Origin of the sequence: Brevundimonas alba (assembly GCF_011927945.1) — a bacterium.
Classification (GTDB): Bacteria; Pseudomonadota; Alphaproteobacteria; order Caulobacterales; family Caulobacteraceae; genus Brevundimonas; species Brevundimonas alba.
Genome location: NZ_JAATJM010000001.1, coordinates 530,740 through 639,837 on the forward strand (window position 1 = coordinate 530,740; position 109,098 = coordinate 639,837).

The 109,098-nt window shown below is 68.9% G+C and carries 114 protein-coding genes (2 of these 114 cut by a window edge); 61 read left to right on the forward strand and 53 right to left on the reverse strand.

Annotation, left to right across the window (positions count from 1 at the left end):
- A protein-coding gene (locus GGQ87_RS02570) for a glutamate--cysteine ligase (protein ID WP_168045146.1) crosses the window boundary here: on the forward strand, positions 1-587 show its final stretch. It extends 775 nt beyond the left edge of the window; the window shows 587 of its 1,362 coding nt (coding positions 776-1,362); its start codon lies beyond the left edge, outside the window; its stop codon occupies positions 585-587.
- Here the strand turns inward: GGQ87_RS02570 and GGQ87_RS02575 are convergent.
- Positions 584-883, reverse strand: a complete 300-nt coding sequence (locus tag GGQ87_RS02575) for a CC_3452 family protein (protein WP_168045147.1) — start codon at positions 881-883, stop codon at positions 584-586. The genes GGQ87_RS02570 and GGQ87_RS02575 overlap by 4 nt on opposite strands.
- Positions 884-1,020: 137 nt before the next feature.
- On the opposite strand from GGQ87_RS02575, the gene GGQ87_RS02580 reads away from it, so the two are divergent.
- From GGQ87_RS02580 to GGQ87_RS02605, 6 genes are all read left to right on the forward strand, one after another.
- A complete protein-coding gene (locus tag GGQ87_RS02580) occupies positions 1,021-1,608 on the forward strand; it encodes a TetR/AcrR family transcriptional regulator (RefSeq protein WP_168045148.1) in 588 nt (195 codons plus the stop codon).
- Positions 1,609-1,632: 24 nt separating this feature from the next.
- Positions 1,633-2,385 carry a DUF72 domain-containing protein gene (locus tag GGQ87_RS02585; RefSeq protein ID WP_168045149.1) on the forward strand — a complete coding sequence of 251 codons (753 nt, stop codon included), beginning with the start codon at positions 1,633-1,635 and terminating at the stop codon, positions 2,383-2,385.
- Positions 2,382-2,750 (forward strand): GFA family protein, encoded by a 369-nt coding sequence (locus GGQ87_RS02590; RefSeq protein ID WP_168045150.1) that lies wholly within the window; start codon positions 2,382-2,384, stop codon positions 2,748-2,750. Before GGQ87_RS02585 ends, GGQ87_RS02590 begins: the two co-directional genes overlap by 4 nt.
- 66 nt (positions 2,751-2,816) lie before the next feature.
- Positions 2,817-3,887 carry an NAD(P)-dependent alcohol dehydrogenase gene (locus GGQ87_RS02595; RefSeq protein ID WP_168045151.1) on the forward strand — a complete coding sequence of 357 codons (1,071 nt, stop codon included), beginning with the start codon at positions 2,817-2,819 and terminating at the stop codon, positions 3,885-3,887.
- 94 nt (positions 3,888-3,981) lie between these two features.
- Positions 3,982-4,707, forward strand: coding sequence for an acetoacetyl-CoA reductase (phbB, locus tag GGQ87_RS02600; protein ID WP_168045152.1), 726 nt, complete (start codon positions 3,982-3,984; stop codon positions 4,705-4,707).
- A gap of 100 nt (positions 4,708-4,807) precedes the next feature.
- On the forward strand, positions 4,808-5,560 hold the full coding sequence (locus GGQ87_RS02605; RefSeq protein WP_245161480.1) for a DUF4908 domain-containing protein: 753 nt from the start codon (positions 4,808-4,810) through the stop codon (positions 5,558-5,560).
- Positions 5,561-5,570: 10 nt separating this feature from the next.
- On the opposite strand, the gene gloB is transcribed toward GGQ87_RS02605, so the two are convergent.
- Complete coding sequence (gloB, locus tag GGQ87_RS02610; RefSeq protein ID WP_168045154.1) at positions 5,571-6,299, reverse strand: hydroxyacylglutathione hydrolase; 729 nt, start codon at positions 6,297-6,299, stop codon at positions 5,571-5,573.
- A 44-nt stretch (positions 6,300-6,343) separates the two neighbouring features.
- Here gloB and GGQ87_RS02615 point away from each other — a divergent pair, with 44 nt between their 5' ends.
- From GGQ87_RS02615 to GGQ87_RS02635, 5 genes are all read left to right on the forward strand, one after another.
- Entirely contained in the window at positions 6,344-7,084 is a 741-nt protein-coding gene (locus tag GGQ87_RS02615) for a methyltransferase domain-containing protein (protein ID WP_168045155.1), read from the forward strand.
- A gap of 46 nt (positions 7,085-7,130) precedes the next feature.
- Entirely contained in the window at positions 7,131-7,634 is a 504-nt protein-coding gene (locus tag GGQ87_RS02620) for a SixA phosphatase family protein (RefSeq protein ID WP_168045156.1), read from the forward strand.
- Positions 7,631-7,987 carry a DUF952 domain-containing protein gene (locus tag GGQ87_RS02625; protein ID WP_168045157.1) on the forward strand — a complete coding sequence of 119 codons (357 nt, stop codon included), beginning with the start codon at positions 7,631-7,633 and terminating at the stop codon, positions 7,985-7,987. Before GGQ87_RS02620 ends, GGQ87_RS02625 begins: the two co-directional genes overlap by 4 nt.
- Positions 7,978-9,015, forward strand: coding sequence for a quinone-dependent dihydroorotate dehydrogenase (locus GGQ87_RS02630; protein ID WP_168045158.1), 1,038 nt, complete (start codon positions 7,978-7,980; stop codon positions 9,013-9,015). The genes GGQ87_RS02625 and GGQ87_RS02630 overlap by 10 nt, the downstream gene beginning before the upstream one ends.
- A gap of 66 nt (positions 9,016-9,081) precedes the next feature.
- Positions 9,082-11,070: an ATP-binding protein gene (locus GGQ87_RS02635; protein ID WP_245161399.1), complete on the forward strand. Its 1,989-nt coding sequence runs from the start codon at positions 9,082-9,084 to the stop codon at positions 11,068-11,070.
- Here the strand turns inward: GGQ87_RS02635 and GGQ87_RS02640 are convergent.
- Positions 11,028-11,474: a very short patch repair endonuclease gene (locus GGQ87_RS02640; RefSeq protein WP_168045159.1), complete on the reverse strand. Its 447-nt coding sequence runs from the start codon at positions 11,472-11,474 to the stop codon at positions 11,028-11,030. The genes GGQ87_RS02635 and GGQ87_RS02640 overlap by 43 nt on opposite strands.
- A 58-nt stretch (positions 11,475-11,532) precedes the next feature.
- Positions 11,533-12,018 carry a peroxiredoxin gene (locus tag GGQ87_RS02645; protein WP_168045160.1) on the reverse strand — a complete coding sequence of 162 codons (486 nt, stop codon included), beginning with the start codon at positions 12,016-12,018 and terminating at the stop codon, positions 11,533-11,535.
- A 125-nt stretch (positions 12,019-12,143) separates the two neighbouring features.
- Here GGQ87_RS02645 and GGQ87_RS02650 point away from each other — a divergent pair, with 125 nt between their 5' ends.
- Positions 12,144-12,713 carry a YqgE/AlgH family protein gene (locus tag GGQ87_RS02650; protein WP_168045161.1) on the forward strand — a complete coding sequence of 190 codons (570 nt, stop codon included), beginning with the start codon at positions 12,144-12,146 and terminating at the stop codon, positions 12,711-12,713.
- Between the two features lie 4 nt (positions 12,714-12,717).
- Here GGQ87_RS02650 and GGQ87_RS02655 read toward each other — a convergent pair whose 3' ends face one another.
- The 11 genes from GGQ87_RS02655 to coxB all read right to left on the reverse strand — a co-directional run bounded on the left by GGQ87_RS02655 (position 12,718) and on the right by coxB (position 22,960).
- Positions 12,718-12,972, reverse strand: a complete 255-nt coding sequence (locus GGQ87_RS02655; RefSeq protein WP_168045162.1) for a hypothetical protein — start codon at positions 12,970-12,972, stop codon at positions 12,718-12,720.
- Positions 12,973-13,046: 74 nt separating this feature from the next.
- Positions 13,047-14,714, reverse strand: a complete 1,668-nt coding sequence (locus GGQ87_RS02660) for a putative bifunctional diguanylate cyclase/phosphodiesterase (RefSeq protein WP_168045163.1) — start codon at positions 14,712-14,714, stop codon at positions 13,047-13,049.
- A 45-nt stretch (positions 14,715-14,759) separates the two neighbouring features.
- Positions 14,760-15,350, reverse strand: a complete 591-nt coding sequence (locus tag GGQ87_RS02665; RefSeq protein ID WP_168045164.1) for a GNAT family N-acetyltransferase — start codon at positions 15,348-15,350, stop codon at positions 14,760-14,762.
- Between the two features lie 25 nt (positions 15,351-15,375).
- Positions 15,376-16,587, reverse strand: a complete 1,212-nt coding sequence (locus tag GGQ87_RS02670) for a M16 family metallopeptidase (protein WP_168047256.1) — start codon at positions 16,585-16,587, stop codon at positions 15,376-15,378.
- 50 nt (positions 16,588-16,637) lie between these two features.
- Positions 16,638-17,348, reverse strand: coding sequence for an SURF1 family protein (locus GGQ87_RS02675; RefSeq protein ID WP_168045165.1), 711 nt, complete (start codon positions 17,346-17,348; stop codon positions 16,638-16,640).
- A gap of 119 nt (positions 17,349-17,467) precedes the next feature.
- Positions 17,468-18,376 carry a cytochrome c oxidase subunit 3 gene (locus tag GGQ87_RS02680; protein ID WP_168045166.1) on the reverse strand — a complete coding sequence of 303 codons (909 nt, stop codon included), beginning with the start codon at positions 18,374-18,376 and terminating at the stop codon, positions 17,468-17,470.
- Between the two features lie 51 nt (positions 18,377-18,427).
- Positions 18,428-18,991, reverse strand: coding sequence for a cytochrome c oxidase assembly protein (locus GGQ87_RS02685; protein ID WP_168045167.1), 564 nt, complete (start codon positions 18,989-18,991; stop codon positions 18,428-18,430).
- A gap of 7 nt (positions 18,992-18,998) precedes the next feature.
- Positions 18,999-19,172, reverse strand: a complete 174-nt coding sequence (locus GGQ87_RS02690; protein ID WP_168045168.1) for a hypothetical protein — start codon at positions 19,170-19,172, stop codon at positions 18,999-19,001.
- Between the two features lie 5 nt (positions 19,173-19,177).
- On the reverse strand, positions 19,178-20,146 hold the full coding sequence (locus GGQ87_RS02695) for a heme o synthase (RefSeq protein ID WP_168045169.1): 969 nt from the start codon (positions 20,144-20,146) through the stop codon (positions 19,178-19,180).
- 75 nt (positions 20,147-20,221) lie between these two features.
- Complete coding sequence (gene ctaD / locus GGQ87_RS02700; protein ID WP_168045170.1) at positions 20,222-21,886, reverse strand: cytochrome c oxidase subunit I; 1,665 nt, start codon at positions 21,884-21,886, stop codon at positions 20,222-20,224.
- Positions 21,887-21,910: 24 nt separating this feature from the next.
- On the reverse strand, positions 21,911-22,960 hold the full coding sequence (coxB, locus tag GGQ87_RS02705) for a cytochrome c oxidase subunit II (protein WP_425339264.1): 1,050 nt from the start codon (positions 22,958-22,960) through the stop codon (positions 21,911-21,913).
- Positions 22,961-23,200: 240 nt separating this feature from the next.
- On the opposite strand from coxB, the gene GGQ87_RS02710 reads away from it, so the two are divergent.
- The 4 genes from GGQ87_RS02710 to tldD all read left to right on the forward strand — a co-directional run bounded on the left by GGQ87_RS02710 (position 23,201) and on the right by tldD (position 26,412).
- Positions 23,201-23,584 carry a helix-turn-helix transcriptional regulator gene (locus tag GGQ87_RS02710; protein ID WP_168045171.1) on the forward strand — a complete coding sequence of 128 codons (384 nt, stop codon included), beginning with the start codon at positions 23,201-23,203 and terminating at the stop codon, positions 23,582-23,584.
- The gene (locus tag GGQ87_RS02715) at positions 23,581-24,153 is read left to right on the forward strand and encodes a DUF1700 domain-containing protein (protein ID WP_168045172.1); all 573 of its coding nucleotides are present in this window, start codon (positions 23,581-23,583) and stop codon (positions 24,151-24,153) included. Before GGQ87_RS02710 ends, GGQ87_RS02715 begins: the two co-directional genes overlap by 4 nt.
- 12 nt (positions 24,154-24,165) lie before the next feature.
- Entirely contained in the window at positions 24,166-24,912 is a 747-nt protein-coding gene (locus tag GGQ87_RS02720; protein ID WP_168045173.1) for a GIN domain-containing protein, read from the forward strand.
- A 69-nt stretch (positions 24,913-24,981) separates the two neighbouring features.
- Entirely contained in the window at positions 24,982-26,412 is a 1,431-nt protein-coding gene (gene tldD / locus GGQ87_RS02725) for a metalloprotease TldD (protein ID WP_168045174.1), read from the forward strand.
- Positions 26,413-26,455: 43 nt separating this feature from the next.
- Here the strand turns inward: tldD and GGQ87_RS02730 are convergent, their stop codons facing one another.
- A complete protein-coding gene (locus GGQ87_RS02730; RefSeq protein ID WP_342448288.1) occupies positions 26,456-27,457 on the reverse strand; it encodes a TraB/GumN family protein in 1,002 nt (333 codons plus the stop codon).
- Positions 27,458-27,625: 168 nt separating this feature from the next.
- On the opposite strand from GGQ87_RS02730, the gene GGQ87_RS02735 reads away from it, so the two are divergent.
- Positions 27,626-29,662, forward strand: coding sequence for a TonB-dependent receptor plug domain-containing protein (locus tag GGQ87_RS02735; RefSeq protein ID WP_168045175.1), 2,037 nt, complete (start codon positions 27,626-27,628; stop codon positions 29,660-29,662).
- Between the two features lie 81 nt (positions 29,663-29,743).
- Here GGQ87_RS02735 and GGQ87_RS02740 read toward each other — a convergent pair whose 3' ends face one another.
- Complete coding sequence (locus tag GGQ87_RS02740) at positions 29,744-31,399, reverse strand: amidohydrolase (RefSeq protein ID WP_168045176.1); 1,656 nt, start codon at positions 31,397-31,399, stop codon at positions 29,744-29,746.
- 84 nt (positions 31,400-31,483) lie between these two features.
- Between GGQ87_RS02740 and GGQ87_RS02745 the strand changes: the two genes are divergently transcribed.
- On the forward strand, positions 31,484-31,804 hold the full coding sequence (locus GGQ87_RS02745) for a hypothetical protein (protein ID WP_168045177.1): 321 nt from the start codon (positions 31,484-31,486) through the stop codon (positions 31,802-31,804).
- A gap of 10 nt (positions 31,805-31,814) precedes the next feature.
- On the forward strand, positions 31,815-32,246 hold the full coding sequence (locus tag GGQ87_RS02750) for a DUF488 domain-containing protein (RefSeq protein WP_168045178.1): 432 nt from the start codon (positions 31,815-31,817) through the stop codon (positions 32,244-32,246).
- On the opposite strand, the gene GGQ87_RS02755 is transcribed toward GGQ87_RS02750, so the two are convergent.
- Together GGQ87_RS02755 and GGQ87_RS02760 are read right to left on the reverse strand one after the other, a co-directional pair.
- Entirely contained in the window at positions 32,243-34,420 is a 2,178-nt protein-coding gene (locus tag GGQ87_RS02755; RefSeq protein ID WP_168045179.1) for a 3-hydroxyacyl-CoA dehydrogenase NAD-binding domain-containing protein, read from the reverse strand. The genes GGQ87_RS02750 and GGQ87_RS02755 overlap by 4 nt on opposite strands.
- Positions 34,421-34,436: 16 nt before the next feature.
- Complete coding sequence (locus GGQ87_RS02760; protein ID WP_168045180.1) at positions 34,437-35,642, reverse strand: acetyl-CoA C-acetyltransferase; 1,206 nt, start codon at positions 35,640-35,642, stop codon at positions 34,437-34,439.
- Positions 35,643-35,843: 201 nt separating this feature from the next.
- Here GGQ87_RS02760 and GGQ87_RS02765 point away from each other — a divergent pair, with 201 nt between their 5' ends.
- Entirely contained in the window at positions 35,844-36,401 is a 558-nt protein-coding gene (locus tag GGQ87_RS02765) for a hemerythrin domain-containing protein (RefSeq protein ID WP_168045181.1), read from the forward strand.
- 23 nt (positions 36,402-36,424) lie between these two features.
- A complete protein-coding gene (locus GGQ87_RS02770; protein WP_168045182.1) occupies positions 36,425-36,991 on the forward strand; it encodes a CAP domain-containing protein in 567 nt (188 codons plus the stop codon).
- Between the two features lie 3 nt (positions 36,992-36,994).
- Here GGQ87_RS02770 and GGQ87_RS02775 read toward each other — a convergent pair whose 3' ends face one another.
- Complete coding sequence (locus GGQ87_RS02775; RefSeq protein WP_245161400.1) at positions 36,995-38,011, reverse strand: KpsF/GutQ family sugar-phosphate isomerase; 1,017 nt, start codon at positions 38,009-38,011, stop codon at positions 36,995-36,997.
- Positions 38,012-38,118: 107 nt separating this feature from the next.
- On the opposite strand from GGQ87_RS02775, the gene otsB reads away from it, so the two are divergent.
- Genes otsB through GGQ87_RS02790 form a run of 3 tightly spaced genes read left to right on the forward strand, consistent with a single transcriptional unit; the run spans position 38,119 to position 42,168 of the window.
- Entirely contained in the window at positions 38,119-38,907 is a 789-nt protein-coding gene (otsB, locus tag GGQ87_RS02780) for a trehalose-phosphatase (protein WP_245161401.1), read from the forward strand.
- Positions 38,904-40,688: a glycoside hydrolase family 15 protein gene (locus GGQ87_RS02785; protein ID WP_168045183.1), complete on the forward strand. Its 1,785-nt coding sequence runs from the start codon at positions 38,904-38,906 to the stop codon at positions 40,686-40,688. The genes otsB and GGQ87_RS02785 overlap by 4 nt, the downstream gene beginning before the upstream one ends.
- Before the next feature lie 55 nt (positions 40,689-40,743).
- Entirely contained in the window at positions 40,744-42,168 is a 1,425-nt protein-coding gene (locus GGQ87_RS02790; protein WP_168045184.1) for an alpha,alpha-trehalose-phosphate synthase (UDP-forming), read from the forward strand.
- 3 nt (positions 42,169-42,171) lie between these two features.
- Here the strand turns inward: GGQ87_RS02790 and GGQ87_RS02795 are convergent, their stop codons facing one another.
- Complete coding sequence (locus tag GGQ87_RS02795) at positions 42,172-42,783, reverse strand: glutathione S-transferase family protein (RefSeq protein ID WP_168045185.1); 612 nt, start codon at positions 42,781-42,783, stop codon at positions 42,172-42,174.
- Positions 42,784-42,885: 102 nt separating this feature from the next.
- Between GGQ87_RS02795 and GGQ87_RS02800 the strand changes: the two genes are divergently transcribed.
- Positions 42,886-43,599 (forward strand): helix-turn-helix transcriptional regulator, encoded by a 714-nt coding sequence (locus GGQ87_RS02800; protein ID WP_168045186.1) that lies wholly within the window; start codon positions 42,886-42,888, stop codon positions 43,597-43,599.
- Here the strand turns inward: GGQ87_RS02800 and GGQ87_RS02805 are convergent.
- Together GGQ87_RS02805 and GGQ87_RS02810 are read right to left on the reverse strand one after the other, a co-directional pair.
- Positions 43,593-44,795, reverse strand: coding sequence for an acetyl-CoA C-acyltransferase (locus tag GGQ87_RS02805; RefSeq protein WP_168045187.1), 1,203 nt, complete (start codon positions 44,793-44,795; stop codon positions 43,593-43,595). The two genes, GGQ87_RS02800 and GGQ87_RS02805, sit on opposite strands and share 7 nt — an antisense overlap.
- 60 nt (positions 44,796-44,855) lie before the next feature.
- Positions 44,856-45,764 carry an SDR family NAD(P)-dependent oxidoreductase gene (locus GGQ87_RS02810; protein WP_168045188.1) on the reverse strand — a complete coding sequence of 303 codons (909 nt, stop codon included), beginning with the start codon at positions 45,762-45,764 and terminating at the stop codon, positions 44,856-44,858.
- Between the two features lie 199 nt (positions 45,765-45,963).
- Between GGQ87_RS02810 and GGQ87_RS02815 the strand changes: the two genes are divergently transcribed.
- Positions 45,964-47,127 (forward strand): OmpA family protein, encoded by a 1,164-nt coding sequence (locus GGQ87_RS02815; protein ID WP_168045189.1) that lies wholly within the window; start codon positions 45,964-45,966, stop codon positions 47,125-47,127.
- Positions 47,128-47,302: 175 nt separating this feature from the next.
- Complete coding sequence (locus tag GGQ87_RS02820; protein ID WP_168045190.1) at positions 47,303-48,607, forward strand: UDP-glucose dehydrogenase family protein; 1,305 nt, start codon at positions 47,303-47,305, stop codon at positions 48,605-48,607.
- On the opposite strand, the gene GGQ87_RS02825 is transcribed toward GGQ87_RS02820, so the two are convergent.
- On the reverse strand, positions 48,604-48,771 hold the full coding sequence (locus GGQ87_RS02825; protein WP_168045191.1) for a hypothetical protein: 168 nt from the start codon (positions 48,769-48,771) through the stop codon (positions 48,604-48,606). The two genes, GGQ87_RS02820 and GGQ87_RS02825, sit on opposite strands and share 4 nt — an antisense overlap.
- 157 nt (positions 48,772-48,928) lie before the next feature.
- On the reverse strand, positions 48,929-49,597 hold the full coding sequence (locus tag GGQ87_RS02830) for a YiaD family glycine zipper/OmpA-like lipoprotein (RefSeq protein ID WP_168045192.1): 669 nt from the start codon (positions 49,595-49,597) through the stop codon (positions 48,929-48,931).
- 187 nt (positions 49,598-49,784) lie between these two features.
- Between GGQ87_RS02830 and GGQ87_RS02835 the strand changes: the two genes are divergently transcribed.
- Positions 49,785-50,750, forward strand: a complete 966-nt coding sequence (locus GGQ87_RS02835) for an isopenicillin N synthase family dioxygenase (RefSeq protein WP_168045193.1) — start codon at positions 49,785-49,787, stop codon at positions 50,748-50,750.
- A 61-nt stretch (positions 50,751-50,811) separates the two neighbouring features.
- Here the strand turns inward: GGQ87_RS02835 and GGQ87_RS02840 are convergent, their stop codons facing one another.
- The 10 genes from GGQ87_RS02840 to GGQ87_RS02885 form a co-directional block, all read right to left on the reverse strand.
- Positions 50,812-52,698 (reverse strand): TadE/TadG family type IV pilus assembly protein, encoded by a 1,887-nt coding sequence (locus GGQ87_RS02840; RefSeq protein ID WP_168045194.1) that lies wholly within the window; start codon positions 52,696-52,698, stop codon positions 50,812-50,814.
- Between the two features lie 136 nt (positions 52,699-52,834).
- Entirely contained in the window at positions 52,835-54,700 is a 1,866-nt protein-coding gene (locus GGQ87_RS02845; RefSeq protein WP_168045195.1) for a M2 family metallopeptidase, read from the reverse strand.
- Between the two features lie 90 nt (positions 54,701-54,790).
- Entirely contained in the window at positions 54,791-55,498 is a 708-nt protein-coding gene (gene mtgA, locus GGQ87_RS02850; RefSeq protein WP_168047266.1) for a monofunctional biosynthetic peptidoglycan transglycosylase, read from the reverse strand.
- A 41-nt stretch (positions 55,499-55,539) separates the two neighbouring features.
- A complete protein-coding gene (locus GGQ87_RS02855) occupies positions 55,540-56,505 on the reverse strand; it encodes a WD40 repeat domain-containing protein (protein WP_168045196.1) in 966 nt (321 codons plus the stop codon).
- A 61-nt stretch (positions 56,506-56,566) separates the two neighbouring features.
- Entirely contained in the window at positions 56,567-57,298 is a 732-nt protein-coding gene (locus tag GGQ87_RS02860) for a hypothetical protein (RefSeq protein ID WP_168045197.1), read from the reverse strand.
- A gap of 57 nt (positions 57,299-57,355) precedes the next feature.
- Complete coding sequence (locus GGQ87_RS02865) at positions 57,356-57,583, reverse strand: DUF2093 domain-containing protein (protein WP_168045198.1); 228 nt, start codon at positions 57,581-57,583, stop codon at positions 57,356-57,358.
- 64 nt (positions 57,584-57,647) lie between these two features.
- Positions 57,648-58,757 (reverse strand): CobW family GTP-binding protein, encoded by a 1,110-nt coding sequence (locus GGQ87_RS02870; RefSeq protein ID WP_168045199.1) that lies wholly within the window; start codon positions 58,755-58,757, stop codon positions 57,648-57,650.
- 37 nt (positions 58,758-58,794) lie between these two features.
- Complete coding sequence (locus GGQ87_RS02875; protein WP_168045200.1) at positions 58,795-59,742, reverse strand: cation diffusion facilitator family transporter; 948 nt, start codon at positions 59,740-59,742, stop codon at positions 58,795-58,797.
- 10 nt (positions 59,743-59,752) lie between these two features.
- Positions 59,753-60,412, reverse strand: a complete 660-nt coding sequence (locus tag GGQ87_RS02880) for a hypothetical protein (RefSeq protein ID WP_168045201.1) — start codon at positions 60,410-60,412, stop codon at positions 59,753-59,755.
- A 60-nt stretch (positions 60,413-60,472) separates the two neighbouring features.
- Complete coding sequence (locus tag GGQ87_RS02885; protein WP_168045202.1) at positions 60,473-62,383, reverse strand: calcium-binding protein; 1,911 nt, start codon at positions 62,381-62,383, stop codon at positions 60,473-60,475.
- 294 nt (positions 62,384-62,677) lie between these two features.
- Here GGQ87_RS02885 and rplU point away from each other — a divergent pair, with 294 nt between their 5' ends.
- From rplU to GGQ87_RS02900, 3 genes are all read left to right on the forward strand, one after another.
- Positions 62,678-63,223, forward strand: a complete 546-nt coding sequence (gene rplU / locus GGQ87_RS02890) for a 50S ribosomal protein L21 (protein ID WP_168045203.1) — start codon at positions 62,678-62,680, stop codon at positions 63,221-63,223.
- Positions 63,224-63,250: 27 nt separating this feature from the next.
- Positions 63,251-63,535, forward strand: a complete 285-nt coding sequence (gene rpmA / locus GGQ87_RS02895; RefSeq protein ID WP_168045204.1) for a 50S ribosomal protein L27 — start codon at positions 63,251-63,253, stop codon at positions 63,533-63,535.
- A 165-nt stretch (positions 63,536-63,700) separates the two neighbouring features.
- Entirely contained in the window at positions 63,701-64,234 is a 534-nt protein-coding gene (locus GGQ87_RS02900) for a GNAT family N-acetyltransferase (RefSeq protein ID WP_168045205.1), read from the forward strand.
- 15 nt (positions 64,235-64,249) lie between these two features.
- Here the strand turns inward: GGQ87_RS02900 and GGQ87_RS02905 are convergent, their stop codons facing one another.
- From GGQ87_RS02905 to GGQ87_RS02915, 3 genes are all read right to left on the reverse strand, one after another.
- Entirely contained in the window at positions 64,250-64,447 is a 198-nt protein-coding gene (locus GGQ87_RS02905) for a hypothetical protein (protein WP_168045206.1), read from the reverse strand.
- Positions 64,448-64,569: 122 nt separating this feature from the next.
- On the reverse strand, positions 64,570-65,184 hold the full coding sequence (locus tag GGQ87_RS02910; RefSeq protein ID WP_168045207.1) for a BA14K family protein: 615 nt from the start codon (positions 65,182-65,184) through the stop codon (positions 64,570-64,572).
- A 58-nt stretch (positions 65,185-65,242) separates the two neighbouring features.
- Complete coding sequence (locus GGQ87_RS02915; RefSeq protein WP_168045208.1) at positions 65,243-65,776, reverse strand: hypothetical protein; 534 nt, start codon at positions 65,774-65,776, stop codon at positions 65,243-65,245.
- A 139-nt stretch (positions 65,777-65,915) separates the two neighbouring features.
- On the opposite strand from GGQ87_RS02915, the gene GGQ87_RS02920 reads away from it, so the two are divergent.
- Positions 65,916-67,118: a threonine ammonia-lyase gene (locus GGQ87_RS02920; protein WP_168045209.1), complete on the forward strand. Its 1,203-nt coding sequence runs from the start codon at positions 65,916-65,918 to the stop codon at positions 67,116-67,118.
- On the forward strand, positions 67,099-67,647 hold the full coding sequence (locus tag GGQ87_RS02925) for an FKBP-type peptidyl-prolyl cis-trans isomerase (RefSeq protein WP_168045210.1): 549 nt from the start codon (positions 67,099-67,101) through the stop codon (positions 67,645-67,647). Before GGQ87_RS02920 ends, GGQ87_RS02925 begins: the two co-directional genes overlap by 20 nt.
- A 6-nt stretch (positions 67,648-67,653) precedes the next feature.
- Here the strand turns inward: GGQ87_RS02925 and GGQ87_RS02930 are convergent, their stop codons facing one another.
- On the reverse strand, positions 67,654-68,313 hold the full coding sequence (locus GGQ87_RS02930; RefSeq protein WP_168045211.1) for a glutathione S-transferase family protein: 660 nt from the start codon (positions 68,311-68,313) through the stop codon (positions 67,654-67,656).
- 147 nt (positions 68,314-68,460) lie between these two features.
- Between GGQ87_RS02930 and GGQ87_RS02935 the strand changes: the two genes are divergently transcribed.
- Entirely contained in the window at positions 68,461-68,844 is a 384-nt protein-coding gene (locus GGQ87_RS02935) for a hypothetical protein (protein ID WP_168045212.1), read from the forward strand.
- A 13-nt stretch (positions 68,845-68,857) separates the two neighbouring features.
- Here the strand turns inward: GGQ87_RS02935 and GGQ87_RS02940 are convergent, their stop codons facing one another.
- From GGQ87_RS02940 to GGQ87_RS02950, 3 genes are all read right to left on the reverse strand, one after another.
- On the reverse strand, positions 68,858-69,820 hold the full coding sequence (locus tag GGQ87_RS02940) for a hypothetical protein (protein WP_168045213.1): 963 nt from the start codon (positions 69,818-69,820) through the stop codon (positions 68,858-68,860).
- A gap of 95 nt (positions 69,821-69,915) precedes the next feature.
- On the reverse strand, positions 69,916-70,707 hold the full coding sequence (locus GGQ87_RS02945) for an ABC transporter permease (RefSeq protein ID WP_168045214.1): 792 nt from the start codon (positions 70,705-70,707) through the stop codon (positions 69,916-69,918).
- The gene (locus tag GGQ87_RS02950) at positions 70,704-71,642 is read right to left on the reverse strand and encodes an ABC transporter ATP-binding protein (RefSeq protein ID WP_168045215.1); all 939 of its coding nucleotides are present in this window, start codon (positions 71,640-71,642) and stop codon (positions 70,704-70,706) included. The genes GGQ87_RS02945 and GGQ87_RS02950 overlap by 4 nt, the downstream gene beginning before the upstream one ends.
- A gap of 104 nt (positions 71,643-71,746) precedes the next feature.
- Here GGQ87_RS02950 and GGQ87_RS02955 point away from each other — a divergent pair, with 104 nt between their 5' ends.
- The 3 genes from GGQ87_RS02955 to GGQ87_RS02965 are packed head-to-tail and all read left to right on the forward strand — an operon-like array spanning position 71,747 to position 74,587.
- Complete coding sequence (locus GGQ87_RS02955) at positions 71,747-72,649, forward strand: DUF1206 domain-containing protein (protein ID WP_168045216.1); 903 nt, start codon at positions 71,747-71,749, stop codon at positions 72,647-72,649.
- 53 nt (positions 72,650-72,702) lie between these two features.
- Positions 72,703-73,242: a lipocalin family protein gene (locus GGQ87_RS02960; RefSeq protein WP_168045217.1), complete on the forward strand. Its 540-nt coding sequence runs from the start codon at positions 72,703-72,705 to the stop codon at positions 73,240-73,242.
- Between the two features lie 28 nt (positions 73,243-73,270).
- Positions 73,271-74,587 carry a PQQ-dependent sugar dehydrogenase gene (locus tag GGQ87_RS02965; protein ID WP_168045218.1) on the forward strand — a complete coding sequence of 439 codons (1,317 nt, stop codon included), beginning with the start codon at positions 73,271-73,273 and terminating at the stop codon, positions 74,585-74,587.
- Positions 74,588-74,642: 55 nt separating this feature from the next.
- Here GGQ87_RS02965 and GGQ87_RS02970 read toward each other — a convergent pair whose 3' ends face one another.
- Entirely contained in the window at positions 74,643-75,227 is a 585-nt protein-coding gene (locus tag GGQ87_RS02970) for a hypothetical protein (protein ID WP_168045219.1), read from the reverse strand.
- A 342-nt stretch (positions 75,228-75,569) separates the two neighbouring features.
- Between GGQ87_RS02970 and GGQ87_RS02975 the strand changes: the two genes are divergently transcribed.
- The 7 genes from GGQ87_RS02975 (at position 75,570) to GGQ87_RS03005 (ending at position 82,005) form a co-directional block, all read left to right on the forward strand.
- A complete protein-coding gene (locus GGQ87_RS02975; protein WP_168045220.1) occupies positions 75,570-77,369 on the forward strand; it encodes a long-chain-acyl-CoA synthetase in 1,800 nt (599 codons plus the stop codon).
- A 74-nt stretch (positions 77,370-77,443) separates the two neighbouring features.
- Positions 77,444-78,313, forward strand: a complete 870-nt coding sequence (gene motA, locus GGQ87_RS02980; protein ID WP_168045221.1) for a flagellar motor stator protein MotA — start codon at positions 77,444-77,446, stop codon at positions 78,311-78,313.
- A 141-nt stretch (positions 78,314-78,454) separates the two neighbouring features.
- Positions 78,455-78,787, forward strand: a complete 333-nt coding sequence (locus tag GGQ87_RS02985; RefSeq protein ID WP_168045222.1) for a hypothetical protein — start codon at positions 78,455-78,457, stop codon at positions 78,785-78,787.
- 169 nt (positions 78,788-78,956) lie between these two features.
- Positions 78,957-79,196: a hypothetical protein gene (locus GGQ87_RS02990; RefSeq protein WP_168045223.1), complete on the forward strand. Its 240-nt coding sequence runs from the start codon at positions 78,957-78,959 to the stop codon at positions 79,194-79,196.
- Between the two features lie 181 nt (positions 79,197-79,377).
- Positions 79,378-79,644, forward strand: coding sequence for a hypothetical protein (locus GGQ87_RS02995; protein WP_168045224.1), 267 nt, complete (start codon positions 79,378-79,380; stop codon positions 79,642-79,644).
- 85 nt (positions 79,645-79,729) lie between these two features.
- On the forward strand, positions 79,730-81,538 hold the full coding sequence (gene mnmC2, locus GGQ87_RS03000; protein WP_168045225.1) for a tRNA (5-methylaminomethyl-2-thiouridine)(34)-methyltransferase MnmC2: 1,809 nt from the start codon (positions 79,730-79,732) through the stop codon (positions 81,536-81,538).
- A 44-nt stretch (positions 81,539-81,582) separates the two neighbouring features.
- Positions 81,583-82,005 (forward strand): DUF6491 family protein, encoded by a 423-nt coding sequence (locus GGQ87_RS03005; RefSeq protein ID WP_168045226.1) that lies wholly within the window; start codon positions 81,583-81,585, stop codon positions 82,003-82,005.
- Between the two features lie 21 nt (positions 82,006-82,026).
- On the opposite strand, the gene scpA is transcribed toward GGQ87_RS03005, so the two are convergent.
- Both scpA and GGQ87_RS03015 read right to left on the reverse strand, forming a co-directional pair.
- Positions 82,027-84,168, reverse strand: coding sequence for a methylmalonyl-CoA mutase (scpA, locus tag GGQ87_RS03010; RefSeq protein ID WP_168045227.1), 2,142 nt, complete (start codon positions 84,166-84,168; stop codon positions 82,027-82,029).
- Positions 84,165-85,553 (reverse strand): methylmalonyl-CoA mutase family protein, encoded by a 1,389-nt coding sequence (locus tag GGQ87_RS03015; protein WP_168045228.1) that lies wholly within the window; start codon positions 85,551-85,553, stop codon positions 84,165-84,167. The genes scpA and GGQ87_RS03015 overlap by 4 nt, the downstream gene beginning before the upstream one ends.
- 230 nt (positions 85,554-85,783) lie before the next feature.
- Here GGQ87_RS03015 and GGQ87_RS03020 point away from each other — a divergent pair, with 230 nt between their 5' ends.
- Positions 85,784-86,485 carry a glutathione S-transferase N-terminal domain-containing protein gene (locus GGQ87_RS03020; RefSeq protein WP_168045229.1) on the forward strand — a complete coding sequence of 234 codons (702 nt, stop codon included), beginning with the start codon at positions 85,784-85,786 and terminating at the stop codon, positions 86,483-86,485.
- Between the two features lie 3 nt (positions 86,486-86,488).
- On the opposite strand, the gene GGQ87_RS03025 is transcribed toward GGQ87_RS03020, so the two are convergent.
- Complete coding sequence (locus GGQ87_RS03025) at positions 86,489-88,996, reverse strand: membrane-bound PQQ-dependent dehydrogenase, glucose/quinate/shikimate family (protein ID WP_168045230.1); 2,508 nt, start codon at positions 88,994-88,996, stop codon at positions 86,489-86,491.
- Between the two features lie 257 nt (positions 88,997-89,253).
- Positions 89,254-89,451: a hypothetical protein gene (locus GGQ87_RS03030; RefSeq protein ID WP_168045231.1), complete on the reverse strand. Its 198-nt coding sequence runs from the start codon at positions 89,449-89,451 to the stop codon at positions 89,254-89,256.
- Between the two features lie 117 nt (positions 89,452-89,568).
- Between GGQ87_RS03030 and GGQ87_RS03035 the strand changes: the two genes are divergently transcribed.
- The 6 genes from GGQ87_RS03035 (at position 89,569) to GGQ87_RS03060 (ending at position 93,429) form a co-directional block, all read left to right on the forward strand.
- A complete protein-coding gene (locus tag GGQ87_RS03035; protein ID WP_168045232.1) occupies positions 89,569-89,772 on the forward strand; it encodes a hypothetical protein in 204 nt (67 codons plus the stop codon).
- An 87-nt stretch (positions 89,773-89,859) separates the two neighbouring features.
- Positions 89,860-90,282, forward strand: coding sequence for a four-helix bundle copper-binding protein (locus tag GGQ87_RS03040; protein WP_168045233.1), 423 nt, complete (start codon positions 89,860-89,862; stop codon positions 90,280-90,282).
- Positions 90,283-90,312: 30 nt separating this feature from the next.
- Complete coding sequence (locus GGQ87_RS03045) at positions 90,313-90,588, forward strand: SWIB/MDM2 domain-containing protein (RefSeq protein ID WP_168045234.1); 276 nt, start codon at positions 90,313-90,315, stop codon at positions 90,586-90,588.
- Positions 90,589-90,591: 3 nt separating this feature from the next.
- The gene (locus tag GGQ87_RS03050) at positions 90,592-90,921 is read left to right on the forward strand and encodes a hypothetical protein (RefSeq protein ID WP_168045235.1); all 330 of its coding nucleotides are present in this window, start codon (positions 90,592-90,594) and stop codon (positions 90,919-90,921) included.
- An 8-nt stretch (positions 90,922-90,929) separates the two neighbouring features.
- Entirely contained in the window at positions 90,930-92,000 is a 1,071-nt protein-coding gene (locus GGQ87_RS03055; RefSeq protein ID WP_168045236.1) for a polysaccharide pyruvyl transferase family protein, read from the forward strand.
- On the forward strand, positions 91,981-93,429 hold the full coding sequence (locus GGQ87_RS03060; RefSeq protein ID WP_245161402.1) for a Coenzyme F420 hydrogenase/dehydrogenase, beta subunit C-terminal domain: 1,449 nt from the start codon (positions 91,981-91,983) through the stop codon (positions 93,427-93,429). The genes GGQ87_RS03055 and GGQ87_RS03060 overlap by 20 nt, the downstream gene beginning before the upstream one ends.
- On the opposite strand, the gene GGQ87_RS03065 is transcribed toward GGQ87_RS03060, so the two are convergent.
- From GGQ87_RS03065 to GGQ87_RS03085, 5 genes are read right to left on the reverse strand one after another with little or no spacing between them, the layout of a single operon-like run.
- Entirely contained in the window at positions 93,394-94,761 is a 1,368-nt protein-coding gene (locus GGQ87_RS03065; protein ID WP_168045237.1) for a UDP-glucose dehydrogenase family protein, read from the reverse strand. The genes GGQ87_RS03060 and GGQ87_RS03065 overlap by 36 nt on opposite strands.
- Positions 94,758-95,693 (reverse strand): glycoside hydrolase 5 family protein, encoded by a 936-nt coding sequence (locus GGQ87_RS03070; RefSeq protein WP_168045238.1) that lies wholly within the window; start codon positions 95,691-95,693, stop codon positions 94,758-94,760. Before GGQ87_RS03070 ends, GGQ87_RS03065 begins: the two co-directional genes overlap by 4 nt.
- Positions 95,690-96,475 carry a TIGR04290 family methyltransferase gene (locus tag GGQ87_RS03075; RefSeq protein WP_168045239.1) on the reverse strand — a complete coding sequence of 262 codons (786 nt, stop codon included), beginning with the start codon at positions 96,473-96,475 and terminating at the stop codon, positions 95,690-95,692. The genes GGQ87_RS03070 and GGQ87_RS03075 overlap by 4 nt, the downstream gene beginning before the upstream one ends.
- On the reverse strand, positions 96,468-97,064 hold the full coding sequence (locus GGQ87_RS03080) for a histidine phosphatase family protein (RefSeq protein WP_168045240.1): 597 nt from the start codon (positions 97,062-97,064) through the stop codon (positions 96,468-96,470). The genes GGQ87_RS03075 and GGQ87_RS03080 overlap by 8 nt, the downstream gene beginning before the upstream one ends.
- Positions 97,061-98,164, reverse strand: a complete 1,104-nt coding sequence (locus tag GGQ87_RS03085) for an inositol-3-phosphate synthase (protein ID WP_168045241.1) — start codon at positions 98,162-98,164, stop codon at positions 97,061-97,063. The genes GGQ87_RS03080 and GGQ87_RS03085 overlap by 4 nt, the downstream gene beginning before the upstream one ends.
- 337 nt (positions 98,165-98,501) lie before the next feature.
- Here GGQ87_RS03085 and GGQ87_RS03090 point away from each other — a divergent pair, with 337 nt between their 5' ends.
- The 9 genes from GGQ87_RS03090 to GGQ87_RS03135 are packed head-to-tail and all read left to right on the forward strand — an operon-like array spanning position 98,502 to position 108,625.
- The gene (locus GGQ87_RS03090; protein WP_168045242.1) at positions 98,502-99,614 is read left to right on the forward strand and encodes an NAD-dependent epimerase/dehydratase family protein; all 1,113 of its coding nucleotides are present in this window, start codon (positions 98,502-98,504) and stop codon (positions 99,612-99,614) included.
- The gene (locus GGQ87_RS03095) at positions 99,611-100,654 is read left to right on the forward strand and encodes an SDR family NAD(P)-dependent oxidoreductase (RefSeq protein WP_245161403.1); all 1,044 of its coding nucleotides are present in this window, start codon (positions 99,611-99,613) and stop codon (positions 100,652-100,654) included. The genes GGQ87_RS03090 and GGQ87_RS03095 overlap by 4 nt, the downstream gene beginning before the upstream one ends.
- Positions 100,651-101,766 (forward strand): glycosyltransferase family 4 protein, encoded by a 1,116-nt coding sequence (locus tag GGQ87_RS03100; RefSeq protein WP_209282382.1) that lies wholly within the window; start codon positions 100,651-100,653, stop codon positions 101,764-101,766. The genes GGQ87_RS03095 and GGQ87_RS03100 overlap by 4 nt, the downstream gene beginning before the upstream one ends.
- The gene (locus tag GGQ87_RS03105; RefSeq protein WP_168045244.1) at positions 101,763-102,875 is read left to right on the forward strand and encodes a glycosyltransferase family protein; all 1,113 of its coding nucleotides are present in this window, start codon (positions 101,763-101,765) and stop codon (positions 102,873-102,875) included. The genes GGQ87_RS03100 and GGQ87_RS03105 overlap by 4 nt, the downstream gene beginning before the upstream one ends.
- Positions 102,875-103,966: a CgeB family protein gene (locus GGQ87_RS03110; protein WP_209282383.1), complete on the forward strand. Its 1,092-nt coding sequence runs from the start codon at positions 102,875-102,877 to the stop codon at positions 103,964-103,966. Before GGQ87_RS03105 ends, GGQ87_RS03110 begins: the two co-directional genes overlap by 1 nt.
- Positions 103,963-106,074 (forward strand): bifunctional glycosyltransferase/UDP-glucuronate decarboxylase, encoded by a 2,112-nt coding sequence (locus GGQ87_RS15340; protein ID WP_245161404.1) that lies wholly within the window; start codon positions 103,963-103,965, stop codon positions 106,072-106,074. Before GGQ87_RS03110 ends, GGQ87_RS15340 begins: the two co-directional genes overlap by 4 nt.
- Positions 106,075-106,080: 6 nt before the next feature.
- Positions 106,081-106,620, forward strand: coding sequence for a DUF1003 domain-containing protein (locus tag GGQ87_RS03125; protein WP_168045245.1), 540 nt, complete (start codon positions 106,081-106,083; stop codon positions 106,618-106,620).
- A complete protein-coding gene (locus GGQ87_RS03130) occupies positions 106,617-107,603 on the forward strand; it encodes an MDR/zinc-dependent alcohol dehydrogenase-like family protein (protein ID WP_245161405.1) in 987 nt (328 codons plus the stop codon). Before GGQ87_RS03125 ends, GGQ87_RS03130 begins: the two co-directional genes overlap by 4 nt.
- Complete coding sequence (locus tag GGQ87_RS03135; RefSeq protein WP_168045246.1) at positions 107,600-108,625, forward strand: Gfo/Idh/MocA family protein; 1,026 nt, start codon at positions 107,600-107,602, stop codon at positions 108,623-108,625. Before GGQ87_RS03130 ends, GGQ87_RS03135 begins: the two co-directional genes overlap by 4 nt.
- 3 nt (positions 108,626-108,628) lie before the next feature.
- Here the strand turns inward: GGQ87_RS03135 and GGQ87_RS03140 are convergent, their stop codons facing one another.
- Positions 108,629-109,098, reverse strand: partial view of a Crp/Fnr family transcriptional regulator gene (locus GGQ87_RS03140; RefSeq protein WP_168045247.1) — the 3' portion only. 241 nt of this gene lie beyond the right edge of the window; only the last 470 of its 711 coding nucleotides appear in the window; its start codon lies off the right edge, out of view; its stop codon occupies positions 108,629-108,631.

Here is a 109,098-nt window from a genome sequence, read left to right on the forward strand (position 1 = left end):
ACGTGCCGATGTATTTCGCCAAGCGCGACGGCAAATACGTCGATCTGTCGGGCCAGTCGTTCCGCGCCTTCATGGAGGGCAAGCTGGATGCGCTGCCGGGTGACCGGCCGACGTCCAAGGACTGGGCCGATCATCTGACCACCCTGTTCCCTGAAGTCCGGCTGAAAGCCTATCTCGAGATGCGCGGCGCCGACGGCGGACCGTGGAGCCGGATCTGCGGCCTGCCTGCGCTGTGGGCCGGCATCCTGTATGACGCGCCGTCGCTGGCGGCGGCCTGGGACCTGGTCAAGCACTGGGACATTGCCGACCACGAGCGCCTGCGCCGCGACGTGACGCGGCTGGGCCTCAAGGCCGAGGTAGCAGGGCGGTCGGTGCGCGATGTCGCCGTCGACCTCATCGACATCGCCAGGCACGGCCTGAAGAACCGCGCCCGGTTCTCGGGCGGCATGGTCGACGAGCGCGGCTATCTGTCGGAGCTTGAGGACATCGCCGACAGCGGGATCACGCCCGCCGACCGTCTGCTGGAGCTGTATCACGGCGACTGGCAGGGCGACGTCAGCCGCATCTACCGGGACTTCGCCTACTAGGCTGGCCGGGCGGCGTTGCATTGCGCCAGTTCGGCCTCTGTCAGGGCTACGCCGGCCCGCTCGTAGCGGGTGACGGCGCCGACGCGGGCGACGAAACGGCGGCACTCGCGCACCGCGGGCTGCGATGCGCCCGACCCGCGGCCGAGGCAGGCGCCGTCCGGACTGCATGCCCATGAGCGGCCGTCGAGCATGACGGCGCGGGCTTCGCCCGGCGACGCGAGGGTGGCGGCGGCATCCAGCAACGGCGCAGGCTGCGTCAGGGCGAGGGTGGCGGACATCAGGGTCATGAGAAGCATGGGAGCCTCCTTGGGGGCTGTTCATTGCGACCGGCCCGTGCAAAAGTGACCGACCGTGCACATATGAGTGACCGCTCGGTCACTTCGAGTCAAATGAAAAGTGGCCGACTGGACACTTTTGTTATGGAGACGTCCGAATGCCGCCCAAAGGCGCCGCCACCCACGCCCGGCTGATCGACGAGGCGATGGCGCAGGTCACCGTGCGCGGACTGGCCGCGGTCAGCCTGCAGGACGTGGCGACCGGCGCGGGGCTGTCGAAGAGCGCGGTTCTGAAGCATTTCCAGTCGAAGGAGACGCTGCAGGCCCAGGTGGTCGACACCATGATCGACCGCTTCACCGAGGCGGTGTGGCGTCCGGCGGAACCGCTGCCGGCGGGCCGCGAACGGCTGGACCGGATCTTCCAGGGCGAGCTGGACTGGATCGATGGCGAGGACCGACCGGGCGGCTGTCCGCTGAAGGCGGCTGCGATCGAGCTGGACGACCAGCCGGGGCCATTGCGCGACACGCTGAAGGCCAGTCAGGTACGCTGGGCCAAGGTGCTGAAGCGCGAATTCCGGACGATGAATCCGAACGCCGACGACATGACGCTCGAGGTGCTGGTGTTCCAGTTCAAGGGGATCGTGCTGGCCTACGGGCATTCGCGCCGCCTGCTGGACGACGCCGCCGCGCGGGCGCAGGCGACGGCGGCCTACCGGATGCTTGTGGCCTCGGCCGCGCAGTCCTAGGTCTGGCGCAGCAGGGAGGGGACCATGAGCGGAACCATCAGAGTCGGCGTCGGCGGCTGGACCTATGAGCCGTGGCGGGGCGTCTTCTATCCCGACAAGCTGAGCCAGAAGAAGGAGCTGGAGTACGCCAGTTCGAAGCTGACCAGCATCGAGATCAACGGCACCTACTATTCGACGTTCAAGCCGGACAGCTGGATGAAGTGGCGGGACGAGACGCCCGAGGGCTTCGTGTTTTCGGTCAAGGCGAGCCGGTACTGCACCAATCGCAAGGTGCTCTCCGACATGGGGGAGTCGATGGGGCGGTTCCTCGATCAGGGGCTGACGGCTCTCGGCGACAAACTGGGGCCGATCAACTGGCAGTTCATGGGCACGAAGAAGTTCGACGCCGAGGATTTCGAGGGCTTTCTCAAACTGCTGCCGAAGGAGAAGGACGGGGTCCAGCTGCGGCACGCGCTGGAGGTTCGAAACGGCACCTTCGAAACCGAGCAATTCTACGACCTCGCCCGGAAGTACGGCGTGGCGATCGTCTACGGCCATGACGACGAGGCGCCGGAGTGGCCGCGCATCGATCAGGACACGGCCGACTTCAGATACGCCCGGCTGATGTCGAGCCGCGAGGACGAGCTGACCGGAATGACCTCGGCGGAGCTGGACGGCGTCCTGAAGCAGACCCGGAACTGGGCGAAGACCGGCGATGTGTTCGCCTATTTCATCGCCGGGGCGAAGGTGCGCAATCCGGCGGCGGCGCAGGCTTTGATCGAAAAGCTGGGGACGTGACACGGCGACTGAACGGCGCCTGCCACTGCGGGGCGCAGCGGTTCGCCGCGCCTGCGCCTGAAACGGTGACGCGGTGCGGCTGTTCGATCTGTTCTAAGCGCGGCGACCTCGTGGCCTACTATCCACCGGAAGAGGTCGAACTGGACCTCACGCGAGCGAGCCTCGCCGCCTATCAGTGGGGCGATCGGATGATGACCTTTCATCACTGCCAGACCTGCGGGTGCAGCGTGTTCAGCGACGCGCCCGCGTGGACCACCGACGAAGGGGAGGACCGGCCCGCGCGCCTGATCCTGAACGCCCGCCTGTTCGATGACTTCCATCTGGAGGCCGTTCCGGTCCGTAATCTGAACCGCCGCAACGACTGACTGCCTTGCGGGTTCGTCCCGCCATAGACACCTGCCCTGCACGCCGCCCCTTCTCGAGGACCTCCCATGCCCATCGCCACTCGCGCCTTCGCCGCCACCGCCGCCGACGCACCGTTGTCGCCCTACAGCTTCGACCGGCGCGATCCGGGGCCGGATGACGTGGCGATCGAGATCAAATTCTGCGGCGTCTGCCACTCGGACCTGCATGTGGCGAAGAACGATCTGGGCAGCACCCGCTATCCGATCGTGCCCGGCCACGAGATCGCCGGCGTCGTGACGGCGGTGGGGGCGAACGTGACCCGGTTCAGGGAAGGCGACCGGGTCGGCGTCGGCTGCATGGTCGACAGTTGCCGCACCTGCCCGGCCTGCCTGGAAGGCGAGGAGCAGTATTGCGTGCCGGGCATGACCCAAACCTACGGCTCGCCGGATCCCAAGGGCGCGGAAGCGGGTCAGAAGGTCACCCAGGGCGGCTATTCCGACCGGATCACGGTCGACCAGAACTATGTGCTGAGCATCCCGGACAGCATCCCGCTGGACGCCGCCGCGCCGCTGCTGTGCGCCGGCATCACGACCTACAGCCCGCTGCGGCAGTGGGGCGTCGGGCCGGGTTCGAAGGTGGCGGTGATCGGTCTGGGCGGCCTCGGGCATATGGCGGTCAAGCTGGCCAACGCCATGGGCGCGGAGGTGACGGTGCTGTCGACCTCGGACCGCAAGAAGGCGGACGCCGAGCGGATGGGCGCCAAGCATTTCCTGATCAACTCGGACGCGGCGGCGATGCGGGCGGCCGGCGAGAAATTCGACCTGATCATCAACACCGTCTCGGCCACGCACGAGATCGCCAGCCATGTGAACCTGCTGGCGCGCGACGGCACCATGGTCATGCTGGGCCTGACCACCGAGGGGCTGCCGGTCTATGCCATGCCGCTGCTGTGGCGGCGCCGGCGGATCGCCGGCTCGCTGATCGGCGGCATCCGCGAGACGCAGGAGATGCTCGACTTCTGCGCCGAGCACGGCCTCGCCTGCGACATCGAGGTGATCGCGCCGGACCAGATCAACGAGGCCTATGCGCGGATGGAGCGATCCGACGTCCGCTACCGCTTCGTCATCGACATGAGCCGGTTCGATAAAGCCGCGTAACGGCGTCCTTTCCGCGCAACGGCTGGCGGGCTAAAGCGTATCCATACGCAGGCGGCCCGTCAGAGAGGCTGCCGCCAAAGGACAGGGAAACGACATGGCACGAGTGGCTCTGGTCACGGGCGGCACCCGCGGCATCGGCAAGGCGATCGTTCAGCGGCTGAAGGAAGACGGCATGGCCGTCGCCGCCGGCTATTCCGGCAACGTCGAGGCCGCCGAGGCCACCGCGCGCGAGCTGGGCGTCATGGTGGTCAAGGGCAACGTCGGCTCCTACGAGGACTGCGCACGCGCCGTGGCCGACGTCGAGGCCGAGCTGGGCCCCATCGACGTGCTGATCAACAATGCGGGCATCACGCGGGACGGCTTCTTCCACAAGATGAGCCACGACCAGTGGTCGGACGTGATCCGGGTGAACATGGACAGCGTGTTCAACATGACCCGGCAGGTCATCAACGGCATGCGCGACCGCGGCTTCGGCCGGATCGTCAACATCAGCTCGATCAATGGCCAGAAGGGCCAGATCGGCCAGACCAACTATTCCGCGGCCAAGGCCGGGATGATCGGCTTCACCAAGGCGCTGGCGCTGGAAAACGCGCGCAAGGGCGTGACGGTGAACTGCATCGCGCCGGGCTATATCGATACCGAGATGGTCGGAGCCATGGACGAGAAGGTGCTGGCCGGCATCATCTCCCAGATTCCCGTGGGGCGGCTCGGCAAGGGCGAGGAGATCGCCGACATGGTGTCCTGGCTGGCCGGCGAACGTGCCGGATATGTCACAGGCTGCACCCTGTCGCTGAACGGCGGTCAGTATCTCGTCGGCTGATCCGGACACCGCCCAAAATCCGCCGCGTGGCGATTCCACCAAGGTCGGCATGGAGTTGACGGCAAGGGTCAGAACGGCGCGGAGGCCGCTTTTGACCGCGATGGGTCTCGCCCTCGCGGCGGCCGTGCTGTCTCTGCTGTCCTTCACCCCCGAAGCCGCCGCCCAGAACCGCGGCAATGCGCAGGCCGAGCAGAGCCGCTCGCTGCGTGATCGTCGCCCGGCGACGCCGAGCCTGCCGCCCGTCGGCCGTTATGTCGCCGAGTCGGGCGAGGGCTTCATTCTGGACCGGTCGGGCCGGCATCCCCTGCTGCGCTTCGACCGCCGCGACGAAACCTGGGTGCTGAGGCCCAGCGCCGCGCCCCGGGGCGATGTCATCTACCGCAACGACGCCGGAGAGCAGGTGCTGCGGGTGACGCCGAGCGGCGGCATGACCGTCTATACGCCGCGCGCGCCGGGCGGCTCGCCGGCCTCCTTCAGCGGAACGGGCTCGAGCCTGACGCCGCCGACGCTGGGTCCGCACCTGCTGTTCCGGCTGATGGCGCAGCGCAGCTATATGGTCAGCCAGGCCGTGGGCGGCCGTCTGGTGGAAGTCAATCTGGACGGCGACCGGTCGGAATCGCTGTGCGTCGAGGCCATGATCGTGGCCACCGAGGCGGTGATCCGCATCGCGCGGTCGCCGACCGCCCGCCAGTACGTCAACCAGCTGCGCAGCATCACCATCATCGAAGGATCGCGCTCGGGCGTGACCTATGCGCGGGGGCGGCTGGTCGTCACCGTCAATCCGGACGAGGGCATGGCCGGGCGTCCGTCTTCGGCGCGGGTGATCCGCGCCATCCTGCCCCAGGCGTCCTGAAGCCGAACCGTCAGCCGGCGAAGCTGTCCTTGGCCGCGCGGCGTGCGGCGAAATCCGCGGCGTCGGCGGCGCGCAGGAAGGGATTGAACGCCTTCTCCGAGCCTATCGTGGTCGGCACCGTCGGCTGACCCCGCTCCCGCGACCCGACGATCTCCGCCGCCCGCGCGGCCATCTCCGGGCGGTCGTCGAGGCTGAGGGCGAAGCGGGCGTTGGCGGCGGTGTACTCGTGGGCGCACCAGACGACGGTCTCGTCGGGCCAGCCGGCGAGCTTTTGCAGGCTGTCCCACATCTGCTCGGGCGTACCCTCGAACAGACGGCCGCATCCCAGCGCGAACAGGGTGTCTCCGACGAAGGCCTGCGCACCGGCGGCGTCCCGATAGACGATGTGGCCGAGGGTGTGGCCGGGGGTGTCGGTGACCTCCAGCGCCGTTTCGCCCAGCATGACGAGGTCGCCGCCGCGCACGACGCGGTCGAGCGGCGCGGCCCGGCGCACCTCTTCCGGCCCGACGATCTCGCAGCCGGTCGCCGCCTTGAGCGCCGCGTTTCCCTGGGTGTGGTCGGGGTGCCAGTGGGTGTTGAGGATCAGGTCGAGCCGCCCCCAGCCCGACTGCTCCAGCGCCGCGAGGATGGCGTCGGCGTCAGGGGTGTCGATGGTCGCTACCTTGCCGGTGGCGGTATCGCGCGCGAGGAAGCCGTAGTTGTCGGACAGACATGGGAAGAGGCGAACGTCGAGGGTCATGCCGCATTCTAGCAGCGGCCCCTTCCGCGGCCTATGGTGACCCAATGCGGCGCAGCATCGAGGACCTTCGGACCTTCTACGGCGAGCCGGCCGGCGCGCTGGCGCGGCGTCTGCTGGCGCGGCGGCTGGACGACGCCTGGGGCGAGGCGTCCGGATGCGACGTGCTGGGGGTCGGCTACGCCACGCCATGGCTGGACGCCTTCGTCGGCGCGCGCCGGGTCGTCTCGGCCATGCCGGGCGGACAGGGGGTGGAGCTCTGGCCCTCGGCGGGGCGGAACCGGACCGTGCTGGTCGAGGACCGGCGCCTGCCGTTCGCGGCGGGCAGCTTCGACCGCATCGTGCTGGTCCATGCGCTGGAAGAAGCCGAGGACGCGGCGGGCCTGCTGCTCGAGGCCGTTCGGACGCTGACGCCGGCGGGCCGGATCATCCTGATCGCGGCGGCGCGGGGCGGGATGTGGTCGCGGGTCGAGGCGACGCCGTTCGGCCACGGGCGGCCGTTCACCCGCCGTCAGCTGGAGCGGCTGGTGCGGGGCGCGGGGCTGGAGCCCACGGCCTGGTCGCAGACCCTTTATGTGCCGCCGTGGGGGCCGCTGCTGCCCTTCGCGGACGGGTTCGAGCAGGTCGGGCGACGGGTCTGGCCGGGCGCGGCGGGAGTGATCCTGCTGGAGGCGACGCGGCATGCCTATGCGCGGGTGCGTCCGGGCGGGGCCGTGGCCACGGCGCCGGTGCTGGCTCCCGGCCTGCAACCCCAGCCGGCCTCGCGGCAGAGGCGTGTCGGTTCCTGACCATCCGCCGCTTTGCAGCCGGGGCGGCAGGCCCTAAAGGCGGGGCATGCAGAGACTGATCCTGATGCGGCACGCCGAGGCCGAACGGGCCGCCGGCTCGGGACGCGACCGCGACCGCGCCCTGGCGGCGCGAGGCCGCGTGGACGCCGCCGCCATGGGCCGGGCGCTGGCGGCGCGCGGGATGCGGCCGGATCTGGCGCTGGTCTCGCCTGCCCTGCGCACCCGCCAGACCTGGGACCTGCTCCACGACGCCTTCGGGGACGTGGATATCCGGGACAATGAGCCGCTCTATAACGGCGGGGCCGATACGCTTCGGCGACTGGTCGAGGGCGTCGAGGACGAGGCCGGTTGCCTGATCGTGGTGGCGCATAATCCGGGCATCCACCTGCTGGCCGTGGAATATCTGATCGAGGGCGCCGCCTCGCCGTCGGTGCTGGACCGGATCAGCGGCGGATTCCCGCCGGGCGCCGCGGCCATCTTCAGCGTCGACGCCGCTGGCCGGCGGATGCTCGAGGGCTATCTGCAGCCGCGCGACCTGATCGCCGAATGAGCCCCGTAGCCTACAAGCTGGTCGACGGGGCAGCGTGGGAACGGGCGCGGGTCGCGGGTGTCTACGAGGGCTCGGAAGTCGATCACGCCGACGGCTACATCCACATGTCGACAGCGGAGCAGTTGGCGGAGACGGCGCGGCGGCACTACGCCGGACGCACCGGGCTGGTGCTGGCGACGGTGGACGTGCATGCGCTCGGCGTGGCGCTCCGGTGGGAGCCGTCGCGGGGCGGGGACTTGTTTCCGCACCTGTATGGCCCCCTGCCCCTGAGTGCGGTGGCCGCCGAGCGCGGTCTGTCCGTGCGTCAGGACGGGGTCATGGTCTTCGAGGACGGAGCGGTCGGATGGCCCTGACCGACATCGGCGCGGCGGCGCTGAGAACGCTGGACCCGGAGACGGCGCACCGCCTCGCCATTCTCGCACTGAAGGCCGCCCCCCTGCCCGCACCTCGGGTGGACGATCCGGTTCTGGCGACCACCTTCGCCGGTCTGAGGTTGAGCAATCCCGTGGGGCTGGCGGCTGGCCTCGACAAGAACGGCGAGGCGCTGCACGGCCTGTCGCGGCTGGGTTTCGGCTTCGTCGAATGCGGCTCGGTCACGCCGCGCGCTCAGCCCGGCAATCCTCGCCCGAGGCTGTTCCGGCTCTCGGAAGACCGGGCGATCATCAACCGGATGGGCTTCAACAACGAGGGTCTGGAGGCGTTCGCCGCCCGCCTCGCCCGCCGTCCTGCGGCGGCGGTGATCGGCGCCAATCTGGGGGCCAACAAGGATACGGACGACAAGGCGGCTGACTATGTCGCGGGTCTGAAGCGCCTCAAGGGCCTGGCGGACTATGTAACCGTCAATGTCTCGTCGCCGAACACGCCGGGGCTGCGAGACCTGCAGGGGCGGGCCGCGCTGGACGACCTGCTGGGTCGGCTGGCCGAGGCGCGCGCCGGCGATCCGACGCCGGTCTTCCTCAAGATTGCGCCCGACCTGACGGCGGGCGAGATCGGCCTGATCGTCGAGGGGGCGATCGACTACGGCGTCGACGGGCTGATCGTCTCGAACACGACACTGGACCGGCCGGAGAGCCTGCGCGCCCGCGACCGCGGCGAGGCCGGAGGGCTCTCCGGAGCCCCGCTCAAGGACCGGGCCATGGCGGCCCTGCAGGGGGCGGCGGAGGTCGCGGGTGGACGCCTGCCGCTGATCGCGGTGGGCGGAATCGGGTCCGGCGAGGACGCCTATGCGCGCATTCTGGCCGGAGCCTCGGCCGTTCAGATCTACAGCGCCCTGATCTTCGAGGGTCCCGGGCTGGTGGCGCGGATCAAGCGCGATCTGGCGGCGCGGCTGCGGGCGGACGGCTTTTCCACGGTGGACGAGGCCGTCGGGGCCCGCCGTTGACGGAGCGTTAGGGCCCCGTCGGCATGATGCGGGAGGGGGCGGATGCGCCCTGTCCGGGGGAGCCGCATGGCGATCGCCAAAGCCGATATGCCTGCCGCCGCCCTGGATGACACCTGGGCCGGCGCCATCCGCCAGCGGCGCAAGGCGCTGCTGCAGCGGCTGGGCATGGCCGCGGCCAGCGCCCTGGTGTTCAGCCCGTTGCTGGGGTGGACCCTGACCGTCGGCTGGGTGCTTGGCTATTTCCTGATCCAGTTGCTGGACCTGTGGGTCTTCGGCCCGGTGAACGACGGCCGCACCGAGCGACTGCGCGGCCTGCGGAATATCGCCGGCGGCCTTCTGCTGACGCTCAATGCCGGGTTTTTCGGCAGCCTCGCTGTGCCGCTGTGGTTCGTAGGCGGACCTATGGGCGGCATCTGCTCCGCCATGCTGCTGTCCGCCGGCGCCATCTATTCAATGATCAACGCCCCGCGATCGAAGAGCGTGCTGGTCCTGACCGTGACGCCGCAGTTCCTCTATCTGGCCTCTACCCCCTTCTTTATGGCCGCGTTCGGCGCCTCGCCCTCATTCATCACGGCGGCGTCGATCGCCGTAGCCGTCTTCATCACCTACTGCCTGTCCACTTGGCAGCGCATGAACCAGGCGCGCATCTCGGAGACCGCGGCGCGGATCGAGGCCGAGGAGAAGCGCGCCACGGCCGAGCGCATCATGGAGGGCCGCAGCGCCTTCCTCGCCGCCGTCGGCCACGACCTGCGCACCCCCATCAGCGCCATCCTGACCGGCTCGGCGGAGCTGGAGCGCGGCGCGTCTGATGGACCGGCCCGGGCGCAGGCACGGCTGATCAGCGACGCGGGCTTCATGATGAAGGCCCTGCTGGACGATCTGCTGGATCACGCCAAGCTCGACGCCGGCCACATGACGGTCGACGCGATCGACTTCAATCTGCGCGACCTTCTGAACCAGTCGGCCCGACTGTGGCGCGGCCCCGCGCGGGCCAAGGGTCTCAAGCTGCGGATCGAGGGCGCGGCCAGGGTCCCGACCTCGGTGCGCGGTGATCCGATGCGGCTGCGGCAGGTGCTCAACAATCTGATCTCCAACGCCATGAAATTCACGGCCGAGGGTGCGATCACCCTGCGCTTCAAGGCGTGGGCCGAGGATACCGGCGGGCACGCCCTGCTGATCGAAGTGTCGGATACGGGCCCGGGCATGACGCGTGACCAGCTGGTCCGGCTGTTCACCCCGTTCGACCAGACCGCCGACGGCGTCAGCGCCCGGCATGGCGGCACCGGCCTCGGCCTAGCCATCAGCCGCCAGCTGGCCGAGCTGATGGGCGGACGGCTGACCGCCCGCAGCGCCGTCGGAGAGGGCGCGAGCTTCACCCTGGCGCTGCGCCTCGAGGCCGCCGAGGCCATGACCGCCGCTGCGCCGGCGCTGGATCAGGAAAGCCGCGACGCCGTTGCCCGCGCCCTGTCCACGCCGGTCTCGCGGCGGCCGTCCAGCCCGGCCTCGCCGGCGCCGCTGGCCCAGTCCCTGACCGAGCCGACGAACGTCCGGACGCCGGACCCCGCGCCCGCAGCGGCGGAGCCCACGCCGGCGCCGGAGCCCGCCGTCGCGACTGAAGCCGCTGAATACGAGGACGACGAACGTCCCATGCGCGTGCTGGTGGTCGACGATCACGACATCAACCGCCGCGCCATCCAGTTGATCCTTCAGCCGCTCGGCTGCGATATCGCCACCGCGGCGGACGGCATGGCCGCGCTGAAGATCTGCGAGGCTTCCAGCTTCGACCTGATCTTCATGGATGTGCGGATGCCGGAGCTGGACGGGCGCGAGACGACCCGCCGCCTGCGCGCGGGTAACGGACCGAACGCGCAGGTTCCGATCATCGCCGTCACGGCCGACACCTCGCCCGAGGACATCGCCGCCTGCACGGACGCCGGCATGACCTATTTCGTGCCCAAGCCGATCACGCCGCCGATGCTGCTGGGCGCCATCAACCACGTGATGATGATGGCTCAGTCGGACGAGGCTACGGACGTCGAGATCGCCGCGGCCTGATCCCGCACGCGGGCGACCAGCCGATAGGCGAAGTCGGGCGTCTTCATCTCGCACTCCCAGACGGTGATCACGCGCCAGCGGGCCGCATTGAGGGCAGCCTGCGTCGAGGCGTCACGCGCCCGGTTTCGGTCGATCTTGCCCGACCAGTAGGCGGCGTTGGCCTTGGGCTTTCGTGAGCCGCGAGGGCAGTCGTGGCCGTGCCAGAAACAGCCGTGGACGAAGACGACGGCGCGCCGCCCCTTCATCACCAGATCGGGCTTGCCCGGGAGGCCGGCGCCACCGAGGCGGTAGCCGATGCCGGCCGCGCGCAGGATTCTGCGCACGGCCAGTTCCGGCCCGGTGTCCCGCCCCTTCACGCGCCGCATCACGGCGCTGCGCTGTTCGGGGGTGAAGACGTCGGTCATGGCGTGGACCTTGCGCTCAAGCAGCGAACGGATGCGCCGTGAGCGACAGCGCCCTTGCCTAGAGCTGCGCCAGCATGTGCTCCGCCGACGAGACCTTGAACTCGCCCGGCTGTTCGACATTCAACTGCTCGACGACGCCGTCGCGGACGATCATCGAATAGCGCTGCGAACGCTCGCCCATGCCGAACCCCTTGGCGTCCATCGACAGGCCGAGGGCGCGGGTGAAGTCGCCGTTGCCGTCGCCCAGCATAACGATGTCGTCCTTGCCGATGCCCTGGCTGTCGGCCCAGGCGCCCATGACGAAGGCGTCGTTGACCGACAGGCAGGCGACGGTGTCCACGCCCTTGCCGGTCAGGTCCTCGCGATGATCCTTGAAGCCCGGCAGGTGGCGCGCCGAGCAGGTCGGGGTGAAGGCGCCCGGAACGGCGAACAGCGCCACCGTCTTGCCGTCGAAGATGTCGTCCGTGGTGACGGGCTTCGGGCCGTCGTCGGTGGCGCGGGTCAGGTTGGCCGAGGGGATGCGGTCGCCGATCTGGACGGTCATGGCAGGCTCCGGAAGGAGGTTTGAAGATGAACTCCCGGTCCAGATAAGCCCTGCGACGCCATGCGCCAAGCATTCCGGCGGCGCGCGGCCTTGCGCGGTTCGCGGGCGGGTCCAAGATAGACTCCATGGACCAATTCCAATCCCTCGCCGGACGGCTGCTCGTGGCCATGCCCGGCATCAGCGATCCCCGCTTCGAGCATGCCGTCATTCTGGTCTGCGCACACCGGCCGGACCACGCCATGGGGCTGCGCCTCGACCGGCCCGCGCCGGGGGTGAACCTGAAGGCGGTGCTGACCAAGCTTGAGACCGCCGCGCCGGACTTCGCGGCGGACCGCGCGGTGCTGGTGGGCGGACCGGTGGAGCGGGAGCGTGGCTTCGTGCTGCACACCGACGACTGGCTGGTCGACGACGCCTCGCTGGCGTTCGGAGAGGGACTGGCGATGACCGGTACGCGCGAGGCGCTGGCGGCGATGGTTGATCCGGTAGGCGGTCCGAGCCGGTCGGTGCTGCTTCTGGGCTACGCCGGATGGGGAGAGGGTCAGCTGGAGGACGAGCTGGGCGAGAATGTCTGGCTCACCGCCGAAGCCGACGCCGACCTGATCTTCGATCCGGACTACGAGGGCAAATGGGGTCGCGCCGTCGCCGGCCTCGGCATCGATCCGGCGCAGCTTTCAGGGCAGAGCGGGCGGGCCTAGGCGGCTATCGGCCGCTGCTGAGGGCCCTGTCGATCGCGACGTTGCGGCCGCTGTTGGGCCTGTAGTTGCTCGCATGGACGCTGCGGCACCGGTAGTCCTGCCGCACGTCGCCGGTCTGGCGGCCGGTCGGAATCGCCTCGGCCCGGCCGCGGCATCGGGCGTCCGTCACAGCCATGGCGTCGGGCTCCTGCACGGTGCTGCAGGCGCCGAGGACGAGCATTCCGCCCGCCAGAACGATGGAAACGATCGAGACACGCATGCGACGTCCTCCTGCTCGGGCCGCGGGATCGACCCGGACTGGAAGTAGATGCCCACGAACGCTGCGCGTCAAGGTTATGCGGAGCGAGCCTTGAGCGGCGCCGTGCCGTCGGCGAGCGACTCGTTGAGATAGACCTCGGCCTCCTGCGCCGGCAGGGCCTGGGCGTAGCCGAAGCCCTGACCGTAGTGGCACTGGGCCTCGAGCAGGAGCTTGGCGAGGCCGGCGTTCTCGACGCCCTCGGCGACAACCTCCAGCGACAGGTCGCGGCCCAGGTTGACGACCGACTTGACGATCTTCGCCGAGCCCTCGTCCTTGTCCATGGTCAGAACGAAATAGCGGTCAATCTTCAGCGTATCGAACGGCAGCTTGGCCAGCCAGGTCAAGGATGAGAAGCCGGTGCCGAAGTCATCGAGCGCCAAGGAGGCGCCGGCTTCACGCAGGCGGGTCAGGGTCTCGGCGGCGCGCGAGGTGTCGCGCATGATGTCGCCCTCGGTGACCTCGAGCTTGAGCGCGCCCTTCGGCAGGCCGGCCTCGGCGATGATGCGGGCGACGTCCTCGACCAGACTGGCGCGCTCGATCTCGCCGACCGAGAGATTGACGCTGCAGAACAGCTTGCCGGCCGACGGATGGCGGGCCAGCCATTCAGCCAGCTGACGCGACGACTGGGTCATCATCATCAGGCCGAGATCGTTCATCAGCCCCATCTCGTCGGCGAGGCCGAGGAATTCGTCGGGCGGGACCAGACCGCGCTGCGGATGCCGCCAGCGGGCGAGCGCCTCGAAGCCGGCCACGGCGCCGGTCTTGAGGTTCACGATAGGCTGGAAGAAGGGCTCGATCTCGCCGCGGACGAAGGCGTTGCGCAGGTCGGCCTCCAGGGCGAGGCGGGACAGGCTGTCGGACTCCAGCGCCCGTCCATAGGCGGCGGCGCCGCCTCGGCCCGCGGTCTTGGCCTGTTCGACGGCCAGTTCGGCGCGGCGCAGCAGTTCGGCCGGATCGGAGGCGTCGGGCCCGCCCTCGGCCGCCACCGCGCCGATCGAGACGGTCGGGTAGATGTCGAAGCCCGCGACCCTGAGCGGCTGCTCCAGCGCCTCGCGCATGCGTTCCGAAGCGGCTCCGGAGCCGCGCGGCACGATGACGGCGAACTCATCCTCGCCGACGCGAGCGGGGTTGGCGTCGGGCGGGAAGGCGCCGTTCAGGCGCGCGCCCAGCGCCGCCAGCACCAGATCGGCCCGCTCGTGGCCCAGCGCCTCGTTGAGACGGCGGAGGCGGTCGACGTCGGCCACCACCAGCTCATACTCGCCTGGCTGGGTCAGGGTTTCGCCGGCGCGGGTCAGGAAGGCGCGGCGGTCCAGCAGGCCGGTCAGCTGATCGACATGAGAGGCCGCGAACTTGGTCTCCAGCGCCACCACCCCGGCGGCGCGCAGGCCGTCCTCGAGCCAGACGCCGCGCCACAGGCAGGTCTCGGAATCGCGCATGCGCAGGCGGACGGCGACCTCCGTGCCTTCGGCCTGCGGCTTGAGGATGCGTTCGGCCAGCGAACGGTCCTGCGGAATGGCCACGGCGGTGAAGGCGGCGCCCGAACATTCGGGGGCCAAGGGGCCGAGGCCGAGCGCGCGGGTGGCGCCGGTGAAACGCATCTGGTCGTCGGACGGGGTCCAGATCCACAGCGCCGTATCCGCGGCGGCCAGCGCCTCGATGGCGGTCGTCGCGTCCCAGGCCAGACTTCTGGAGCGAGTGTTCAAAACGCGTGTCAGTCCCGACAGGACGGCTCCAGGGATCACCCGAGGTCAGCCGCCGCGTCCAACCCCGTCATTGACGGCGCCGAACAGGAGATGATCTGCCCAAGCGCCGTTAATTTTGAGATAAGCCCGGGCGTGCCCCTCAAGGACGAAGCCCGACTTTTCGAGCACCCGACGGGACGCGACATTGGTGGGCACGCAGGCCGCCTCGACCCGGTGCAGCTTGAGATCGTCGAAGGCGTGGCCGACGACGGCCCGCACCGCGGCCGTGGCGTGGCCCCGGCCCGCGAAGGGCTGGCCAATCCAGTAGCCGAGGGTGCCGGACTCAGCGACGCCGCGGCGGACGTTCGACAGGGTGATGGCGCCCACCAGTCCCTGATCGGCGTCAGCGAAGATGAAGAAGGGCCAGGCGTTGCCGGCGTCGAGCTCGCGGGCGTAGATCGACAGGCGGCGCTTGAAGGCGGCGCGGGTCAGATCGTCCTCCGGCCAGCTCGGCTCCCACGGCTGCAGATAGGCGTGGGACTTCTGACGCAGGGTGGCCCAGGCTTCGTAATCCGACGCGCGCGGGTGGCGCAGGGTGACCCCCTCGCCCTTTACGACCGAGCCGGTCGCGTCGTTGATCCAGTCCAGCAGGGCCATGCGCAGAAGACTAGCCCTCCCGCTGTCAGCCGAAAAGAGCCGTGCGGAAGGCGGGGCCCGCGGCCGCAGCGGCCTTGGGTCCGAGCACCGCCGTCGCCGCCCGGCCTTGCGACAGGGAGGCCGCCGCCGCGGCACGCACGTCATCCGCGGACTGGGCCAGCATCCGGTCGGCCATCGTCTGGGAGGGGATCGGAGCGCCGAAGATCAGCACCTGCGCCGCCGCCCGGCCCGCGCGCGCCGCCGGGCTTTCGTCCGACATCCAGAGGCCCGCATTCATCACCGCCTTGGCCCGCGAGAGTTCGGCGTCCGTGGGCCCGCTGTCGGCCAGCGCCTTCAGTTCGGCGGCGCAGACCTGGGCCAGTTCGACCGCACGGTCAGCGGCGGCGCCGGCGTAGATGCCGAGTATGCCCGCGTCCTCGTACGGCTCGTGATAGGCGTCGATGGCGTAGGCCAGTCCCCGCTCCTCGCGGGCGCTCTGGAACAGGCGCGAGGCCATGCCGCCGCCGAGGATCTCGGTCATCAGCCGGGCCGCCGCATAGGAGGGCTCGGCCGCCGAAGGGGCCGGCAGCTGGAAGACGATGTTGGCCTGTTCGATCCGGCGCGACAGGGCCGCGTCGCCACCGGTGAAGCGCGGGGCTGCCGGGGGCCCGGCGGGGGTGGAGGTTTCGGAGCCGAACCAGCGCTTCGCCAGCGCCAGCAGCTCGGCCTCGTCGACCGCCCCTGAGGCGGCCACCACCATCCGGTCGGGCGAATACAGGCGGGCGCGCCACTCGCCGATCGAGGCCTTGGTGATCGGCTTCAGGCTCTTCACCGAGCCAAGGATCGGGCGGCCGAGCGGCTGGCTGGCGAAGGCCTGCGTCTGGGCCATCTCGAACACGTGGTCGTCGGGGGTGTCGAAGGCCTCGGCGATCTCCTGCGCCACCACGTCCTTCTCGCGCTCGATCTCGGCCGGGTCGAGCGTCGGGCGGAAGACGAGGTCGGAGAGGATCTGCATGGCCAGCGGCAGAGAGCCGTCGAGGGCCCGCACGTCGAAACTGGTGCGCTCGTATCCGGTGGAGGCGTTCAGCGAGCCGCCTTCGGCCTCGATCCGCTCGACGATGTCGCGCGCGCCCATCTCGCCCGCGCCCTTGAACACCAGATGTTCCAGACAGTGGGACCAGCCCGAGGTCGCCTCGGTTTCCCACTTGGCGCCGCCGCGGACGGCGACGGTCAGGGCCAGGGTGCGCAGGCCGTGCATGGGGTCGCACACGACGCGGACGCCGTTGGACAGGGTGTGGAGGGTGGTGGTCAGGAGGGTCTCTCTTCCCGGTGGGATGGCTTCAGCCTGCGCCGAAGCAGGGCCACGTAGACACCCAGCAGAGCCAGCGCCAGTCCGAACCAGGTGATCGCGTAGCCGAGATGGTTGTTCGAGAAGGCGGCCGGCGGAGCGGACGGCTTCAGCGCCAGCCATTCGGGATTGGTCGAGGTGACCGCGAACAGGGTTTCGGCGGCGACGCGACCCTCGGCGCCCAGAGTCTTGGCGATGGCGGCGTTGTCGCGTGCGTAGAAGCGACGGCCTTCGGGCGGCAAGGCCATGGGTCCGGGACCGGGCGCGGTGCGGATGACCGCCTCGATGCGAAGGGGCGCCGCGTCGGGGGCCACCGGCGGGCGGGCCGATATGACGTCGGCGACGAAACCGCGATCGACCAGATAGACGCCGCGATCCACCGGGCAGGCGGAGATCAGGCGGACGCCGGCCTGCCCGTCCTGGATGGTCTGCAGCTCCACGAACGGCGCGGTCGACAGGCCGGGACAGTCGACGAGGACGCGGCGGAATTCCGTATCGCCGGTGCGGATGACATCCCGGAGCGGGGCTGCGGGGCGGGCGGCGGCGGCCTCGGCTTCGGCGATCAGGCCCTGTTTCCACTGGAGCCGCTGCACCTGCCAGACGCCGAGCGCCGACAGCAGCACGAACAGAACGGCCGACGCGGCAGTCAGCACCCACGGGAAGCGGCGCATTCAGCCCTCCCCTGTCGGGATTGCGGCGCCGAGCGGAGCGAACCGGGGGCGGCAAAGCAGAACGGCGCGGATCAGATCGATCCGCGCCGGCTGATGGATGGAAGCGGAAGGCCTCTGCGTCACCCGAAGGTGACGTAGACGAAGGCGAACAGGAACAGCCAGACCACGTCCACGAAATGCCAGTACCAGGCGGCGGCCTCGAAGCCGAAATGCTTCTCCGGGGACATCTGGCCGGCCAGCAGGCGCAGCAGGCAGACGGTCAGGAAGATAGTCCCGATCAGCACGTGGAAGCCGTGGAAGCCGGTGGCCATGAAGAAGATCGAACCGTACAGGCCCGCGTTGGCCGCCTCTTCGTTGAAGAACAGGTTCTCGTGGATGATGTGGCTGTATTCGTAGGCCTGAACGGCGGTGAACAGCACGCCCAGGGCGATGGTGATGCCGAGGCCGATCTTGGTGGCCTTGCGGTCGCCGACCTGCAGGGCGTGGTGCGCCCAGGTCACCGTCGTGCCCGAGAGCAGCAGAATGATGGTGTTGAGCAGCGGCAGCTGCCAGGCGTCCAGAACCTCGACGCCCTTGGGCGGCCAGGTCGACCAGGCGGCGGCCGTGTCGGCCCAGTTGCCGATTTCCGGCACGTGGGCGCGGGCCTCGTTGAAGACCGCCATCTCGAAGAACATCCAGAAGAAGGCGGCGAAGAACATGATCTCCGACGCGATGAACAGGATCATGCCGTAGCGCAGGCCGATCGACACGACCGGCGTGTGGTCGCCCGCCTTGCTTTCCTTGATCACGTCGGCCCACCAGCCGAACATCGACACCAGCACGCCCGCCAGACCGGCGAAGAACAGGGCCTTGTCGCCCTTGGCCAGCAGGGCCGAGGCGAGCGGACCGGAATCGGCCGGAGCGAGGCCCTTCATCCAGACCACGGCGCCGATCATCATGATGACGGTGGCGATCGAGGACACCAGCGGCCACGGGCTGGGGTTCACCAGGTGGTAGTCGTGATGCGGAACTGCGTGGGCGTCGGCCATCTGGGTCTCTTGCAACGGTCGAGAGTCGTGTGGGGGAGGCTATAGCGCCCGCTATGCGGCCGCGCCAGTAGCTGGTGCGGGGTTTGCGGCGACTTCGGCGCCCTTGGTCGGATAGAAGGTGTAGCTGAGGGTGATCTCGCGGACTCCGCGGCTTTCGCGGTCAGTCGCCATCTCGGGCGCGACGAAATACTGGACGGGGAATTTCATCGTCTGCCCCGGCGCGATCGTCTGCTCGTCGAAGCAGAAACACTGCAGCTTCTGGAAATACGGGCCCGCCCGCTCCGGCACCACATTGTAGAGCGCCCGCGCGTGGATCGGCTGGTCCGATGTGTTGGTGACGTCGAAGAAGGCGATCCCCGTTTCGCCGATGCGCACCCGCTGGCTGACCTGTTCGGCGCGGAAGGTCATCGGCAGGCCGCGGACGTTGGTGTCGAAGCGGATCAGCACCGTCTCGTCCAGCATGTGATCGGGCGCCTTGTCGGCCTTCATCACCGTGCCGTCGAAGCCCGTGACCTGACAGAACATCCGGTACAGCGGAACGGCGGCGAAGGCGGCGCCGGTCATGCCCATGACGGCGAAGACGCAGACGATGGCGATCAGGTTCTTGCGGTTCATGCCCGCCTCACTGGCCCTGCGCGGCCGTCTGACGGGCGGCGCTGGCGGCGGCTTCGTCGCTGTTGCCCTGCAGCTTCAGGATCGTGGTCGCGAACACCAGAATGATGAACACCACCAGCACGGCGGCGAGCGCCCTGTTGCGGCGGGTGCGGGCGGCGAGCTGTTCGGGGGTCAGGCGCATGGCGTCTACAGGCTCATCGTTGGCGTGAGGCTCTCGACCAGCAGGGCCGCGAACAGCGCCATCAGGTACAGGATCGAGAACGCGAACAGGTTCCGCGCCGGTTTGGCCTCGGCGCGGACATCATACAATGCGGCCTCTCGCCCCACGGCCTCGGCCTTGTCTGGCTGGTCGCCGGCCCGCGAACGCCACAGGCGCACGGCCATCAGTAGGAATCCGAGACCGCCCGCGACCGCCACCGCGAGGTAGATCAGCCCGCCGAGCCCAGTCAGGCCCGGCGCGATGGCGACCGGCACGAAGACCAGGCTGTAGAGCAGGATCTGCAGGCGCGTCGACTTCGCCCCCCGCGCTACGGGCATCATCGGGATGCCGGCCTTGGCGTAGTCGCCCGCCGAATACAGGGCCAGCGCCCAGCTGTGCGGAGGGGTCCAGAGGAAGATGATCAGGAACAGCAGCCACGCCTGCCACGGCGCCGTCCCCGTCGCGGCGGCCCAGCCGATCACCGGCGGGAAGGCGCCGGCGGCGCCGCCGATGACGATGTTCTGGGGCGTCCGGCGCTTGAGCAGCAGGGTGTAGAAGCCTGCGTAATAGACGATGGTCAGGGCCAGCAGGCCGGCCGCCAGCCAGTTCGTCGCCATGCCCAAAAGCATGACCGAAAACAGGGACAGGACGACGCCGAAGGTCATGGCGTCATTTCTCGAGACACGTCCGGCGGCGACCGGGCGGCCGCGCGTGCGGCGCATCAGGGCGTCCGTCTCGCCCTCCAGCGCCATGTTGAGCGCCCCGGCGGCGCCGGCGCCGACGGCGACGCACAGGATGGCGATGGCCGAGCTCAGCCAGCCCAGTTCACCCCGCGCCACGACCAGACCGGTCACGGCGGTGAAGATCACCAGCGACATCACGCGCGGCTTCAGCAACTGGAAGAAGTCTTCCGGCTGGGCAGTCGAGACGGCGGGGGCGGCGGCGGGTGGGGTCATGGTTCTCTAACGCTTGAGGGCCGCCCCTTCGGATGAAGGAGCGGCCCCCGATGCTTTGATCCGGTCGGACCGGGCCTAGTGGTCGTCGCTCTTGACCACCGGCAGTTCGTTGAACTGGTGGTGGGGGGGCGGCGAGGACAGGGTCCACTCCAGGGTCGTGGCGCCTTCGCCCCACGGATTGGCCACGCCCGGACGACGACGGATGGCGGCCTCGGCCAGCATGATCAGGAAGACCACCACGCCGGCAGCCGTGATCAGATAGCCGACCGACGAGACGTGGTTCCACAGGGCGAAGCCGTCAGCGTAGTCGACGTAGCGGCGCGGCATGCCCTGCAGACCGAGGAAGTGCTGCGGGAAGAACACCAGGTTCACGCCGACGAACATGATCCAGAAGTGCGTGGCGCCGAGGAACTCGTTGTACTTCACGCCGAACATCTTCTCGAACCAGTAGTAGAAGCCGGCGAAGATCGCGAACACGGCGCCCAGCGACAGGACGTAGTGGAAGTGGGCCACGACGTAATAGGTGTCGTGCAGCGGGTAATCGATGCCGGCGTTGGACAGGACCACGCCGGTCACGCCCCCGACGGTGAACAGGAAGATGAAGCCGATCGCCCACAGCATGGGCGTCTTGAAGCTGATGGAGCCGCCCCACATGGTGGCGATCCAGCTGAAGATCTTCACGCCCGTCGGCACCGCAATGATCATGGTCGCGGCGATGAAGTAGGCGCGCAGGTTCACGCTCATGCCGACCGTGAACATGTGGTGCGCCCACACGATGAAGCCGACGAAGCCGATGGCGACCATGGCGTAGGCCATGGCGAGATAGCCGAAGATAGGCTTCTTCGAGAAGGTCGAGACGATGTGCGAGATCATGCCGAAGCCGGGCAGGATCAGGATGTAGACCTCGGGGTGGCCGAAGAACCAGAACAGGTGCTGGTACATCACCGGATCGCCGCCGCCGGCGGGATCGAAGAAGCTGGTGCCGAAGTTCCGGTCGGCCAGCAGCATGGTGATGGCGCCCGCCAGAACCGGCAGCGACAGCAGTAGCAGGAAGGCGGTGATCAGCACCGACCAGGCGAACAGCGGCATCCGGTGCAGGGTCATGCCCGGCGCGCGCATGTTGAAGATGGTGGTGATGAAGTTGATCGCGCCGAGGATCGAGCTGGCGCCGGCCACGTGCAGCGAGAAGATCGCCAGGTCGAAGGCCGGTCCGGGGTGGCCGACGGTCGACAGCGGCGGATAGGCGGTCCAGCCACCGCCGAAGCCCCGGCCCGGGCCGCCGTCGACGAACATCGAGGTGATCAGCAGGACCCAGGACGCGACCAGCAGCCAGAACGACACGTTGTTCATGCGCGGGAAGGCCATGTCCGGCGCGCCGATCATGATCGGAACGAACCAGTTGCCGAAGCCGCCAATCATGGCCGGCATGACCATGAAGAAGATCATGATCAGGGCGTGGCCGGTGACCACGACGTTATAGCCGTGCTTGGACTGCTCGACGAGGCCGAGCAGGCTGACGAGCGAGCCTTCCTTGAAGATCTGGATGCCCGGCTCGGCCAGTTCCCAGCGGATCAGGCCGGACAGGGCGCCGCCCACGATGCCCGCCATGATGGCGAACAGCAGGTACAGGGTGCCGATGTCCTTGTGGTTGGTCGACAGGAACCAGCGGGTGAAGAACCCCGGCTTGTGGTCGTGATGCCCGTCGTGGTCGTGGGCGAGGTTCGCGGCTGCGGTGGCCATGGTCTTTGGGGCTCTCGCGTATCGTTACTGGGCGGCCGGAGCGGCGGCGGTGGCGGGAACGGCGGGCGCCGAGCGGGCCGTGGGCGAACCCTGGACCGCACCCGCGTCGGCGGGCGGCTGGCCGGCGGGCGCGGTGGCGGCGGGCTGCATCGCATCCGAGGAGACGTTGCGCGAAGCGACGGCGCCGGTGGTGCCGGCCTCGACCTGGGCGGCGGTGCCGCCCGGAGCCTGCTCCGGCGTCTTCGGCGTCATGGAGCCGCCCTTGGAGGCGACCCAGCTCGCGAACTCGGCGCGGGAGACGACGTTGATCTGGATCGGCATGAAGGCGTGGTCGACGCCGCACAGCTCGGAGCACTGGCCGTAGTAGATGCCCGGACGGTCGGCCTTGAACCAGGTCTCGTTGACACGGCCCGGAACGGCGTCGGTCTTGAGGCCGAAGGCCGGCAGGGCCACGGCGTGGATCACGTCGGCGCCGGTGACCAGCAGACGCACGGTGGCGCCGACCGGCACGACCATCGGCTCGTCGGCGGCTAGCCGGTACAGGCTGTGCGACATGCCGCGCTTGGCGATCTCTTCTTCCGGCAGCATGTTCGAGACGTACTCGGCGATGCCCTGGTCCGGATATTCGTAGGCCCAGTTCCACTGGTTGCCCGTGACCTTAACCGTCACGTCCGGCTTCGGCATGTCGTGATAGGCGAACAGCAGCCGGAACGAGAACAGGGCGATGAAGACGAGGATCAGGACCGGCACGACCGTCCAGATCACCTCGACCAGGGTGTTGTGGCTCCACTTGGCGGGAACCGGATTGGACTTCTTGTTGTAGCGGATCACGATCCACGTAATCAGGCCGAGCACCAGCAAGCTGATGAAGGTGATGATCGGCATCAGGATGGCGTCATGGAACATGTGCGCCTGAACCATCAGCGGCGACGCCGCCGTCTGGAGGCCGACAGCGCCGTTCGTCGGCTGGCCGATGTTTTCCGGCCCCTGGCTGCAGCCGGCGGCGAAAAGAGCCAAGGTCAGTGCGGCCACGCCGCTGCTGATCAGACCCCGGGCCCGAGTGCCCATCCCCATGCGAGACATCCTCATAAACCGTTCTGCCGCAAGCGCTTGCGAGTGAATCGCAAGCAGGCGCCGGGGCGACCGCCACGGCGTTTCCTGGCGCGGTCCATATCGCCCTCCCCCGCGCTTGCCAAGCGATAGGACGCCACCGCGACGATCGGGCGCCGGATTAAATCGCTGTCATGTTTAGACAGCTACCTTGCGTCACAAGATACCTTGCGATACCCCTCGGCAATCAGAGGAGACGCCGAGGTGCCTGAAACCATTGAAATCCAGCTGAAGAAGGGGGTGCTCACATTGTGTGTGCTCGCTCTTCTCAACCGCCGCGACAGCTACGCCTATGAGATCGCCTCGACCCTGTCGGACGCGATCGACATGGGGGAAGGGACGATCTACCCGCTGATGCGCCGGATGCAGTCCGACGGCCAGGTCGAGACCTATCTGGTCGAATCGTCCGCCGGACCGTCGCGCAAATACTATCGCCTGACCGACGCCGGCCGCCGCGCCCTCGAAGCGCAGACCGCCGAGTGGCGAGCCTTCGTCACCGCCGTCGAAAACGTCATGAACGCCGACGCCGAACCGGCCCCGCCGGTCGCCGTCACCGAGACCACTGCTGAAAGGGGAGCTGAACAATGACCCGCGCCGAATTCATGGGCCGGTTGAGGCGTGGACTGGTCGGCATGCCGATCACCGCCGCCGCCGAGATCGCGTCCGACTATGAGATGCATTTCGAGGACGGCGCCGCCGCCGGCCGCACAGAGGCCGAAGTGGCCGCCGCACTCGGCGATCCCGACCGTCTCGCCCGCGAGCTTCGCGCTGAAGCCGGCGCGCGCCGCTGGGACCAGGAGAAGAACCCGTCCGCCGCCGCCGCCGCCGTGTTCGCGGTGCTGGGTCTGGGCGCGATCGACATCCTGATCCTGCTGCCCATCGCCATGGGCGTGGTCGGAGCCCTGTTCGGCTTCTTCATGGCCGCGATCGGCCTGTTCATCGCTGGTGGAGCGGTGATGGTGGCCGGACCGTTCGCCGGCTTCCCCGGGGGGCCGCTCGCGGCGATCCTCGGCGGTCTCGGCACGATGGCCGGAGCCACCGCTATCGGCGCCCTGACCGCGGTCGTCACCATCCTGCTGGTCAATGCGACCGTCTGGTACGCCCGCCTGCACTACCGGCTGCTGAAGCCGGCCCTTCAAACCCAAGACCAGGCCTGAGGAGAGACACGCATGATCCGCACACTCCTGATCATCACCGGCGCGAGCCTGGTGCTCTGCGCCGCCTCCATCGGCGGAGCGGCCGCCATCGGCGGCAACGACCTGGCCCGTCACGGCTGGGAATGGACCTTCCATGACGACGGCGAGGAGCACACGGTGCATTTCGACCGCGAGGACAGCGGGCCGCGCGTCAGCCGCACCATCGCTTGGGCCGGCGGCGACCGGCTCGAAGTCGAGGTTCCGGCCGAGGTCATCTACGTCCAGGGCGACGAGGCCTCGGTCGAGGTCTCGGGTGTCCAGTCGCAGGTGGACCGCATCCGGCTCGTGGATGGCCGCATCACCTTCGATGACGACGACGACGCCCGTGTGACGTTCGGCTGGCGCAATACGCCGACGCTCCGCATCACCGTCAGGGCGCCTTCGGTCCGGACGTTCGAGCTCTCCAGCTCTGGCGACCTGAGCATCCGAGGCTATGATCAGCCGACCCTCGCGCTCAGCATCACCGGCTCGGGAGATGTAGACGCCGCAGGCCGCACGGAAACGGTGGACCTGGATATCGACGGATCGGGCGAGGCCGACCTGTCGGCGCTCGAAGCCCGCGACGCCGACATCGATATCTCCGGATCCGGCGAAGCCGCCGTCGGACCCACCGGCGCCGCCCGTATTTCGATCTCGGGATCGGGCGACGTCGAGCTGACCCGCCGTCCGGCCAGCGTGACCCAGAACATCTCCGGCTCCGGGGACGTCAACCAGCGCTAGTCGTCGAATCGACGCCAGGGCGTTCGTGGGGCCGGTGACTTCGCCGGCCCCACACCCTATTTCAGGCGCATGACCCTGCACGCCGCGCCGCCCGCCATCCTCGATTCCGCCGAAGTCTCCGCCGACGAGGCGCTGACCGTCCTTCAGGAGGCGCTGACCGGCGCCGACGACGGCGAACTGTTTCTCGAGCGCTCCGAGCTGGAGTCGCTGGTCTTCGACGACGGCCGCCTGAAGAGCGCGGCTTATGACGCCACTGAGGGGTTCGGCCTGCGGGTGGTGGCGGGAGAGACCGCCGGCTACGCCCACGCCAACGAGATCAGCGGCTCGGCCATCCGCCGCGCCGCGGACAGTGCCGCCCTGGCCAAGGCCGGCCACTCGGCCGTCACGGCCGAGGCCCCGCGCGCCACCAACCAGAAACTCTACGACGCGGTGGACCCACTCGCGTCGCCCGCCTTCTCCGACAAGATCGCCCTGCTCAGCGAGATCGACGCCTGGGCGCGCGCCCGCGACCCGCGCGTGGTGCAGGTCTCCGCCTCGCTGGTCGGAGAGCGCCGCAACATCGAGATCCTGCGGGGCGACGGCCGGCGCGTTTCGGACCTGCGCCCGCTGGTCCGGCTGAACGTCTCCGTCACGGTCGAGAAGGACGGGAAGCGTGAGAGCGCGTCGGCCGGCGCCGGGGGTCGCGCCGGCTTCGAGACCTGGGTCGCGCCCGAGCGCTGGCAGGGTCAGGTCGACGAGGCCCTGCGTCAGGCGCTGGTGAACCTGGAAGCGGTCGACTGTCCGGCCGGAGAGATGGACGTGGTGCTGGGCGCCGGATGGCCCGGCGTGCTGCTGCACGAAGCCATCGGCCACGGCTTCGAGGGCGACTTCCACCGCAAGGGCTCGTCGGTGTTCACCGGAATGATGGGCAAGCGGGTCGCCGCGCCGGGCGTCACCGTGGTCGACGACGGCTCCATCGCCGGCCGCCGGGGCTCGCTGACCATCGACGATGAAGGCACCCCGACCTCGCGCACCGTACTGATCGAGGACGGCATCATGGTGGGGCTGATGCACGACCGGCTGTCAGCCCGTCAGCTGGGCGCGCGCGCGACCGGCAACGGCCGCCGCCAGTCCTTCGCTCACATGCCGATGCCGCGGATGACCAACACCTTCATGGAAGGCGGGAAGGACTCGCGGGCCGACATGATCGCCTCGACGAAGCGGGGCCTCTATGCCGCGAACTTCGGCGGCGGACAGGTCGACATCACCAACGGCAAGTTCGTCTTCCAGTGCACCGAGGCCTATCTGATCGAGGACGGCAAGATCACCGCGCCCGTGCGCGGCGCCACCCTGATCGGCGACGGCGCGACGGCGCTGCAGCAGGTGCAGATGATCGGCGACGACTTCGCCTTCGATCCAGGCGTCGGCGTCTGCGGCAAGGCGGGTCAGGGCGTTCCGGTCGGCATCGGCCAGCCCAGCCTGAAGATCGGCGGGCTGACGGTCGGCGGCACGGCGGTCTAGCTTCGCCTGAAACAGGCCGCAGGACTTCGGAGGTTCTGGTTGTTCAGGGAACCGGAACGTCCGGCGCCACCACCGCCAGCCCGGGCCCATCCGCCTTCCATTCCGGTCCGATCACCTCGAAACCGCGGGACTTCAGCGAGTCCAGCACCCCGCCCTCCTCGGCCAGCAACCGCACGGGGGCCACGCCCATGGTCACGCCGGGAGAGATCAACGAGGTTTCGACCGCGGCCGCCCATTGCTGGTGAAGCTGCGGCGCGATCTCGGGGTCGCCCCACGGCCAGCAGACCCTGAGCGCCTGCTCGATCGGCGAGGCGACCACCTCGGGCACGCGGTACGCGCGCCAGTCCTCGGCCCGCTGGCGCGACGCGTCGGGGCCCGCCTCGGCCGCCGCCATGGCGTTCTGAACGCAGGCGACGTGCAGGCTCTGCGGCGCGTTGATCAGGTTGTCGATCACCTCGTCCCCACGCACCATTCCGACCGGGCGCATGTCGACGCGCGCGCGCCGCCCCGAACGGCGGACGACATCGACCGCGTCATCACCCTCGCGGCCGGCGCGGAAGCCGGCTTTCTCCTGCATAAGGTCGAATCCCAGGAACAACAGGCTCTGCCGGCGCCAGTCCTGGTTTCGCTCCCCCGCCATCAGGGCCTCAAGCCGGCTCTGGTCGGCGGGCGCCAGATAGTCCGCGGTGGTGGTTTCTCCGGGCAGGCGAGCCAGGGTGCGCGACCGCCAGATGATGCGGAAGATGTCGGCGATCGAGGCTTTCGCCTCCTGCGGCAGAAGGATCAGGTCGGCGCGCGCCGCCGCGTCCTCCAGAGCATCCGGGCGCCAGGCGACATCCCGTGGGATGCCCCGGATCGCCCCCACGAGGATCAGGGTGCTGTCGCCCTTGGTGACCGTCCACATCGGCGCGCCCGAACGCCGGGCCAGCACCACAACCTCGTCGATCTGCGTCGCCTCCTGCGGATCGACCGTCTGCGCCGCGGCGGCGTGTGGCAGGAGCGACGCAAGCGCGACCCCGAAAAGCGCAGCGAACAATGATTTCACGATTACCTGCCGTCTCAAATATAGAAGGAAAAACGTCGGCCTTTATCAGAACACCAGCATGACATCGCTGTAATGCTGTCTGCTTTTTAATCCACCTTGCGGTCTTGTAACTGGAGCCGGCCGCCACAGGACGCCACACCTTCGTCACACGACGAGGGGAATCCTGCAATGACCAAGACCATCCTGCTGGCCACGACCGCCATGCTCCTGACCGGAGGCGCCGCCGCGGCCCAGACGGCCCCCGCCCCGGCCCCGCAGGCGGAAGCGGCCCAGCAGGGCGTGCTGATCTTCACCCCCGACTTCTTCGCCGAGCAGCGCCCGAATACCGCACTCGACATGGTAAGCCGCGTGCCCGGCTTCTCGGTGTCCGACGGGTCCGGCAGCCGCGGCTTCGAAGGCTCTGTCGGCAATATTCTGATCAACGGGGCGCGTCCGGCCTCCAAGAACGACACGGGCTCGAACGTCCTGTCCCGCACCCTCGCCACCCAGGTGGAGCGCATCGAATTGATCCGTGGCGGCGCGCCCGGCATCGACATGCAGGGCTATTCGGTCGTCGTGAACGTGATCCTGAAGACGGAGAACACGCGTCAGTCGATCCTGACCCTCAACGGCTTCGTCTTCGAGGGCGGCCGGGATTCGGGCGCCGGCTCCTACCAGTTCACGGCCCGCGAGGGAGCCCGGACGTGGGGCTTCACCCTCAGCGACGGCGTCTCGATCAGCGACGCCAATGGCGTCGGGCCGGTGATCCGTACGGACGCGAACGGGAACGTCATCCGGCAGGAGGACTATTTCAACGACAGCTTCGGCGGCGGCCAGTCGATCCGCGGCAACTACGCCAGCCCCCTCCTTGGCGGGAAGATCGACCTGACGGCGCGCTATGGTCTGAACGACTATCACAACGTCTCGCTGCAGACGGCGGCCGACGTCCGGCGCGAGAACCTCTACGACGAAGACGGCGACGGCGGGGAAGTTGGAGCCGTCTACACGCGACCGCTGAGCAGCCGGCTGAGCATGGAGACGCGACTGATCCACGAGTGGAACACCTTCGAGTCGGAGTCGACCTCGCGCACCCGACTGGGCGGTGTCGACAGCCCGGAACAGCTATTCCAGGCGGACGGCGAAGCCTCCGAGTCCATCCTGCGCGGTCTGCTGCGCTTCGAACGCTCGCCCGCCCTGACCTTCGAAGGCGGGGCGGAGGTCGCCTACAACATGCTGGAGGTCGATCAGGCCTTCACCGTCGGCGGCACGCCGGTGCCTCTGCCTTCGGCCTCGGTCAAGGTCGAGGAGACCCGTGGCGAGGCGTTCGGCAAGGCGACCTGGCGGGTGCGGCCGGAACTGACCCTTGAAGGCGGCCTGCGTCTTGAGACCTCCACGATCAGCCAGTCAGGGGACGCCGAACAGGAGAAGAGCTTCTTCTTCGCCAAGCCGCGCTTCCTCGCCACCTGGACGCCCATGGCGAACAATCAGGTGCGCCTGCGCTTCGAGCGTGAGGTCGGGCAGCTGGACTTCGGCGACTTCGCCGCCTCGGCCGATCTGGACGACGAGAATGTGCTCGGCGGCAACGCCGACCTGGAGCCGGAGCAGCGCTGGATCAGCGAACTGATCTACGAGCGCCGGTTCTGGGGCGACGGCATCGTCAGCGTCGGCCTGCGCCACGACGAGATCACCGACGCCATCGACGTGATCCCGCTGGACATGGGCCTGTCGGCGGTCGGCAACATCGGCGACGGCACGCTGGATCAGCTGGCCCTCAACGTCGCCCTGCCGATGGACAAGTTCGGCATGTCCGGCGGCATGTTCCGCTTCCGCAACACCTGGAATCACACCGAGGTCACCGACCCCACCACCGGCGACATCCGTCCGATCTCGAACGTGCGGGCCAGCCAGGCGGTGATCTCGCTGGAACAGGACATCACCAGCTGGAAGCTGCAATGGGGCGTCAACTACATCCCCCTGCTGGGCCAGAAGGGCTTCGACCCCGACCAGACGTCGGGCTGGCGCGGCCACAACTATTTCGAGGCCTGGACGGAGTACAAGCCGACCGAGACGCTCTCGGTCCGCTTCCAGGTCAACCTGTGGAACGACTTCGACGTCGAGCGCACGGTTTACGCGGACCGCACGCCGGCCCGGCCGATCGCCTTTGTCGAGCACCGCTACATCGACCCGCGGACCTTCTATCAGGTGCGGCTGCGCAAGACCTTCTAGCTCCGCCTGCGAAGACCTTCCCCAGAGGCAGCCCCCGCAGGCAGGAGGGCCCCGTCGGCGAAAGCCGGCGGGGCCTTTGCCTTAGTCGGCGCGGTGGACCACCACGCCGTCGACCACCGTCAGCACGGCGTGGCCCTTCGGAATGTCGGCCTCGGGCGCGGTCATCAGGTCGACCGAGAAGGCGGTGAAGTCGGCGCGCTTTCCAACCTCGATGGTGCCCAGTTCAGCCTCGCGGAAGCTGGCGTAGGCCGGCCAGAGGGTGAACATCTTCAGCGCCGTCTGGCGGTCGACGGCCTCCTGCGGGCGCCAGTCGGGGCCCTGGAACCCCTGCAGGTCGCGGCGGGCGACAGCGGCGTAGAATTCGATCAGCGGCGCGCCGCGCTCCACCGGCGCGTCCGAGCCGCCGACAACGACCACCCCGAGGTCGGCGAGGCTGTGCCACGCATAGGCGCCATCGAGCCGGGCGTCGCCGAGCCGGGCGGGCGCGAAATGCAGGTCGCCGATGGCGTGGCTGGGCTGCATCGAGGCGATGATCGGCAGGTCGACGAACCAGTGGTAGTCGGCGGGCCGCAGGATCTGGGCGTGCTCGATGCGCCAGCGGACGTCGGCGCCGTTGGGGCGGTCGGACGGCGCGACGCCGGCGAGCGCCTGCTGGTACCACTCCATGACGGAGGCGTTGCCCCGGTCGCCGATGGCGTGGGTGGCGATCTGGATGCCGCCGCGCAGCGCCGCCTCGTAGAGCGGCACGATATCCTGCTCCGTGATCTGCATCAGGCCCGTCGTGTCAGGCCGATCGGCATAGGGCTCGAACAGGGCGGCGCCGCGCGAGCCGAGCGCGCCGTCGGCGTAGTATTTAATGGCCCGGGTGATGATGCGGCCGTCGGCGACGCTGCGGGGGCCGCCGGCGATCAGCTCGGCTGCGCCGTCGGGGGTGACGGCGTTGTAGACGCGCAGGGGCGCCTCGCCGTCGCCGGCCATCTGCTCCAGCAGCGGCATGTCCTTCCATGGCGCGCTCATGAAATGCACGCCGGTCCAGCCATAGGCGGCCTCGACCCGGAACCCGGCGCGGTAGGCCTCGCGCGTGGCGGCGGGATCGGCCGCGGGCTCCAGTTCGGCGACGAGGGACTGGGCGGCGTCGACCAGCATTCCGGCCGGCCGGCCGTCGGCCAGCTTGAGGATTTCCCCGCCAGACGGCGCCGGAGTCGACGCGTCGATATGCGCGGCCGCCAGCGCCGCCGACGAGGCGACGACGGCATGGCCGTCCGCGCGCTGCAGCAGCACCACCCGGCCCGGGGCGGCGGCGTCGAGATCGGCGGCGGTCAGGAAGCGCGCCTCGGGCCAGCTGGTCTCGATCCAGCCGCGGCCGATGATCGGTCCCGCGGGATGGGCCTGCGCCCAGTCGCTGAGCCGCGCCATGGCTTCGGCGACCGAGGCCGAGCCTTCGAGGTTCAGGGTCAGCTCCCGCCAGCCGATGCCGTCGAGGTGAGCGTGGCCGTCGGTGAAGCCGGGGAACAGGGCCGCGCCCTTGAGGTCGATCACTACTGTGTCCGGACCCGAGGCGAAGGCGGTGGCCGGGCCGACGTAGCGAATGCGGCCGTCGTCGACGATGACCGTCTGCGCAGGCGGCGCGCCGTCGACGCCGGTGTAGATCGGGCCACCGTGGATCACCATGTCCTGGGCCTGTGCGGTCGTGGCGGCCCCGGCGAGGAGCAGGGCGAGAAGGACGGTGCGGCGCATCTGACGGTTCCTGAGTCTGGCGGGCTTCGGACTCGCCTTATTGCACCGCCTCCGTCAAGTTCGCGCGGAACGGAGAACCCTCAAGTGATCGCTCTCGCCACGGCCTTCACCCTGATCGCGGCGGCTTCTGAGCCGGCCCGAGCCGAGCTGTGTCTTGCCCATATCAACACCATGATCGCCGAGGAGGCGAACGCGACGGGGCGGGTGGCCGGCCCGAGCTGGTTCATACGCGACTGGTGGTCGGCGCGTCTCCCGGAAGAGGGCTCGGCAGAGGCGCTGAGCACGGAACAGCGGACGCAGCTCGAGCTTTCCATGCCGGAGCGAAAGGCGGCCGATCCGGATGCCTACCGGGCCGAACTGCAATCATGTGTGCGCGAGGCCATCGACGGCGGCGCCCTGCCCTGAGGAGCGGACGATGAAGCTGTTCACCATCGGCTATGAAGGCGAGCCGCAAGCGGCGGTGATAGGCCGGCTTCAGGCGGCGGGGGTGAAGGTGCTGGCGGACGTGCGGGCCATCGCCGCCTCTCGCCGCGCCGGCTTCTCCAAGACCATCCTCGGCTCAAGCCTCGCCGAGGCGGGGATCGAATACATCCACCTGCGCGATCTCGGCACGCCCAAGGCCGGGCGGGATGCGGCCCGCAAGGGCCACATCTCCGAGATGCGGGCGATCTTCGCCGATCACATGGAGGAGCCGCCGTCGCAGCTGGCGTTCGAACGGCTGCGCGAGATCGCGAAGGACCGGCCGACCGCCCTGCTCTGTTTCGAGGCGGACCACGCCGGCTGCCACCGCGCGGCGCTGGCCGAGCGGCTGCAGGCGGAGGACGGCTTCGAGGTGGTGAACCTCTAGGCCGCAGCCTTCTGCTTGCCGGCGAAGTCGCCGTAGAAGGTGCGGCCCTGCTCCGCCATGTCGCGGAGCAGCTGCGGCGGCGAGAACCGGGGACCGTATTTGGCGGCATAGACGTCCGCCTGGGCGACAAAGGCCTTCAGCCCGGTCTGGTCGATCATGGTGATCGGACCGCCGGTCCAGGGCGCGAAGCCCCAGGCCAGGATGGCCCCGACGTCGGCCTCGCGGGGGTCGTCGATGACGCCCTCTTCCCAGCAGCGGGCCACCTCGACGGCCTGCCGGTAGAGCAGGCGCCGCTTCTGGTCCTCGACCAGTTCGGGCGTCGAGTCGTTGATCTTCACCGGAGCCAGATCCGACAGACCGGACCACAGCTTTTTGGGCTTGGTTTCGTAGTCGTAGAAGCCCTTGCCGTTCTTGCGTCCGTAGCGGCCGAGGTCCTCGACCATGGTCTGGACGATCTTCCAGCCCGGCAGCGGCTCATAGGCGTCGCCGAGGTCTTCCTTCGTCTGTTTGGCGATCTTGACCGACAGGTCGAGGGCGACGTCGTCGTGCATCTCCAGCGGGCCGCGGGGCATGCCGGTCATGCGGCCGATGTTGTCGATCATGGCCGGGGCGTAGCCCTCTTCCAGCATGGCCAGACCCTCGGCGACATAGGTGCCGAAGCAGCGCGAGGTGTAGAAGCCGCGGCCGTCGTTGACGACGATCGGGGTCTTCTTGATCTTCATGATGTAGTCCAGCGACTTCGCGATGGCCGCCTCGCCGGTCTTTTCGCCGAGGATGACCTCGACCAGCATCATCTTGTCGACGGGCGAGAAGAAGTGGATGCCGATGAAGTCCTCGGGACGGACCGAGGCCTCGGCCAGGCCGGTGATCGGCAGGGTCGAGGTGTTGGAGCCGAAGATTGCGCCGGGCTGCAGCTGGGCCTCGGCGCGCTTGGTCACCTCGGCCTTGATCTCGCGGTTCTCGAACACCGCTTCGATGACGAGGTCCGAGCCCTTGATCAGGTCGTAGTCGGTGGTGGCGGTGACGGAACCGAGCAGGGCGTCGAACTTCGCCTGATCGATCTGGCCGCGGCTGAGGCGTTTCTTGAGCAGCTCCTCGACGTGGGCCTTGCCCTTATCGGCGGCCTCCTGATCGCGGTCGATCAGAATGGTCTCGATGCCGGCGAGCGCCTGCACATAGGCGATGCCCGCGCCCATCATGCCCGCGCCGAGAACGGTGACCTTCTTCGGATCGGACTTCGGCACGCCGGCAGGCCGCACCGCGCCCTTGTCGAGCTCCTGCTTGGACAGGAACAGGCTGCGGATCATGCCCTGCGCCTGCGGCGTCATCAGGGTCTTGATGAAGTAGCGGGTTTCGATGCGAAGGGCGGCGTCCATCGGCACCTGCACGCCTTCGTAGACCGCCTTCATCAGGTTCAGCACGGCGGGGTAGTTGCCGTAGGACTGCTTGCGCAGCATGGCGTTGCCGACGAGGAAGTTCTGGATGCCGGCCGGGTGGTAGGGGCCGCCGCCGGGCAGTTTGAAGGACTTGTCGTCCCACGGCTGGACGGCCTTGCCGCCGGCCTTGATCCACGCCCTAGCGGCCTCGACTTCGCCGCCGACGGGCACGACCTCATGGATGATGCCGGCGCCCTTGGCGTCGTTCGGGCGGAAGGACTTGCCCTCGCTCATCGCCATCATGGCCGCCTGCACACCGATGAGGCGCGACAGGCGCTGGGTGCCGCCGCCGCCGGGGAAGAGGCCTACCTTGATCTCGGGCAGGCCGAGCTGGATTTTCGGGCTGTCGCCGGCCACGCGGTAGTGGCAGGCCAGCGTCATCTCAAGGCCGCCGCCGAGGGCGAGGCCATTGATCGCGGCGGCTACCGGTTTGCCGCAGGTCTCCAGCGCGCGAAGGGCGCCGTTCAGCCGCCACCCTGCATCGAAGGCATCCTGCAGCGAACCGCCGGCCAGCATGCCGCCGGCCATGTCGCCGAGGTCGGCGCCGGCGCAGAAGCCGCTCGCCTTGCCCGAGGTCAGAACCGCGCCCTTGATGGCGTCGTCGGTCTTGATGCGCTCCACCACCTGCGGGATCTCGGCCATCACGCCCGAGGTCAGGGTGTTCATCGAACGGCCCGGCACGTCGAAGGTGACCAGGGCGATGCCGTCGGCGTCGACGTCGATCTTGAAGTTTTCCATCTCAGTCAGCTCCGGATCAGACGCGTTCGATGACGGTGGCGGTGCCCATGCCGCCGCCGATGCACAGGGTGATCAGGGCGGTCGACTTGTCCGACCGCTCCAGCTCGTCGAGGACCACGCTGGTGATCATGGCGCCGGTGGCGCCCAGCGGGTGGCCCATGGCGATGGCGCCGCCGCAGACGTTGATCTGGTCATGCGGGATATCCAGCGCCTGCATGAAGCGCAGGACGACGGCGGCGAAGGCCTCGTTGAGCTCCCACAGGTCGATGTCCGACTTCGACATGCCCAGCTTGCCCAGCAGCTTGTTGGCCACGAACTCGGGGCCGGTCAGCATGATCGAGGGCTCGGAGCCGATCGAGGCGGCGCCCACGATGCGGGCGCGGGGCTTGAGGCCCAGCGCCTGACCGGCTTCCAGCGAACCGATCAGGACGCCGGCCGAGCCGTCGACGATGCCGGAAGAGTTGCCCGGCGTGTGGACGTGGTTGACGCGCTCGACCTCGGGGTAGCGCTGGTTGATCACGGCGTCGAAGGCCATCTCGCCCATCATGGCGAAGGATGGGTTCAGGGCGCCCAGCGTCTGCATGTCGGTGTTGGGGCGGATGGTTTCGTCGCGGTCCAGCTGGACGAGGCCGAGCTGGTTCTTCACCGGTACAACCGACTTGGCGAACCGGCCCTCGGCCCAGCTGCGGGCGGAGCGTTTGTGGCTTTCGACGGAGTAGGCGTCGACGTCGTCTCGGCTGAAGCCCCACTTCGTGGCGATCATGTCGGCCGAGACGCCTTGCGGTACGAAATAGGTCGGGAAGGCCGAAGACGGATCGACCGGCCAGGCGCCGCCGTCGGATCCCATTGGCACCCGGCTCATGGCTTCGACACCGCCGCCGACGGCGAAGTCGGCCTCGCCGGACTTCACCTTGGCCGCGGCCATGTTCACGGCTTCCAGACCCGAGGCGCAGAAGCGGTTGATCTGGACGCCGGCGACGGTCTGGGCCCAGCCCGAGTTCAGCACGGCGGTGCGGGCGATGTCTGCGCCCTGCTCGCCCACTGGAGAGACGCAGCCGAGGATGACGTCGTCGACCTTCGAAGTGTCGAGATCGTTGCGGTCGCGCAGCGCCTCCAGCACCTGGGTCGCGAGCGACAGGGCGGTGATCTCGTGCAGCGAGCCGTCCTTCTTGCCCTTGCCGCGCGGCGTGCGGACCGCGTCGTAGATGTAGGCGTCGGCCATGGGAGTCAGTCTCCAATAAGGACGGTTCGAAGCGTGGACGCCAGAAAACCTACGTTTACGTCAACGTCAAGTTTTTTCACGGTGAGCGCCTGGATGATCTGCACAACGAGCGAACGACTCGCAGGTCGCCCAATGTCGGGAACGCGACGCCGACGAGCGCCTTACACCGGCAACGTCATAGCCGCTGTCAGGAGAAGTCACATGGCCCAGAGCTACGAAGAGATGGATGCGATCGCGATGCTGAAGGCCGACCACCGGGTGGTCGAGGAGCTGTTCGAAAAGTTCGAGCAGACTAACGGCAAGGCCACCAAGCAGCGGCTGGCCGAGCAGATCTGCCTTGAACTGAAGGTCCACACCGCCATCGAGGAGGAGGTCTTCTATCCGGCCTGCCGCGGCAAGATCGAGGACGACCTGGTCAACGAGGCCTATGTCGAGCACGACAGCGCCAAGCTGCTGATCAACGAGATCGAGGCGGGCGGCCCGGAAGAGGATTTCTACGACGCCAAGGTCAAGGTGCTGTCGGAGATGATCGAGCACCACGTCGAGGAGGAGGAGAAGCGGTCGGAGGGCATGTTCAGCCAGGCCCGCGCCGCCGGTCTCGACATGGACCTGCTGGCCGACCAGATGCGCGCCCGCAAGGCGACGGCGATGGAGGAGTTCCAGGCCGGCAAGCCCGCCGAGACGCGCACGCTGCATGGCGACGACGTCGAAAGCGCCCTGACCGATCAGCCGCTCGGCGACGGGGCCGGCGCACGCTGAGCCGGCCGATGAGGAGAGCCGGCGTGATCGCCTTGGCGACGGTCGCCGCCCTGACGGCGGCGGCCTGCGCCGACCCGGGTTTCACGGTCTATGAGCCGTCGCCGCAGGCCAGGCCGGTCTCGGCGATAGAGATCCCGCGCGACAGCCGGCCCTCCGACGACGTCGAAAGCCGGCTGCTCGCCGCCCAGAACGCGGAGCGCAGCCGGGTCGGCTCGCCGCCGCTGCGGTGGGCAGACTCGCTGGAGGCGGAGGCGCGCGTGTGGGCGCGGGAGCTGATCGACAGCAACCGCTTCGCCCACGATCCGGCGCAGCATGGCCATGGCGAGAACCTGTGGACCGGCTGGGGCGGGCGTCAGTTCACGCCCGAGGACATGATCGGCGACTGGGTGGCCGAGAAGGCCAACTACCGGCACGGCGTCTTCCCGAACGTCAGCCGGACGGGCAACTGGAGCGACGTCGGCCACTATACCCAGCTGGTCTGGAGCGGCACGACCCACGTCGGCTGCGCGGTCGAGACGCGGGGCGACCGGTCCGTGCTGGCCTGCCGCTACGCGCCCCCCGGGAATATCGACGGGCGGATGGCCTACTAGGCCTTAGCCGACGTAGCCGGCCTGCATCAGTTCGGCGATGTGGACGATGGCGGCGGGGCGGTCGTCCTCGACCACGAGCAGGGTGGCGATCTTGTTCTGGGTCATCAGGTCGATGGCGTCGCTCATGCGGGCGTCAGGGCCGATGACCTTGGGACGGGGGCTCATCACGTCGGCGGCGGTCAAGCCGGTCAGCTCTCCGCGGGTGAAGGCGCGGCGAACATCGCCGTCGGTCACGATCCCGGCCAAGGTCCCGTCGCCGTTCAGCACCGCGACCGCGCCCTTGCGGCCCTCGGTGATCCCGGAGACGACCTCGGCGAAGGTCGCGGTCAGGGGGACGGTGGCGGGCGCGGGCGGGCGGTCGCCCATCCAGTCGCGCACGCTCTGCAGGCTCATGCCGAGTTTGCCGCCCGGGTGATGCAGGCCGAAATCCTCGGCCGTGAAGCCGCGGCGATCCATCAGCACCATGGCGAGGGCGTCGCCCATGGCCAGGGTCATCAGGGTCGAAGTCGTGGGCGCCAGACCATTGGGGCAGGCCTCGGCCACCTGCGGCAGGGTCAGGCAGACCGCGGACGAGCGGCCGAGGAAGCTGTTCGGCCGCTGGGTGATGCCGATGACCGGAATGCCTTCGCGCTGGCAGAAGATCAGCGGATCGCGCAGCTCCCGGCTCTCGCCCGAGTTCGAGATCGCCAGCAGGGTGACGTCCTTGCGCAGCATGCCCAGGTCGCCGTGGCTCATCTCCGCCGGGTGGACGAAGAAGGCGTTTGTGCCGGTCGAGGCGAGCGTCGCAGCGATCTTGCCTCCAATGTGGCCCGACTTGCCCATGCCGGTGACGACCACATAGCCGGGGCGGGACAGGACGATATCGCAGGCGCGGCCGAGGCTGTCGTCGAGGCTGGTCTCCAGCGCCTGAAGCGCCTCGACGTTCAGGCGGATGACCTCGCGGGCGCGTGCGGCCATGGCGGCGGGATCGGCGGACAATACGGGTTTCGTGGCGTCGCTCATCCGGGCGATGTGGCGCATCGGACGGGAAATCACAATCACCGGCGGTTCGGCCGGATAATGCTGCAACGCGAGAAAAAGGCGCGGAACGGGTCAACCTTTGCCGGAGCCCGGCGTTAACAGGAGGCATGCAGACCTCCCATCCGAAGACCGACGGCGCCCCGGCGCCGGCCGAGGCCGTCGCGCATCTGCCGCCGCCGCCGGCCCGAATGCCCCGCCCTGCCCTGTTCCTCGACATGGACGGCGTTCTGGCGCCGCTGGCCGATACGCCGGACGCCGTCGTGCCCGATCCAGACCGGACCGCGGCGCTGCGCAACGCCGCGGTCCGGCTGGGCGGTCGCGTCGCCATCATCAGCGGCCGGACCATCGACGAGATCGACCGCATCGCCGAAGCGAGCGCCGCCTCCGCTTCGGGGGTGCATGGGCTGGAGCGGCGCCGGGCGGACGGCTCGCTGCAGCGGGCCAAGGCTTCGCCGGGGGTGCGGCACGCCGTGGCGGCTTTCGAGACCTTCGCCCGGACCCGGCCCGGCGTGATCGTCGAGGACAAAGCCGTGTCGGCGGGACTTCACTACCGCGGGGCACCGGCGGAAGAGGCGGCGGCCCTTTCGCTGGCGGAAGACCTGGCGGAGCAGACGGGCCTGACGCTTCAGGCCGGCAATCTGGTCGTGGAGCTGAAGACGCCCGGGACCAGCAAGGGCACCGCCCTGACCGCCTTCATGCAGGAGCCTCCGTTCGCCGGCGCCGTTCCCGTCATGCTGGGCGACGATCTGACGGACGAGGACGGCTTCCGCGCGGCGACCGAACTGGGCGGGTTCGGCGTGCTGGTCGGACCGGTCCGCGAGACCGCCGCCCGCTACGGCCTGCCTGATGTGGCGGCCGTGCTGGCCTGGCTGAACGCCGTCGAGGAGCGTGCATGACCCCGAATCTGGACCTCGCCCCGATCGGCAACTGTTCGATCAACGCCCTGATCGACCGCAACGGCCGCTACGTCTGGGCCTGCGCGCCGAGGGTCGACGGCGATCCGGTCTTCTCGGCCCTGATGGACGGCTCCGATCCCGCCCACGGCTTCTGGGACATCGAACTGGAAGGGCTGAAACACGTCAGCCAAGCCTACATCCGCAACACACCGGTGCTGCGGACCGTGCTGACGGCGGACGACGGCGCGGCGGTCGAGATCATCGACTTCGCGCCCCGCCACCCCAAGCACAGCCGCATCTATCGTCCCCTCGCCTTCGCACGGGTGGTGCGGCCGCTGGACGGTTCGCCGCGCATCAAGGTGCGGCTGCGGCCCTCGGCGGACTGGGGTGCGAGACCGGCGGAGCGGACCAGCGGTTCGAACCACATCCGCTATCTGTGCAGCGACGTGACCTTCCGCCTGACCACCGATTGCCCGGTGTCGCATGTGCTGAACGAGCGGGTGTTCCGGCTGGAGCGGCCGCACGCCTTCTTCTTCGGACCGGACGAGGGGTACGACCAGGATGTGGGACCGGGCGTGACCGCCGTCCTCGACCGAACCGTGGCCTATTGGCAGGACTGGGTCCGCACCCTCTACCTGCCGCTGGACTGGCAGGAGGCGGTGATCCGCGCGGCGATCACGCTGAAGCTGTGCGCCTATGAGGAAACCGGCGCGATCGTCGCCGCCATGACCACCTCGGTGCCGGAGTTTCCCGAGAGCGGACGCAACTGGGATTACCGCTACTGCTGGATCCGGGACGCCTACTATGTCGTGCGGGCGTTGAACCGGCTGGGCGCGGTCGACCTCTTGGAAAACTACCTCGGCTATTTGCGCAATCTCGTCGACGACTCGGCGGGCGGGCATGTGCAGCCGGTCTATGGCGTCGGTCTTGAACCGGGGATCGGCGAGCGGATCGTCGAGAGCGTCGAGGGCTATCGCGGCATGAAGCCGGTGCGGATCGGCAATCAGGCGCACGAACACCTGCAGCACGACGTCTATGGCCAGATCGTCCTGCCGCTGGTGCAGGCCTTCTACGACCAGCGGCTGCTACGTCCGGGGACGATCGAAGACTTCCATGCGCTGGAGAAGGTCGGGGAACGCGCCTTCGCCGTGCACGATCAGACCGACGCGGGTCTGTGGGAGTTCCGCACCATCGCGCGGGTGCACACCTATTCCTCGGTCATGTGCTGGGCGGCCTGCGACCGTCTGGCGAAGGCGGCGGACCATCTGGGCCTGCATGCACGGGCCGAAATCTGGCGCGAGCGGGCGACGATCATTCGCGAGCGGATCGAGACGGAGGCCTTCGTGCCCGACGAGGGCCGTTTCGCCGCCAGCTTCGGCAACCGCGAGCTGGACGCGTCGCTGCTGCAGCTGACCGACCTCGGCTTCCTCGATCCGCGCGACCCGCGGCAGGTGAAGACCTTCGATGCCATCGAGCGGGATCTGAAGAAGGGTCCGTATCTGTTCCGCTACATCGAGGCGGACGATTTCGGCGAGCCGGAGACGGCGTTCAACTTCTGCACCTTCTGGTTCATCGAGGCCCTGCACCTGAATGGGCGGACGGCCGAGGCGCGGGAAATCTTCGAGGAGATGCTGAGCCGGCGGACGCACGCGGGCCTTCTCTCGGAAGACATCGCGCTGGAGGACAACGAGCTGTGGGGCAACTATCCGCAGACCTATTCCTTGGTGGGCATCATCAACTGCGCGGTCCTGCTGAGCCGGTCGTGGACAGACGCGCGATGAGCGGTCTCACGAAAACGGGATGGCGCCGGGGGACCACGGGAGCGGTTTTCACGCCATGAGCCGGCTGATCGTCGTTTCAAACCGCGTCTCAGCGCCGAAGGACCCGGCCGCCGGCTCGGCGGGTGGCCTCGCCATGGCGTTGTCGGCGGCGCTGCGGAAATACGAGGGTCTGTGGTTCGGCTGGTCCGGCGACACGGTCGAGACCTTCGTCCCCGAAGCCAAGATCGAGGATCGCGCGGGCGTCACCGTCGCCCTGGTCGATCTGGAGGCGCAGGACGTCGAGGAATATTACAACGGCTACGCCAACAAGACGCTGTGGCCGCTGTTCCACCACCGGGTCGACCTGACGGCCTACGAGCGGTCCTACGGCGAGGGCTACGAACGAACCAACGCCCGTTTCGCCGAGGTTCTGGCGCCGCTGATCCAGCCCGATGATCTGATCTGGATCCACGACTATCATATGATCCCGCTGGCCCGGGACCTGCGGCGGCTGGGCGTGAAGAACCGCATCGGCTTCTTCCTGCATACGCCGTGGCCGGCGCGGCAGCTGCTGGTCACCCTGCCCCACCACCGGCGGCTGGTGGAGTCGATGTTCGACTACGACCTGATCGGCTTCCAGACCCGGGAGTGGCTGGACCTGTTCCGGGACTATGTCGCCTCGGAGCCGGGGGTGAACGGTCGCCTGCTGCCCAACGACGCCCTGGCCGCATTCGACAAGACGGTGCAGACCGGTGTCTTCCCGATCGGCATCGACGTCGAGGGCTTCCTTTCGGCCCGTAACTCGACCTTCGGGGCCCGGACCTACGACCGGATGGCGGCGTCCTCGGCCTTCCGTTCGATGATCGTGGGCGTCGACCGGCTCGACTACTCCAAGGGGCTGGAGGAGCGGCTGCTGGGGTACGAACAGTTCCTCGCAGACAATCCGGACATGCGCGGCGAGGTCTTCCTGCTGCAGGTCACGCCGATCAGTCGTGACGACGTCGACACCTATCAGGACATCCGGGCCCGGCTCGACGCGCTGGCGGGACGGGTCAACGGCGAATACGCCGACATGGACTGGCAGCCCGTCCGCTATCTGAACCGCACCTACCGCCGCGACCAGCTGGCCGGCATCTACCGGGCGGCGAGGGTGGGACTGGTGACGCCGCTCCGCGACGGCATGAACCTGGTCGCCAAGGAGTATGTGGCCGCCCAAAACCCGGACGATCCCGGCGTCCTGATCCTGTCGCGCTTCGCCGGGGCGGCGGAGCAGATGGGCGAGGCCCTCCTGGTCAATCCGTTCAGCCGGGAGGAGGTGGCCGACGCCATCAAGCGGGCCCTTACCATGTCGCTGGCCGAGCGGAAGCGGAAATGGGAGAGCCTGATGCAGGTGGTCAACGACACCGATGTGAGCCTGTGGCGCAATGATTTCGTGGCGTGCCTTCGGGCCGTCGAGCGGACGGGGGACGGCGACGCCGGAGACGCCGCCGACGCCGCCTGACGCTCAGGCCACCTGGCTCAGCTCGGGGGACGGGCTGTCCTTGACCGTGGACGCGGCGTTCGCCGGCCGGTTGGTGATCCGCTCGATCCAGGCATCCAGCGCCGCGCTGGCGGGCACATGATCCCGGGCCCAGGCGATCGAACTGCCGGCCATGACGTCCAGGGCGGTGAACCGCTGCCCCATCAGATAGGGGCCACGCTCCAGAGCCCCGAGCAGGCGGGCGACCGCCGCGTCGAAGCGGGCCATGGCGTGTGCATCGCCCTCGGCCGCGCCGCTGATCTTCGACCACAGCGCCGGCTCGAGTTCCCCCGCGACCCACGCGATCCAGCTCAGAAAGGCTCCGCGCTCGGGCGAGCCGACCGGTGCGCCAAGACCGCTCTCCGGGAAGGCGTCGGTCAGATACAGCGCGACGGCGGCGGATTCCGTCACCAGGGCATCGTCATGAAGCAGGGCGGGGACCTTGCCGTCCGGATGAGGATTGCGCGAGTCGCGGGCCCCGGTTCCGTCCCCGCGGGCGATGTCGCAGTAGACGATCTCGTAGGGCGCGCCGATCTCCTCGAGGAGCCAGACCAGACGCGAGGAGCGCGACCAGGGCGCATGGAACAGGGTCAGCATCGTTTCGTCTCCCATTGAGGCGGCCCCTCGCCGCCGGTCCGGATTGACTACTGCCACCCTGCTGCCACCATGCTGTCAGCAGCGGTGGTTCAGGGTCACGGAATGAGACGCGCCGACCGGCTATTCCAGATTATCCAGGTGCTGCGGCGCTCGTCGAAGCCGCTGACGGCAGACGCCATCGCCGCCGAGCTTGAGACATCGAAGCGCACCATCTACCGCGACATCGCCACCCTGATGGGCCAGCGGGTGCCCATCCGTGGCGAGGCGGGGCTGGGATATGTTCTGGAAGGCGGGTTCGACCTGCCGCCTCTGATGCTGACATCGGACGAGATCGAGGCGGCGGTGCTGGGCGCGCAGTGGGTGGCCGGCCGGGCCGATCCGGCGCTGGCCCGCGCCGCTCGGGATCTGGTCGCCAAGATCGCCGCGACCGTGCCGGAGCGGCTGCGTCCGGTGGTGCTGGAGCCCGCTGTGGCCAGTCCGCCGTCATGGAAGGTCAAGCCCGAGACGCTGGACATGCCGCGGGTCCGCGCGTGGATTCACTCGGGCCGCAAGCTGACGCTCCAGTATCGGGACGAGCAGGAGCGGGAGACCACGCGGACCATCTGGCCGTTTCTCGTCGGCTATCTCGATGCGACGCGCCTGCTGGTGGGCTGGTGCGAGATGCGGGCCGACTTCCGCACCTTCCGCACCGACCGGGTGGTCGATGCGGAGTTTCTGGAGGACCGGTACCCGGGGCGGCCGGCGGTGCTCAGGGCGCGGTGGTTCGCCGCGCGGGAGGCGGAGATGAAGGCCGCCCGCTGCGAGCCGCCTCAGTAGATCTCGAACAGACCCGCCGCGCCCATGCCGCCGCCGACGCACATGGTGACCACGCCGTATTTCGCGCCGCGCCGCTTGCCCTCGATCAGGACATGGCCGGTCATCCGGGCGCCCGACATGCCGTAGGGGTGGCCGATCGAAATGGCGCCGCCGGATACGTTCAGGCGGTCGTCGGGAATGCCGAGCCGGTCGCGGCAGTAGAGCACCTGCACGGCGAAGGCCTCGTTCAGCTCCCAGATGCCGATGTCGTCCACGGTCAGCCCGTGACGCTCCAACAGGCGGGGCACGGCGAAGACGGGGCCAATGCCCATTTCGTCCGGCTCGCAGCCAGCCACGGCCATGCCGCGGTATGCGCCGAGCGGGGTGAGACCGCGACGTTCAGCCTCCTTCGCATCCATGATGACGCTGGCCGAGGCGCCGTCCGACAGCTGCGAGGCGTTGCCGGCGGTGATGAACCGGCCTTCCTTGATCTCATCGCCACCGCCGAAGACCGGCTTCAGCGACGAGAGGCCTTCCAGCGTCGTGTCGGGCCGGTTGCCCTCGTCCATCGACAGGGTGATCTCTTTGGCCGAGGCCTGACCGGTGGCCTTGTCCATGACCTGCATGGTGGTGGTCATCGGCACGATCTCGGCGTTCAGGCGACCGGCGGCCTGAGCCTCGGCCGTGCGCTGCTGGGAGCGCAGGGCGTATTCGTCTTGGGCCTCGCGGCTGATGCCATAGCGAGCGGCGACGACCTCGGCCGTTTCCAGCATCGACATATAGATGTGCGGATGCAGCTTCATCAGCTCGGGATCGCGCAGCCGAGACAGGTTCATCGTCTGGTTCTGGACCAGCGAGATCGACTCCAGTCCGCCGCCGACGGCGACGACCTGACCGTCGTGGACGACCTGTTTCGCCGCGGTGGCGATGGCCATCAGGCCCGAGGCGCACTGGCGGTCGAGGCTCATGCCCGCCGTGGTCACCGGCAGGCCGCCAGCCAGCGCCGCCTGACGCGCGACGTTGGTGCCGGTCGAGCCCTGCTGCAGGGCCGCGCCCATGACGACGTCCTCGATCTCGGCCGGGTCGACGCCCGCGCGGGCGACGGCATGGCGGATGGCGTGGCCGCCCAGCTGCTGGGCCTGGGTGTCGTTGAAGGCGCCGCGATAGGCCCGGCCGATCGGGGTGCGGGCCGTGGACAGGATGACGGCTTCACGCATGGGGGAGTCTCCAGATGTTCGACTGCAGGTTAGCGTCCTGCCGCCACGTCAACGCAAGCGTCAAGCCTTGTGCGCGGCCTGCGCCTTGGTCAGTTCGATGAAGCCCTGCGCCGCGCCCATGTCCGGCACGACTTCGCCTGTGCGGTCGGAGATTTCCCCGAAACGGGCCGCCACCTGCTCGGGCGCGTCCTCGCCCGCGATCCATGCGCCCTGGGTCAGGGTCACATAGGCGCGCTCGAACCCGCCGGCGCCGGCGGTGAGAATGCAGCGGCTGGGGGCATCCTCGCTGACCAGATGAAGCAGGCCGGGCGTGACCATCTCGGGTCCCAGCAGTTCCAGCGGCAGGCGGGCGCCAAGATCCTCGGTCATCCGCGTGTGGGCGGTGGGCGCGAGACAGTTCACCCGGATGTCGTTCTTGGCGCCCTCGATCGACAGGGTCTGCATCAGGCCGACCAGCGCCATCTTCGCCGCGCCGTAGTTCGACTGGCCAAAGTTCCCGTAGAGGCCGGACGACGAGGTCGTCATCACGATCCGGCCGTAATTGGCCTCCCGCATGATGTCCCAGACGGCCTTGGTGCAATTCACCGCGCCCATCAGATGGACGTCGACGACGAAGCGGAAATCCTCGAGTTCCATCTTGGCGAAGGTCTTGTCGCGCAGGACCCCCGCGTTGTTCACCAAAATATCGACCCGGCCCCATTTCGCCATAACGGCGTCGACCATGGCCCGAACGGCCACGGGATCGGTGACCGACGCGGCATTGGCCATCGCCTCGCCGCCCGCGGCCTCGATCTCGGCCACCACGGCCTCTGCGGCCGTCGCGGACCCGCCGGAGCCGTCGCGCGCGCCGCCCAGATCATTGACCACGACCCACGCGCCACGTTTGGCCAGCGCCAAGGCGTGTTCGCGCCCAAGGCCGCCGCCGGCTCCCGTAACGATCGCCACCCGGCCGTCGAACCTCATCGCCATCCATCTTCTCCGTTCACGCGTTGAGTCCTCCTAGCAGGCGTCCCGGCTTGAAACAGCCCCGCAGGAATGTGTTGGAATGGCGCCACAGTCGCCGCATTCTGAGCGAAAACAAGGAACCGGAACCGTACATTGCCGTTCGGCTCCGGAGCGTCCCGTGTAATGCGTGGGCATTCGGGCAACCATGAGTGTGAGGGATATCATGAAGGTGAAACTTCTCGCCGGCGTCGCAATGGCAGGGCTGTTCTCAGCCGGCGTTGCGGCTGCCGAGCCGAACGGCTGGTACGGCGCGGTCGATGTGGGCTACCACACGATCGACGATCTGGAACTGGTCTCGCAAACCACGGGTCCCCAGTGGGACTTCGAGGTCGATGACGACTGGGCGGCGTTCGCCCGTCTGGGCTACCGCTTCACGCCGAACTGGCGCGTGGAGCTGGAAGGCGGCTACCGCAGCGGTGAAATCGGCACCGTCACGAATCCGGGCGGCAACGTGCCGACCGGCGTTTGCAACGCCATCCCGGCCGCCGGCCCCTGCGAAAACCCCGAAGGCGACATCAGCGCCACGACGCTGATGGCCAATGTCATCTATGACTTCGGCAACGCGGACTCGACCTTCCGTCCGTTCATTGGCCTCGGCGCCGGCGTGGCGCGGGTCAACACCGAGTTCCTCGGCACCCTCGGCGGCCGTCGCACGACCGCGGTGGGCGCCGACGACAGCTCGACCAAGCTGGCGGCGCAAGCCATCGCCGGTCTGGCGTGGCAGCTGTCGGACCGGATGAACCTGGACCTGACCTACCGCTACCTGATGACGAACATGGAGTTCGACACCTTCGTCTCCGTGGCCGCTGACGCGCCGCTGGTCGGTCCGTTCGCCGGCCGTTACGACGACAGCCACACCATCAGCCTGGGCCTGCGCTATGCGTTCGGCGCCGACGAGCCGGCGTACATCCCGCCGCCGCCGCCGCCCCCGCCGCCGCCGATCGTGGCTCCCCCGCCGCCCCCGCCGCCTCCCCCGCCGCCCCCGGCTCCGACGGCGCGTGAGTTCGTGGTCTACTTCGACTGGGATCGTTCGGACCTCACGGCCGAAGCCCGTTCGGTGGTCACGCAAGCCGCCAACTACGCCAAGTCGGGCCGTCCGACCCGCGTTCTGGTCGTCGGCCACGCCGACACCTCGGGTTCGGCTGCCTATAACGTCGGCCTGTCCAACCGCCGCGCCCGCACCGTTGCGGACGCGCTGGTCGCCCAGGGCGTCAACGGCGGCGTGATCTCGCTGGACGGCAAGGGTGAAACCGCCCTGGCCCGCCCGACCGCCGACGGCGTTCGCGAGCCTCTGAACCGCCGCGCCACCATCGGCATCAACTTCTAGGTTGAAGTCGATACGGCTCCCGGCCTCCGGGCCGGAGCCGGCGCGAAACAAGACAGAGCCGCCGGTCCCTCACGGGGCCGGCGGTTTTGTTTTGCGGGGCCGCCACCTGAGCCGGGGTGGTCAAAGGCCGGCCTGACCGCTATCTCCCGGCCACTGTCGAAGGGGGTGAGCCCGCATGCGCGTCGCAATGATCGGAACCGGCTATGTGGGCCTGGTCTCAGGGGCCTGTTTCGCCGACTTCGGCCATGACGTGACATGCGTCGACAAGGATCCGTCGAAGATCGAGCGGCTGGAGCGGGGCGAAATCCCCATCTTCGAGCCCGGTCTGGACGATCTGGTCGCCACCAATGTGCGCGACGGACGACTGTCGTTCGCGCTGGACGGCGCCGAGGCTATTCGCACAGCCGACGCTGTCTTCATCGCCGTCGGCACCCCCTCGCGACGGGGCGACGGTCACGCGGACCTGTCCTATGTCCACGCCGCCGCCGAGGAGATCGCCGGCCTGATCGAGGGCTTCACCGTCATCGTCACCAAATCGACCGTGCCGGTCGGCACCGGCGACGAAATCGAGGCCATCATCCGCGCCCGGCGGCCCGACGCCGACTTCGCGGTCGTCTCGAACCCGGAGTTCCTGCGCGAGGGCGCGGCGATCGAGGATTTCAAGCGCCCGGACCGTATCGTCGTCGGGGCGGAGGATCCACGCTCCCAGGCCGTGATGCGTGAACTCTATCGGCCGCTGAACCTGAACGAGACGCCGATCCTGTTCACCGGTCGGCGGACGTCAGAGCTGATCAAATATGCGGCCAACGCCTTCCTGGCGATGAAGATCACCTTCATCAACGAGATGGCTGACCTGTGCGAGAAGGTTGGCGCGGACGTGCAGCAGGTCGCGCGCGGCATCGGCCTCGACAACCGGATCGGCTCGAAATTCCTGCATGCGGGCCCGGGCTATGGCGGCTCCTGCTTCCCCAAGGATACGCTGGCGCTTGTGCGCACGGCCGTCGACGCCGGATCCCCGGTGCGGCTGATCGAGACCACGGTCGAGGTCAACGACGCCCGCAAGAAGGCGATGGCCGGCAAGGTGGCCGCGGCCCTCGACGGCGACCTGGCAGGCAAGACGGTCGCCCTGCTGGGTCTGACCTTCAAGCCCAACACGGACGACATGCGCGACGCCCCCTCGCTGGATGTGGCCCCGGCCCTGATGGCCATGGGCGCGACGGTGCAGGCCTTCGACCCGGAGGGCATGGGCGAAGCCGCGCACCTGCTGCCGGGTGTAGTGTTCAAGGATGGTCCCTATGACGCCGTCGCCGGCGCCGACGTCGTGGTCATCATGACCGAGTGGGACCAGTTCCGGGCGCTGGATCTGAACCGCGTGAAGCTGCTGCTGCGCCATCCGGTGATGGTCGATCTGCGCAACGTCTACCGGCCTGACGACATGCGGGCGCGCGGCTTCCGCTACGCCTCTATCGGTCGCGTCTAGCGCAGGGATGCCTGGATCAAGGCGGGCCGCTCGGCGGCCTGGGCTTCCGGCTGCGGCAAGAGGGTCCGGCCGACGCCGATCACGAGCATGGCGGTGATCACCGCAGAGGCTACTGCGATGGCGCCCAGACGAATGCCGTCAGTGAATTCGTGGTCCGGACGCACGCGTTTCCCCCGAGTCGAAACAACGTGCGTTATCCAGCACCTGCGAGTTGCGGCCGCAAGTCACGGAACGGTGTGCAGCCACAAAAAAGGCGGAGCCGAAGCTCCGCCTTTCTTGTTTGCGCTGTCGCTCGCCGCGCGGCGGCTCGCTGCTTGAGCGTTAGCCGCGGAACGGGCGGATAACGATCTCGACGCGACGGTTCTGGGCCTTGCCCTCGGCCGTGGCGTTGGTCGCGACCGGCTGGCTCTCGCCGCGGCCGTCAACGTAGAGGCGGTCGGCCAGGACGTTGCGGTTGACCAGATACTGGGCCACCGAAGAGGCCCGCTGGCGCGAGAGATTGAGGTTGTAGTCGTCGGCGCCGTCGGAGTCGGCGTGGCCGATGATGTCGATCACCGACTGGTCGTAACGGTTCAGCACCGCCGCGACGTCATCGAGCGTGGCGTTGAAGCGCGGGCTGATCGACGCCTGATTGGACGCGAAGGTCACGTCCGACGGCATGCGAAGGACCAGGTTGTCGCCTTGGCGCGCGACGCCCACGCCGCTGCCCGACAGCTCGGCCTCGAGCTCGCGCTGCTGACGATCCATATAGGCGCCGACCGCCGCGCCGCCGAGCGCGCCGATGCCGGCTCCGATCAGTGCGTTCTTGCGGCCTTCCTCGGAGTTCGAGGTGTTGGTCAGATAGCCGAGCAGGGCGCCGCCGAGGGCGCCGGCGATCGCGCCCGTGCCGGTGTTGTTGCGCCGCGGCGTCGAGCTGTAGGGGTCGGTCGTCGTGCAGGCGCCCAGCAGGGCGATGACGCTGACGCCGGTGACGATGAGTTTGGCGTGCATGGGAGTGGTCCTTCCAGTGTTCTGGTTGACGGCGGAACGCAGCCTTACGGTCAAGGTTCCAAGCTGTACCGTTCTTGAACGGCCGGCGCGTGTGGATTCATCCGCGGCGTGCGCCGGCGCCCTCGCTTTGCCAACATCGGCTCGCAGGGCGTATGGAAACGCCCGAATGTAGTCTTGAGGTTCCGCCATGGCCGACAGCCTGAGCTCCACCACCGCCCGCCGCTCCATCGAACCGGTCTCGATGACGCTGTACGACACCGATTTCCAGGCCTTCGCCGACAAGCTCGGCACGTCGTTCAAGCGCTACGGCTTCGCCGTGATCGCCGACCATGGGCTGGATGAAACGGTGATCGAGGCGGCCATCGACGACGCCAAGGCCTTCTTCGCCCTGCCTGAAGACGTGAAACGCCAGTACCACCAGCCCGGGACAGGCGGTGCGCGCGGCCTGACGCCGTTCGGCGTCGAGGCGGCCAAAGGCGCGGCGACGGTCGACCTGAAGGAGTTCTGGCACGTCGGGCGCGAGCTGCCGGAAGTGCACCCCTACCGCAAATACATGCGCGACAATGTCTGGCCGACCGAGGTCGAGGGCTTCCGCGAGCACCTGTACGGGATGTTCTCGGCCATGGACCAACTCGGCGCCAAGATCCTGCGGGCCATCGCCCGCTACCTCGAACTGGGCGACGAATTCTTCGACGACAAGGTCGAGCTGGGGAACAGCATCCTGCGCATGCTGCACTACCCGCCGGTGGCGGCCGGCGCGTCAGGCGTACGCGCCGGCGCTCATGAGGACATCAACGTCATCACCCTGCTGCTCGGCGCCGAAGAGGCCGGCCTGCAGCTCAAGGACGCCGACGGGGAATGGCTGGACATCGCCCCGCCGCCGGGAGCCCTGGTCGTCAATATCGGCGACATGCTGCAGCGGCTGACCAACCACGTCCTGCCGTCAACGAGCCACCGTGTGATCAATCCCGCGCCGGAACGGGCCAGCTTCGCCCGCTACTCCACGCCGTTCTTCCTGCACTTCAACCCGGACTTCGTGATCGAGACTCTGCCGACCATGATCTCGGAAGAGAACCCCGACCGCTACGCCGGCAAGGCGATCATGGCCGAGGACTTCCTGACCGAGCGGCTGAAGGAAATCCGGCTGATCTGAGCGCGGGCGTCTCGCATCGAAAAGGGAAGGGCGCGGCGTCGAAGGACGCCGCGCCCTTTCGCTATTTCGAGATCCGCAGCTGGGTGATGTCCCGGCCGATCGCGGCGAAGGCGTCGGACAGGTCGGCGGCGCTGCTGGCGATGTGGAAGTTCGTAGGCGAGCTTGCGCAGTCGGACAGAACGTCGGCGGCCTCGCCATCCGCGGCGATCTGGAAGCCGACGGTGTAGATCAGGATGCCCCGGTTCTTGATCGCAGTGCACAGCGTACGGCTCTGGCTGAAGGCGTCGCCGTTGTTGGCCGAGCAGTTGTTCCGGTAGGTGGCGCTGGTCGAGCCGGTGTTCATGTCCGGGACGGCGTTGCAGTAGGCGGTGTTGAACTCGCCGTCCGTCATGATGACCAGCGCCTTCAGGGTGTGCGCGGTGTTGTAGGCGGCGGCCGTGCCCGACGACCACAGCTGACTGAAGGTCGGCGAGATCGTGTACCAGCCCCAGCCGATCCCGATGTGGCCGGCCGTCGTGCCTTCGACGCTGAAGTTATTGATCGCGGTCTTGAGGGTGTTCTTGTTGGCCGTCAGCGGCACCACCGCATTGCTCAGGCAGCCGCCCGCGGTATCGGGGTAGTGACGGCCGACGTAGGAGGAGGCGCCGGTCGGACGGGCCTCGGTCCAGGCCTGCGCGCCCGTCCGTTCGGTGACGCACGAGCTGATCTTGTTCGCGACCAGATCTTCATTGACGTTCTCGAACGCGAACCAGGTGCAGCCGGCCTGGGCGCACCAGGACTTGCCGCCCGAGGTGTAGGGGTTGATCTGCGAGCCATCGTCAGGGTCGATCGTGTAGGTATTGGTCGTGACGTTGCCGACAAGGTAGGTCTTGTCGTTGATCTGGGTCATGCCGCTCACGCCGTTGATGTGAACGTACTGGTTGTTCAGCAGGCCGTGGGCGTTGGCGGTTACGGTGATCGAGCAGTCGTTGTTCTGGCATTTCTGCACCCGGCCGCTGCCGTTGTAGGTGCTGTAGTTCCGGCCATCCACGCGGCTGCCGCCCATGGTGTAGAGCTCGAACGTCGTGTTGGTCTTGTTGGTCACGACATAGGGCTTGTTGTTCAGCTGGGTCATGCCGGTCGAGCTGGTGATCCAGACGATGTCGCCGTTGACGAAGCCGTGGTTGGCCGACGTGGTGATCACCACGGGCCGCGCCTTGGTGGCGCTGGAGATTGTCCGCTGGGTGCCGCTCAGATTGATGACGGCGTTGCTGATGTTGGTCGAACCCGTCACCCCGCCCCTGACCGTCGACAGATAGCTGCTGCCCGGGTTCACCGAGTTGGAGTACGGGACCAGCGCGATCTTGGAATAGTAGGGCGTCTGGACGTCCTGGACGACCACGTCGACCAGATCCTTGGCCGCTTCGATGAGGGCCTCGATCCTGGCGCCTTCCATCGAGCCGGTGAGGTCGAGCACCATGGCGACCTCGATGTTGCGGGACGAGCGGTCGACCTCGGAGTGGCTGCCGACCGGCAGGTAGTCGTCCATCAGCTGGCCGTACGGCGGCAGGAAGATGTTGGCGACGAGGGTTTTCACCTGCACCCGCGCGTCGGCGATCACCACGTCGTCAGTGTTGAGGACGAAATGCGTCTGGTTCTCTTCCAGCGTCACGTTCGGATAGGCTTGAAGATTGGCCTTCAGCGCCGCCAGTCCGACCCGCTGCAGGTCGGCGTTGGCGGTATAGGGCGAGCGGGCCGCGGCAAGGGCGGCGGCGTCCAGCGCATCCTGCAGATTGACCTTGACCGTCGACATCCGGTGGATGTCGACGCCGCCGAAAGTCATCAGGATCAGCACCGGCAGGCTGAGACCGAACAGCATGGCGACGTTGCCGCGTGCGTCGGCCGCCACGCGCCGGGTCAGCGCCCAGGCGCTGCCCAACACACCGCCGATCCAGTTCGTGAGCCCCATTCGCCGTTCCCAGCCGTCGTCGCCGCTGGCGCAATCCGCCTACGGTCACGGAGGGACTCTGACGCATCCTGGTTAAGAGAAGCGCCAACAGCGAAAGTTAACGTGATCGACGTTCAGCCAACCCGGTGGAGGGGCCTCAGGCCCCCCAGCCGCAGTCTTTTCCGCGGTTCTGCTCGGTCAGCCAGACGTTCAGCGGCGCGAAATAGTCGGTGATGGCCGAGGCGTCGTTGCCCCGCTCCCCGGTGAAGGCCTGCATGGCCTCGGGCCACGGACGCGACTGGCCCATCTCCAGCATGGTGTTGAAGCGCCGTCCGACCTCCTCGTTGCCGTAGATCGAGCAGCGGTGCAGCGGCCCCGTCCAGCCCGCCTGTTTGCAGGCCGCGCGGTGGAACTGGAACTGGTAGATGCCGGCGAGGAAGTAGCGGGTGTACGGCGTGTTGCCGGGGATGTGGTATTTCGCGCCCGGATCGAAGGCGTTCTCCGGACGCGGCCCCGGCGGGACCAGCCCCTGGTAGCGCAGCATGTCCGCGGACCAGGCGTCGTTATACTCCGCCGGCGTCGTCTCGCCATTGAACACGCCCCAGCGCCAGCGGTCGACCATCAGGCCGAACGGCATGAAGGCGATCTTGTCGAGCGCCATCTTCAACAGGAACGGGATGTCCTCGGACTCGCCGGGCACCCTGTCCAGCAGGCCGATCTGGTTCAGATAGGTCGGGGTCAGGGCCGAGAGGCCGACGAAGTCGCCGATCGCCTCGTGGAAGCCGTCGTTCGCGCCGTTCTTGAACAGGAAGGGCTGACCCTTGTAGGCGCGCTGATAGAAGTTGTGACCGAGCTCGTGGTGGACCGTGTAGAAGTCGTCGCCGTTCACCTGGGTGCACATCTTGATGCGGATGTCGTCGGCGTTGTCGAGATCCCAGGCCGAGGCGTGGCAGACCACTTCGCGGTCCCGCGGCCGGGTGATCATCGACCGCTCCCAGAAGGTCTGCGGCAGGGGATCGAGGCCCATCGAGACGTAGAAATTCTCGCCCGTCTTGACCATTTTCGTCGCGTCGTAGTCGGCGCCTTCGAGCAGTTTGGTCAGGTCGTAGCTGGACTCGCCGCCCGAGGTCGGGGCGACCACGTCGTAGATGTTCCCCCACTGCTGCGACCACATATTGCCCAGCAGGTCGGCGCGGATCGGCCCCGTGTCCGGCTGGACGGCGTCGCCGTATTTGGCGTTCAGCCGATCGCGCACATAGCAGTGCAGGTTCTCGTAGAACGGCTTGACCTGTTCCCACAGGCGGTCGGTCTCGGCGGCGAAGGCGTCGGGCTCCATGTCGTAGCCGGCGCGCCACATCGCCCCGGTGTCGGCGAAGCCCAGTTCGCGCGAGCCTTCGTTGGCGATCTCGACCATGCGAGCGTAGTCGGGGGCCATGACCGGCGAGATGGTGCGCCAGCCCTCATACAGCGCCTTCAGCTCGGCCGGATCGCGGCTCTCGGCCATCAGGATCGAGGCTTCGTCGAGGGTGATCTGGCGACCCTTGAACTCGAACTTGCCGGTCGCGTAGGTCGAGTCCAGCCGGGTCGTGATCTCGGCCAGTTCGCCGGCCGCGCCCGGCCGGTTCGGGGCCGGCAGCACGATGCCCAAGCGGAGAAGGTTCAGCTTGCGGCGGACGTCATCGGGCACCTGCACGTCGTTGAAGCGGGCCGCGCCGTTGGCCAGCTCGACCTGCAGCTCGGTGAACTCGGCGTTGATCCGGCTCTCCAGCCACATGGTGTCGTGGGTGATGTTGGTGGCGCGGGTCCACTGGATGCGGGCGGCCTCTTCGCTGAGGTCGGCCAGCCGCTTCTCGGCGTCGGCGACGAAGGCGGATGCGGCCTCGGCGGTGGCGGGTGCGGCGGCGGGCATGGCGGCGTCCGCGGCCGGCGTCGCGGCGGCGTCGTTGTCCATGCCGAGGCTGGCGCAGCCGGCGGCGAGGCTGAGGGCGCAGAGGGCGGCGGCCGTCATCAGGGTGCGTTTCATAGTGGTCTCCCGGGCGTCAGCATCAGGCGGTTGCTCCGCCTTTTCGGCGCGCAGGTGATGGGAGCGGAGCCGTGCCGTCAAGCGTGACGGTTAATCCAGCACACAGGCCGCGAGGCCGTCGTTTCGCACCGTCCCCATGGCGGCCTGCACACGCGAGGCCCGCCGGCGGATGTAAGGACCCGGCGATGAGGCATTGTAGCGCCGGGGCGAGGGCAGGATGGCCGCCAGCCGCGCCGCCTCGCGGGCGCTGAGCTCGTCCGCCGACTTGCCGAACCAGTGCTGCGACGCCGCCTCGGCGCCGTAGACGCCGGGCGCCCATTCAGCGACGTTCAGATAGACCTCCATGACCCGGCGCTTGCCCCACAGGGTCTCGATCAGAACGGTGTAGCCCGCCTCCAAGCCCTTGCGGACCCAGTCGCGCCCCGGCCAGAGGAAGACGTTCTTGGCGGTCTGCTGGCTGATGGTCGAGCCGCCGCGGATGCGGCCGCGCCCGCGTTTCTCGGCCCGCGCATTCGCCTTCAGAGCCTTCTCGATCGCCTTCATGTCGAAGCCTCGATGCGAGCAGAAGGTCGAGTCCTCGGACGCGATCACCGCCTCAATGAGACGCGGCGAGATGTTGTTCAGCGACCGCCAGCGGTAGGACATCCCCTCCCCTTCCACCGCACGAGTGACCATCAGGAAGGTGGTCGGCGGAGGGACGAAACGATGCACGCCGACGCTGACCAGCAACAGCAGGCCCAGCATGACAATGACGGTCAGCACGGGCCGTCGGCGCTTCTTGATCGGGTTGCCCGCCATCGGCGCGATGTGACGCGTCCGCGTGGTTGAGCGCAAGCGTTTCAGATATCCGCTACGCCCGCCTGACCGTCCTCGTCCGCCCAGGCGACACGGCCGGCGTCGGCGCTCATGGCCAGGGCTGTGACCGGCGCGCCCTTCTCCGCCTTGAGGAAGTTCAGGCCACGGCCCGCCGGATCCGCCAGCCAGACACGACCGTCATTGAGGCCCGCGGCCACGACGCCATGCTTCGGCTGCGACGCGACGAGAGCGACGAGGCTGCCCTCGTCGAAGCCGATCTCTGTCGCCTCGCGTCCCATTGGACCGTTCGATCCGATGAAGGGCCACAGAACAGCGCCCTGAGCCCCCGATGTGGCGAGCAGCGAGCCGTTGGAGAGGAAGCTCATCGAGCGAACCTTGGACGGATAGCCGCCCATCCGCAGGTTCTTCTGGTCCTTGATGCGCCAGCCGTGCAGCTGGTTGTCCTGCATGGCGCTGACGACGAAGGCGCCATCGGGCGACCAGGTCACGCCGGTGTGCGACCCGGCCCACTTCAGGAAGGTCGGCTTCTGGTCGGCGATACGGGCGAACCACAGGGCCGCGCCGCCATAGGTCGAGGCGGCGATTCGCCGGCCCTTCGGCTCGAAGGCGACGCCCGAGACGGTGCGCTCGTGCTGGAAGTCGCGGCGGAAGCCGGCGTCCTTCGCATCGATCACCGAGAGGGTCTTGCCGGCGGAAAAGGCGATCAGTCCGCTCTCGGGCGAGGCGTCGATCGCGTCGATCCACTGGCCCTTTGAGGTCGCCAGCACGCCGGCCTCGCCGCGCCGGTGCCAGATGACCCGGCCGTCGTCGCCGCCGGTGACCACGCCATCTCCGGACGGATGGACCGCGGCGCTCAGCACCGCGCCGTCATGGGCGGCGCTGAACTCGCCGCCTTCGAAGCGGACCGAGCCGTCGCCCAGGGCGAAGACCGCCCCGGTGCTGTCGAACAGGGCGGCGGTGACCTGGGCGTCGAAGGTTTGGGTCTTCATGCTGGTCCGTTTAGTGGCCGGGCCGGGGGCGTCAACTCGCTCCCCGACACGGTTGCGGTGGTCACCCGGCGGGACGGGCGCCTGCATGCTGTTGGAGGATGGACGTCCACAGCCTGGCGACCTCCCCGAGTCCGTCCTCGAAGGCCCGGCGCTCAGCCCTGAGGCGCGCGGCCTCGATGGCCTGTTCGGAGCCCCACAGGTTGGACCGCTGGTCCTCCGTGGCCGTGGTTTCGCCGGTACCGTAGACGAACCCCGTCCGGACATCGATGACCATGAAGGCGCAGGTGGCGTTCACCACCGCCTTGCGGGTGGGCAGGAAGCCGAGCGCGATGGTCTGCAGCGGCCCGACATCGGCGCTCTCGGTGCGGAAGCGGGTGTCGATCGTATAGACCAGCAGGGCGTCGGCCCTCAGCTGCGCAGCCGCTGCGCGCAGGTCCCGGGTGGTTCCGAGATTGGCGGGAACCAGCAGGCGGCTGACCGGCGCGACCGCCAGAACCTGGGGCATGGCGCCGAGGCGAGCGAAGCTCTCGTCCGTCTCGATGTCGCGCGTCGTGACGATGCCGAAGGCGCCGGTCCCGACACTGTTGTTCGAGCCGCTTCGGTAACCCGGCGCCGCGACGCGCGCGACGGCGAGCCGCGCGGGGAAGGTGATCGCCGGCTCCCGCTGGAAGGCGGCGGCGATATCGCCGTCGTTTTCGGAGATGGCCGCGAGCGACACCCCGGCTCCCGGCGTGGTGTAGGTCGAGCAGCCGCACAGCAGGGCCACACAGGCCAGCAGCACCAGTTTCTTCATGGCGTCCTCCGGCCCCGACCCTAGCGGATCAGGCGAGGCTGAACAGTCCCCGGCGCCTCAACTCCGCCCGTGAGTCTCCACCCAGCGCTGGGTCATCAGCGCCGCATTTGCGTAGGCCTCCTGCAGCTCGGCGCTCCAGTAGGTCAGGCGTTCGAGCGGGATGGGTTTGCCCGAGACGGCGCAGCGGACGTGGTCGCCGCCCTCGACGATGTCGAAGTCCGCGCGATCGTAGCGCAGGACCGCCTCACGCCCCTGCACCGGGAGAGGTTTCGGGGGCGGGTTCATCGATCCGCTCCAAAGTTGGGATCAGGCCGCCGCGCGTCGCAGCGGGTGGGGTCAACCGAGCCGGTCATGCTGCGCAGGCCTCGAACCCCTTGCGCAATTCCGCTTCGTCCAGATCGCGGCCGATGAAGACCGCGCGGGACCAGCGGCGCTCCAGCGCGCCCCAGGGCTTCTGCAGCTCGCCCTCGAGAATCATGTGAACGGCCTGGAAGACCAGCCGCCGGTCCTCGCCGGAGACGTCGATGATGCCCTTGGCGCGCAGGATGTTCTGGCCCTGCTCGCCCAGCAGACGGTCGAGCCACGCCGTGAATTTCGTGCCGTCCATGGGCCGGTCGAGCGACAGGGAGATGCCCTTGATGTCGTCCTCGTGCGCATGGCCGCGCGCGCCGTGGGCGTGTTCGTGCTCATGGGCGTGAGCGTGGTCATGGCCATGATGATCGTGGGCGTGGTCGTGGCCACAGTGTTCGTCGTGGACGTGGCCGTCCTCGCCGTGGCCGGGGTTGGCGAACTCCGGCTTGATGTCGAGGATACGCTCGAGATCGAACCCGCCGAGACCGAGCACCTGATCCAGCGGCACATCGGCGCGTTCGGCGCGGGTGATCGGCGCCAGTGGATTCAGCTTGCGGAGTCGGCGTTCGACCTCGACGAGATCGGCCTCGGACACCAGATCGACCTTGTTGAGGATGATGCGGTCGGCGAAGGCGACCTGTTCTCGCGCCTCCTTGGAATCGTCGAGGCGGGCCATGACGTGTTTGGCGTCGACGAGGGCGGTGACGCTGTCCAGCTGGGTCTTCGCCTTGACGTCCTCGTCGACGAAGAAGGTCTGGGCGACGGGGCCGGGATCGGCGAGGCCGGTCGTTTCGACGATGATGGCGTCGAAGGCGGGCTTGCCGGGGCGCTGGCGCTTCATCAGGCCGGCGACGACGCGGATCAGGTCGCCGCGCACCGTGCAGCAGACGCAGCCGTTGTTCATCTCGAACACGTCCTCGTCGGCGCCGACCACCAGATCGTTGTCGATGCCGATCTCGCCGAACTCGTTGACGATCACAGCGTAACGCTTGCCGTGGTCCTCGGTGAGGATGCGGTTGAGCAGGGTGGTCTTGCCGGCGCCGAGATAGCCGGTGAGGACGGTGACGGGGATCTTGCCAGAGGTCTGGCCGGAAGCGGTGTCGGTCATGGGCGCCAGATGGCGCCTCGGGCGCCGCTTGTGAAGGTCAGCAGTCCGGACAATCCGGCAGGGCGCCGGCTTCCAGCTGCAGGGTGGTGTGGTGGATGGCGAAGCGGGAGCGGGCGAGAGTGTGCGCCTCGGCCAGCAGGGCTTCGGGATCCGGCCGGTCGTGCACGAGGTGGGCCGTCAGCGCCGTCTCCGTGGTCGACAGGCCCCAGACGTGCAGATCGTGCACCGCGCCCACGCCGGGAAGGGCGAGCAGGGCCGCACGAACCGCTTCCACGTCGACGCCCCGGGGCGCGGCGTCCAGCGCCAGATTGACGGAGTCCTTGAGAAGCCCCCAGGTGCCGAACAGGATCACGGCCACGATGATCAGGCTGACCAGCGGGTCGATGATGGACCAGCCGGTGAACAGTATGGCCGCGCCGGCCAGCACCACGCCGATCGAAACGGCCGCGTCGGCCATCATGTGCAGATAGGCGCCGCGGGCGTTCAGGTCCGAATGCTGGTCGCGCATGAACAGCAGGGCGGTGCCCAGATTGATGACGAAGCCGATGCCCGCGACGATCATGACGATCTGCGACTGGACCTCGGCGCCGTTGTCGAGCCGCTGGACGGCTTCGACGGCGATGGCCCCGCAGGCGAAGATCAGCAACAGGGCGTTAGCCAGCGCAGCGAGCACCGTCGCCTTGCCGTAGCCGTAGGTCTTCTGGGGTCCGCCCGCGCGCCGCGCCAGCCAGGCCGCGCCGCCCGCCATCGCGAGGCCGAGGACGTCCGAGAGGTTGTGACCCGCGTCCGCCAGCAAGGCCGTCGAGCCGCTCCACAGCCCTGCCCCGACCTCGCAGCCGACGAAGGCGAGATTGACGATCAGCCCGATGGCGTAGCGCCAGTCGCCGGTGTCGACAGGGCCATGGTGATGGTGGCCGTGCGCATGCCCGTGATCGTGATGATCAGGGTCATCGTCGGCATGAGAGTGGCCGTGGTCGTGCGCCATTCGCTGAGCTTTAGGGCTGATAGACGACGACGAGAAGCCCGATCGCGATCAGGGCCAGCCCCAGCACCGCGCCCTCGTAGCGGGCCCATCGCTCCAGCCGGAGCACCGACCAGCCCGCCCGGGCCAGCAGGGTGAAGACCGCCATGCCGAGGATGGTCCCGACAGCGAAAGCCATGGTCAGACCGGACAGAACGCCGATCCCGGCCTCCGCCTGGTTGAGATAGAAGGGCAGGAGAACCTCGCCGGGCGAGATGGCCATCATCGCCACGAGGCCAAGGAAGGCCGCGGCGTGGGACGCGCGTGGCTCGGCGGCGTCCAGTTGCGGACCGCCAGCGACCTGCGGCCGCCGCACCGCCGCCCGCACCAGATAGAAGGCGCCGAACACGAACAGCAGGGTCGCCGACAGATAGGGCAGCAGGCCCGAGACCCACTGGTCGAGAGCCAATCCCGCCAGCACGATCAGGCCCCCGGCCAGCGCGGTCGAGGCGATGTGCGCCAGACCGGCCACGACAACGGCGGTGAGAATCCGGCCGCGGCTCCAGCGCTGGGCCCGTCCCACGAGAACGAAGGGCAGCCAGTGGGTTGGCAGGGCCGCATGCAGGAAAGCCGTCGCGAAGCCGACACCCAGCAGGGAGATCAGGACGGTTTGGTCAGGAGCGGACGGCGACATCGCTCCTCTGTAGCCTGTTACTTTATAACGGTCGATAGGCGCCGTTCGCGACGGGTTGGATCAGAACAGCCAGCCGTCGTGGTCGTGCAAGCGCCCGATATCGTCCGTGCCGCCCACGTAGCCGCCCTCGGGAGAGAGGGTGAGCATGTGGGTGGGGAAGGCTTCGATGAGCTCGGCGTCGAGCAGCACCGAAGACGCCATCTGCCCGTCGTCGCCGGGCAGCACCAGCGGCCCGTCCACGTCCTTGAACGACAGGAAATCGTCGTCGATCAGTCCGGGCAGGACCTGCGCGATATCCAGCGTCTTGTCGGAAAGGACCGGGGCCGGATCGACCGAAACCAGGGCATAGGTGGAGCCGTCCGAGAAACGGAGCTGGTCGATGTCGAGCAGGAGGTCGGACCCGTCCCGGTCGGCGACCAGATCGGTGATGCCCCACGCCCCGCCGCCGAGATCCTCGATCTCGTAGTCTGCGAGGACGCCGGACATCACGGCGGTGTCGTTGCCTCCGCCGCCGCAGCCGCAGCCGCTGGCGCCCACAAGGATGTCGTCGCCCTTCAGGCCGGTCAGGAAGTCGTCACCGTCGCCGCCCACGATGGCGTTGTCTTCGTCATTGCCCGTGCCCACGAAATTGCCGACCCCGTCAAAGGCCAGGTCCTCGAAATTGGCCCGCAGGGTGTAGCTGTTCCGCGTGGTCAAGACGCTGTCGTGACCCTCGTTGGCGAACTCGACGAGCGTGTCGTTGGCTTCGACGTAGTAGCGGTCGTCGCCGAGCCCGCCCTGCAACTGGTTGGCCGCGCCGTTGCCGCCCTCCAGCAGATCGTCGCCGTCGAGGCCAATCAGGACGTCGCTGCCGGCGCCGCCATACAGATAGTTGTCGATCGAGCCGCCGATGATGATGTCGTTGAAGGCGCTTCCGGTGACGTCCTCGATGCTGATCAGCTGATCCGAGGAGCCGTCGCCATCGTTCACCGCCTGCCCGGTATTGAGCTTGATGAAGACGCCGCCCGCCGCGCCGCTGTAGTCGACCATGTCGTAGTCGGCGCCGCCGCGCAGGATGTCCGCTCCACCGCCACCGACCAGCCGGTCGTAGCCGTCGCCGCCGTCGAGGACATTGACGCCGGCGTCGCCGGTCAGATCGTCGTCCCAGACGGAGCCCGTGACGTTCTCGAAGTTGGCGAGAATATCCGTCGATCCATCGCCGTCGTCCGAGGCCTCGCCGTCCGCCAGGCTGAGCACCACGCCCGACCCCGCCAGCCGGTAATCGACCGTATCGATCCCGTCGCCGCCGTCGAGGCTGTCGGCGCCCTCACGACCCGACAGCACATCGGCGCCGATGTTGCCGGTGATGGCGTTGTCCTCGGCGTTGCCGATGCCGGTGAACGCGCCCGAGCCGGTATAGGTCAGGTCTTCGATGTTGGCGGCCATGACAAGGCGCGCCTGGGTCGTGAAGATCCGGTCGTGTCCCTCGCCCGCGAATTCGACCAGGGTATCGTTGGCGCTGACGTAGTAGTCGTCGTCGCCGATGCCGCCCTGGAGCTGGTTGGCGAGGACGGATCCGCCGATCAGAATGTCGTCGCCGCCGAGGCCGATCAGGAAGTCCTGGCCGGCGCCACCCGACAGCACATTGTTTCCGACCGTGCCCAGCAGGGTGTCGTTGAACGCCGATCCCGTCACGTTCTCGATGGAGATCAGGGTGTCGGTTCCCCCGTCCCCGTCCACCGTCGTCTGCCCGGCGAACAGGCGGACCACGACGCCGGCCGCCGCCGTCGTATAGTCCGCGGTGTCGCTGCCGAGGCCGCCATCCATGACATCGACGCCGCCGCCGCCGCTCAGGGTGTCGTCGCCGTCGAGTCCATCGATCGTGTCGTCGCCGGCCGTTCCGGGCAGGGTGTTGTCGCCGCTGTCGCCCACGACAGGCACGAAGAGAAACGTATCCGGCTTGCCGGCGCGGAGGCTCGAGTGAATGCTCATGGCGGCCCCTCTTTCGATGCAGAGACAGCGGCCACAGGGGCTCGCGCCTGAGAAAACGTCGTTATCAACTTCTTACCGCCGCGCGGAGGCCGGTGCAATCGATGACTCGCGAGGCGCGAACACCGCCGTATGTCCTCTGGAGGGTCGAGCCGGTGACTGCGTGCAAGCCCTGAAAAGCCCGAACGGCCGGGTTTCGCGTTGACTCGGCGACCCCCTTCCGTATATGTCGCCGCTCTTCGCCCGAGGGGGACCCCCGTCGGGCTTATTCTTTTTGCGTTTCGCTGAGGCTTCAACATGTACGCGGTGATCAAGACCGGCGGCAAGCAGTACCGGGTTCAACCGGGCGACGTGATCGTGGTCGAGAAGCTCGACGGCGACGCCGGCTCCAACGTGTCGTTCGGCGACGTGCTGATGCTGGGCGGCGACAACGGCATCACCCTCGGCGCCCCGACGATCGCCGGCGCGACCGTCGCCGCGACGCTGGTCGAAACCCGCAAGGGCGAGAAGATCAAGATCTTCAAGAAGATCCGTCGTCAGGGCTACCGCCGCACCAACGGCCACCGCCAGATGGAATCGGTCCTGCGCATCACCGGCATCGAAGGTGCCGGCGAGAACGCCAAGTGGGACGGCGAAACCTCGCTGATGACCAAGGCCGAAATGAACGCCCGCGCCCGTGGCCTGGCCCCGCGCGTCGAGGCGACCGAAGCTCCGGCCAAGCCGGCGAAGAAGGCCGCGGCTCCGAAGGCCGAAGCCGTCGCTGAAAAGCCCGCCGCCAAGAAGGCTCCGGCCAAAAAGGCCGCGCCCAAGACTGAAACCGCCGCCTCGTCTGACGAAGCGTAAGAACGATACGAGAGTAGGAGCAAACCCATGGCTCACAAGAAATCCGGTGGTTCGTCGCGTAACGGTCGCGACTCCGAGTCGAAGCGCCTCGGCGTGAAGAAGTTCGGCGGCGAGCGCGTGCTGGCCGGCAACATCCTCGTGCGTCAGCGCGGCACCACCTTCCACCCGGGTGAGAACGTCGGCCTCGGCCGCGACCACACCCTGTTCGCCACCGCCACCGGCTCGGTCAAATTCACCACCAAGCGTGGCGGCCGATGCTACGTGTCGATTCTTCCGGCCAATGACACCATGCCGGCCATGGCCGCCGAATAGCGCGAACGGAACACCTCCCGGATCGCGCAAGGCTCAAGAGCCGCGATCCGGACCAAGGGAAATATTTCCGCGGGGAGTCTGGATCACCAGGCTCCCCGTTTTCGTTCCCCGCCTCGAAGCCGTCCGAGCCCTCCAAGGAGGCGGCGCGAAGACCGAGGCCGTCCCATGTGCGTGATCGAACCCTCCCCTGTCGTCGAGACGCGGCGCCTGTCCCTGCGCGCGCCGGCTCCGCAGGACGTCAGCCGTCTGGCGACGCTGGCCAACGATCCCGACATCGCGCGGATGACCCTGCGCATGCCGTATCCCTACTCCGTCGATGACGCCGAGGCCTTTGTGCTGGCGGTGGCCGGGCAGGATCCCTCGCGCGCCGCGACCTTCCTGATCGAGCACGAGGACCACGGCGCGGTCGGTGTGATCGGTCTGTTCGAGGACAGCGACCCCGCGCCGGAGGTCGGCTACTGGATCGCCCGGCCCTTCTGGGGGCGCGGCTATGCGACCGAGGCGCTGCAAGGCGCGCTGGTCTGGGCGTCGAAGCGCTGGAAGCGTCGGGCGCTGGTCGCCGGCCACTTCGCCGACAACCCGGCGTCAGGCCGGGTGCTGGAGAAGGCGGGCTTCCTCTATACGGGCGAGGTCCGGCGCGGCTTCAGCAAGGCCAGGGCCGGTGAGACGCACACTCGCCGGATGGTCTGGCTCGCCTGACGCCCTGAGACGTCTTTAGCCGAACAGGGTCGGACCGAAGATGGCGGCCAGGGCCACCGCTCCACCCGCGACCGCCACGACCGCGCCGGCGGCGAACGCCAGCCAGGTGCGCGCGGCGCGCTGGCGGCGCAGGCCGCTGGTCTTGACTGATCGCAGCATGACGCCAGGCTTCGGTCCGAAGACTTCCGAACCGGAAATGTTGTGCTGGGACATGAACGCGCTCCCTGATCCACCGCCCCTTGCGGGTCAGGGACAGCGAAGCGGTGCGGGCGAGGCGAAACAATGGCGAACAGGGGTCACCCACCATTCCGTGATCGGATGAACCGCGTTCGGCCTCAGCCGCAGAAGATCAACCGGCCACTGTAGGCGCGATAATATCCACTGGCCGGATCGTAGGAGCGGTAGGTGGCGCGGCACCAGTCGATGCGGCCGGGGTCGCGGGCGCCGCCGTATGACTGCCGGCTGTAGCCGCCATAACCGCCCCCGGGATAAACGAGGTCAGGTCGACCATAGGCGCCGTGGTAGGCGTTGCCTGATTCCCCGTAGCCGTAATCGCCGTAACCGTAGCCGCGGCCATATCCCCGTCGCCGGGTCGAATACCGCCCCTCGTAGCCGGAGCCGTAGCCATACGAGTGGCCATAGCCGTAGTTGTCTCGATAACCGGCCAGGGCGCGGTAGTCCCGCCGCGCCTGCGGGCTGACCCTGCGGCGCTGGTCCCGCCAACGTGCGCCGCAATCGGTGCGGTTGGCGTCCCAAAAGGCGTCGCAGCGGTAGTCGCCCGGGCGATCAAGCTGGCTGCGCCAGTCGAATGCCGAGGGAGCCCAGTTGGAGCCGCCCCGCTCGTGACCGTAGCCGCTGTTATGGCCCCAGGACTGCGCCGCCGCAGGGCCCGCGACCGCGAGGGCGCAGCCGGCGGCGACGATCAGACTGATCAGCAACGGACGACGCATGGTTAATCCTCCAGAGCGGCCCGTTACGCGGCCTGAAAAGACTGACTGACGAAACGCCTTACAGAGTGACGGAGATACGCCCGCTGCGGGTGTCCACGTGGCGCATCAGGACAACGCGGTCGTCGCCCCCCGCGCTGACCGGAGCGATGATGAACCAGCCGCCGTCCGGCAGGCCAGAGAAGCTGAAGCGGCCGTTCTCGCAGGTGCCGGAGCGGACATAGCCACGGTAGTCGGCGCTCGGGTCCGCCACGGTGCGCGCCCGGACGATGGCTTCGGGCACAGCCGCCCGGTCAGTCGAGCCGTACAGGGTGCGGATGCGGTTGCGGGTGTAGGGCGTGTCCGGCGTCAGGCCGACAGAGCCGGTGCAGTCGAACGTCTGCACTCCCCGGCGATAGTCGATTCGGCCATCGATGGAGGCGCTGCCCGACCGGGTCGACCAGTCGAAATCATCGGCGCGGAAGTCGCCCGACGCGGGGCCGGGAGCGAAGCCGCCGCCCATGGGCACGGTCTCACAACCCGCCAGCGCGGCGCCGATCACGGCGATGGCGATCAGCGGTGTGAGGAACGTGCGGGGGGTCGTCTGGCCGGCCATGGGCTCTCTCCGTCTCGGGTGCGGGTCGAACATCCGGGATGAGACGCTGAACGCCGCGGCAAGGTCAAGGTTGCGGGCCTCGGGACGCTGGTCCAAAAGCGCGCATCAACCCGGCGCAGACCGGGCATAGGGAGCCTCCATGACAGTCACGTTTGACGACATTCTGGCGGCGCGGGACCGGATCGCGGGTCAGGTCGACCGCACGCCCGTGCGCTACTCCCGCAAGCTGTCGCAGCTGACGGGCGCCGAGGTCTGGATCAAGTTCGACAACCTGCATTTCACCGGCAGCTTCAAGGAGCGCGGGGCGCTGAACCGGCTGCTGCAGTTGTCGGCCGACGAGCGGCGCCGCGGCGTCGTGGCGGCCTCGGCCGGCAATCACGCGCAGGCGCTGGCCTACCACGGCGGCCGGCTGGGCATCCCCGTGACCATCGTCATGCCCGAGGGCACCCCCTTCGTGAAGGCGGACGGCACCCGGGCGCACGGCGCCACGGTAGTCATCAAGGGTCTCGATTTTTCCGGCTCGACCGAAGAGGCGCACCGCCTGCGCGACGAGGAAGGCTTCGTCTTCGTCTCCGCCTTCGATGACGAGGGCATCGTCACGGGCCAGGGCGTCTGCGGCCTCGAGTTCCTGGAGGACGCGCCGGATCTCGACGCCCTGATCATCCCGATCGGCGGCGGCGGCCTGATCGCCGGTTCCGCGATCGCGGCGAAGGCGATGAAGCCGGACATCCGGATCTTCGGGGTCGAGGCGGCCATGTATCCCTCGTTCGCCGCGCGTCGGCGGGGCGAGGTCGCCAGATGCGGCGGTCAGACAATCGCCGAGGGCATCGCCATCAAGGCCGTGGGCGACATCCCCTTCGCTCTGGCCGATCCGCTCGTCGAGGACGTGATCGTCTGCGAGGAAGCGGATTTCGAGAAGGCGGTCGCCTTCTATGCGACGCTCGAGAAGACCGTGGCCGAGGGCGCGGGCGCGGGCGGGCTCGCGGCCCTTCTGGCGGCTCCTGAAAGATTCCGCGGCCTGAAGGTCGGTCTCGTGCTGTGCGGCGGCAACATCGATTCGCGCATGCTGGCCGTGGTCCTGAACCGCGAACTGGTCCGCGAGAAGCGGCTGGTCGTGTACCGCATTCTCGGCGACGACCGGCCAGGCATGCTGTCCAAGATGAGCGCGGTGATCGGCGGCTTGGGCGGCAACATCATCGACGTGGTGCACAACCGGCTGGCGCTGGACGTGCCCGCCAAGGGCGCGGAGTTCGACATCATGGTCGAAACCCGCGGCGAGGCGCACGCCGACGAGATCAGACACGGACTGGAAGAGGCAGGCTATGCGCTACGGATGGGCTAGAACGGCGGCCGTAATGGCCATGGCGGCCACATTGGCCGCGTGCGGCCGGGGCGCTCCCGCGACACCCGATCAGGCCGCCGCCGACAACCTGCGCGCCGCCGGCTTCTTCATGGCCTCGAACGGCAAGGCCGACGGGGTTCAGACCCTGCCCTCCGGGGTTCAGTACAAGGTCACCACCGCGGGCCCGCCCGGGGGAGAGAGCCCGGACGGCAACGATCTGGTCAGCGTCGATTACGAAGGCGCCCTGACTGACGGGACCGTGTTTGACAGCTCGTTCCAGCGTGGGCAGCCCGCCGTCTTCACCCTCGAGGAAGGCATCTCCGGCTCGATCATCCCGGGCATGCGCGAGGCGCTCCAGCACATGACCGTCGGCGACGAGTGGCTGGTCTATATTCCGCCGGAGCTCGGCTACGGTGAGGCCGCGACTGGCGAGATCCCCGCCAACAGCGTGCTGGTCTTCCGCCTCAAGCTGCTCGCGGTGGCGCAGGCCCCCGGCGGCTCTCGGGCCATAGCCACCGCCAACGGCTGACGCCGCCTAGTCGACGGCGGGCGGAGCCGGCATCAGGTCGCCGAACGGCGCCGCGTCCTCAAGCGCACGGCGGAACGAAGGCCGCGCCATCAACCGGCCGTGCCACGCCTTCAACAGCGGCCGGTCGCCGAACGGGACCAGCCGGCGGGCATAGGTCAGGATCGGCGCGGCCGCGCAGTCGGCGAGGGTGAAGCTCTCACCCGCGCCCCAGGTCCGCCCGTCGCCCAGCCGGTCCTCGAGCGTGTCCCAAGCCGTCGCGATCTGTTGCGCGTCCTGTTCGCTCCCATAGGCGTCATGCTGTCCCTCGGGCCGGAATTTGCCCGAGATGATCCGGTTCATCGGCCAGCCGACGTAGCTGTCCACGACCCGGTCGATCCAGCGGGCCTCCAGCGCCGCGTCGGGATCGGCGGGGATCAACTGCCCGCCGCCCGCGAGCCGGTCGAGGTATTCGATGACGATGCTGGATTCATAGATCGTCCTGCCCGCTCCGGCGTCGACCAGGGCCGGCATCTTGGCGAAGGGCGAGATCGCCCGGAAGTCGGCCATCAGGGCCTGATCCCTCGCGTCCACCAGCTTCTGCTCGAACGGAAGCCCGAGTTCGTACAGGGCGACAGAGGCCTTCTGACCGTAGGCGGAGTAGGGGTGGGACCAGAGGACCAGCAACATCAACGGGCTCTATGCAAACGGCCGGCCTCGAGGCTCAACCACGAGGGGTGAGTTCAGCCGGGCGCGCGCGCGCCTGCAAGCCCCAAACCGCAACGCCTCGTTAATCGGCGCGGCGCACCCTCGCCCCGTCTATCTCCGGAGCGGCCGATGTCGACCATCCAGACGACCACCTACCGTCGCCAGCGCGACCATTTCGAACCGCAGGACGCCGATCCGCAGGAACAGCGGCGGCTGCGCGGTCTGCTTGAGCAGATCGACTATTCGGCCTTCGTCGCCAATCGGGAGGTCATCGCGGCCATGCTGCCGCCGATGGACGCCGCCGTGTTCCAGCGCCTGGCGGTGCAGACGGCGACGGCGCGGGCCAAATGGGTCTCGGAGGCGCTGCGCCAGAGCGAATCCGGCGCGCCCTCGACGCCCGACCAGATCGCCCGGCTGACCTCGGCCCGCACGGCCTACGAAGAGTTGGCCGAGGCCTACGAAGGTCTGCGCCGGATGGTCGAGCGCGGCTATCTGACGATCAGGAGCGCCTGACCCGACGGCGACCTCAGTCGTTGTCGAGCGGCTGGGGCCGGGTCGCTATCGGGGCGTCCGGATCGGCCGGGGGCCGCTCCGCCGTGGTCGGAGGCGGACCGGCGGGCTGCGCGGGCACAATCTCGATCACTGGCGGCGGGGCCGTGGTCGTGGCGGGCGGCGTCTGCGCCGGCTGGGACGCTGCCGGAGCCGGAGCGGGGCGAGCCGGGGACGTCGTGGCCGGGGCCGTCGCGGCGGGACGCTGCGGCGTCACGGGCGCACGGGCGGCCGGAGCCGGCGCGGTGGAGGCCGGCTGAGGCGCAGCGTCTGTCGCTTCGACCGCCTCGGCCTCGACAGGCGCAGCGGCGAGGGGAGCAGCTTCAGGCTGAACAGCAGCGACAGACGAGGAGGGCGCGGCTTCCGGAGCGGGCGCCACGGCCGGGGAGCGGGTCAGCATCCATGCGCCGACAGCAACCACCGCCACCGCGGCGACGGCGGCCCCGGCGTACAGCGGCGTGCGGTTTGCCGTGCCGCGAGCGGAGGTCGCAGCGAGGACCGGACTGACCGTAGGAGCCGGATCCGGGGCGGCACGAACCGGGCGCGGAGCCTCGGCCACCTCCGGCGAGCGGGCGGGCGCTGGAGCTGCGGGTTCCACGGAAGGCTCCGGCGCCGGCAGGGGACGGACCGTCAGATCGGGCCCGGAGGTCAGCGGACGCGCGGCCGTCGCAGCGGGCTGGGGTTGCGGAGCGCGTTCGGGCAGCGACGCGGGCGAAGCGGGCCGGGGCGCCTGGGGGATCAACGAGCCGCCGAGGATGCTTCCCGAGGCGCGCGCGGGACGGGGCGACGACGGCTTCGGCGGCTCGGGCAACGGCGGCAGCCGCTCGCCCTTCGGCAGCGGGCCGGCCCGGAACACCGTCTCCGGCGGACGCCCCCATGTGATCGGACGCCGGAACGGGGTCGGCAAACCGTTGAGGGGCTGTTTGTCGTCAGTGGACATGGATGCTCCCGCGCCGGACAGGGCGCGCTTCATAAACGCGAAGACCGCACAAAGGTGCGCACCGATCTGGCCCGTTTCGTGACGCCGGGCTTCCCCTAATTCTTGAGCCGGTAGCCGGTCCGGAACATCCAGCCGACGATCAGCAGGCAGATCAGCAGGAAGCCGAACGTCGCCGCCAGACTGACGCCGATGCCGACATCCCCGCTGCCGTAGAAGGTCCAGCGGAAGCCGGAGATCAGATAGACCACCGGATTGAACAGGGTCACCGTCCGCCAGGCGGGCGGCAGCATGTCGATCGAGTAGAACGACCCACCAAGGAAGGTCAGCGGCGTGACCACCAGCATGGGGATCATCTGCAGCTGCTCGAACCCGTTGGCCCAGATGCCGATGATGAAGCCGAACAGGCTGAACGTCGTCGAGATCAGGATCAGGAAGGCCAGCATCTCGATCGGATGCAGCACCTGCAGCGGCACGAAGAAGGCCGCCGTGGCGAGGATGATCAGGCCGAGCGCCGCCGACTTGGTCGCCGCCGCCCCGACGTAGGCGATGACGATCTCCAGCGGAGAGACGGGCGCCGACAGCAGCTCGTAGATGGTGCCGGTGAATTTCGGGAAGTAGATGCCGAAGCTGGCGTTGAAGATCGACTGGGTAAACAGGCTGAGCATGATCAGGCCCGGCACGATAAAGGCGCCGTAGGGCACGCCGTCGATCTCGGTCATGCGGCTGCCGATGGCGGAGCCGAAGACGACGAAATACAGGGCCGTGGTGATCACCGGGGTGACGACGCTCTGCCAGATGGTGCGCAGGGCCCGCGCCATCTCGAACTTGTAGATGGCCCAGACGCCGTAGCCGTTGAAAGCCGGAACCCTTGAAGACTGGCTGTTCATGCGGCCGCTCCCGTGTCGCGGTGGACGAGGCTGACGAAGATGTCCTCCAGCGAGCTCTGGCTGGTGTTCAGGTCCTTGAAGGCGATCCCCAGATCGCTGAGCTTGCGCAGCAGGGACGGGACGCCGGTCTTCTCCAGATTGGAGTCGAAGACATATTCCAGCTCGTGGCCCTCGTTCTTCAATGTGACGTTCCACTCCGCCAGCTCGGGGGGAACGGTTTGGAGCGGGTCCTGAAGGTTCAGGGTCAGGGTCTTCTTGCCCAGCTTCTTCATCAGGGCCGTCTTCTCCTCGACGAGGATCAGCTCGCCCTTGAGGATCACGCCCACCCGGTCGGCCATCTCCTCGGCCTCCTCGATGTAGTGGGTCGTCAGGATGATGGTGACGCCCTGCTCGCGCAGTCGCCGGACGAGGTTCCACATGTCGCGGCGCAGCTCGACGTCGACGCCGGCGGTGGGCTCGTCGAGGAACAGGATGTCGGGTTCGTGGCTCAGCGCCTTCGCGATCATCACCCGGCGCTTCATGCCGCCGGACAGGGTCATGATCTTGTCGTTGCGCTTCTCCCACAGCGACAGCTCGCGAAGGACGCTTTCGATGTGCTTCGGATCGGGCGCCTTGCCGAATAGGCCTCGGCTGAAGGTCACCGTCGCCAGGACGGTTTCAAAGGCGTCAGTTGTCAGCTCCTGCGGCACCAGGCCGATCTTGCTGCGCGCCTGACGGTATTCGGTCTGGATGTCGTGACCGTCCGCGACGATTGTGCCCGTCGTCGGCGTGACGATGCCGCACACCACCGAGATCAGGGTCGTCTTGCCCGCCCCGTTTGGACCCAGCAGGGCGAAAATCTCGCCCTTGCGGATGGTGAGGTCGATGGGCTTGAGGGCCTGAAGGCCAGACTTGTAGGTCTTGGTCAGACCTTCGATAGAGATGACCGGCTGCATTCGCGCCCTCCCTGAGCGGCCAGCAGATATGCGTCCGCCTACCGCACCTCAAGAGCGTGGCCGGAGATAGCGGAGCCATATTTCATCCTGCGGGTTAGGTCGCCGTGCCGAACCCCCTCGCCTCAGCCCGTACCCGCCTCGCCCGTCTGGGCGACCTCGGCCGCAAACGCTCGTCGATCCTGCGCCGTGTTCCGCCCCTCAAGGAGCTGATCGAATGGGCGGCGCGCATCGGCTATGGCGCGCGCGGATTCGTCTATCTGTCCGTCGGGGTGCTGGTCCTGCTGGCGGCGATGGACGTGATCGGCGACTCGGTCGGGACCAAGGGTGCGCTGGCGTGGATGGCCTCGCGGCCGCTCGGACGGCTGTGGGCCCTGCTGCTCGGGCTCGGCCTCGCGGCCCTCGTCATGTGGCGCCTGTTGCAGTCGGTGTTCGACGCCGACCACGAAGGCCGGTCGTGGAACGGGCTCGGTACGCGGATGAGCCAGCTGTTCAGCGCCTTCAGCTACGCCGCCCTTGCCGTCGCCGCCTTCGGGCTGCTGGCGGGGCCTCCCGACGACGCGGCCGACGGCGTGGCCCGCAGCCGGGACATGGCCTCGACCGTGCTGGACCTGCCGTTCGGGAGGTGGCTGCTGATCTGCGGCGGGCTGGCGATCTTCGCGATCGGCGTCAGCAATATCGTCAAGGCGGTGCGGGAGGACTTCACCGAATACCTCGCATGCTCGGCGCGGCTTTGCCGGCGCGTGGCGCCGCTGGCGCGCATCGGGCACGTCGCCCGAGGCTTGGCCTACCTTCCCTTGGCCGTGCTGGTGGTGATCGCGGGCTTCCACGCCAAGGCTTCGGAAGTGACCAGTTTCGGCGCGGCCCTCGACGCCGTGGAGCGGCAGCCGTCCGGTCCGTGGATGCTGGTCGCTACCGCCCTCGGCTTCGTCGCCTTCGGCTCCTTCTCCTTTATCGAGGCCCGCTTCCGGCGCATCCGGCCGCCGCGTGAACTGACGCCCCTGCCCTGATCCATCCGACACCGTCCCGCCGACGTATCGGTTGTTTCAAGCGGGAGCTGATCATGCGGAAATTCACGGGCGCCTTGATTGTCGCCGCCGGTTTGGGCCTCGCGGCCTGCGTCACCGCGCCCAGCCCGAGCGAATACCGCGCACCGGCCCCGGCGCGCGCCGTCGACATGGACCGGTTCTACACCGGCCGCTGGCTGGAGATTGCCCGTCTACCACTCAAGATCACCGACGGCTGCGTCGCCGGTGCGACCAACTATGCGGTGGCGGGCCCAACGCGCGTGAACGTCCGCGACACCTGCCAGTCCGGCACGCCGCAGGGTCCGGAGAAGGCGCTGAGCGCGCGGGCGGACATCCTGGACCCGGGTTTCAATGCCAAGCTGAGGGTCCGATACCTGAGCGGGCTGGTCACCTGGGACTACTGGATCCTCGACCATGCCGAGGACTACAGCTGGTACATCTCGGCGGACCCAACCTTTGACAAGCTGTGGATTTTCACCCGTGAGGTGCCGAACGACCGGCAGCGCGAAGCGCTCGTCGCTCGCGCGCAGGCGTTGGGGTATGATGTGAGCCGGCTTGAGTTCCCCGCGTTCTGATCCGGGCGCATTCGCCCTGGAGGTCGTCATGTCTCGCCTTGTCCCCGTCGTATCCGCCGCCCTGCTCCTTAGCGTCTCCGCCTGCGACGGCGGGGCGGCGCTGGATCCCGCTCGTGGCTTCGGACCGGATCCGACATTGCCCGCGCCACACCGGTCGCTGCTCCCGGTCGTCAATGTAGCCGAGGCGGTGGGGTGGCCGGAGGGACGCATGCCCACGCCGGCGCCGGGCTTCCGCGTTCAGGCCTTCGCTTCGGGACTGGATCACCCGCGCTGGCTTTACCGGCTGCCGAACGGCGACACCCTCGTCGCGGAGACTAATGCGCCGCCCAAGCCGGAGGGCATGAAGGGCGGCGCCCGCGGATTCTTCCAGAGGCTGTTCATGAAGAAGGCGGGGGCGCAGGTCCCGAGCCCGAACCGCATCACCCTCCTGCGCGACGCTGACGGCGACGGGGTCGCGGAAACGAAGACGGCCTTCCTGCAGAACCTGATGTCGCCCTTCGGCATGGCCCTGATCGGCGACACCCTTTACGTGGCCAACGCCGATGCGGTGGTCGCCTTCCCCTATCAGCCGGGCCAGACGCAGATCACAGCCGCGCCGCGCCGCATCGCGGAGCTTCCCGCCGCCCGCAACCATCACTGGACCAAGAGCCTTGTCGCCAGCCGGGACGGGTCCCGGCTGTATGTCGGCGTGGGGTCGAATTCGAACGTCGGCGAGAACGGGCTGGAGGAGGAGGTCGACCGCGCCGCCATCCTCGAGATCGACCCCGCCACAGGCGCGCGGCGGGTGTTCGCCTCCGGCCTGCGCAATCCGGTCGGTCTGGCGTGGCAGCCGGACAGCGGCCGACTGTGGGTTTCCGTCAACGAGCGGGACGAACTCGGCCACGATCTGGTGCCGGATTATATGACGTCCGTGACCCCCGGCGGCTTCTACGGTTGGCCGTGGAGCTACTATGGTCAGATCGTCGACGAGCGGGTCGAGCCGGCCAATCCCGGCAGGGTCGCCAGCGCCCTGAAGCCGGACTACGCCCTCGGCGCCCACACCGCCTCTCTGGGCCTGACCTTCGGCGAAGGCGCCATGTTCCCGGCGCGCTATCGCGGCGGCGCCTTCGTGGGCCAGCACGGGTCATGGAACCGGAAGCCGCGCAACGGCTATCGCGTGATCTTCGTGCCGTTCGCCAACGGGGCTCCGGCCGGTCCGCCCGAAGACCTTCTCACCGGCTTCATCAACGAACAGGATCAGGCGATGGGCCGCCCGGTCGGCGTTCAGTTCGACGCGCGCGGAGCGCTGCTGGTCGCGGATGACGTCGGCAACGTCATCTGGCGGGTCTCTCCGTCAGCGCCATAGAAAAAGCCCCGGCGGATCGCTCCGCCGGGGCCATTCAACTTCAGAAGGCCGGGCCTTAGCTGGTCGGCTGGATCACGATGACCGGGGCCGCCGCGGGAGCGGGCGTGGCCGGGGCCGTGGTCGCCGGAGCCGGCGTCGGCGCGGTGTTCAGGCTGCCGGTATAGGGCTGCGGACCGGCGGCCGGAGCGGGAGCCGTCACGCGCGGCGTCGCGGCGGGGGCGGTGGCGCGGGCCGCCGGAGCCGGGGCCGCCCTGCGGGCCGGTGCGGGCTGGGCCCGACGCGCCGCCGGAGCGGGGGTTGGCGCCGGCGTGGCCTCGACGACGGCGGCAGGCGTGGCGGGCGCGATTTCAGAGGTCGCGGCTAGCGGCTGCTGGGCCGGGAGCACCGGCGCGGTCGCGGCCGGTTCGGCCAGCGGCGCCGTAGCGACTTCATCGTCACCCCCCATCATCAGGGCCGCGGCCGCGCCGCCCAGCACCAGCACGCCGAGGGGCGCGAGGATCATCCAGGTTTTCACCCCGCCCTTGCGGGCGCCGCGGGCGCTACGCGTCCGGGCGTAGACGGGGACGAACGGCTCTTCGTGAGCGCCGTCGGCAAGAGTGTTCGTGGGCTGCGGTCGATCGTGGGGATAGGTCACAGTCATGGTCATTCCTCCAAATCAGTGAAGCTCGAACCCTTCCACGAGACCACGGTTCCGCGAGTTGATCAGGGGCCACGAAGAAATACTGTTACCGACACAGTTTCGCCCGTCACGGTTCAGCTTTGTGTCTTTTGTATACTTTTCCGGACCTATGCCTCGGGCTTGCCCGCTTGCCCGACCTGGAGAAGATGACGCTACGGAACCGCCGCTTCGGCGCCACGCACCGCAGCAAACCGGCGTTCAGGGACGCTCAAAGCCTCTCAGGATTCCCCCGCCGGTTGACCGGGCGTCCCGCCTTGTTCATCACCGTCTGGAGCGGCGTCTTCCAACGGAGTGGATGGGACTATGGGGTTGGTGGCGAACATCCGGCGCGACATGCGGTTCGCGAAGGGCCTGCGCCGCCTGCTCAAACGCATCAAGCCGATCGAACTCGACAGCCCGGATCTGGTCTGTGACGACTGGGAGGAGGCCGTCGACAAATTCGCCGACCACGTCGCCATCCAGGACGATCGGGTCACCCTGACCTATCGCGAGCTCGACGCCATGGCCAACCGGTTCGGCCACTGGGCCCAGAGCCGACGGCTGAAGCGTGGCGACACCATCGCCCTGGTGATGCTCAACCGGGCGGAATACATCGCGGCGTGGATGGGGTTCTCGAAGGTCGGCGTCGCCACCGCCCTGATCAACACCAATCTGACCGGCCATGCGCTGGCGCACTGCCTGTCGATCTCGAACGCCTCGCAGGTGATCACCGACGTCGAGTCCTGGCGCAAGGTGGAGGAGGCGCGGCCCCTTGCCGGACGCAACCTGATGCTCTGGGTGCTGGGTCTCGCCGATGCGGACGAGGCCGACGAGCGGCGCGGCCTCGACAAGCCGGTGCGCGGCGGATCCTCTGTGCGCCCGGCCCGATCGGTGCGTTCCGGCCTGACCAACCGCGACACTGCGCTCTATATCTACACCTCGGGCACCACCGGCATGCCCAAGGCGGCCAAGATTACCCACGCGCGGGCGCGGACCTATATGCGCGCCTTCGCCGGCGCGACGGCGGCGACCGACAAGGACGTCACCTTCAACGTCCTGCCGCTGTACCATTCGACCGGCGGTCTGGTCGGCATCGGCCCCGCCCTGCTGAACGGCGGACGGCTGATCCTGCGCAAACGCTTCTCGGCCTCCAGCTTCTGGCCGGACGTGAAAGCCTCGGGCGCGACCCTGTTCGTCTATATCGGCGAGCTGTGCCGTTATCTCGTCAACTGCCCGGAGAGCCCGGACGAACGCGCCCACAAGCTGCGGCTGGCGTTCGGCAATGGCCTTCGGCCCGACGTCTGGACCGACTTCCAGAAGCGCTTCGGCGTTCCCGACATCCTGGAGTTCTACGGATCGACCGAGGGCAACGTCTCGCTGTTCAACTTCGACGGCAAGGCCGGGGCGATCGGACGGGCGCCCAGCTTCCTCAAGAAGCAGATCAATTTCCGCCTCGTCCGCTTCGACATCGACACCGAAGAGCCGGTGCGCGGCGCGGACGGTCTGTGCCAGCCGGCGCGGGCGGGCGAGGTCGGCGAGGCCATCGGCCGGATCGGTGACGACATCCGCCACGCCTTCACCGGCTATGCCGACAAGGCCGCCTCGGAGCGCAAGATTCTGCGCGACGTCTTCGTGCGCGGCGACCGCTGGTTCCGCACCGGCGACCTGATGAAGCAGGACGGCGAGGGCTACGTCTATTTCATCGACCGGATCGGGGACACCTTCCGCTGGAAGGGCGAGAACGTCTCCACCGCCGAGGTCGAGCAGCGGCTGGCTGACGGGCCGGGCGTCAAGGAAGTGATCGCCTATGGTGTTCCTGTGCCGGGCCATGAGGGCAAGGCCGGCATGGTCGCACTGGTCGTGGACGGCAAGTTCGGCGCCCGTGCCTTCGCCGACTGGGTCGATCAGGAACTGCCGGTCTACGCCCGCCCGGCCTTCATCCGCATCATCAAGTCCGCCGACACGACGGGCACGTTCAAATACCGCAAGATGGATCTGGTCGCCGACGGCTTCGATCCGGACAAGGTCGACGGCGCGATCTACGTTCGCGGCGGCAAGAGCGGCTACACCAAACTCTCGGAAGTGGCGCGGGAAGCCATCCTGAGTGGCGAGACCCGCCTCTAGGGTCAGGTTCGCAACCGCCCCTTAATGATTAACGGCGATGGTCGGCGTCTCTCGCGCAGGACCGACCGCCTTCCATGTTCCAGATTATCGGCATCGTGCTGCTGTTCGGCCTCGTGTTCGGCAGCTACATCATCTCGGGCGGCAAGTTCGAGGTGATCCTGCACGCCCTGCCGCATGAGATGATGGCCATCGGCGGCGCCGGCATCGCGGCCTTCCTGATTTCCAACAGCGTCAGCGTGATCAAGTCGACGCTTGGCGGGCTGGGCAAGGCCTTCGCCGGTCCCAAGTGGAAGAAGCAGGACTACAAGGACCTGCTCTCGCTGCTGTTCCAGCTGACCAAGACGATGAAGTCCAAGGGCGTTATCGCCCTGGAGAGCCACATCGAAAAGCCGGCCGAGAGCACCATCTTCCAGAAATACCCCAAGGTGCTGAAGGACCACTTCGCCACCGACTTCATCTGCGACACCCTGCGCATGATGACCATGAACCTCGAGGATCCGCACCAGATCGAGGACGCCATGGAAAAGCAGCTTGAAAAGCATCACCACGAGCATCTGGGCGCGCCGCATGCGCTGCAGAACCTCGCCGACGCCCTGCCCGCGCTCGGCATCGTCGCCGCCGTGCTGGGCGTCATCAAGACAATGGGCTCGATCACCGAGCCGCCGGAAATCCTCGGCGGCATGATCGGCGGGGCCCTGGTCGGCACCTTCCTCGGCGTGTTCCTCGCCTACGGACTCGTCGGGCCCATCGCCGCGCGTCTGAAGTCAATCGTCGACGAGGAGTCAGCCTTCTACAAGATCATCCAGTCGGTGCTGGTCGCCCACTTGCACGGCAATGCGGCGCAGATCTCTGTGGAGATCGGCCGCGGCGATATTCCGTCGTCGGCCCAGCCGTCCTTCCTTGAAATGGAAGAGTCGCTTCAGGGCGCCCCGACCGAGGCCTGACGCTCCAAATCACAGCACTATCACAGCGTCTCACCGACGATCACGGGTTCGGGAACAGCGGCGCGAGTCGCCAGTTAACCGCACGACCGATCGTGGGAGCGGGCGGCTGTTTCGCCCGGACGATCGCTCGGAGGAATACGCATGAAGCTGATGATCATCACCGCGGCCGCCGTCGGCGCCCTCGCCCTCGCCGCCTGCTCGTCGTCGGAAGACAAGGCCGCTGAAGACGCCGCCGCCACCGGCGCCGACGCCTCGGCCACCGCCCCCGCTACCGAAGGCGCCATGGCTCCGTCGGACGGAACCATGGGCACGAGCGGAACGACCGGCACGACCGGGACCACCGGAACGGACGGCTCGATGACCGGCCAGACCCCGCCGACCCTGCCGCCGGAAGGCGGCACGACCGGTGGCACCATGGGCGGCACGACCGGCGGCACGACCGGTTCGTCCGGCACGACCCCGCCGGCGCAGTAAGAACGGTTCGAGAGACTGGAAAGGGGTCGCTTCGGCGGCCCCTTTTTTCGTGCGCGTCACAGCAGTTCACGAACCCGTGAGAATTCGCTTGCTTATCCGCTCACGAAGCCGTTATCTCGGACCTGCGAGGATTCATGACCTCGTTGACCCTTCTGAAGGAAGAAAAACCATGCGCATCACCGCTCTGATCGCCGCTTCGGCCGCTGCTCTGGCCCTGGCCGCCTGCCAACCCGCCGACAAGGCCGCTGAAACCCCGGCCGCCGACACCGCCGCGACCGACGCCGCCGCCACGGAAGCCGCTGCTCCGGCCGAAGGCGCCGCGATGGCTCCGGCCGAAGGCGCCGCGATGGCTCCGGCCGAAACCCCGGCTGCTCCGGCTGCCGAAGCTCCGGCTGCCCCGGCTCAGTAATATCTGAGACGAAGCGGGCCTCCGGGTCCGTTCGGAAAGGGTCGTCCTCACGGGCGACCCTTTTTCGTTGCCTGCCGATCAAGCCGGATAGCTTGCGCCAAATTCACTTGCAGCCGCCGCGGCGCCGTCGGTATCTCGGCGTTCGGGACGCTGTCGTCCGCTCGAACGAAGGATTTCCCCAATGCGTATCATCGCCCTGATCGCCGCCTCGGCCGCCGCCCTGTCGCTGGCCGCCTGCAACAAGGCCGAAGAGAAGGCCCCGGACGCCTCCACCGAAGCGGTCGAGGCCTCGGGCATCGCCGACCAGGCCGCCGTCGACCAGAGCGTCGAACAGACCGCCGCCGACGCCAAGGCCGCCGCAGACGCCTCGGCCGCCTCGGAAATGGCTCAGGCCGAACCCGCGCCTGCGGCCGCCCCGGCGCCCGCGACGCCGGTCGAGGCCCACTGACCGCCGGCGACAATCCCGCCGATCAGGGGCCGTCCGGAAGGGCGGCCCCTTTTCGTTGCGCGCTTCCCCGGCTACGGCCACGACGATGACCGACGACCGTTCGCCCCGACTGCTCTGGACCGAGGACGGCGCGCCGCGCTCGGGCCGGTTCGGCGACGTCTACTTTTCGCGGGAAGACGGGTTGGCGGAGAGCCGCGCCGTCTTTCTGGCCGGGTGCGGCCTGCCCGAAGCGTGGCGCGGCCAACGCCGGTTTACGGTGGCCGAACTGGGCTTCGGCACGGGCCTGAACATCGCGGCCCTGCTCGACCTCTGGCGGCGAGAGGGACCGCGCGACGGTCGCCTCCACATCTTCTCCGTCGAGGGGTTCCCGCTCAGCCGTGAGGAAGCCGCTCAGGCGCTGTCCGCCTGGCCGGAGATCGCTGAAGCAACCGGAGCCTTGCTGGAGGCTTGGCCGGGTAGTGCGCCCGGTTTCCACCGTGTCGACCTGCCCGCCTTTAACGCCACGCTCGACCTCGCCATCGGCGAGGCGGCCTGGGCCCTCTCCCAATGGACCGGCCGGGCCGACGCCTGGTTCCTCGACGGCTTCGCGCCGTCGACCAACCCCGGCATGTGGTCGGACGCCGTGCTGGACGGCGTCGCCCGCCGGTCGGCCCCGGGCGCCAGGATCGCGACCTTCACCGTGGCCGGTGCGGTGCGGCGGGGGCTGGCGGATTGCGGCTTCGCCGTGGAGAAGCGGCCCGGGCACGGCCGCAAGCGGGAACGGCTGGAGGCGCGGCTTGAGGGCGTGCCGGAGCCCGAGGCGCTGCCTTTGGTCGCCGTCGTCGGCGCCGGCATAGCGGGAGCGGCGCTGGCGCGCGCCTTCGCGGAGCTGGGCGCGCGCTGCACAATCGTGGAGGCCGCCGAGGCCGGGGCTGGAGGGTCGGGGTTCCCCTCGGCGCTGGTGACGCCTCGTCTGGACGCAGGGGACGCCGGCATAGCCGCGCTGCATGCCCAGGCCTTGAGCCGCGCCCAGACCCTCTATGCTGCTGTGCCCGGAGCCGTCCTCGCGGAAGGTGTTCTGCAACTGGAGCAGGCGGATCGTGACGCCGGACGCTTCGCCAGGATCGCCGCGCAGGACATCTGGGCCAAAGGCGCGATGACGCTGCTGGATGAGTCTGCATGCGGCGACCGGCTGAACGAGCCCCTCTCCACCGGCGGCCTCTTCATGCGCGACGCGCTCGCCATCGCCCCGCGCGCGGTGCTGCAGGCGTGGCTGGGCGACGCCGAACGGCTGACCGCCACCGTCGCTGGGGTCGAGCCCTCGACGGGCGGCTGGCGGCTGGTCGACGAGACCGGCGCGTCGATCGTCGAAGCCACCGCGGTGGTGATCGCCACGGGCTGGGGAACGGCCGCGCTGGCGACGCACCTGCCTCTGTCGCCTGTTCGGGGGCAAGCTGACTGGGTGGAAGGGGTCATCACCCCGCCGGTTGCGTGGGGCGGCTATGCGGCGCCCACCGCCGACGGCCTGCTTTTCGGCGCCACGCACGACAGGGGCGAGGCCTCGGTCGAGACCGATCCCGGATCGACCATGCGTAATATGGAGACGCTGGGAGCACGCCTCCCGGAGCTGGCAGGGCGCCTCGCCGCAGCGGGGAATGTCCAGAGCCGAGCCGCGATCCGCGCCACCACGCCCGACCGGCTGCCGGTCGCCGGAGCGCTGGCGCCGGGCCTGTTCGTCCTGACCGGCCTCGGCTCGAGAGGCTTTTGTGTCGCGCCCCTGCTGGCCGAACACGTCGCGGCGCTGGCGATCGGCGCGCCTTCGCCGCTGCCGGCTGACCTGGCGGCGAGGGTCTCGCCGGACCGGTTCGGCGCGCGACACCCCCTTGCGCAACCTTCGCCGGGGGTGGACGGTTGACGGGCAGGCTGGGCCATCCAGACCGGCCGGCCCGGAGACTCATCATGACCCGCCTGATCCCGACCGCCGCCGTCGCGGCCCTGACCGTCCTGACCGCCTCCTGCGCACCTGTCGACGACATGTCGGGTTCCAGCGGCAGCGCCTCGGCCCGACCGGAACGCCAGTGCTTCAGCGCCGAACAGGTGCGGAACTTCCGGTCCGCCAACTCCGGGCGGCTCTACATCCGGGCCATGCGGGACGTCTATGAGCTGAACTCATCCGGCGGCTGCACCGACCTGGACTTCGCCCAGCGCCTCGCCATAACCCCGGACGTGGGCGGCCTCGCTGGCGGACGCATCTGCACCGGCAACTGGGCGCGGATCACGATCCCCGGCTCGGCCTCGCCGATCACCAGCTGCCGGGCCCGTGTCGACCGCGTCCTGACCCAAGCGGAGGTGGAGGCGCTGCCGAGGGGCCAGCGGCCCTGACCGTCCGATCAACCTGATCCGTCAGGCTTTCTGGGCGTAGCCAAGCCGCTGGTTCAGCTTCTCGATCAGGTCAATGGCCGTGTCGGCGATGACCGAGCCGGGCGGATAGACCGCGGCCGCGCCCATTTCGATCAGGGTCTGAACATCGGAAGGCGGGATGACGCCGCCGACGACGATCATGATGTCCGACCGGCCCAGCTTCCCGAGCTCGGCCTTCAGTTCCGGCACCAGAGTCAGGTGGCCCGCGGCCAGAGATGAAGCCCCGACGGCGTGAACGCCGCGCTCGACCGCCTCCTTCGCGGCCTCCGCCGGAGTCTGGAACAGCGCGCCAGCCGTGGCCTCGAAGCCGAGGTCTCCATAGGCGGTGGCGATGACTTTCTGGCCGCGGTCGTGGCCGTCCTGCCCCAGTTTGGCGATCAGGATGCGCGGTGGACCGCCATCATTCTCGACGAAGGCGGCGACCATGCCGCGGGCGCGGGCGATCTTCGGATCGTCCCCAGCCTCCCGGGCATAGACGCCGGATACGGTCTTCACCGTCGCCACGTGCCGCCCGAAGGCGGCCTCCAGCGCATCGGAGATTTCACCGACAGTGGCGTAGGCCCGGGCCGCCTCGACGGACAGTTGCAGCAGGTTGGCGTTGCCGCGCGCGCCGGCGGTCAGGGCGTCCAGCGCCGCATGCGTCTTCGCCTCATCCCGTTCGGCGCGGAGGCGTTTCAGCTTGTCCAGCTGGGAGGTCAGGACCGCGGCGTTGTCGACCTTGAGCACCGGAATGTCGTCAACATGGTCGGCAAGGTAGCGGTTCACGCCTACGACCGTCTGCTGGCCCGTGTCGATCCGCGCCTGCGTCTTCGCCGCCGACTCCTCGATGCGCAGCTTGGGTACGCCGGCTTCGATGGCCTTGGCCATGCCACCCAAGGCCTCGACTTCGGCCATGTGGGCGCGAGCCTTCTCGGCCAACTCGTGGGTCAGCCGCTCGACGTAGAAGCTGCCGCCCCACGGGTCGATGACCCGGGTCAGGCCCGTCTCCATCTGCAGCAGCAGCTGGGTGTTGCGGGCGATGCGGGCCGAGAAGTCGGTCGGCAGGGCCAGCGCCTCGTCGAGACTGTTGGTGTGCAGCGACTGCGTCTGGCCGCCTGCCGCCGCCATGGCCTCGACCATGGTCCGGCTTACGTTGTTGAACACGTCCTGCGCCGCCAGCGACCAGCCGGACGTCTGGCAGTGCGCCCGCAAGCTCAGGGAGCGCGGATCCTTCGCGCCGAATTTCGACACGGCCTCAGCCCACAGCAGGCGGCCCGCGCGCAGCTTGGCCACCTCCATGAAATAGTTCATGCCGACGGCCCAGAAGAAGCTCAGCCGCGGCGCGAACCGGTCGATGGCCATGCCCGCTTCGACGCCGGCCTTCATGTATTCGATGCCGTCGGCGAGGGTGTAGGCCAGCTCCAGATCGGCCGAGGCCCCGGCCTCCTGCATGTGGTAGCCGCTGATCGAGATCGAGTTGAATTTCGGCGTGTGCTCCGCGGTCCAGGCGAAGATGTCCGAGATGATCCGCATGCTGGGCGTCGGCGGGTAGATGTAGGTGTTCCGGACCATGAACTCCTTGAGGATGTCGTTCTGGATGGTCCCGGTCAGGGCGGCGTGCGGCACGCCCTGCTCTTCCGCCGCGACGATGTAGAGCGCCAGCACGGGCAGGACCGCGCCATTCATGGTCATCGACACCGACATCTTGTCCAGCGGGATGCCGTCGAACAGGGTCCGCATGTCGTAGATGCTGTCGATGGCCACGCCGGCCATGCCGACATCGCCCTTCACGCGCGGATGATCGCTGTCGTAGCCCCGGTGGGTGGCGAGGTCGAAGGCGATCGACAGACCCTTCTGACCGGCCTCGAGATTGCGGCGGTAGAAGGCGTTGGAGGCCTCGGCCGTCGAGAAGCCGGCGTACTGGCGGATGGTCCAGGGGTTGGACGCGTACATCGTCGGATAGGGGCCGCGATGATAGGGCGCGATGCCCGGCAGTCCGTGGATGAACTCAAGGCCGTCGAGCGCCGGGGCGTCGTAGGCGGGGGCGACGGTCAGGCCCTCCGGCGTCCGCCAGTCGTCGCGCGCCGGTCCGGCGCCGGTGGGCGACAGGTCGAGGCCGATCTTCGAGAAGTCGGGGAAGCTCATCGGCCGGCCTCCTGCGTCTCGAAGGGTGCGGCGAGGCGGATCCGGGTCAGAGGCTCGCAGGCGTCTCCGCCGCCCGCCGGGACGACCGGCGTCTCCGGCTCGGCGGCGGCGGGACGCGGATCCGGATCCACGAATTTCGTGACGCCCACCATCTGCCTCGCGCCGTCCGCCAGCCCGGTCTCCAGCAGTTGCCGCGCCCGCGCGATGCGCGGCTGGATCAGGTGGCCGCGCAGGGCCTCGACGATCCCGCCCTCGGCCTCGATCGTCTGGAACTCGGCCCAGCCGGCCTCGGCCAGTTCGCGGGTGCGGTGATCGAGGAACCACGAGCCGGCCGCCGGATCGTCGACCCGACCGATGTGAGCTTCTTCCATCAGCACCAGCTGGGTGTTGCGCGCCTGCCGCCGGGCGAAGGCGTCGGGGCGTCCTTCCGCGCGGGTAAAGCCGTCCAGCACCACCGCGTCCGCGCCGCCCACCGCGCCGGCGAACCCCGCCGCCGTGAGCCGCAGCAGGTTCGGCCAGGGATCGCGCGCCGACAGCATCCGCCGCGACGACCGCGCCTCGATCAGCGCCCGCGTCTCCGCGCCGAACGCCCGGCTCAGCGAGCGCCAGATCAGGCGCAGGCCGCGAACCTTGGCGAGGCTGTCGAAATATTCTTGGTCCACCGACACGCCGAGGACGGTTCCCTTCAGCGCCTGCTCCGCCGTCATGCCGGCATCGATGGCGGCGCGGATCAGGGCCGCCGCATTGGACGCCGCGAACGCCAGTTCCTGGGCGATTGAGCCGCCGGCCTCGTGCGCGACGCGGCCGGAGGCGAGGAAGAAGGTGGCGTCCGGATAGGCCCCGGCATGGCGGGCGGCGGTGTTGGCCGCGAGGGTCAGATGCTCTTCCAGCGAGCGCGGGGCCGCGCCCGTTTGGGCGAAGGCCGAGACCGGGTCCATGTGGAACATCAGCCTGGCGCGCGGTGAACCCTTGGCGGCGACCGCCAGTGCATTGGCCGCCTCCGGACCGTCCAGCCCAGCATCGAGGCCGACCGCCGCCAGCTCCAGCGCCACCCCGTCGAGGGCGGCCGTCAGGGGCGCTGAATCCGCCAGAACCCCGCCCTTGAGCACCACCGACGCGGCGCCGCCTTCAAGGTCGGCGAGCACCACGGCGTTGACCGCCGCCGGCTCGTCGCCCTCGACGAGGGTGCGCAGGTCCCAAGCCCGACCGTCGGCGTGCGAGGGACGCGGCGCGAACAGCGGCTCGACCCCGGTCGCGGCGGCGTAGAGCGGGCGGACGGCCAACTGGTCGGCATCGAGATGCAGCAGGCTTTCAAGCGGCCGGTCTTTAAGCGCCTTCTCGGCGAGGACCTTCCAGTCGGCGGGGGACGGGGTCGGAAACGTCATCCGCCTCCATTGCCCCCGCGACCGCCCCGGGTCCAGACGAGGGTTCTGAAACCCGACTCAAAAAAACAGTCCGAAGAGTCCGAAGAGTCCGAAGAGTCGGTTTTGCTCCTCCCAGTGACTGCACCTTACCAGCCGCCTGCGTCAAAACCGGTCGCACCAATGCGCCACAGCAACGGTTGCGGTTAAGCTTCGTCTTCCTACATCACGCGGATCGAAGCAGGAGTTTCCTCATGGCCGACCTTTCCGCCTTCCCGATCACACAGCGCTGGCCCGCGCAGCATCCGGACCGGCTGCAGCTCTATTCGCTGAACACGCCGAACGGGGTGAAGGCCTCGATCATGCTCGAGGAGATCGGCCTGCCGTATGAGCCGCACTTCATCGACATCACGAAGAACGAAACCTGGGGCCCGGAATTCCTGTCGCTGAACCCGAACGGCAAGATTCCGGCCATCCTCGATCCCGACGGCCCGGACGGAAAGCCGCTGGCCCTGTTCGAGTCGGGCGCCATCCTGGTCTATCTGGCCGAAAAGACCGGCCGGCTGATCCCCGCCGACGCCGCCGGCCGCTATGAGACCCTGCAGTGGGTCATGTGGCAGATGGGCGGGCTCGGGCCGATGTTCGGCCAGCTGGGCTTCTTCAACAAATTCGCCGGCAAGGACATTGAGGACAAGCGGCCGCTGCAGCGCTACGTGACGGAATCGAAGCGACTGCTGGGCGTGCTCGACGGGCGGCTTGAAGGCCGCGACTGGATCATGGGCGAATACACCATTGCCGACATCGCCATGCTGGGCTGGGTCCGCAACCTGATCGGCTTCTACGAGGCGCGCGATCTGGTCGAGTTTGACGGGCTGAAGAACGTCCCGGCCTGGCTGGAACGCGGCCTCGCCCGCCCCGCGGTGCAGCGCGGTCTGGAGATCCCGAAACGACCCTGACGCTCAGCGCTGCGGCAGCGCATAGGCGATGACGAAGTCTCCGGCGGGCGTCTCCATGAAGTGGTGCCCGCCGGCCATCATGACCAGATACTGCCGCCCGTCCTGCTCATAGACCATCGGCGTCGCCTGTCCGCCGGCGGGCAGGACGTCGGACCAGACGGTCTCTCCGGTCTCGATGTCGATGGCCCGGATCAGGTCGTCGGTCGCGGCGGCGATGAAGATCAGCCCGCCCGCCGTGACCACCGCCCCGCCGTTGTTGGGCGTGCCGATGTCCACCGGCAGCATCGACGGGATCCCGAACGGACCGTTCTTGCGCGCCGTGCCGAAGGGCCTATCCCAGACGGTGCGGCCGGTGCGGATGTCGACGGCCCGGATGCCGCCATAGGGGGGCTGCTTGCACAGCATGCCCGTCGACTTCATCCGCCAGCCGGCGTTGACGTCGATGGCGTAGGGCACGCCCCACTGCGGATCGCCCGCGCCTTCCGCGCCCTCGGGCACGCCGCCGCGGGACTCCGGTGTCTTCCCCTCCAGCCGGGGATCGCCGCGCGGGAACCAGCCGAGCTTGTTGGCCGTCTCGCGCGGCACCAGCCGGTTGTAGTTCGGCATGTCATTGTAGTTGGCGATGATCCAGCCGCGCCGCGGGTCTACGGCCACGCCGCCCCAGTCCGAGCCGCCGTTGTAGCCCGGATATTCGATCCAGCGCCGCTCGCTGGTCGGCGGGGTGTAGAAGCCGTCGTAGGCGGCCTGACGGAAGCCGATGCGGCAGATCATCTGGTCGATGGGCGACATGCCCCACATGTCGCGCTCGCTCAGGTCGTTCTTCGGCCGCAGGGTGTGGAACAGGGAGTGGGGCTGCGTCGGACTCCGGTCACGCGCCTCGACACCCCCCTGTGGCGCCGGGCGCTCGGCCACCGGGGTTAGCGGTCGACCCGTCCGGCGGTCGAGGATGTAGAGGTCGCCCTGCTTGCTGGGCAGGACGAGGGCCGGCACGGCGCCGCCCGCGGTCGGATAGTCGATCAGGGTCGCCTGCGAGCCGAGGTCGTAGTCCCAGACATCCTTGTGCACCGTCTGGAACGACCATGCGGGGCGGCCGGTGGTGACGTCGAGCGCCACCAGCGAGGTCGAATACTGGTTCTCCTGCGGCGTGCGGTTGCTGCTCCAGTAGTCCGCCGCCGAATTGCCCATCGGCAGATAGACGAGGCCGAGCTGTTCGTCGCCCGAGGCCGTGGTCCACATGTTCGGCGTGCCGCGGGTGTAGGTCTGGCCGGTGGGCGGCAGGCCCGTCGTCGCCGGCTGCCCCGCATCCCAGGCCCAGCGCAGGGCGCCGGTGATCGCGTCGAAGCCCTGGATCACCCCGGAGGGCGCCTTGTCGTATTGCCCGTCCAGCACCTGATGGCCGGTGACGATGACGCCGCGGACGATGGTCGGGGCCGAGGTGATAGACACCATGCCCGGGATGACCCGGCCCATGCCGACCTTGATGTCGACCGAGCCGTTGGTTCCGAAATCCGCGCAGGGACGGCCGGTGCGGGCGTCAACCGCGACCAGCCGGCCGTCGAGCGTGCCCGCGATGATGCGGGTCGCGCAGGGCGTCGGGGCCACAGCGGGAATGGGAACCGGGCGGGGCCGGGGTGCGATGGCCACCGGGGCCGGGGCCGCTTGAGACCCTGCAGAGGCGGTCGGCGTCGCGCTCGCGTCATAGTAGGCCACGCCCCGGCAGGCGGCGGTGTAGGGAATCCACTCGTCCGACACGCGCGGATCGAAGCGCCAGCGCTCGCGGCCGCTGCGTGCATCGAGGGCGATCAGACGGCTGCGCGCGGTGCACAGATAGACGGTGTCTCCGACCTTCAGCGGCGTGGTCTCGGCGCCCCATTTTTCCGTCGGCGTGTCGCCGGTGCGGAAGGTCCAGACCCGCTCCAGCCGGCCGACGTTCTGACGGTTGATCTGGGTCAGCGGCGAATAGCGGCGGGCGCTGTAGGTCCCCCCATACGCCGGCCAGTCGGCTCCGGTCTGACGCAGGGACGGCTCGGACATGGCGGCGAGCATGGCGCCCTGTCCGGGCGCGGGGCTCATGGGGCGGTTGGCCTGGGCCACCACGATCCCGGCGATGACGGCGCCGACGAGGAAGACCGCCGCGCCGCCGAGCGCCAGCCTGCGTCCCCGGCGTCCATCGAGCACGGGGAAGGCGGCGATGACGAACACCAGCAGGACAGCAGGAGCGATGACACGCGGCACCAGCGCCCAGCCGTTCAGCCCCACCTCCCACAGCGCCCACAGCACTGTCAGGACGAAGACGCCGATGTAGATCCAGGCGCCGAGAAGCCTGAGCCGCCACAGCATGACGCCCGAAGCGATCAGGCCTAGGCCGGCCAGCAGATAGTAGAAGGAGCCGCCGAGAGAGAGCAGCCAGCCGCCGCCGATGGCGAGCGTCAGGCCGATCAGGAGGAACAGCACCGCCAGAACCCGGACCAGCACGCCGCCGAGGCCAACGCCTCTTTCGATCCTCGCCATGATCAGCCCGCCTTCAGCTTTCGGTTTTTGGGGCGATGTGGGTGGCTGGCGCGAGCGCGCCGGCCCGCGTCAGCGCCGCCGTTCGGTTTCCGTGTTCGTGACCGCATCGTCGCCGGAGCCGGTTCCGGCCCCTCCTGCGGACGGGGGACGGGGATGCTTCTGGTCAGGCGCGGCCCCGGCTTCGCCCACCCTCCGCTGGCCCAGGCCCTCGTTGAGGTGGACCGTCCGGCCCTTGTCCGTCGCGTCGCGCGTGCCCATCAGCGGCGGCCTCCAAGCTCGCGCTGAACGTCGCGGAACCCGGTGCCGACCCGCGCTACCGCCATCCGCACCGCTTCGGGCGTGGCGGCGAAGGTCTCCGCGAGTGTCTGCAGGTCAGGCTCGGTTATCGCTTCGGGCGCTGAGGCGAAGGCGGGCGGCGCATCGAGGCCATCGGTCGGGCTTTCGGCGATCTGCATCGGTCCGGTCTCCACGGATTGTGCCGGCGAAACGCGGCTACGGGGCCGATGGGTCCAGTGTCGGCGATCCGACGTTGGTCGGGTGGAACTCCGCCACCGCCGCCCCGTTGGCAGGGCATGGACAAGCGCCCGACATCGCCGCCGTCGAAAACGTCCGGCCTCGTGGTCGGCGGCCTCGGCGGGCCGGAGGACGAACTGCTGGAGTCGGGGCAGGAAGAGGTCTTCTCGCGCACCGAGGTCGAGAGCGGCCAGATCGAGCATCACGTCGAGGCCGGCGGACCGAGCGTCGATCAGGGTGGCGACAGCAGCCGCAAGGCCTGACGCTCGCCGTCGGCATATTTTGCGGCTCCGCTTCGAACTTCCGCGCCGCGCGCCGGTTGGTCCGCCGAAACCGACCGGGAGCCGCCGATGCACGCCCAGCAGATGATTGCCGCCCACCCGCACGTCCGGGGCGAGGTGAACACCGCCCTCGCCCGCTGTGTCGAAGCCTGTTTCGACTGCGCCCAGGTCTGCGCCTCCTGCGCCGACGCCTGTCTCGGCGAGGAAAAGGTCGCCGATCTGGTGCAGTGCATCCGGTTGAACATGGATTGTGCGGACGTCTGCCTGAGCAGCGGGCTGATCGCTACGCGCCGCTCGGGCGGTGATGTTCCCCTGATCGCGGCGCAGCTGAGGGCATGCGAACTGGCGTGCGCCCGATGCGCGCAGGAGTGCGAGCAGCATGCCGAAATGCACGAGCACTGCCGGATCTGCGCCGAGGCCTGCCGGGCGTGCGAGCGCGCCTGCCGCGAGGCTGCCGCGAGCCTCCCGGGCGCGGACGCTCCCCGCCACTGAAACCCCGAACAACACGACTGGAGACCTGACATGGCACAGAACGAAGGACCCGGCGCCGGCGAGGAGAACGACGGCCTGCACCGCCCGCTGAACCTGTCGGAGGAACTGTCGGAAGTCGTCGGCGACGGTCCGATGGGCCGCGCCGACGTCGTCAGCGGCCTGTGGGACTACATCAAGAAGAATGACCTGCAGGACGGGCAGGAGATCAAGGCGGACGACAAGCTGAAGGCGGTGTTCGGGAAGGAGCGGTTCACGATGTTCGAGATGAACGAGATCCTGTCGGATCACCTGCAGGAGGCGGACTGACCCATGGCGACGGGCATGAACGAAGCCGGCAAGGCGGGTCACCACGAGCGCAACAAGGTCGAGGGCGAGGGCGAGACCAACGCCAGCGGCGGCGACACGACGAGCAGCGGGTTCGGCGGCGACATGGACGACATCGATCCCGATGCGCCCTCGCCGACCGACCTGAGTGGTCGGACCGAGCCGTCGATGCGGACCGCCGTGGCTCAGCCGGGCACACACGATCCGGAGGACTCCAGCTTCGCTCCGGGCGGGGACAAGACCTCCAATCCGGACGTCGATGGCGAGGCCATGCTGGACCAGACCGTCGGTCGCGCCGACACCGGACGGCATTGACGGCGCGGGTGGCCAAGCCCCGCCGCGTCGGCGTCCTGACCTTCCACCGCTGCATCAACTACGGCTCGTACTGGCAGGCGCGCTGCCTGACGGAGGGGCTGCGCCGGCGCGGCCATGACGCGGTGCTGCTGGATCACCGGTCCTCGTGGGTGAACCGGGCGGAGTGGCGGTGCGCCCTGCAGCCGATGCTGCCCACGCGGACGCCGCGCGCGGACTTTCCCCTGTATGCGGAGAAGACGCGCAGGTTCTTCGAGGCGTTCGAGGGCCTGCCGCTGTCGGAGCCCTTCGACCTGGAGGCGCCACAGGACGCCGGAGCCTTCGACGCCGTGGTGGTCGGCAGCGACGAGGTGTGGAATTTCCGCCACCCCTGGTACGCGGGGCGGCCGCTGTTTTTCGGCGAAGGCCTGCAGGCGGACCGGCTCGTCGCCTATGCCGCCAGCTTCGGCAATCACGACGCGGACGACGGGCTGGACCCGTTCTGGGGCGGGCGGTTGAAGGCCTTCTCGGCCATCGCGGTGCGGGACGAGAATTCGCGCAGACTGGTCGAGGCGGGGCTCGGCCAGACGCCGGAGATCGTGCTCGATCCATGCCTGCAGTTCGACGACATCGCGCGAGGCACGGACGAGAATCCATGGCCGGACCGGGTGATCGTCTATGGTCATTCTTTCGCGGAGTGGTTCAAGGCCGCGGTGCGCCGGTGGGCGGACGAGCGGGGCGTGCGGCTGGTCAGCCTCGGCTACCGCAATGACTGGGCGGACGAGCAGTGGATCACGGCGGGCCCGGAGGATTTTGCCCGCGCCATGGCCTCCGCCCGTGCGGTGATCACCAACTTCTTCCATGGCTGCGTCTTCGCCCTGGTCAACGCCAGGCCCTTCGTCACGGCCCTGACGGACTACCGTGTCAACAAGATCCGCGATCTGACGGCGCGCGTCGGGGCGGGGCTGCGGCTGGTGGAGGAAGGATCGTCAGCGGCCGACTATGCGGCGGCGCTGGACGAACCGCTGGAGCGGGAGATCACGACCCGGCTGGCGGCGTTGAGGCAGCGGTCGGAGGCGTATCTTGACCTTGCGCTCGCCTGAAACTCCGGCGAAGCGGCCGGGGCCGTACAGCCCGGACGACATCGTGCGCTCCGGAATGTGCATCGGCTGCGGCGCGTGCGTCGGCGCGGACCGGACGGGGCGGGCGGCCATGGCCATGGATGCGCATGGGCATTTGAAACCGGTCGGGCCCGTGGAGTGGCGCAAGACCCGGTCACCCGAGTTCTCCGCCCTCTGCCCCTTCTCCCCGGCGGCCGATGACGAGGACGACATCGCCCTCGCCCGCTATCCGGACGCACCACAGGACGACGCCCGGATCGGCCGGTTCGACTCGGCCTGGGTCGGGCATGTCGAGGAAGGGGTGTTCCGCAGCTCGGGCAGTTCAGGCGGCATGGGCAACTGGACGGCCGCGGAGTTGTTGCGCACCGGCCGCGTGGATGCGGTGGCGCACGTCGGCGGACTAGAAAGAGCCGACGCCGACGACCCGCTGTTCGGCTACCGCATCTCCCGCTCGCTGGACGAGCTGACCGCGGCGGCCAAGTCGCGCTACCACCCGGTCGAGCTGTCGGGGGTGATCGAGACCATCCGCTCGGCGCCGGGCCGGTATGCCGTCACGGGCGTGCCCTGTTTCATCAAGGCGGTGCATCTGCTGCGGGCGGGCGATCCAATCCTCCGTGAACGGATCGTCTTCACCCTCGGCCTTTTCTGCGGCCACATGAAAAGCCTGCGCATGGCCGAGAGCTTCGCCTGGCAGACGGGCGTGCGGATGCAGGACGTCGCGCGCATGGACTACCGGCTCAAGGACCCCACCCGGCCGGCCAATGTCTACACCGCCCAGTTCCTGCTCAAGGACGGCGGGGAGCGGCGGCGGGACTGGTGGAATTTCGCCGACGGCGACTGGGGCGCGGGCTTCTTCCAGAACCCCGCCTGCGACTGGTGCGACGACGTCGTCGCCGAGACGGCGGACATCTCGTTCGGCGACGCCTGGGTCGAGCCCTACTCGTCCGACGGGCGCGGGACTAACGTCGTCGTGATCCGGTCGGCCGAGCTGGACCGGATGGTCCGGGAGGCGGTCGCAGCGGGGCGGTTAAGCCTCAGACCCGTCGACGCGGACTTCATCCACCAGACCCAGGCGGCGGGATTCCGGCAGCGGCGCGAGGGGCTGGCGTGGCGCCTGAGCTGGCCGCGGCCGGGAAAGATCCGTCCACTGAAACGCATCGCGCCGAATGTCTCCGGCCTGCCGCTGCGCCGGCGCGGCGTCTATCTGATGCGCCATCAGATCAGCCGCTGGAGCCATCCGCTGTTCCGGCTCGCGCGCCGGACCAGCCGCCCCGGCGTCTACCTGCGTTGGGCCGGGGCGATGCTCGCCTTCTACCAGGCGCTGGCGTGGTCGCGAGGCTGGCTCGGCGCGCTGTTCGACCGGCTGGAAGCGGCGTCAGGCGGCGGCTCCGGTCGGGCGGGAGGCGCGTAGACGGCGGCTCGGCTTCGGCGCTCTGGCGGCCACCGCCGGCCGTCCGATCGAGACATAGTCGAAGCCGGCGCGGGTGGCGTCCTCGGGATGGAACAGGTTGCGCATGTCGATCAGCAGCGGCGTCTCCACCACCGCCCCCAGCCGCTTGAGGTCCAGTGTCCGGAAGTTGGGCCACTCCGTCAGGATCACCACCGCCGAAGCGCTCTTTGCGGCGTCATAGGCGTCGCGGCAGAAGGCGACGCCGGGCAGCAGGTCGCGCGCCGCCTCCATCCCCTTGGGATCGAAGGCCCGCACCTTCGCCCCGCGCCGCTGCAGTTCCGGGATCAGCTCCAGAGACGCGGCCTCGCGCATGTCGTCCGTGCCCGCCTTGAAGGTCAGGCCCAGCACCGCGACCGTCCGTCCCTTGAGCTCTCCCGCAACCGCCGCGACCCGCGCCGCCAAGAGCCGCTTGCGTTCCCGATTGGCCTCCGAGGCGGCGGTCACGACCCGCAGCGGCACGGCGGCGGCGCGGCCCGTACCGAGCAGGGCGTCAGTGTCCTTGGGGAAGCAGGAGCCGCCGAAGCCCGGGCCCGGCTCAAGGAACCGCGCCCCGATGCGGGCGTCCAGACCCATACCTTCCGCCACGCGCGCCGCGTCGGCGCCCAGCTCTTCGCACAGGTCGGCGATCTCGTTGATGTAGCTGATCTTGACCGCGAGAAAGGCGTTGGCCGCATATTTGATCAGCTCCGACGTGCGCCGGTCGGTTATCAGCAGGGGCGCGCCGCCATCGGTCAGCGGCGCATAGAGCGCCTGCATCGTCTCCCGCGCCCGCAGGTCGTCGGTCCCGACCACGATCCGGTCCGGCTTGAGGAAGTCGCCGATGGCCGAGCCCTCGCGCAGGAACTCCGGATTGGACACCACGGCCACGTCCGCGTCCGGGCGGAGGTCGGCCAGCATGGCGTCGATCTGGTCCCCCGTTCCGACTGGCACCGTCGACTTGGTGACCACCGCGGTAAAGCCGGCAAGGTGGGGTGCGAGGTCGCGAACCGCCGCGCGGACGAAGCCGAGGTCCGCCTCTCCGTCCGGCCCCGGCGGGGTCCCGACGGCCAGGAAGATCGCGTCGCGATCCGGCGCCATGGCGGCGAGGTCGGTGGAGAAGCTCAACCGCTCCGCCTGCCGCTGTTTGCGGATCAGCTCGATCAGGCCCGGCTCGTAGATCGGGCAGCCGCCGTCGTTCAGCAGGTCGATCTTCTGCGGCAGGGCGTCGACGCAGATCACCTCGTGCCCCAGCTCCGCCAGACAGGTTCCGGTGACGAGGCCGACATAGCCCGTGCCGATGACGCCGATCTTCATGCCAGCTCCTTCGAGACGATCCGGCCCTGCGCGGCCGCCGCCCGGCGCGGGGCGTAGCGCGCGGTCATTTCGGCGCAGAATTCCGCGAACTCCTCCGCGGCCTGCGGGGGGCTGGTGTGGTGCGGTTCGATGCCCCGGTGCTCGGGCGTGAAGCAGAAGGTGACCGTGGTCTCGAACTCGGCCAGCGCCTCCATCTGGCGATCGAACCAGTCCAGCGCGCCTTCCCGATAGCGGTCCGCCCATGACAGGCCGGTGCGGACATGGCGCACCCCCAGCCGGCGGAACCACGCCACGGCGTCATCGAGACGATGGTCCTCGAAATGAAACCACTGGCACAGACCCATTTGCTCCGCATACGGCGCATAGGCCTCGACCGCCGGCTTGGGCGAGCCGTCCTCGCGCAGCAGGCCCATGTGGAAATGCCGGTAGTAGGACGAGCCCTCCGCCTCCTTGTGCCGCGTCGTCGCCTCCCAGGTGTGGGGCAGGTCGTAGAGGCTGTACCAATGGATGCGCGGCGCGTGGCCGATCAGCAGGTCGGCGGTCTTCTTCACCCCCCAGGCCTGCACCTCCTCCGAGCCGAACGAGGAGACGCCGACCTCGGTCACCCAGACCGGCTTGTCGGTGACGGCGCGGATCTCGGCCACCTTCTCGGGCCAGGCGTCGATCGGCCACAGGTTCCAGTCGAGCGGAAAGCCGTGCACGGCGACGGCGTCCACGTGATCGAGCGCGCCCTTGCCCTCCAGCCTCTGGAGGAAGAACGGATCGATCGGCGACATGCCGCCGAGCACACGGGTCAGCTCCGGGTTCTCCGCCCGGATCGCCTGCCCGGCTAGCCGGGTCATCTCCGCGAACAGGTCCCATTCCGGGTCGAGCAGCGGGTCCCAGTGCGACTTGTTGTTCGGTTCGTTCCAGATCTTGACCGCTTCGATCACGCCTTGTCTCCGCTCCTGTCGTGGCCGTTTGTGCTCGCGCGCGCCGGATAGGCGGCGCCCAGCTTCGGCGGCGGGCCGCGCCGGCACAGGAAGACCTCCTCCTCCGGATGCTCGACAATCTCGAAGCCCGCGCTGCGCAGCATGGCCGCGCTGCACGCCGCATTGGGGGCCCACCAATTGGTCGGGTCATGGGCGTAGCGGTGCTCGATGAAGTGCAGCTTCGGATAACCCGGCTCGTCGAAATGGGCCTGATCGTTGAAGTCGTAGTCGGCGGCGACGGGCAGGACCTCGGGCGAGCCCCGCTGCATCGACTGGAACAGCAGCAGGTCGTCGGCGACGTGCTCGTGGATCAGGTCCAAAGCCAGCAGCGGATGCCGCAGATGGTAGAGCACCCCCATGAAGATCACGAGGTCGAACCGCTCCTTCAGCGCCGCCAGGTCGTAGACCGACAGCTTGCGGAACTCGATGTCCGCCTCCTCCACCTCGGCGGCGAACCGGGCCTGGGCCAGGTAGCGGTCATCGAAGTCGACGCCGAGCACGCGGTCGGCGCCCCGCCGCTTCATCTCGATCGAATAGAAGCCGGCGTTGCAGCCGATATCGAGCACGCTCTTGCCGGTCATGTCGGCGGGAATCGCGTGGGCGAAGCGGGCGAATTTGTTGGCCGGGTAGTCGTAGAGGAAGTGGTTGGGCGCGGTGCGCACCCCCTTCAGATCCATGTTGTGAAACCAGTCGCCCAGTTCGGCGACGCGGGCGCGGATCTGCTCCGGATTCAGGTCAGCCATGGGGGACCTCGTTCAGCGTGTGAAGCTTCAGGAATCCCTCGCCGATGACGAGGGTGGTGATGGAGCCGGGGCTGATCTCGAACCGGTCGTGGAAGCGCATCGACAGGCCGGTCGCCAGACCAACGGCGGCCTTGATTACATCCGCATGGCTGACCGCCGCGACGGCGCGGGCCCCCGACCGGACAACGCACTCCAGCCATCCGGCCAGCCGCGCCTGCACCTCCAGCATCGTCTCGCCCGACGGCGGACGCGCGGTGTCGCGGGCGCTGTTCCACGTGCGCCAGAGCGGCTCGGGTTCGAGGCTTTCGAACGTCCGGCCGTTCCAGTCGCCGAAGTCGATCTCCATGAGGGCCTCCTCTGTTGTCAGCGGCGCGCCGCACGCGTCGGCGATGCGTTCCGCGGTCTGCCGGGTCCGCTCCAGCGGACTGGTCTGAACAACCTCCACGCCTTCGCGGGCCAGCCGTCGGCCCGCGGCGTCCGCCTGGGCCAGACCGGCCTCGCCCATCAGCACGCCGACGGTCCGGCCGCACAGCCGGCCCTGCAGCTGATCGTGAACCCCGTGCCGCACCAGAAAGACGGTTGTGGTCACGAGGCGAGGCGGGGCGCGGACTGATCGAGCCCCTCGATGAAGTCCAGCGTGCGCAGCCGGGCCTCCTCGTCGGTGAACTGTTCGGGCGGCGACTTCATGAACCAGCTCGACGGGCCGATCAGCGGGCCGGAGACGCCCCGGTCCATCGCCACCTTGGCGCAGCGCACCGCATCGATAACCACGCCGGCGCTGTTCGGGCTGTCCCAGACCTCGAGCTTCAGCTCGATGTTCAGCGGCACGTCGCCGAAGGTGGTGCCCTCCACCCGGATGTGCGCCCATTTCCGGTCCGTCAGCCACGGCACGAAATCGCTCGGTCCGACATGCACGTCGTCGGCCGGCAGCGGCACGTCCAGCTGGCTGGTCACGGCCTGGGTCTTGGAAATTTTCTTCGACGACAGCCGCTCGCGTTCGAGCATATTCTTGAAGTCGGAATTGCCGCCGAAATTGAGCTGGTACATCCGGTCGATGCGGACGCCGCGCTCGCGCATCAGATTGGCCAGCACACGGTGGACGATGGTGGCCCCGACCTGGCTCTTGATGTCGTCGCCGACGATCGGCAGGCCGCGCTGGCGGAAGCGGGCGGCCCAAGCCGGGTCCGAGGCGATGAAGACCGGGATGCAGTTGACGAAGGCGCAGCCGGCCTTAAGCGCCGCCTCGGCGTAGAACTCCGTCGCCTTCTGCGAGCCGACAGGAAGATAGGAAACCAGCACGTCGGTGCCGCTGTCGCGCAGCGCCTTTGCGACATCGACCGGCGCCGCGTCCGCCTCCTCGATGTCGCCGAGCATATACTGACCGATGCCGTCCAGCGTCGGACCGCGCATGACCTGCACGCCGGTGGCCGGAGGGGTCGCGAAACGGATGGTGTTGTTCGGGTCGCTGAAGATAGCCTGGGCGACGTCGCGGCCGACCTTGCCCGCATGGACGTCGAAGGCGGAGGCGATCTCCATGTCGCCGATGTGATAGCCGCCCAGTTCGACATTCATCAGCCCGGGCGGCGGTTCGTTGCCGACCGCTTCCGCATAGTGGCTGAGACCCTGCACGAACGAGGAGGCGCAGTTGCCGACGCCGACGACGCCGATGCGCACCTTTTTGCGACCCATGGGGACCTCCGGGGTTCGGCCGCCCCATGCAAGCCGAACGGTTGGAGAAGCATCTACAAAGCTTATGGTTCCGCTGCACGGGAGCTTGACTACAGCAACGCAGCGCTTCGGTTATTGTACCGCTACTGCTCGGCTGTAATTTTCGCCCGCACCGGCAAGCACATAGGCGCTTATGTCGTGTATACGACTTAGTCGGCAGGGGAACTAACCAGTAGAAGAAGAAGTTGCTCGCCTGAACCTGCACAGGAGAGCCGCGATGCCGACGCCCCTCACTCACGCCCCGTATCGGGCGCCGCTCGACGCTCTCCCCGCCTCCGCCGTCTGATCGGGGGACCTCATGGGCGACACGATTCTGATCACCGGCGGCGCCGGTTTCGTCGGCCGGCATGTGGCCCGGGCGCTGCTGGAGAAAGGCCATCGCGTGCGGGCGCTGGACAGCCTGATCGAGCAGGTCCACCCGACCTGCACCCGGCCCGACGAGCTCGATCCCGAGGTCGAACTGATGGTCGGGGACATCCGCGACGAGACGGCCGTGCTCGCCGCCCTGTCCGGCGTCGACAAGGTGATCCATCTGGCCGCCGAGGTCGGGGTCGGCCAGAGCATGTACGCCATCGACCGCTACACCTCGGTCAACGACTACGGCACTGCCGTCCTGTTCCAGCAGTTGATCGATCAGCCGGTGCAGCGGGTCGTCGTCGCCTCGTCGATGAGCATCTACGGCGAGGGCCTGTACCGCACTGCCGACGGCGAGCTGATGCAGGACGTGGTCCGCGGCCCGCGCAATGCAGATGGCAGCTGGGACCCGTTGGACGCGCGGGGCCGGCCGCTAATCCCCGTGCCCACCCCCGAGACCAAACAGACCGCGCTGAAGAGCGTCTACGCCATCAACAAATTCGTCCAGGAGCGGCTGACCCTGACCCTGACGGCCCAGTACGGGATGGAGAGCTGCGCCCTGCGGCTGTGGAACATCTACGGCCCCGGTCAGGCGCTCTCGAACCCCTACACGGGGGTGCTCGCCATCTTCGCCTCACGGATCGCGAACGGCCAGGCGCCGATGGTGTTCGAGGACGGCCAGCAACGGCGCGACTTCGTCCACGTCTCCGACGTCGCCCGCGCCTTCATGCTCGCGCTGGAGAAGCCGGAAGCCGACGGACAGGTGCTCAATATCGGCTCCGGCGAGGACCGCACTGTCGAAGAGGTCGCCCGCCTGCAGGCCGCCTCCATGGGCCGCGCCGATCTGGCGCCGCAGATCATCCAGCAGGCCCGCGCCGGCGACATCCGGCACAACATTCCCGACCTGACCAAGGCGCGCGAGGTGCTCGGCTACGAGGCGCGCGCGGACTTCTCCGAAGGGCTGGAAGAGCTGGCCGAATGGGTCGCGCGGCAGGAGGCCGAGGATCGGGTGGTCGAAGCCCGGCGCGAGCTCGAGATGCGGGGCCTCGTCGCATGAGCCGCATCCTGATCACCGGCGGGGCGGGCTTCATCGGCAGCAATCTGGCGGACCGGCTGGCGGGCGAGGGTCACGACGTCGTCCTGATGGACTCGCTGGCGCGGCCGGGCGTCGAGCAGAACCTCAAATGGCTGCTGCTGCGACATCGCTCGCGCATCCGCAATCTGCAGACGGATGTGCGGGACGCGGCGGCGGTCAGGGCGGCGGTGGAGGAGGCCGACGCGGTCTTCCACTTCGCGGCGCAGGTGGCGGTCACCACCAGCCTGTCCAATCCGCGCGAGGATTTCGACATCAACCTCGGCGGCACGCTGAACCTGCTCGAGGCGGCGCGGGAGCGGCGCACGCCGGTGATCTTCGCCAGCACCAACAAGGTCTATGGCGACCTCGCCGACGTCGATCTGGAACTGGTCGACGACGCCTGGACGCCGGCCGATCCGGCCCTGCGTTCCGCGGGCGTGGACGAGCGGCGGCCGCTTGATTTCCACACCCCCTATGGCTGCTCCAAGGGCGCGGCGGACCAGTACGTCCTCGACTACGCCCGCAGCTTCGACGTGCCCGCCTGCGTCATGCGGATGAGCTGCATCTACGGCCCCCGGCAGATGGGGACCGAGGATCAGGGCTGGGTCGCCCACTTCCTGATCCGCGCCCTGAACGACGAGCCGATCACCCTGTTCGGGGACGGAAAACAGGTGCGCGACATCCTGCACGTCAATGACGCCGTGGACGCCTATGTCGCCGCGCTGGAGCGGATCGGAGAGGTCAGTGGACGTGCCTTCAACCTCGGCGGCGGACCGGCCAACGCCGTCAGCCTCCGCCGGCTGATAACCCAGATCGAGGGGCTGACCGGACGCCGCGCCGACGTGCGGTTCGAGGACTGGCGGGCGGGGGACCAGCGCTACTTCGTCGCCGACGCCTCGGCCGCGCGCGCGGCTCTGGACCTGCCTGAGCCGACCGGCTGGCGCGAGGGCGTCGCCGACCTCGCCCGCTGGCTGCGGTCCGAAAGCAGCCTCGTCAACGCGCCGCAGACGGTCGCGGCATGACGGCGATCCAGCCGCGCCGTGTGCTGATGAACACGGACGCCGTCGGCGGCGTCTGGACCTATGCGCTCGACCTGTCCGCCGGCCTGATCGCGCGGGGGATCGAAGTGACGCTGGCCGTGCTCGGCCCTGCGCCCCAGCCAGGCCAGCGCCGGGCCGCCGAGCGGATCGCCGGCCTGACTGTCGTCGAGACGGGCCTGCCGCTCGACTGGACCGCCGGAGACGCCGGCGCGGTTGCCGCCGCCGCCCACGGCGTGGCCCGGCTGGCGACGGCCCAGGGCGCGGATCTGGTGCATCTCAACACCCCGGCCCTGACCGCCGAGGGCCGGTTCCGGGCGCCGGTCGTCGGCGCCTGCCACTCCTGCCTCGCCAGCTGGTGGAGCACGGTGAAGGGCGAAGAGCCGATGCCGGAGCCGTTCCGCTGGCGCACTGATCTGCTGACCCGGGGCTACGCCGCCTGCGACCGGCTCATCGCGCCGAGCTACTCCTTCATGCAGGAGACCGCCGCCCTCTACGGCGTCCTTCCGCAGGCCGTGCGCAACGGACGGACGCCCCCGACCCGCGTTCCGGCCGCCCGCCGAAATCCGGTCGTGATGACCTCCGGCCGGCTGTGGGATGAGGGCAAGAATTTTCGCACGCTCGACCGCGCCGCCGGGCGGATGCGGGGACAGGTGCACGCCGCCGGATCGCTGAAAGGCCCCGACGGACAGACCGTCGCCTTCGACCACATCCTGTGCCTGAACCAACTCGATGCGCCGGTGCTGGCGGCCCATCTGGAGCGGTCGGCGGTGTTCGCCTCCCTGTCGCTCTACGAGCCGTTCGGGCTCGGCGTGCTGGAGGCGGCGCAGGCCGGTTGCGCCCTCGTCCTGTCCGACATCCCGACCTTCCGCGAACTCTGGCAGGGCGCCGCGGTGTTCGTCCCGGCCGAGGATGACGCGGCCGTGGCGGAGGCTCTGGACGGCCTGCTCGACGATCCGGAACGAGCGGAGGAACTGGGCCGGTGCGCCGCCGAGCGGAGCGCCCGCTTCACCGTCGACGCCATGATCGAGGGCACGCTGGCGGTCTACGGCGAGGCGCTCGCGGCCCGCGCCCCCTTCCCGGAGGTGGCGGCGTGAAGGTCGTCTATTTCACCCACTCGCTGGAGTCGTGCTGGAACCACGGCAACGCCCATTTCCTGCGCGGCGTGCTTCGCGACCTGATCGAGCGAGGGCACGAGGTGGCGGTGCACGAGCCGCGCGACTCCTGGAGCCGGGCCAATCTGATCGCGGACCATGGCGAGGCCGGGCTTGAGCCGTATCGCCGAGCATACCCCGAATTGGGTAGCCGGCGTTTCGACGAACCGAAGCTGGAACAGGCGCTGGACGGCGCCGGTCTGGTCATCGTCCACGAGTGGAACGCGCCCTCGCTGGTCGCCGCCATCGGCAAGGCCCGCAAGCGCGGTGGCCGCTTCAGCCTGCTGTTCCACGACACCCACCACCGGGCCGTCAGCGAGCCCGACGGCATCCGCGCCTTCGATCTGTCTGGCTATGACGGAGTGCTGGCCTTCGGCGAGACCCTGGCCGACGTCTACCGCCGCTGGGGCTGGGGCGACCGCGTCTTCGTCTGGCACGAGGCCGCCGACATCCGCCTCTTCCATCCGCCCACGGACGAAGGACCGCGCGAAGCCCTGATCTGGATCGGCAACTGGGGCGACGGCGAACGCACGAAAGAGCTGGAGACCTTCCTGTTCGCCCCTGCCCGCGACGCGGAGCTGAGCCTCGACATCCACGGCGTCCGCTATCCGTCCGAGGCGCTGGCGATGCTGAAGCGGTACGGGGTCCGCTATCACGGCTGGCTGGCCAACGCCGCCGCGCCCGCCGCCTTCGCGCGCCACATGGCCACGGTGCATGTGCCGCGCCGGTTCTACGTCCGCCAGCTGCCGGGCATCCCCACCATCCGCGTGTTCGAGGCCCTGGCCTGCGGCATTCCCCTGGTCAGCGCGCCGTGGGAGGACAGCGAGGGCCTGTTCACCGTCGGCGAGGACTTCCTGATGGTCCATTCCGGCCCCGCCATGACCCGCGCCCTGCGTGATCTGAAGGCCGACCCCGACCTGCGCCGGTCCCTGGCCGAGCGCGGCCTCGCCACCATCCGCGCCCGCCACACCTGCACCCATCGCGTCGATGAACTGCTCGCCATCGCCGCCCGCCTGAACGCGCCCGCCGCCCCCGAAATGGAGACCGCCTGATGAAGATCGCCTTCTACGGGTCCAGCCTGCTGTCGGCCTACTGGAACGGCGCGGCCACCTACTATCGCGGCATGTTGCGCGAGCTCGCGGCGCGCGGCTGGGAGGTGACCTTTTACGAACCCGACGCCTTCGACCGCCAGCAGCACCGCGACATCGATCCGCCGGTGTGGGCGACGGTGGTGGTCTGGGACAATACGCCCGGCGCCTGCCGCGAAGTCGTCGCCCGGGCCGCCGACGCCGACGTGGTGGTCAAGGCATCGGGCGTCGGGGTGTTCGACGACGAACTGCTGACCGTCTTCGATCATGCCCGACCGGACGCCCTAACCGTCTATTGGGATGTCGACGCGCCCGCGACCCTGGCGGAGATCCGGGGCCAGCCGGAGCATCCGCTGCGCCGCGCCCTGCGCGAGATCGACATGGTCCTGACCTACGGCGGCGGCCCGCCCGTGGTCGGGGCGTTCGAGGCCTTGGGCGCCCGGATGTGCCGGCCGATCTACAATGCGCTGGACCCCACCACCCACCACCCGGTCGAGCCGCAGGCGCGCTTCGCGGCCGACCTGTCGCTGCTGGCCAACCGGCTGCCGGACCGCGAGGCGCGGATCGAGGGGTTCTTCATCGAGCCCGCCGCCTCCCTGCCGGACCGCAGCTTCCTGCTCGGAGGCAATGGCTGGCACGACAAGCCGCTGCCGGCCAACGTCCGCGCCCTCGGCCACGTCGGCACGGCGGACCACAACGCCTTCAACTGTTCGTCGCTGGCGGTGCTCAACGTCTCGCGCGACAGCATGGCCGAGAACGGCTTCTCGCCGGCCACGCGTGTGTTCGAGGCCGCCGGCGCCGGCGCCTGTCTGATCACGGACCACTGGGAAGGCATCGACCAGTTCCTCAAACCCGGCGAGGAGGTGCTGGTCGCCCGCGACGGGCGGGAGGTGGCGGAGCATCTCGCCGCCCTGACGCCGGAACGCGCCCGCGCCATCGGCGAGGCCGCGCGCCGCCGGGTGCTGGCCGAACACACCTACGCACGCCGCGCCGACGAGGCCGACGCCCTGTTCCGCCAGTCCCTCGCCGCCCGCCGCGAAAGGAGCGCCGCATGAGCCGGCCGATGAACATCGTCGTTCTGGGCCTCAGCCTGTCGTCGTCGTGGGGCAACGGCCATGCCGTCACCTTCCGCGCCCTGCTGAAGGCAATGGCGGAGCGCGGCCACCGCATCCTCTTCCTCGAGCGCGAGACGCCCTGGTATGCGGCCCACCGCGACCTCGAGAATCCGGACTATTGCGAGCTGGAATTCTACGACGGGCTGGACGGCCTCAAGGCCTTCGCGGCCGATGTCGCCGCCGCCGACGCGGTGATCGTCGGCTCCTATGTCCCCGACGGGATCGCGGTCGGGGACTGGGCCCGGCGCACGGCGCAGGGCGTCGTCGCCTTCTACGACATCGACACGCCGGTGACCCTCGCCCGGCTGGAGCGGCACGACTGCGACTATCTCTCGCCGCGCCAGATCCCGGATTACGACGTCTACTTCTCCTTCACCGGCGGGCCGACGCTGGAGCGGATCGAGCGGACCTATGGATCGCCCGCCGCCCGCGCCCTCTACTGCTCCGCCGACCCCGACGTGTACCGGCCCGTCGACGCCCCCCGCCGCTGGGACCTGTCCTACCTCGGCACCTGGAGCGAGGACCGCCAGCCGGTGCTCGAACGCCTGCTGATCGAGCCCGCCCGCCGTCTGCCGCAGATGAGCTTCGTCGTCGCCGGTCCTCAGTACCCGGACGACATCGACTGGCCGGCCAACGTTCAGCGCATCGACCATGTGCCGCCCGCCGACCACCCGGCCTTCTACGCCGCCAGCCGCTTCACCCTGAACGCCACCCGCGCCGATATGGTCGAGGCCGGCTTCAGCCCCTCGATCCGCCTTTTCGAGGCCGCCGCCTGCGCCGCCCCGGTCATCTCCGACGTCTGGGACGGGCTCGGCCAGCTGTTCACGCCAGACCGCGAGATCGTCCTCGCCCGGTCGGCGGACGACGTGGTCGCCGCCCTGCAGTCCCCGCCCTCCGAAGGCCGCCGCATGGGCCTCGCCGCCCGCGAGCGGATCCTCGCCGCCCACACCCCCGCCCATCGCGCCGAAACGGTCGAGCGCGAACTGCTCGCCGCCCACGCACAGCGCGGCGACCCCCTGCCCGCCAGATCCACGGAGACTTCGATGAGAAACGTCACGGACCGGAAGTCGGTCCTCGTCGCCGGCGGCGCCGGCTTCCTCGGCTCCCACCTGTGCGATCGTCTGTTGGCGGACGGTCACCACGTCGTCTGCCTCGACAACCTCCAGACCGGCGACCTCGCCAACCTCGAACAGGCGATGAAAAAGCCGAATTTCGAGTTCGTCCGCCACGATGTGGTCGATCCCCTTCCGGTGCGTCTGGCCGAGCGGCGCTTCGACCGCGTCTACGATCTCGCCTGCGCCGCCTCGCCGCCGCAGTACCAGGCCGATCCCGAGCACACGATGCTGACCTGCGTGGTCGGCGTCACCCACCTGCTGCAGCTGGCGCAGAGGTCCGGCGCGCGGTTCCTGCTGACCTCGACCAGCGAGATCTATGGCGATCCGGAGGTGCATCCGCAGCCCGAGACCTATCGGGGCAACGTCAATCCGATCGGCCCCCGCGCCTGCTACGACGAGGGCAAGCGCGCCGCCGAGACCCTGACCTTCGACTACGACCGCGCGGGTCGGGGCGAGGTGCGGGTCGCGCGCATCTTCAACACCTACGGCCCGCGCCTGTCCGCCGCCGACGGCCGGGTCGTGTCGAACGTCGTCAGCCAGGCCTTGGCCGACCAGCCAATCACCGTCTTCGGCGACGGCAGCCAGACCCGGTCGTTCTGCTACGTCGACGACATGATCGGCGGCCTGATTGCCCTGATGGAGCACGACGGCCCCCAGCCCGGTCCCATCAACCTCGGTAACCCTGTCGAGATGACGGTCTCCCGACTGGTCGAGGTCGTGCTCGACCTGACCGGTTCGTCGTCTGAGGTCACCTATCAGACCCTGCCGATCGATGACCCCCGCCGGCGCCGGCCCGACATCGCCCGCGCCGCCGAGGTGCTGGACTGGCGCCCGACCACGCCGCTGGAAGAAGGCCTGCGCCGGACCATCGACTGGTTCGACGGCGAACGCCTGCGCAGCGAACGCGACGCCGCCGCCGCCGTCGGCGCCTGATGGCCGATGGTCACTCCCGACAGCGTCGGCGTGGAAGGCATGGCCTTCGTCCTGCGCCGCAACATCGCCGAGATGCGGGACCGGCGCGAGGCGGCCGCGCGGGCGGCAGGACCCAGCGAGCGGCTGTCGCAGGCGATCACCGACTTCGCCGGCAGCATGCCCTTCGTCCTGCTGCATCTGGCGATGTTCGGGGGCTGGATCCTGATCAACACCCTCGGTCCGGAGTCCCTGCGGTTCGACCCCAGCCTGGTCGTCCTCGCCATGGCCGCCTCGGTCGAGGCCATCTTCCTCTCGACCTTCATCCTGATCAGCCAGAACCGCATCTCCGCCGCCGAGCGGAAGCGGGCCGAGCTGGACCTGCAGATCAACCTGCTGGCCGAGCATGAGGTCACCCGCCTGATCGACCTCGTGACCCGCATCGCCGAACGCCTCGACGTGCCGGCGAGCGACCCCGACCTCGACGAGCTCCGCCAGGATGTCGCCCCGGGCGTCGTCCTCGACACGCTCGCGGAGCCCGAAGACAGCCCCTCTGGAGACAAGACATGACCGACGTTCTGGACAGGACCCGCACCATGCGCGCCGCCGTGGTCACCGGCCCCGGCCTCATGGAAGTCCGCGATGCGCCCCTGCCCGAGCCCGGTCCCGGACAGGTGCGGGTGAAGCTGGAGGGTTGCGGCGTCTGCGCTTCGAACCTGACGCCGTGGGCGGGGCCGGAGTGGATGACCTTCCCGACCGAGCCCGGCGGCATGGGTCATGAGGGCTGGGGCCTGGTCGACGCCGTCGGCGAGGGCGTCACCTCGGTCCGCGTCGGCGAGCGGGTCGCCTCCCTGTCGCACCACAGCTACGCCGAATACGACGTCGCCGACGAGGCGGCGGTGGTCCGCCTGCCGTCCGAGCTGGATGGCCAGCCCTTCCCCGGCGAGCCGCTGGGCTGCGCCTTCAACATCTTCCGGCGCAGCGGGATCAAGTCCGGCGACACCGTCGCGATCGTCGGCATCGGCTTCCTCGGCGCGGTGCTGACGCGGCTGGCGACCGAGGCCGGCGCCCGGGTCATCGCCATCTCGCGCCGCCCCTTCTCGCTCGACCTCGCCACTCGGATGGGCGCGGCCGAGACCATCCCGATGGAGGATCACTACGGCATCATCTCGTGCGTCAACGAGCTGACCGGCGGCGCCTTCTGCGACGTGGTGATCGAGGCCGTCGGCAAGCAGTGGCCGCTCGATCTCGCCGCCGAATTGACGAAGGAGCGGGGGCGGCTGGTCATCGCCGGCTACCATCAGGACGGCCCGCGGCAGATCAATATGCAGCTGTGGAACTGGCGTGGCCTCGACGTCGTCAACGCCCACGAACGCGATCCCGCCGTCTATGCGCAGGGCGTCCGCGAGGCGGTGGAGGCGGTGGTCTCGGGCCGGCTCGATCCGACCCCGCTCTACAGCCATGCCTATCCGCTGGACCGGCTGGACGAGGCGCTGGACGCCACGCGCGACCGCCCGGACGGCTTCCTCAAGGCTCTGGTGATGATGCCATGACCGACGCCCTTCTCGAACGCCCGCCCGTCGCCGCTCCGACGCGCAAGCCGCGCATCGGCTTCCTCGGCGTCGGCTGGATCGGCCGTCACCGGATGGAGGCCATGCTCGCCACCGGCGCCGTCGAGGCCGCCGTCATCGCCGATCCGTCAGAGGCCATGCGCGCCGACGCCGCCGGTCTCGCGCCCGGGGCCGGACAGGCGGCGAGCTTCGACGAACTGCTGGATCACGATCTCGACGGCGTGGTCATCGCCACCCCCAGCGCCCTGCACGCCCAGCAGACCCGGCGCGCCCTCGACCGCGGCATGGCCGTCTTCTGCCAGAAGCCGCTGGGCCGCACCGAGGCCGAGGTGCGCGAGGTCGTCGAGGCCGCCCGCCGCGCCGACCGCCTGCTCGCCGTCGATCTCAGCTACCGCTTCACCGAAGCGGCGATCCGCATCCGCGAGACGATCCGCGCCGGCGCGCTGGGCCGCGTCCATGCCGTCGATCTGACCTTCCACAACGCTTATGGGCCGGACAAGCCTTGGTTCTACGATCCGGCCCTGTCCGGGGGCGGCTGCGTCATGGACCTCGGCGTCCACCTCGTCGACCTGGCCCTGTGGCTGCTGGAGGACACGGCGGTCGTCGACGTCTCCTCGCATCTGTTCTCGGAGAGCCGACCCCTCGCCGGCGCCGAAAAGGCCGAGGATTACGCGGTCGCCACCCTGACCCTCGACACCGGCGCGGTGGTGCGGCTGGCCTGTTCGTGGCGGCTGCCGGCGGGGCAGGATGCGGTCATCGCCGCCAGCCTCTACGGCGAGCGCGGCGGCGCCGAGCTGCGCAATGTCGGCGGCTCCTTCTACGACTTCACGGCCGAGCGGTTCGAGGGCACCTCGCGCCGGCTGCTCGCCTCGCCGCCCGACGCCTGGGGCGGGCGGGCCGCCGCCGACTGGGCCCGTCGTCTTGCAGCCGGCGAGCGGTTCGATCCGGAGGTGGAGAGTCTCATTCCCGTCGCCCGGGCGCTGGACCGGATCTACGGCCGCTAGGCCTCAGGCCACGTGTCGATGTCCGGGCGCGCCTTCCGGTTCGAAATCGCGAACGGCATGGCCGTAGCATTCGCAGGCCATCGCCTCGAGCCGGCCGGCGTCCAGCACCTCCAGCACGCCCCGGCTATAGCGAACCGCGCCAGCGGACTTCAGGTGCAGGGCGCTGGCGTTGAGTGTCGTTCGCTGCACGCCGAGGATCACCGCCATGTCGTCCTGCGTCAGCGGCAGGCGTTGCTTGCCGGTGCGGGCGCAGGTCAGCAGCAGCCATTTCGCCAGCCGCGCCGTCACGTCGTGCAGGGCGCTGCAGGCCAGTTCGTGCTCGGCCCGGACGGCGACATGCCGGACCGTCTGAAGCAGCGCCCGCCGCACGCCCTCGTCCTCGTCCGCCGCCGACCGAAGCACCGACGCGGCTATGGTCCGGGCCGGGCCTCCGATCCGCACCACCGTCCGGCAGGTCTCGGGCGCCGAGGTCA

Coding starts and splice junctions, on each gene's coding strand:
- GGQ87_RS02575 (WP_168045147.1), bottom strand. CDS start 883: ATGCTTCTCATGACCCTGATGTCCGCCACCCTCGCCCTGACGCAGCCT.
- GGQ87_RS02580 (WP_168045148.1), top strand. CDS start 1,021: ATGCCGCCCAAAGGCGCCGCCACCCACGCCCGGCTGATCGACGAGGCG.
- GGQ87_RS02585 (WP_168045149.1), top strand. CDS start 1,633: ATGAGCGGAACCATCAGAGTCGGCGTCGGCGGCTGGACCTATGAGCCG.
- GGQ87_RS02595 (WP_168045151.1), top strand. CDS start 2,817: ATGCCCATCGCCACTCGCGCCTTCGCCGCCACCGCCGCCGACGCACCG.
- phbB (WP_168045152.1), top strand. CDS start 3,982: ATGGCACGAGTGGCTCTGGTCACGGGCGGCACCCGCGGCATCGGCAAG.
- GGQ87_RS02605 (WP_245161480.1), top strand. CDS start 4,808: ATGGGTCTCGCCCTCGCGGCGGCCGTGCTGTCTCTGCTGTCCTTCACC.
- gloB (WP_168045154.1), bottom strand. CDS start 6,299: ATGACCCTCGACGTTCGCCTCTTCCCATGTCTGTCCGACAACTACGGC.
- GGQ87_RS02615 (WP_168045155.1), top strand. CDS start 6,344: ATGCGGCGCAGCATCGAGGACCTTCGGACCTTCTACGGCGAGCCGGCC.
- GGQ87_RS02620 (WP_168045156.1), top strand. CDS start 7,131: ATGCAGAGACTGATCCTGATGCGGCACGCCGAGGCCGAACGGGCCGCC.
- GGQ87_RS02625 (WP_168045157.1), top strand. CDS start 7,631: ATGAGCCCCGTAGCCTACAAGCTGGTCGACGGGGCAGCGTGGGAACGG.
- GGQ87_RS02630 (WP_168045158.1), top strand. CDS start 7,978: ATGGCCCTGACCGACATCGGCGCGGCGGCGCTGAGAACGCTGGACCCG.
- GGQ87_RS02635 (WP_245161399.1), top strand. CDS start 9,082: ATGGCGATCGCCAAAGCCGATATGCCTGCCGCCGCCCTGGATGACACC.
- GGQ87_RS02640 (WP_168045159.1), bottom strand. CDS start 11,474: ATGACCGACGTCTTCACCCCCGAACAGCGCAGCGCCGTGATGCGGCGC.
- GGQ87_RS02645 (WP_168045160.1), bottom strand. CDS start 12,018: ATGACCGTCCAGATCGGCGACCGCATCCCCTCGGCCAACCTGACCCGC.
- GGQ87_RS02650 (WP_168045161.1), top strand. CDS start 12,144: ATGGACCAATTCCAATCCCTCGCCGGACGGCTGCTCGTGGCCATGCCC.
- GGQ87_RS02655 (WP_168045162.1), bottom strand. CDS start 12,972: ATGCGTGTCTCGATCGTTTCCATCGTTCTGGCGGGCGGAATGCTCGTC.
- GGQ87_RS02665 (WP_168045164.1), bottom strand. CDS start 15,350: ATGGCCCTGCTGGACTGGATCAACGACGCGACCGGCTCGGTCGTAAAG.
- GGQ87_RS02670 (WP_168047256.1), bottom strand. CDS start 16,587: ATGCACGGCCTGCGCACCCTGGCCCTGACCGTCGCCGTCCGCGGCGGC.
- GGQ87_RS02675 (WP_168045165.1), bottom strand. CDS start 17,348: ATGCGCCGCTTCCCGTGGGTGCTGACTGCCGCGTCGGCCGTTCTGTTC.
- GGQ87_RS02680 (WP_168045166.1), bottom strand. CDS start 18,376: ATGGCCGACGCCCACGCAGTTCCGCATCACGACTACCACCTGGTGAAC.
- GGQ87_RS02685 (WP_168045167.1), bottom strand. CDS start 18,991: ATGAACCGCAAGAACCTGATCGCCATCGTCTGCGTCTTCGCCGTCATG.
- GGQ87_RS02690 (WP_168045168.1), bottom strand. CDS start 19,172: ATGCGCCTGACCCCCGAACAGCTCGCCGCCCGCACCCGCCGCAACAGG.
- GGQ87_RS02695 (WP_168045169.1), bottom strand. CDS start 20,146: ATGACCCCACCCGCCGCCGCCCCCGCCGTCTCGACTGCCCAGCCGGAA.
- ctaD (WP_168045170.1), bottom strand. CDS start 21,886: ATGGCCACCGCAGCCGCGAACCTCGCCCACGACCACGACGGGCATCAC.
- coxB (WP_425339264.1), bottom strand. CDS start 22,960: ATGGGGATGGGCACTCGGGCCCGGGGTCTGATCAGCAGCGGCGTGGCC.
- GGQ87_RS02715 (WP_168045172.1), top strand. CDS start 23,581: ATGACCCGCGCCGAATTCATGGGCCGGTTGAGGCGTGGACTGGTCGGC.
- GGQ87_RS02720 (WP_168045173.1), top strand. CDS start 24,166: ATGATCCGCACACTCCTGATCATCACCGGCGCGAGCCTGGTGCTCTGC.
- tldD (WP_168045174.1), top strand. CDS start 24,982: ATGACCCTGCACGCCGCGCCGCCCGCCATCCTCGATTCCGCCGAAGTC.
- GGQ87_RS02735 (WP_168045175.1), top strand. CDS start 27,626: ATGACCAAGACCATCCTGCTGGCCACGACCGCCATGCTCCTGACCGGA.
- GGQ87_RS02740 (WP_168045176.1), bottom strand. CDS start 31,399: ATGCGCCGCACCGTCCTTCTCGCCCTGCTCCTCGCCGGGGCCGCCACG.
- GGQ87_RS02750 (WP_168045178.1), top strand. CDS start 31,815: ATGAAGCTGTTCACCATCGGCTATGAAGGCGAGCCGCAAGCGGCGGTG.
- GGQ87_RS02755 (WP_168045179.1), bottom strand. CDS start 34,420: ATGGAAAACTTCAAGATCGACGTCGACGCCGACGGCATCGCCCTGGTC.
- GGQ87_RS02760 (WP_168045180.1), bottom strand. CDS start 35,642: ATGGCCGACGCCTACATCTACGACGCGGTCCGCACGCCGCGCGGCAAG.
- GGQ87_RS02765 (WP_168045181.1), top strand. CDS start 35,844: ATGGCCCAGAGCTACGAAGAGATGGATGCGATCGCGATGCTGAAGGCC.
- GGQ87_RS02775 (WP_245161400.1), bottom strand. CDS start 38,011: ATGCGCCACATCGCCCGGATGAGCGACGCCACGAAACCCGTATTGTCC.
- otsB (WP_245161401.1), top strand. CDS start 38,119: ATGCAGACCTCCCATCCGAAGACCGACGGCGCCCCGGCGCCGGCCGAG.
- GGQ87_RS02785 (WP_168045183.1), top strand. CDS start 38,904: ATGACCCCGAATCTGGACCTCGCCCCGATCGGCAACTGTTCGATCAAC.
- GGQ87_RS02790 (WP_168045184.1), top strand. CDS start 40,744: ATGAGCCGGCTGATCGTCGTTTCAAACCGCGTCTCAGCGCCGAAGGAC.
- GGQ87_RS02795 (WP_168045185.1), bottom strand. CDS start 42,783: ATGCTGACCCTGTTCCATGCGCCCTGGTCGCGCTCCTCGCGTCTGGTC.
- GGQ87_RS02800 (WP_168045186.1), top strand. CDS start 42,886: ATGAGACGCGCCGACCGGCTATTCCAGATTATCCAGGTGCTGCGGCGC.
- GGQ87_RS02805 (WP_168045187.1), bottom strand. CDS start 44,795: ATGCGTGAAGCCGTCATCCTGTCCACGGCCCGCACCCCGATCGGCCGG.
- GGQ87_RS02810 (WP_168045188.1), bottom strand. CDS start 45,764: ATGGCGATGAGGTTCGACGGCCGGGTGGCGATCGTTACGGGAGCCGGC.
- GGQ87_RS02815 (WP_168045189.1), top strand. CDS start 45,964: ATGAAGGTGAAACTTCTCGCCGGCGTCGCAATGGCAGGGCTGTTCTCA.
- GGQ87_RS02820 (WP_168045190.1), top strand. CDS start 47,303: ATGCGCGTCGCAATGATCGGAACCGGCTATGTGGGCCTGGTCTCAGGG.
- GGQ87_RS02830 (WP_168045192.1), bottom strand. CDS start 49,597: ATGCACGCCAAACTCATCGTCACCGGCGTCAGCGTCATCGCCCTGCTG.
- GGQ87_RS02835 (WP_168045193.1), top strand. CDS start 49,785: ATGGCCGACAGCCTGAGCTCCACCACCGCCCGCCGCTCCATCGAACCG.
- GGQ87_RS02840 (WP_168045194.1), bottom strand. CDS start 52,698: ATGGGGCTCACGAACTGGATCGGCGGTGTGTTGGGCAGCGCCTGGGCG.
- GGQ87_RS02845 (WP_168045195.1), bottom strand. CDS start 54,700: ATGAAACGCACCCTGATGACGGCCGCCGCCCTCTGCGCCCTCAGCCTC.
- mtgA (WP_168047266.1), bottom strand. CDS start 55,498: ATGGCGGGCAACCCGATCAAGAAGCGCCGACGGCCCGTGCTGACCGTC.
- GGQ87_RS02855 (WP_168045196.1), bottom strand. CDS start 56,505: ATGAAGACCCAAACCTTCGACGCCCAGGTCACCGCCGCCCTGTTCGAC.
- GGQ87_RS02860 (WP_168045197.1), bottom strand. CDS start 57,298: ATGAAGAAACTGGTGCTGCTGGCCTGTGTGGCCCTGCTGTGCGGCTGC.
- GGQ87_RS02865 (WP_168045198.1), bottom strand. CDS start 57,583: ATGAACCCGCCCCCGAAACCTCTCCCGGTGCAGGGGCGTGAGGCGGTC.
- GGQ87_RS02870 (WP_168045199.1), bottom strand. CDS start 58,757: ATGACCGACACCGCTTCCGGCCAGACCTCTGGCAAGATCCCCGTCACC.
- GGQ87_RS02875 (WP_168045200.1), bottom strand. CDS start 59,742: ATGGCGCACGACCACGGCCACTCTCATGCCGACGATGACCCTGATCAT.
- GGQ87_RS02880 (WP_168045201.1), bottom strand. CDS start 60,412: ATGTCGCCGTCCGCTCCTGACCAAACCGTCCTGATCTCCCTGCTGGGT.
- GGQ87_RS02885 (WP_168045202.1), bottom strand. CDS start 62,383: ATGAGCATTCACTCGAGCCTCCGCGCCGGCAAGCCGGATACGTTTCTC.
- rplU (WP_168045203.1), top strand. CDS start 62,678: ATGTACGCGGTGATCAAGACCGGCGGCAAGCAGTACCGGGTTCAACCG.
- rpmA (WP_168045204.1), top strand. CDS start 63,251: ATGGCTCACAAGAAATCCGGTGGTTCGTCGCGTAACGGTCGCGACTCC.
- GGQ87_RS02900 (WP_168045205.1), top strand. CDS start 63,701: ATGTGCGTGATCGAACCCTCCCCTGTCGTCGAGACGCGGCGCCTGTCC.
- GGQ87_RS02905 (WP_168045206.1), bottom strand. CDS start 64,447: ATGTCCCAGCACAACATTTCCGGTTCGGAAGTCTTCGGACCGAAGCCT.
- GGQ87_RS02910 (WP_168045207.1), bottom strand. CDS start 65,184: ATGCGTCGTCCGTTGCTGATCAGTCTGATCGTCGCCGCCGGCTGCGCC.
- GGQ87_RS02915 (WP_168045208.1), bottom strand. CDS start 65,776: ATGGCCGGCCAGACGACCCCCCGCACGTTCCTCACACCGCTGATCGCC.
- GGQ87_RS02920 (WP_168045209.1), top strand. CDS start 65,916: ATGACAGTCACGTTTGACGACATTCTGGCGGCGCGGGACCGGATCGCG.
- GGQ87_RS02925 (WP_168045210.1), top strand. CDS start 67,099: ATGCGCTACGGATGGGCTAGAACGGCGGCCGTAATGGCCATGGCGGCC.
- GGQ87_RS02930 (WP_168045211.1), bottom strand. CDS start 68,313: ATGTTGCTGGTCCTCTGGTCCCACCCCTACTCCGCCTACGGTCAGAAG.
- GGQ87_RS02935 (WP_168045212.1), top strand. CDS start 68,461: ATGTCGACCATCCAGACGACCACCTACCGTCGCCAGCGCGACCATTTC.
- GGQ87_RS02940 (WP_168045213.1), bottom strand. CDS start 69,820: ATGTCCACTGACGACAAACAGCCCCTCAACGGTTTGCCGACCCCGTTC.
- GGQ87_RS02945 (WP_168045214.1), bottom strand. CDS start 70,707: ATGAACAGCCAGTCTTCAAGGGTTCCGGCTTTCAACGGCTACGGCGTC.
- GGQ87_RS02950 (WP_168045215.1), bottom strand. CDS start 71,642: ATGCAGCCGGTCATCTCTATCGAAGGTCTGACCAAGACCTACAAGTCT.
- GGQ87_RS02960 (WP_168045217.1), top strand. CDS start 72,703: ATGCGGAAATTCACGGGCGCCTTGATTGTCGCCGCCGGTTTGGGCCTC.
- GGQ87_RS02965 (WP_168045218.1), top strand. CDS start 73,271: ATGTCTCGCCTTGTCCCCGTCGTATCCGCCGCCCTGCTCCTTAGCGTC.
- GGQ87_RS02970 (WP_168045219.1), bottom strand. CDS start 75,227: ATGACTGTGACCTATCCCCACGATCGACCGCAGCCCACGAACACTCTT.
- GGQ87_RS02975 (WP_168045220.1), top strand. CDS start 75,570: ATGGGGTTGGTGGCGAACATCCGGCGCGACATGCGGTTCGCGAAGGGC.
- motA (WP_168045221.1), top strand. CDS start 77,444: ATGTTCCAGATTATCGGCATCGTGCTGCTGTTCGGCCTCGTGTTCGGC.
- GGQ87_RS02985 (WP_168045222.1), top strand. CDS start 78,455: ATGAAGCTGATGATCATCACCGCGGCCGCCGTCGGCGCCCTCGCCCTC.
- GGQ87_RS02990 (WP_168045223.1), top strand. CDS start 78,957: ATGCGCATCACCGCTCTGATCGCCGCTTCGGCCGCTGCTCTGGCCCTG.
- GGQ87_RS02995 (WP_168045224.1), top strand. CDS start 79,378: ATGCGTATCATCGCCCTGATCGCCGCCTCGGCCGCCGCCCTGTCGCTG.
- mnmC2 (WP_168045225.1), top strand. CDS start 79,730: ATGACCGACGACCGTTCGCCCCGACTGCTCTGGACCGAGGACGGCGCG.
- GGQ87_RS03005 (WP_168045226.1), top strand. CDS start 81,583: ATGACCCGCCTGATCCCGACCGCCGCCGTCGCGGCCCTGACCGTCCTG.
- scpA (WP_168045227.1), bottom strand. CDS start 84,168: ATGAGCTTCCCCGACTTCTCGAAGATCGGCCTCGACCTGTCGCCCACC.
- GGQ87_RS03015 (WP_168045228.1), bottom strand. CDS start 85,553: ATGACGTTTCCGACCCCGTCCCCCGCCGACTGGAAGGTCCTCGCCGAG.
- GGQ87_RS03020 (WP_168045229.1), top strand. CDS start 85,784: ATGGCCGACCTTTCCGCCTTCCCGATCACACAGCGCTGGCCCGCGCAG.
- GGQ87_RS03025 (WP_168045230.1), bottom strand. CDS start 88,996: ATGGCGAGGATCGAAAGAGGCGTTGGCCTCGGCGGCGTGCTGGTCCGG.
- GGQ87_RS03030 (WP_168045231.1), bottom strand. CDS start 89,451: ATGCAGATCGCCGAAAGCCCGACCGATGGCCTCGATGCGCCGCCCGCC.
- GGQ87_RS03035 (WP_168045232.1), top strand. CDS start 89,569: ATGGACAAGCGCCCGACATCGCCGCCGTCGAAAACGTCCGGCCTCGTG.
- GGQ87_RS03040 (WP_168045233.1), top strand. CDS start 89,860: ATGCACGCCCAGCAGATGATTGCCGCCCACCCGCACGTCCGGGGCGAG.
- GGQ87_RS03045 (WP_168045234.1), top strand. CDS start 90,313: ATGGCACAGAACGAAGGACCCGGCGCCGGCGAGGAGAACGACGGCCTG.
- GGQ87_RS03050 (WP_168045235.1), top strand. CDS start 90,592: ATGGCGACGGGCATGAACGAAGCCGGCAAGGCGGGTCACCACGAGCGC.
- GGQ87_RS03065 (WP_168045237.1), bottom strand. CDS start 94,761: ATGAAGATCGGCGTCATCGGCACGGGCTATGTCGGCCTCGTCACCGGA.
- GGQ87_RS03075 (WP_168045239.1), bottom strand. CDS start 96,475: ATGGCTGACCTGAATCCGGAGCAGATCCGCGCCCGCGTCGCCGAACTG.
- GGQ87_RS03085 (WP_168045241.1), bottom strand. CDS start 98,164: ATGGGTCGCAAAAAGGTGCGCATCGGCGTCGTCGGCGTCGGCAACTGC.
- GGQ87_RS03090 (WP_168045242.1), top strand. CDS start 98,502: ATGGGCGACACGATTCTGATCACCGGCGGCGCCGGTTTCGTCGGCCGG.
- GGQ87_RS03095 (WP_245161403.1), top strand. CDS start 99,611: ATGAGCCGCATCCTGATCACCGGCGGGGCGGGCTTCATCGGCAGCAAT.
- GGQ87_RS03100 (WP_209282382.1), top strand. CDS start 100,651: ATGACGGCGATCCAGCCGCGCCGTGTGCTGATGAACACGGACGCCGTC.
- GGQ87_RS03110 (WP_209282383.1), top strand. CDS start 102,875: ATGAAGATCGCCTTCTACGGGTCCAGCCTGCTGTCGGCCTACTGGAAC.
- GGQ87_RS15340 (WP_245161404.1), top strand. CDS start 103,963: ATGAGCCGGCCGATGAACATCGTCGTTCTGGGCCTCAGCCTGTCGTCG.
- GGQ87_RS03125 (WP_168045245.1), top strand. CDS start 106,081: ATGGTCACTCCCGACAGCGTCGGCGTGGAAGGCATGGCCTTCGTCCTG.
- GGQ87_RS03130 (WP_245161405.1), top strand. CDS start 106,617: ATGACCGACGTTCTGGACAGGACCCGCACCATGCGCGCCGCCGTGGTC.
- GGQ87_RS03135 (WP_168045246.1), top strand. CDS start 107,600: ATGACCGACGCCCTTCTCGAACGCCCGCCCGTCGCCGCTCCGACGCGC.